110 protein-coding genes, 1 tRNA gene, 4 pseudogenes and 1 other annotated feature (2 of these 116 running past the window's edge) are annotated in these 114529 nt (G+C 58.2%); of the genes and pseudogenes, 60 read left to right on the top strand and 55 right to left on the bottom strand.

Translation table 11 applies throughout. The annotated features are described in order from the left end of the window. The 15 genes from dnaX to G6041_RS10035 form a co-directional block, all read left to right on the top strand. A protein-coding gene (dnaX, locus tag G6041_RS10105; RefSeq protein WP_041460586.1) for a DNA polymerase III subunit gamma/tau crosses the window boundary here: on the top strand, positions 1–1164 show its 3' portion. Its footprint begins 798 nt before the window's first position; the window shows 1164 of its 1962 coding nt (coding positions 799–1962); its start codon lies off the left edge, out of view; it ends in the stop codon at positions 1162–1164. Next, positions 497–561: a sequence feature (DnaX frameshifting element), on the top strand. Its footprint overlaps the gene before it by 65 nt. 82 nt (positions 1165–1246) lie before the next feature. Then, positions 1247–1579 (top strand): YbaB/EbfC family nucleoid-associated protein, encoded by a 333-nt coding sequence (locus tag G6041_RS10100; protein WP_004386900.1) that lies wholly within the window; start codon positions 1247–1249, stop codon positions 1577–1579. A gap of 159 nt (positions 1580–1738) precedes the next feature. Continuing rightward, positions 1739–2479 carry a fimbrial protein SthA gene (locus G6041_RS10095; protein ID WP_227003045.1) on the top strand — a complete coding sequence of 247 codons (741 nt, stop codon included), beginning with the start codon at positions 1739–1741 and terminating at the stop codon, positions 2477–2479. A gap of 39 nt (positions 2480–2518) precedes the next feature. Continuing rightward, the gene (locus G6041_RS10090) at positions 2519–3196 is read left to right on the top strand and encodes a fimbrial assembly chaperone (protein WP_012125446.1); all 678 of its coding nucleotides are present in this window, start codon (positions 2519–2521) and stop codon (positions 3194–3196) included. A gap of 95 nt (positions 3197–3291) precedes the next feature. Then, on the top strand, positions 3292–5781 hold the full coding sequence (locus tag G6041_RS10085; RefSeq protein WP_012125445.1) for a fimbria/pilus outer membrane usher protein: 2490 nt from the start codon (positions 3292–3294) through the stop codon (positions 5779–5781). Positions 5782–5809: 28 nt separating this feature from the next. Beyond that, positions 5810–6385 carry a fimbrial protein SthD gene (locus G6041_RS10080; protein WP_041460585.1) on the top strand — a complete coding sequence of 192 codons (576 nt, stop codon included), beginning with the start codon at positions 5810–5812 and terminating at the stop codon, positions 6383–6385. A 48-nt stretch (positions 6386–6433) separates the two neighbouring features. Further along, positions 6434–7519, top strand: coding sequence for a type 1 fimbrial protein (locus G6041_RS10075; protein ID WP_012125443.1), 1086 nt, complete (start codon positions 6434–6436; stop codon positions 7517–7519). A 74-nt stretch (positions 7520–7593) separates the two neighbouring features. Continuing rightward, a complete protein-coding gene (gene recR, locus G6041_RS10070; RefSeq protein WP_004386895.1) occupies positions 7594–8199 on the top strand; it encodes a recombination mediator RecR in 606 nt (201 codons plus the stop codon). Between the two features lie 157 nt (positions 8200–8356). Then, a complete protein-coding gene (gene htpG / locus G6041_RS10065; protein WP_012125442.1) occupies positions 8357–10231 on the top strand; it encodes a molecular chaperone HtpG in 1875 nt (624 codons plus the stop codon). A 440-nt stretch (positions 10232–10671) separates the two neighbouring features. Then, a complete protein-coding gene (adk, locus tag G6041_RS10060; protein WP_007891936.1) occupies positions 10672–11316 on the top strand; it encodes an adenylate kinase in 645 nt (214 codons plus the stop codon). A 134-nt stretch (positions 11317–11450) separates the two neighbouring features. Beyond that, positions 11451–12584 (top strand): sugar diacid recognition domain-containing protein, encoded by a 1134-nt coding sequence (locus G6041_RS10055; RefSeq protein ID WP_012125440.1) that lies wholly within the window; start codon positions 11451–11453, stop codon positions 12582–12584. A 120-nt stretch (positions 12585–12704) separates the two neighbouring features. Further along, positions 12705–13970, top strand: coding sequence for a GntP family permease (locus tag G6041_RS10050; RefSeq protein WP_004385034.1), 1266 nt, complete (start codon positions 12705–12707; stop codon positions 13968–13970). Positions 13971–13980: 10 nt separating this feature from the next. Further along, the gene (locus G6041_RS10045) at positions 13981–15135 is read left to right on the top strand and encodes a glycerate kinase (RefSeq protein ID WP_012125439.1); all 1155 of its coding nucleotides are present in this window, start codon (positions 13981–13983) and stop codon (positions 15133–15135) included. 120 nt (positions 15136–15255) lie between these two features. Next, on the top strand, positions 15256–16218 hold the full coding sequence (gene hemH, locus G6041_RS10040; RefSeq protein ID WP_004387931.1) for a ferrochelatase: 963 nt from the start codon (positions 15256–15258) through the stop codon (positions 16216–16218). Positions 16219–16281: 63 nt separating this feature from the next. Next, positions 16282–17586, top strand: a complete 1305-nt coding sequence (locus G6041_RS10035; protein WP_004387930.1) for an inosine/guanosine kinase — start codon at positions 16282–16284, stop codon at positions 17584–17586. 253 nt (positions 17587–17839) lie between these two features. On the opposite strand, the gene ybaL is transcribed toward G6041_RS10035, so the two are convergent. Beyond that, positions 17840–19522, bottom strand: a complete 1683-nt coding sequence (gene ybaL, locus G6041_RS10030; protein WP_004387268.1) for a YbaL family putative K(+) efflux transporter — start codon at positions 19520–19522, stop codon at positions 17840–17842. A gap of 520 nt (positions 19523–20042) precedes the next feature. Between ybaL and ushA the strand changes: the two genes are divergently transcribed. Continuing rightward, on the top strand, positions 20043–21695 hold the full coding sequence (ushA, locus tag G6041_RS10025) for a bifunctional UDP-sugar hydrolase/5'-nucleotidase UshA (protein ID WP_012125437.1): 1653 nt from the start codon (positions 20043–20045) through the stop codon (positions 21693–21695). A gap of 1 nt (position 21696) precedes the next feature. On the opposite strand, the gene ybaK is transcribed toward ushA, so the two are convergent. The 3 genes from ybaK to copA all read right to left on the bottom strand — a co-directional run bounded on the left by ybaK (position 21697) and on the right by copA (position 25957). Further along, positions 21697–22176 (bottom strand): Cys-tRNA(Pro)/Cys-tRNA(Cys) deacylase YbaK, encoded by a 480-nt coding sequence (ybaK, locus tag G6041_RS10020; protein ID WP_007891943.1) that lies wholly within the window; start codon positions 22174–22176, stop codon positions 21697–21699. Between the two features lie 201 nt (positions 22177–22377). After that, positions 22378–23178 (bottom strand): TraB/GumN family protein, encoded by an 801-nt coding sequence (locus G6041_RS10015; protein WP_012125436.1) that lies wholly within the window; start codon positions 23176–23178, stop codon positions 22378–22380. Between the two features lie 271 nt (positions 23179–23449). Beyond that, positions 23450–25957 (bottom strand): copper-exporting P-type ATPase CopA, encoded by a 2508-nt coding sequence (gene copA / locus G6041_RS10010; RefSeq protein ID WP_012125435.1) that lies wholly within the window; start codon positions 25955–25957, stop codon positions 23450–23452. 108 nt (positions 25958–26065) lie between these two features. Between copA and cueR the strand changes: the two genes are divergently transcribed. Beyond that, positions 26066–26476: a Cu(I)-responsive transcriptional regulator gene (gene cueR / locus G6041_RS10005; RefSeq protein ID WP_012125434.1), complete on the top strand. Its 411-nt coding sequence runs from the start codon at positions 26066–26068 to the stop codon at positions 26474–26476. A 2-nt stretch (positions 26477–26478) separates the two neighbouring features. Here cueR and G6041_RS10000 read toward each other — a convergent pair whose 3' ends face one another. The 7 genes from G6041_RS10000 to tesA form a co-directional block, all read right to left on the bottom strand. After that, positions 26479–27198 carry a DUF3142 domain-containing protein gene (locus G6041_RS10000; RefSeq protein WP_012125433.1) on the bottom strand — a complete coding sequence of 240 codons (720 nt, stop codon included), beginning with the start codon at positions 27196–27198 and terminating at the stop codon, positions 26479–26481. Then, complete coding sequence (locus tag G6041_RS09995) at positions 27168–29312, bottom strand: hypothetical protein (RefSeq protein WP_041460583.1); 2145 nt, start codon at positions 29310–29312, stop codon at positions 27168–27170. The genes G6041_RS10000 and G6041_RS09995 overlap by 31 nt, the downstream gene beginning before the upstream one ends. Positions 29313–29405: 93 nt before the next feature. After that, on the bottom strand, positions 29406–29861 hold the full coding sequence (locus G6041_RS09990) for an NfeD family protein (RefSeq protein ID WP_012125431.1): 456 nt from the start codon (positions 29859–29861) through the stop codon (positions 29406–29408). After that, entirely contained in the window at positions 29858–30775 is a 918-nt protein-coding gene (locus G6041_RS09985) for an SPFH domain-containing protein (protein WP_012125430.1), read from the bottom strand. Before G6041_RS09985 ends, G6041_RS09990 begins: the two co-directional genes overlap by 4 nt. Positions 30776–30884: 109 nt before the next feature. Then, positions 30885–31739, bottom strand: coding sequence for a co-chaperone YbbN (locus tag G6041_RS09980; protein ID WP_004385478.1), 855 nt, complete (start codon positions 31737–31739; stop codon positions 30885–30887). 58 nt (positions 31740–31797) lie between these two features. Then, positions 31798–32568 (bottom strand): SDR family oxidoreductase, encoded by a 771-nt coding sequence (locus tag G6041_RS09975; protein WP_004385477.1) that lies wholly within the window; start codon positions 32566–32568, stop codon positions 31798–31800. 28 nt (positions 32569–32596) lie between these two features. Then, entirely contained in the window at positions 32597–33226 is a 630-nt protein-coding gene (gene tesA / locus G6041_RS09970; protein WP_004385476.1) for a multifunctional acyl-CoA thioesterase I/protease I/lysophospholipase L1, read from the bottom strand. Between tesA and ybbA the strand changes: the two genes are divergently transcribed. Next, positions 33194–33880 carry a putative ABC transporter ATP-binding protein YbbA gene (gene ybbA, locus G6041_RS09965; protein WP_004385475.1) on the top strand — a complete coding sequence of 229 codons (687 nt, stop codon included), beginning with the start codon at positions 33194–33196 and terminating at the stop codon, positions 33878–33880. The two genes, tesA and ybbA, sit on opposite strands and share 33 nt — an antisense overlap. Further along, entirely contained in the window at positions 33877–36291 is a 2415-nt protein-coding gene (gene ybbP / locus G6041_RS09960) for a putative ABC transporter permease subunit YbbP (protein WP_012125427.1), read from the top strand. The genes ybbA and ybbP overlap by 4 nt, the downstream gene beginning before the upstream one ends. On the opposite strand, the gene mnmH is transcribed toward ybbP, so the two are convergent. After that, the gene (gene mnmH, locus G6041_RS09955) at positions 36281–37414 is read right to left on the bottom strand and encodes a tRNA 2-selenouridine(34) synthase MnmH (protein ID WP_012125426.1); all 1134 of its coding nucleotides are present in this window, start codon (positions 37412–37414) and stop codon (positions 36281–36283) included. The two genes, ybbP and mnmH, sit on opposite strands and share 11 nt — an antisense overlap. A gap of 103 nt (positions 37415–37517) precedes the next feature. Here mnmH and G6041_RS09950 point away from each other — a divergent pair, with 103 nt between their 5' ends. The 3 genes from G6041_RS09950 to G6041_RS09940 are packed head-to-tail and all read left to right on the top strand — an operon-like array spanning position 37518 to position 40277. Beyond that, positions 37518–37691: a hypothetical protein gene (locus G6041_RS09950; RefSeq protein ID WP_012125425.1), complete on the top strand. Its 174-nt coding sequence runs from the start codon at positions 37518–37520 to the stop codon at positions 37689–37691. A gap of 58 nt (positions 37692–37749) precedes the next feature. Then, entirely contained in the window at positions 37750–39120 is a 1371-nt protein-coding gene (locus G6041_RS09945) for a pyridoxal-phosphate dependent enzyme (RefSeq protein WP_012125424.1), read from the top strand. An 11-nt stretch (positions 39121–39131) separates the two neighbouring features. Beyond that, the gene (locus G6041_RS09940; protein WP_007891967.1) at positions 39132–40277 is read left to right on the top strand and encodes a trans-sulfuration enzyme family protein; all 1146 of its coding nucleotides are present in this window, start codon (positions 39132–39134) and stop codon (positions 40275–40277) included. Between the two features lie 249 nt (positions 40278–40526). Here the strand turns inward: G6041_RS09940 and purK are convergent, their stop codons facing one another. The 4 genes from purK to ppiB form a co-directional block, all read right to left on the bottom strand. Then, entirely contained in the window at positions 40527–41594 is a 1068-nt protein-coding gene (purK, locus tag G6041_RS09935; protein ID WP_004387148.1) for a 5-(carboxyamino)imidazole ribonucleotide synthase, read from the bottom strand. Next, positions 41591–42100 (bottom strand): 5-(carboxyamino)imidazole ribonucleotide mutase, encoded by a 510-nt coding sequence (purE, locus tag G6041_RS09930; RefSeq protein ID WP_004387147.1) that lies wholly within the window; start codon positions 42098–42100, stop codon positions 41591–41593. The genes purK and purE overlap by 4 nt, the downstream gene beginning before the upstream one ends. A 132-nt stretch (positions 42101–42232) precedes the next feature. Next, positions 42233–42955, bottom strand: a complete 723-nt coding sequence (lpxH, locus tag G6041_RS09925) for a UDP-2,3-diacylglucosamine diphosphatase (RefSeq protein WP_012125423.1) — start codon at positions 42953–42955, stop codon at positions 42233–42235. Between the two features lie 3 nt (positions 42956–42958). After that, positions 42959–43453, bottom strand: a complete 495-nt coding sequence (ppiB, locus tag G6041_RS09920; protein WP_004387145.1) for a peptidylprolyl isomerase B — start codon at positions 43451–43453, stop codon at positions 42959–42961. 176 nt (positions 43454–43629) lie between these two features. Between ppiB and cysS the strand changes: the two genes are divergently transcribed. Continuing rightward, entirely contained in the window at positions 43630–45015 is a 1386-nt protein-coding gene (cysS, locus tag G6041_RS09915; protein ID WP_041460582.1) for a cysteine--tRNA ligase, read from the top strand. 208 nt (positions 45016–45223) lie between these two features. Here cysS and malI read toward each other — a convergent pair whose 3' ends face one another. The 4 genes from malI to folD all read right to left on the bottom strand — a co-directional run bounded on the left by malI (position 45224) and on the right by folD (position 49161). Then, entirely contained in the window at positions 45224–46240 is a 1017-nt protein-coding gene (gene malI / locus G6041_RS09910) for a Mal regulon transcriptional regulator MalI (RefSeq protein WP_012125420.1), read from the bottom strand. A gap of 64 nt (positions 46241–46304) precedes the next feature. Next, complete coding sequence (locus tag G6041_RS09905) at positions 46305–47804, bottom strand: PTS transporter subunit EIIC (RefSeq protein WP_012125419.1); 1500 nt, start codon at positions 47802–47804, stop codon at positions 46305–46307. Between the two features lie 276 nt (positions 47805–48080). Further along, positions 48081–48293: a ribosome-associated protein YbcJ gene (gene ybcJ / locus G6041_RS09900; RefSeq protein WP_004387141.1), complete on the bottom strand. Its 213-nt coding sequence runs from the start codon at positions 48291–48293 to the stop codon at positions 48081–48083. A 1-nt stretch (position 48294) separates the two neighbouring features. Beyond that, positions 48295–49161, bottom strand: a complete 867-nt coding sequence (folD, locus tag G6041_RS09895; RefSeq protein WP_012125417.1) for a bifunctional methylenetetrahydrofolate dehydrogenase/methenyltetrahydrofolate cyclohydrolase FolD — start codon at positions 49159–49161, stop codon at positions 48295–48297. 208 nt (positions 49162–49369) lie between these two features. Between folD and G6041_RS09890 the strand changes: the two genes are divergently transcribed. Further along, positions 49370–49446 (top strand) — tRNA-Arg (locus tag G6041_RS09890). Positions 49447–49461: 15 nt separating this feature from the next. Here the strand turns inward: G6041_RS09890 and G6041_RS09885 are convergent. From G6041_RS09885 to G6041_RS09860, 6 genes and pseudogenes are all read right to left on the bottom strand, one after another. Next, positions 49462–50625, bottom strand: coding sequence for a tyrosine-type recombinase/integrase (locus G6041_RS09885; RefSeq protein ID WP_054628521.1), 1164 nt, complete (start codon positions 50623–50625; stop codon positions 49462–49464). Between the two features lie 131 nt (positions 50626–50756). Further along, positions 50757–50852, bottom strand: a pseudogene (locus G6041_RS21565) (helix-turn-helix domain-containing protein); the annotation flags it as partial. Continuing rightward, positions 50852–51205: a hypothetical protein gene (locus G6041_RS09875; protein WP_054628522.1), complete on the bottom strand. Its 354-nt coding sequence runs from the start codon at positions 51203–51205 to the stop codon at positions 50852–50854. The pseudogene G6041_RS21565 and the gene G6041_RS09875, both read right to left, overlap by 1 nt. Before the next feature lie 31 nt (positions 51206–51236). Continuing rightward, positions 51237–51584, bottom strand: a complete 348-nt coding sequence (locus G6041_RS09870; RefSeq protein WP_032968335.1) for a hypothetical protein — start codon at positions 51582–51584, stop codon at positions 51237–51239. A gap of 590 nt (positions 51585–52174) precedes the next feature. Beyond that, a complete protein-coding gene (locus G6041_RS21605; protein ID WP_072193688.1) occupies positions 52175–52777 on the bottom strand; it encodes a DUF3850 domain-containing protein in 603 nt (200 codons plus the stop codon). Next, positions 52774–52986: a hypothetical protein gene (locus G6041_RS09860; protein ID WP_084999286.1), complete on the bottom strand. Its 213-nt coding sequence runs from the start codon at positions 52984–52986 to the stop codon at positions 52774–52776. The genes G6041_RS21605 and G6041_RS09860 overlap by 4 nt, the downstream gene beginning before the upstream one ends. A gap of 69 nt (positions 52987–53055) precedes the next feature. Here G6041_RS09860 and G6041_RS09855 point away from each other — a divergent pair, with 69 nt between their 5' ends. Genes G6041_RS09855 through G6041_RS09840 form a run of 4 tightly spaced genes read left to right on the top strand, consistent with a single transcriptional unit; the run spans position 53056 to position 54489 of the window. Beyond that, on the top strand, positions 53056–53298 hold the full coding sequence (locus G6041_RS09855) for a RusA family crossover junction endodeoxyribonuclease (protein ID WP_256743891.1): 243 nt from the start codon (positions 53056–53058) through the stop codon (positions 53296–53298). Continuing rightward, positions 53295–53552 carry a DUF7740 domain-containing protein gene (locus G6041_RS09850; protein ID WP_012125415.1) on the top strand — a complete coding sequence of 86 codons (258 nt, stop codon included), beginning with the start codon at positions 53295–53297 and terminating at the stop codon, positions 53550–53552. Before G6041_RS09855 ends, G6041_RS09850 begins: the two co-directional genes overlap by 4 nt. Next, a complete protein-coding gene (locus G6041_RS09845) occupies positions 53549–53728 on the top strand; it encodes a hypothetical protein (RefSeq protein ID WP_012125414.1) in 180 nt (59 codons plus the stop codon). The genes G6041_RS09850 and G6041_RS09845 overlap by 4 nt, the downstream gene beginning before the upstream one ends. Then, a complete protein-coding gene (locus G6041_RS09840; RefSeq protein ID WP_012125413.1) occupies positions 53725–54489 on the top strand; it encodes an antitermination protein in 765 nt (254 codons plus the stop codon). Before G6041_RS09845 ends, G6041_RS09840 begins: the two co-directional genes overlap by 4 nt. 260 nt (positions 54490–54749) lie before the next feature. Here the strand turns inward: G6041_RS09840 and G6041_RS09835 are convergent, their stop codons facing one another. After that, positions 54750–55031, bottom strand: a complete 282-nt coding sequence (locus tag G6041_RS09835) for a DUF1456 family protein (protein ID WP_012125412.1) — start codon at positions 55029–55031, stop codon at positions 54750–54752. Positions 55032–55258: 227 nt separating this feature from the next. Between G6041_RS09835 and G6041_RS09830 the strand changes: the two genes are divergently transcribed. The 8 genes and pseudogenes from G6041_RS09830 (at position 55259) to G6041_RS09795 (ending at position 59323) form a co-directional block, all read left to right on the top strand. After that, positions 55259–55495, top strand: a complete 237-nt coding sequence (locus G6041_RS09830; protein WP_012125411.1) for a phage holin — start codon at positions 55259–55261, stop codon at positions 55493–55495. 2 nt (positions 55496–55497) lie between these two features. Continuing rightward, positions 55498–56001 (top strand): lysozyme, encoded by a 504-nt coding sequence (locus tag G6041_RS09825; RefSeq protein WP_012125410.1) that lies wholly within the window; start codon positions 55498–55500, stop codon positions 55999–56001. Continuing rightward, positions 55991–56455: a lysis protein gene (locus tag G6041_RS09820; protein ID WP_012125409.1), complete on the top strand. Its 465-nt coding sequence runs from the start codon at positions 55991–55993 to the stop codon at positions 56453–56455. Before G6041_RS09825 ends, G6041_RS09820 begins: the two co-directional genes overlap by 11 nt. Positions 56456–56847: 392 nt before the next feature. Continuing rightward, entirely contained in the window at positions 56848–57048 is a 201-nt protein-coding gene (locus tag G6041_RS09815) for a hypothetical protein (protein ID WP_041460730.1), read from the top strand. 9 nt (positions 57049–57057) lie between these two features. Then, on the top strand, positions 57058–57504 hold the full coding sequence (locus G6041_RS09810; protein ID WP_041460581.1) for a ubiquitin carboxyl-hydrolase: 447 nt from the start codon (positions 57058–57060) through the stop codon (positions 57502–57504). Further along, positions 57488–57898: pseudogene (locus G6041_RS09805) on the top strand (phage terminase large subunit); the annotation flags it as partial. The gene G6041_RS09810 and the pseudogene G6041_RS09805, both read left to right, overlap by 17 nt. Then, a pseudogene (locus G6041_RS09800) lies at positions 57895–58389 on the top strand (DUF1073 domain-containing protein); the annotation flags it as partial. The pseudogenes G6041_RS09805 and G6041_RS09800, both read left to right, overlap by 4 nt. 37 nt (positions 58390–58426) lie before the next feature. Continuing rightward, on the top strand, positions 58427–59323 hold the full coding sequence (locus G6041_RS09795) for a phage minor head protein (protein ID WP_012125404.1): 897 nt from the start codon (positions 58427–58429) through the stop codon (positions 59321–59323). Between the two features lie 3 nt (positions 59324–59326). On the opposite strand, the gene G6041_RS09790 is transcribed toward G6041_RS09795, so the two are convergent. Then, positions 59327–59713: a Rap1a/Tai family immunity protein gene (locus tag G6041_RS09790; RefSeq protein ID WP_124813642.1), complete on the bottom strand. Its 387-nt coding sequence runs from the start codon at positions 59711–59713 to the stop codon at positions 59327–59329. Between G6041_RS09790 and G6041_RS09785 the strand changes: the two are divergent. The 5 genes and pseudogenes from G6041_RS09785 to G6041_RS09765 form a co-directional block, all read left to right on the top strand. Beyond that, positions 59693–60979, top strand: a pseudogene (locus G6041_RS09785) (DUF2213 domain-containing protein); the annotation flags it as partial. The gene G6041_RS09790 and the pseudogene G6041_RS09785 overlap by 21 nt on opposite strands. Before the next feature lie 365 nt (positions 60980–61344). Next, entirely contained in the window at positions 61345–61605 is a 261-nt protein-coding gene (locus G6041_RS09780; RefSeq protein ID WP_012125401.1) for a PAAR domain-containing protein, read from the top strand. 5 nt (positions 61606–61610) lie between these two features. Further along, a complete protein-coding gene (locus G6041_RS09775; RefSeq protein ID WP_012125400.1) occupies positions 61611–62399 on the top strand; it encodes a TagK domain-containing protein in 789 nt (262 codons plus the stop codon). Positions 62400–62416: 17 nt separating this feature from the next. After that, positions 62417–63214, top strand: coding sequence for a type VI secretion system accessory protein TagJ (locus tag G6041_RS09770; protein WP_041460579.1), 798 nt, complete (start codon positions 62417–62419; stop codon positions 63212–63214). Positions 63215–63223: 9 nt separating this feature from the next. After that, the gene (locus G6041_RS09765; protein WP_007848162.1) at positions 63224–63706 is read left to right on the top strand and encodes a type VI secretion system baseplate subunit TssE; all 483 of its coding nucleotides are present in this window, start codon (positions 63224–63226) and stop codon (positions 63704–63706) included. Between the two features lie 477 nt (positions 63707–64183). Here G6041_RS09765 and G6041_RS09760 read toward each other — a convergent pair whose 3' ends face one another. Together G6041_RS09760 and G6041_RS09755 are read right to left on the bottom strand one after the other, a co-directional pair. Continuing rightward, a complete protein-coding gene (locus tag G6041_RS09760) occupies positions 64184–66091 on the bottom strand; it encodes a methyl-accepting chemotaxis protein (RefSeq protein ID WP_041460578.1) in 1908 nt (635 codons plus the stop codon). A 264-nt stretch (positions 66092–66355) separates the two neighbouring features. Then, positions 66356–67471 carry a YbdK family carboxylate-amine ligase gene (locus G6041_RS09755; protein WP_012125397.1) on the bottom strand — a complete coding sequence of 372 codons (1116 nt, stop codon included), beginning with the start codon at positions 67469–67471 and terminating at the stop codon, positions 66356–66358. Positions 67472–67654: 183 nt separating this feature from the next. On the opposite strand from G6041_RS09755, the gene G6041_RS09750 reads away from it, so the two are divergent. Continuing rightward, complete coding sequence (locus tag G6041_RS09750; RefSeq protein ID WP_041460577.1) at positions 67655–68368, top strand: GNAT family N-acetyltransferase; 714 nt, start codon at positions 67655–67657, stop codon at positions 68366–68368. On the opposite strand, the gene entD is transcribed toward G6041_RS09750, so the two are convergent. Both entD and G6041_RS09740 read right to left on the bottom strand, forming a co-directional pair. Next, on the bottom strand, positions 68337–69005 hold the full coding sequence (gene entD, locus G6041_RS09745) for an enterobactin synthase subunit EntD (protein ID WP_165756520.1): 669 nt from the start codon (positions 69003–69005) through the stop codon (positions 68337–68339). The genes G6041_RS09750 and entD overlap by 32 nt on opposite strands. A gap of 38 nt (positions 69006–69043) precedes the next feature. After that, complete coding sequence (locus G6041_RS09740) at positions 69044–71317, bottom strand: TonB-dependent siderophore receptor (protein ID WP_032990172.1); 2274 nt, start codon at positions 71315–71317, stop codon at positions 69044–69046. Positions 71318–71597: 280 nt separating this feature from the next. Here G6041_RS09740 and fes point away from each other — a divergent pair, with 280 nt between their 5' ends. The 3 genes from fes to G6041_RS09725 are packed head-to-tail and all read left to right on the top strand — an operon-like array spanning position 71598 to position 76974. Continuing rightward, on the top strand, positions 71598–72842 hold the full coding sequence (gene fes, locus G6041_RS09735; RefSeq protein WP_012125393.1) for an enterochelin esterase: 1245 nt from the start codon (positions 71598–71600) through the stop codon (positions 72840–72842). A 3-nt stretch (positions 72843–72845) separates the two neighbouring features. Then, entirely contained in the window at positions 72846–73067 is a 222-nt protein-coding gene (locus G6041_RS09730) for an MbtH family protein (RefSeq protein ID WP_004385540.1), read from the top strand. A gap of 25 nt (positions 73068–73092) precedes the next feature. Then, a complete protein-coding gene (locus tag G6041_RS09725; RefSeq protein ID WP_012125392.1) occupies positions 73093–76974 on the top strand; it encodes an enterobactin synthase subunit F in 3882 nt (1293 codons plus the stop codon). Between the two features lie 226 nt (positions 76975–77200). Here G6041_RS09725 and G6041_RS09720 read toward each other — a convergent pair whose 3' ends face one another. From G6041_RS09720 to G6041_RS09710, 3 genes are read right to left on the bottom strand one after another with little or no spacing between them, the layout of a single operon-like run. Next, complete coding sequence (locus G6041_RS09720) at positions 77201–77743, bottom strand: 1,2-dihydroxy-3-keto-5-methylthiopentene dioxygenase (RefSeq protein WP_012125391.1); 543 nt, start codon at positions 77741–77743, stop codon at positions 77201–77203. After that, complete coding sequence (mtnC, locus tag G6041_RS09715; protein WP_004388199.1) at positions 77740–78429, bottom strand: acireductone synthase; 690 nt, start codon at positions 78427–78429, stop codon at positions 77740–77742. The genes G6041_RS09720 and mtnC overlap by 4 nt, the downstream gene beginning before the upstream one ends. Then, a complete protein-coding gene (locus G6041_RS09710) occupies positions 78426–79040 on the bottom strand; it encodes a methylthioribulose 1-phosphate dehydratase (protein WP_012125390.1) in 615 nt (204 codons plus the stop codon). The genes mtnC and G6041_RS09710 overlap by 4 nt, the downstream gene beginning before the upstream one ends. A gap of 136 nt (positions 79041–79176) precedes the next feature. On the opposite strand from G6041_RS09710, the gene G6041_RS09705 reads away from it, so the two are divergent. Further along, positions 79177–80337 carry a pyridoxal phosphate-dependent aminotransferase gene (locus tag G6041_RS09705; protein ID WP_012125389.1) on the top strand — a complete coding sequence of 387 codons (1161 nt, stop codon included), beginning with the start codon at positions 79177–79179 and terminating at the stop codon, positions 80335–80337. On the opposite strand, the gene citR is transcribed toward G6041_RS09705, so the two are convergent. Further along, the gene (gene citR / locus G6041_RS09700) at positions 80332–81294 is read right to left on the bottom strand and encodes a DNA-binding transcriptional repressor CitR (RefSeq protein WP_012125388.1); all 963 of its coding nucleotides are present in this window, start codon (positions 81292–81294) and stop codon (positions 80332–80334) included. The genes G6041_RS09705 and citR overlap by 6 nt on opposite strands. 491 nt (positions 81295–81785) lie before the next feature. Between citR and ahpC the strand changes: the two genes are divergently transcribed. Next, entirely contained in the window at positions 81786–82349 is a 564-nt protein-coding gene (gene ahpC, locus G6041_RS09695; RefSeq protein ID WP_004388195.1) for an alkyl hydroperoxide reductase subunit C, read from the top strand. 256 nt (positions 82350–82605) lie between these two features. Then, positions 82606–84171 carry an alkyl hydroperoxide reductase subunit F gene (gene ahpF / locus G6041_RS09690; RefSeq protein ID WP_012125386.1) on the top strand — a complete coding sequence of 522 codons (1566 nt, stop codon included), beginning with the start codon at positions 82606–82608 and terminating at the stop codon, positions 84169–84171. 225 nt (positions 84172–84396) lie between these two features. Here ahpF and uspG read toward each other — a convergent pair whose 3' ends face one another. Next, positions 84397–84825 carry a universal stress protein UspG gene (gene uspG, locus G6041_RS09685; RefSeq protein ID WP_007781716.1) on the bottom strand — a complete coding sequence of 143 codons (429 nt, stop codon included), beginning with the start codon at positions 84823–84825 and terminating at the stop codon, positions 84397–84399. A gap of 242 nt (positions 84826–85067) precedes the next feature. Between uspG and G6041_RS09680 the strand changes: the two genes are divergently transcribed. Further along, positions 85068–86309: a zinc-dependent alcohol dehydrogenase gene (locus G6041_RS09680; RefSeq protein WP_084999180.1), complete on the top strand. Its 1242-nt coding sequence runs from the start codon at positions 85068–85070 to the stop codon at positions 86307–86309. 67 nt (positions 86310–86376) lie between these two features. On the opposite strand, the gene rnk is transcribed toward G6041_RS09680, so the two are convergent. Further along, a complete protein-coding gene (rnk, locus tag G6041_RS09675; protein ID WP_004387228.1) occupies positions 86377–86787 on the bottom strand; it encodes a nucleoside diphosphate kinase regulator in 411 nt (136 codons plus the stop codon). Positions 86788–86938: 151 nt separating this feature from the next. Then, positions 86939–88315, bottom strand: a complete 1377-nt coding sequence (locus G6041_RS09670) for a GntP family permease (RefSeq protein ID WP_041460576.1) — start codon at positions 88313–88315, stop codon at positions 86939–86941. Positions 88316–88713: 398 nt separating this feature from the next. Between G6041_RS09670 and G6041_RS09665 the strand changes: the two genes are divergently transcribed. From G6041_RS09665 to G6041_RS09635, 7 genes are all read left to right on the top strand, one after another. Continuing rightward, the gene (locus G6041_RS09665) at positions 88714–89979 is read left to right on the top strand and encodes an ABC transporter substrate-binding protein (RefSeq protein WP_012125384.1); all 1266 of its coding nucleotides are present in this window, start codon (positions 88714–88716) and stop codon (positions 89977–89979) included. Positions 89980–90196: 217 nt separating this feature from the next. Then, complete coding sequence (locus G6041_RS09660; protein ID WP_041460575.1) at positions 90197–91147, top strand: carbohydrate ABC transporter permease; 951 nt, start codon at positions 90197–90199, stop codon at positions 91145–91147. Continuing rightward, positions 91147–91992, top strand: coding sequence for a carbohydrate ABC transporter permease (locus G6041_RS09655; protein ID WP_007865552.1), 846 nt, complete (start codon positions 91147–91149; stop codon positions 91990–91992). Before G6041_RS09660 ends, G6041_RS09655 begins: the two co-directional genes overlap by 1 nt. 3 nt (positions 91993–91995) lie before the next feature. Continuing rightward, on the top strand, positions 91996–93111 hold the full coding sequence (locus G6041_RS09650; RefSeq protein ID WP_007865553.1) for an ABC transporter ATP-binding protein: 1116 nt from the start codon (positions 91996–91998) through the stop codon (positions 93109–93111). Positions 93112–93120: 9 nt separating this feature from the next. Continuing rightward, the gene (locus tag G6041_RS09645; protein WP_012125382.1) at positions 93121–94776 is read left to right on the top strand and encodes a glycoside hydrolase family 13 protein; all 1656 of its coding nucleotides are present in this window, start codon (positions 93121–93123) and stop codon (positions 94774–94776) included. Then, positions 94776–96452 (top strand): glycoside hydrolase family 13 protein, encoded by a 1677-nt coding sequence (locus G6041_RS09640; protein WP_012125381.1) that lies wholly within the window; start codon positions 94776–94778, stop codon positions 96450–96452. The genes G6041_RS09645 and G6041_RS09640 overlap by 1 nt, the downstream gene beginning before the upstream one ends. Before the next feature lie 82 nt (positions 96453–96534). Further along, positions 96535–96819 carry a hypothetical protein gene (locus G6041_RS09635; RefSeq protein ID WP_012125380.1) on the top strand — a complete coding sequence of 95 codons (285 nt, stop codon included), beginning with the start codon at positions 96535–96537 and terminating at the stop codon, positions 96817–96819. A gap of 18 nt (positions 96820–96837) precedes the next feature. On the opposite strand, the gene rna is transcribed toward G6041_RS09635, so the two are convergent. Together rna and dcuC are read right to left on the bottom strand one after the other, a co-directional pair. After that, positions 96838–97644: a ribonuclease I gene (gene rna, locus G6041_RS09630; protein ID WP_012125379.1), complete on the bottom strand. Its 807-nt coding sequence runs from the start codon at positions 97642–97644 to the stop codon at positions 96838–96840. Positions 97645–97751: 107 nt separating this feature from the next. After that, positions 97752–99113 (bottom strand): anaerobic C4-dicarboxylate transporter DcuC, encoded by a 1362-nt coding sequence (gene dcuC, locus G6041_RS09625; RefSeq protein WP_012125378.1) that lies wholly within the window; start codon positions 99111–99113, stop codon positions 97752–97754. 460 nt (positions 99114–99573) lie between these two features. Between dcuC and pagP the strand changes: the two genes are divergently transcribed. Both pagP and cspE read left to right on the top strand, forming a co-directional pair. Further along, complete coding sequence (pagP, locus tag G6041_RS09620) at positions 99574–100152, top strand: lipid IV(A) palmitoyltransferase PagP (protein ID WP_007865575.1); 579 nt, start codon at positions 99574–99576, stop codon at positions 100150–100152. Positions 100153–100342: 190 nt separating this feature from the next. Further along, the gene (gene cspE / locus G6041_RS09615; protein WP_002439184.1) at positions 100343–100552 is read left to right on the top strand and encodes a transcription antiterminator/RNA stability regulator CspE; all 210 of its coding nucleotides are present in this window, start codon (positions 100343–100345) and stop codon (positions 100550–100552) included. Positions 100553–100781: 229 nt separating this feature from the next. Here the strand turns inward: cspE and crcB are convergent, their stop codons facing one another. Next, positions 100782–101165: a fluoride efflux transporter CrcB gene (crcB, locus tag G6041_RS09610; protein ID WP_012125377.1), complete on the bottom strand. Its 384-nt coding sequence runs from the start codon at positions 101163–101165 to the stop codon at positions 100782–100784. Positions 101166–101247: 82 nt separating this feature from the next. Between crcB and G6041_RS09605 the strand changes: the two genes are divergently transcribed. Both G6041_RS09605 and tatE read left to right on the top strand, forming a co-directional pair. Beyond that, positions 101248–102036, top strand: coding sequence for a deaminated glutathione amidase (locus tag G6041_RS09605; RefSeq protein WP_012125376.1), 789 nt, complete (start codon positions 101248–101250; stop codon positions 102034–102036). 126 nt (positions 102037–102162) lie between these two features. Then, positions 102163–102366, top strand: coding sequence for a twin-arginine translocase subunit TatE (tatE, locus tag G6041_RS09600; RefSeq protein ID WP_007865585.1), 204 nt, complete (start codon positions 102163–102165; stop codon positions 102364–102366). Between the two features lie 89 nt (positions 102367–102455). Here tatE and lipA read toward each other — a convergent pair whose 3' ends face one another. The 13 genes from lipA to lptE all read right to left on the bottom strand — a co-directional run. Then, positions 102456–103421: a lipoyl synthase gene (lipA, locus tag G6041_RS09595; protein WP_004387213.1), complete on the bottom strand. Its 966-nt coding sequence runs from the start codon at positions 103419–103421 to the stop codon at positions 102456–102458. Positions 103422–103611: 190 nt separating this feature from the next. Further along, positions 103612–104607 carry a YbeF family transcriptional regulator gene (locus tag G6041_RS09590; protein WP_032990161.1) on the bottom strand — a complete coding sequence of 332 codons (996 nt, stop codon included), beginning with the start codon at positions 104605–104607 and terminating at the stop codon, positions 103612–103614. Between the two features lie 320 nt (positions 104608–104927). Further along, entirely contained in the window at positions 104928–105569 is a 642-nt protein-coding gene (lipB, locus tag G6041_RS09585; protein WP_007848221.1) for a lipoyl(octanoyl) transferase LipB, read from the bottom strand. A gap of 78 nt (positions 105570–105647) precedes the next feature. Next, the gene (gene ybeD / locus G6041_RS09580) at positions 105648–105911 is read right to left on the bottom strand and encodes a DUF493 family protein YbeD (protein ID WP_004387210.1); all 264 of its coding nucleotides are present in this window, start codon (positions 105909–105911) and stop codon (positions 105648–105650) included. Positions 105912–106016: 105 nt separating this feature from the next. Then, complete coding sequence (gene dacA, locus G6041_RS09575; RefSeq protein WP_004387209.1) at positions 106017–107231, bottom strand: D-alanyl-D-alanine carboxypeptidase DacA; 1215 nt, start codon at positions 107229–107231, stop codon at positions 106017–106019. 144 nt (positions 107232–107375) lie between these two features. Next, positions 107376–108557 carry an endolytic peptidoglycan transglycosylase RlpA gene (gene rlpA / locus G6041_RS09570; protein WP_007902785.1) on the bottom strand — a complete coding sequence of 394 codons (1182 nt, stop codon included), beginning with the start codon at positions 108555–108557 and terminating at the stop codon, positions 107376–107378. Between the two features lie 10 nt (positions 108558–108567). Next, positions 108568–109680, bottom strand: a complete 1113-nt coding sequence (mrdB, locus tag G6041_RS09565; protein WP_007848231.1) for a peptidoglycan glycosyltransferase MrdB — start codon at positions 109678–109680, stop codon at positions 108568–108570. Position 109681: 1 nt separating this feature from the next. Continuing rightward, positions 109682–111583 carry a peptidoglycan DD-transpeptidase MrdA gene (mrdA, locus tag G6041_RS09560; RefSeq protein WP_004387206.1) on the bottom strand — a complete coding sequence of 634 codons (1902 nt, stop codon included), beginning with the start codon at positions 111581–111583 and terminating at the stop codon, positions 109682–109684. 25 nt (positions 111584–111608) lie between these two features. Next, complete coding sequence (gene rlmH, locus G6041_RS09555; protein ID WP_012125372.1) at positions 111609–112076, bottom strand: 23S rRNA (pseudouridine(1915)-N(3))-methyltransferase RlmH; 468 nt, start codon at positions 112074–112076, stop codon at positions 111609–111611. 3 nt (positions 112077–112079) lie between these two features. Further along, on the bottom strand, positions 112080–112397 hold the full coding sequence (rsfS, locus tag G6041_RS09550) for a ribosome silencing factor (RefSeq protein WP_004387204.1): 318 nt from the start codon (positions 112395–112397) through the stop codon (positions 112080–112082). Positions 112398–112700: 303 nt separating this feature from the next. Next, positions 112701–113360, bottom strand: coding sequence for a nicotinate-nucleotide adenylyltransferase (gene nadD / locus G6041_RS09545; RefSeq protein ID WP_012125370.1), 660 nt, complete (start codon positions 113358–113360; stop codon positions 112701–112703). Further along, on the bottom strand, positions 113353–114384 hold the full coding sequence (gene holA, locus G6041_RS09540; protein ID WP_012125369.1) for a DNA polymerase III subunit delta: 1032 nt from the start codon (positions 114382–114384) through the stop codon (positions 113353–113355). The genes nadD and holA overlap by 8 nt, the downstream gene beginning before the upstream one ends. Beyond that, positions 114384–114529 carry the 3' end of an LPS assembly lipoprotein LptE gene (gene lptE / locus G6041_RS09535; protein ID WP_041460574.1) on the bottom strand. 451 nt of this gene lie beyond the right edge of the window, so the window shows 146 of its 597 coding nt (coding positions 452–597); its start codon lies off the right edge, out of view; it ends in the stop codon at positions 114384–114386. Before lptE ends, holA begins: the two co-directional genes overlap by 1 nt.

The raw sequence follows: 114529 nt of genomic DNA, 5'->3' as shown, positions 1-114529 counted from the left end.
CAGATTAACGACGCTGCCGCGCGCGGCGTCGAATGGGAAGCGCTGCTGGTCGAAATGCTCGGCCTGCTGCACCGCGTCGCGATGGTGCAGTTGTCGCCGTCCGCGCTCGGCGCGGATATGGCACCGCTGGAGCCGCGCCTGCGCGAACTGGCGCGCGTTGTGCCGCCGGGTGATATTCAGCTCTATTACCAGACGCTGCTTATCGGGCGCAAAGAGCTGCCGTGGGCGCCGGAGCGTCGGATGGGCGTGGAAATGACCATGCTGCGCGCGCTGGCGTTCCACCCGCGCGCGCCGCTGCCGGAGCCCGAGCGCGACGTACAACCTGCCCCCGTACTGCCGGTGGTGAACGCGCCTGAAGCGCCGGCAATGCCTGCGTCTCAGCCTGCTTATCAACCCCAGGCGCAGCAGCCCGTTTCGCCAGCCATTTCTCAACCGCAGACGCCGCTGCCCGACACGACCAGCCAGCTTCTACAGGCGCGCAGTCAGTTGCAGCGCGCGCAGGGAGCGGCCAAAACAAAAAAGAATGAACCGGCAGCGCCAGCCACAGCGCGGCCGGTGAATAACAGCGCGCTGGAGCGGCTGGCGTCCGTGACCGAGCGCGTGCAGTCCCGGCCCGCGGCGGTCAAAGAGGACGCCCCGGCCAAAAAAGAGGCGTATCGCTGGAAAGCGAAAAATATTGTGCCCCAGGCGCAGCAGGCCCCCGTCGCCACGCCGCGGGCGCTGAAAAAAGCGCTGGAGCATGAAAAGACGCCGGAGCTTGCCGCCAAACTCGCCGAAGAGGCGATTGCCCGTGACGAATGGGCCGCCGAGGTCAGCCGCCTGCAGGTGCCGAAGCTGGTGGAGCAGGTGGCGCTGAATGCATGGAAAGAGCAGGACGGGCAGACGGTTCGCCTGCATCTGCGCCCGTCGCAGCGTCATCTTAACTCGGCGTCAGCACAGAAAACGCTCGCTGACGCGCTGGGCGTTTTGTACGGCGCGCCGGTTGAACTGACTATCATTGAAGATGATAATCTGGCGCACCGGACGCCGCTGGAGTGGCGGCAGGCGATTTACGAAGAGAAACTCGCCCAGGCGAGAGAAGCGATTATCGCGGATACCAATATTCAGACGCTGCGTCGTTTCTTCGATGCGGATCTGGATGAAGAGAGTATTCGCCCCCTTTGACAGGCAGTGCCGCTGCCTGTTGTAACCCTTGGCCTCGCTGTCGGCACTGCCGTCAGCGACCTGAAGCAAAAGAGAGAAGCTTATGTTTGGTGGTAAAGGCGGTCTGGGCAACCTGATGAAACAGGCCCAGCAGATGCAGGAAAAAATGCAGAAGATGCAGGAAGAAATCGCTCAGCTGGAAGTGACGGGCGAATCTGGCGCTGGCCTCGTTAAAGTGACCATCAACGGCGCGCACAACTGCCGTCGCGTGGAAATCGATCCGAGCCTGCTCGAAGACGATAAAGAAATGCTGGAAGATCTGGTTGCCGCCGCGTTCAACGACGCCGCGCGCCGCATCGAAGAGACGCAGAAAGAGAAAATGGCGTCTGTCTCTTCTGGCATGCAGCTGCCGCCAGGCTTCAAAATGCCGTTCTGATGTCCCCCGGACGGCAGGCTCCGCCTGTCGTCCCGCTTTTCCCCTCTAAATCTCTTCTATATCTTTGATTCTGGCCGGAACGCCGGTTCTGAAGACGCCAGTAAAACTCTCTTTAAGTATTCGTTAATTGTATGAATCCCCCCATGATTATTACTATGCGTGAATATTATTTCCCTCCTGAATTTATATGGATCAGAGTGGTGTAATAATAATGGCCGGTTTTATCACGGCTTTTCAGGTCGGGAAATACCGCCATTCAACAATGAGAGTAAAAAGGAGTTAATTCTCGATTTAGTAATGCGAATGGAATTAATAAAGTCACGGGAATGCTTTGTTAATTTATCTAAAGGAATAAATCAAATCATGATGCAATTAACGAAAGGCGGTTGCGGTGTTATTGCCGTGCTTGCAGCGCTGTGTGCTTCTGAAGCGGCGCTCGCCAATAGCCAAACCATCACATTCAACGGAAAAGTGCTTGATGCCGCCTGTACGGTAACAGTAGGCGACGGCAGTTCCACTGTTGAATTAGGTGAAACCGTTAAATCGGATCTGGTAAATAAAGGCGATACGGGTGCGCCTAAACTTTTTACCATCACCCTTTCTTCCTGCCCGGCAGGCAGTCCTGCGAAAGCCAATATTAAATTTAACGGCGAAACCGATGGCGATGACAGTTATTTCAAAAACATCGCCACGACCGATGCCGCGACAAATGTTGGCGTGCTTTTGAAACAGTATGGCACCGACACGGTATATGTGAACGACGGTAATACGGATATTACGTTACCGGCGGAAGGCGGCGACGTCACTGTGGATTATACCGCGCAACTGGTGGCGACCGGCACCGGCGTCACGAAAGGGAATGTGGTTAGCACATTAACGTACAGCATCAGTTACCAGTAATCAAAGGAGGGGCAACCCTCCTTCTATCCGGAGTTTTCTATGAAACCGTTAGCAATCGCGCTGCTTTGCGCACTTTCTGTCAGCGCCGCACAGGCGAGTGTTGTCGTCGGCGGCACGCGTGTCATCTTCGATGGTCAACAAAAAGCGGCGACATTATCCGTACAGAATAAAGACAAAACCGCCAACCTGGTGCAGTCCTGGATATCGCCTGTCTCGGCAGATTCCGCCGCAAAAGACACGATGATTATTACGCCGCCGCTGTTTCGTCTGAACGCCGGTGAAAAAGCCTCTGTGCGTATTGTTCGCTCCGGAAAAACGTTGCCTGACGATCGCGAGTCTATGTTCTGGCTGAATGTCAAAGGGATTCCGGCAATGGAGGGAACGCCTGCCAAAAATGAAGTGCAAATTGCCATTAACTCGCGCATTAAATTAATTTACCGCCCGGCTAGCCTGCGTGGCAATGTGCCCGAATCCGTCGCCGATAAATTAACGTGGAGCGCTGACGGTAATGCAGTAAAAGTAAATAACCCCACGCCGTATTATATGAATTTCTCTACCGTCACAGTGAATAACACACCGGTGAAGAGTGCCACGTTTGTCGCGCCTTTTTCCAGCGCCGATTTTTCACTGCCCAAAGCGCAAAATCATGGTGACGTGAAATGGCAGATAATTAACGATTTTGGCATGCGTGGAAACGAACACACCGCCAGATATTAATTTTTGCATTTATGACCGGGCATCGCGCAATGACATCATTAACGAAAATACGGCCAGTGATTACCCTCGGGATAATCTGCGCAGCGTTTTCTGCAATGCGCGTAGCCCGGGCAAATGAATATTTTAATCCGCATCTGCTGGAGACCAGCGAAACGTCAGCCTCAGCGCTTGATCTGAATTTGTTCAGCGAGGAGCAAACTCCGGCGGGGGATTACAACGTCGATATTTATATCAACGGTGAATTAGTCGATGCCGGTACTTTTACTTTCCGTTATGTCGACACGGCGGAGAATAAACGCCTGCTGTTGCCGTGCCTGACGCTGGAACAGCTCCGCCAATGGAACATCAAGGTTGAAAATTATCCGGATCTGACAAAACAGGGTGAGACCTGCGCTAACCTGCTGGCTATCCAGGGCGTGTCCGCCCGGTTAATACTCAATCAGCAACGTTTTGAACTCTCCATTGCGCAACTGGCGATGACGCATCGCGCGCGCGGTTATGTGCCCGAAGAAAAATGGGATGACGGCATCACCGCCGGGCTTTTGAATTACAGTTTTTCCGGGCAGACCACCACGTCGCGCGTGAACGATGCCGTGCGTCACAGCCAGTTCGTCAGCCTCCAGCCGGGGTTTAACTTCGGGGCCTGGCGACTGCGTAACTACTCAACGCTTAACATCAACGATGGAAAACATCAGTGGCATTCGGTCTACAGCCACGTCTCCCGTGATATTCGCACGCTGAAAAGCCGGCTGATGATAGGCGAAGGAAATACTGACGCCAAAGTCTTCGACAGTGTCGCGTACACCGGCGTGTCGCTGGCGTCCGATAATGACATGCTGCCGGACAGTCAGCAGGGCTTCGCGCCTGTGGTACGCGGTATTGCCCGCAGCGACGCAGAAGTGACGGTTTATCAGAACGGCAACAGCATTTACAAAACCTCTGTGCCGCCGGGGCCGTTTGAAATCGATGATATCTACCCGACCGGTAGCGCGGGTAACCTGAACGTGACGGTGAAAGAGTCAGACGGCAGCGAGCAGAATTTTGTCGTGCCTTTTGCGTCGCTGGCGGTGTTACAGCGCGAGCATCAGTTAACGTATTCGCTGGTTGCCGGCACGACCCGCAACGATGGCGATGCAAAAAACGCGCTGGATTTTATCCAGTCTGACGCGGCCTGGGGGCTATCCAACGCGCTCACGTTCTACGGGGGTATCACTCAGGCGCAGGATATCTACTCCAGCTATGCGCTGGGGATTGGCGCGAATCTCGGGAATTTCGGCGCGCTGTCGGTAGATGTGACACAGGCCAAAGCGCAACTCGCCGATCGATTAACCCCCGGCAATATGAAAAGCAGTACCGGGCAGGCCTGGCGTATGCGCTATAGCAAAACGTTGCAGGAAACCGGCACGGATATTTCCGTCGCCAGTTATCGCTACGCGACGCGCGGCTTTTACTCTTTTCAGGATCTGATTAACGCCCGCGACACCGCTGAAGAGATCGATAACACCGATCATGCGCAGCACCGCTTTGACGTCACGTTATCGCAAAGTACCAAAGTGGGCTCGCTTTCGTTATCGCTGATGAAAGAGCGCTACTGGAACCAGTCGCAAATGACCTCCATGAACCTGGGATATGGCAATAACTGGGGGCAGATTACTTATTTTATTAGCTATGCCCGGAACATGAACGTTACCGGCAGCGATGACACTAAGCGAACCAACGATAGCCTTATTGCGTTGACTGTCAATGTGCCCTTCAGTGCGTTCGACCATAAGGGAGAACTCGCCTCCGCCTCAATGAACTACGCCATGAACAGCAGCGCGCACGGCGCCACAATGCACAGCCTTGGCATGAGCGGTTCGGCGCTTGCCGGCAATAGCCTCAACTGGCAGGTGCAGGAAGGCTATAACGCCACCAATAAGAAAACGAACGGCAACGTCAGTCTTAACTATCAGAATTCATGGGGCGAAATGTCCGGCGGCTACGGTTATGACAATTTTACCAGCCGCTATAACTATGCGCTGCGGGGCGGAATGGTCGCGCACGCCGATGGCCTGACGTTCTCCCGAACGCTAAATGAGAGTGTCGCGATCGTCACGGCACCTGGCGCGAAGGATATTCCGGTCAATGGGCAGAACAATGTCCACACCGATGCTCACGGCAACGCCGTCGTGCCTTATGTTCGCCCGTATCACGAGAATGCGATTTCGCTCGATGACAGCGGGCTTGCGCAGGAAAGCGATACCGACATTGAAAATATCACTAAAAAAGTGGTGCCGACGCGCGGTGCCGTGGTGAAAGCGCGCTACCAGACCTTTGCCGGGCTGAAAGCGATGCTGACGCTCACCTTTCATGGCAAACCCGTGCCTTTCGGTGCGCTGGTCACAACATCGGATAACCCGGACCCGACAGCGCACAGCGATATCGTCGGCGAGGACGGGCAGGTTTATCTGGCCGGGCTGAGCCCGAAAGGGCAGTTGCAGGTCAGGTGGGGGGCGGAGAGCGCGCAGCAGTGTCGGGTTGACTATACGCTGCAACCGGCTTCAACCGCTGGCGGGATTATTTTTCAGCAGGCGGCGTGTGAGTAAGCACCGCCTCTTTCACGGGAGTGAACAAATGATGAAGTCGTGGTTGCGCGGCGTTTTTTCTGGCCGCTGGCGTCGAATGGCGTTAGCGCTGTTTATCAGCAACGCACTGGTTCCCGTACCGGGGCTGGCGGCAGGCAGTCAGGATACGATTAACTTTTCCGTCACCGGCACGATTATTCGGCCTTCCTGCAACATCGAAGCGCCGAGCGTGGTGAAGCTTGGCACGTTCAACCGACAGGATTTGTCTATCGCCGGTGCCAATAGCGCCAGCATTCCTGTGCTCGTTAAGTTAACCGGCTGTACGGCTGGCCTGAGCGAAGCGACGGCACAGTTCAGCGGTCAGCCTTATGACAATGGTGCGATGGGAACCGCGATTTACGCGAATCAGGCGGAAAATGGCGCGGGCGATCTTGGGCTGCAATTAATTAATTTCGACGGCAAACCGCTGGTGAATCTCGCCAACGGTGTCAGTTACAGCGTGCCCATTAAGGCCGATACCCATAGCGGCATGTTAAGCCTCATTGCCCGCATGTACTCGCCGCTGGGGAAACCCACCGCCGGGGATTTCAGCAGTTCCGTCACGATTAATTTTATTTACCCGTAACCTTCACTGAATAACGCTTAAGAGTTTGATATGCGCTGGCCTGTTTTGATGTTCATGCTTTTTTTCTCGCTTCTTTCTACCACCACCCACGCCGCGTGCCAGCGTGACCGCAGTGACGATATTTCCGTCTCGTCGGTGCATTTGCCGGAGCATATCGTGGTGGAAAGTGGCTCTTATGCGCAAGATACGGTGTTATATGACTCCGGTTATATTGCGGGTAGCGATGATAAAGTGACGATACATAACTGTAACATGGGCTATTTTGTTGGCTTTATCTATCTGAATGCGCCACAAACGGGCGACTCGCTGGGCGGGCATATTTACCCCACGAACCTGGACGGCGTTGGGGTGCGTGTATTTACCCTCAACCAGGCCGGGCCGTATGACGATGAAACCACTATTGATAACGACTGGCGCAATGGCGACGGCAGCCTGTTTGGCAGCAGCCATACGCTAAATGGCTCCGCGTACCGTTTACAGCTGGTGGCAACGGGCGGGAAAATCAGCAGCGGCCGCCTGATTTTGCCATCCCCGCTGGCGCGCGTGGATTTCCGCGAGCGCGAAAATATAAGTTCGAACGGCGATATCGCCTCGCAGCTTGATGTCTCTTCCTCTGCAGTGGATGTAAAGGCGATGGGATGCACCGCAGACACGGCCTCGCTGAATTTTGTGATGGGTGATATCGACGCGGCAGCGTTTGATAACAACTCACAGGTGGGCGAGGCGCAAAAAACGGTCACGCTCTCGTGCGAACCGGGCACCAACGTCACGCTGGAAGTCCAGGCGCCTCAGGCTGGCGGCGACACGGCGAATAATACGGTTATCGCGCTCTCGGATACCGGCGCGTCAGACGTGGCGACCGGCCTCGGCGTTCAGTTGAATCTGAAACTCGCGTCTGGCGGCTACGACAGCGGGAAAGCGGGTCTCCCCATCGGCACGCCGATCCCGCTGCTCACGTCTCAGCGCACCTATGATGCGGAACGGCGCTACAGCTATTTTACCGATCCGGCGAATCCCGGCGGCGCAGGCGCATCGGAAACGCTGCTCTTTACAGCCAACTACTACAAAACCGGCGCTGAGGTCACGCCAGGCAAAGCCAACGCGGCCGGGACGCTTACGCTATCCTATAACTAAGCAGGTTTAGGGTGCGTGCATAAAGGCGCAAGTGGTAATCTACACGCTTTGTTTTTGGTTAAGGAATTTCACTGATGCAGACCAGTCCTCTGCTGACTCAACTGATGGAAGCGTTGCGCTGCCTGCCGGGCGTGGGCCCGAAATCGGCGCAGCGCATGGCGTTTACGCTGCTGCAACGCGATCGCAGCGGCGGGATGCGGCTTGCTCAGGCGCTGACCCGCGCCATGTCGGAGATAGGCCACTGCGCCGACTGCCGCACCTTCACCGAGCAGGAAAAATGTAATATCTGCACCAATCCGCGCCGTCAGGAAAACGGACAGATTTGCGTAGTGGAAAGCCCGGCGGATATCCACGCCATCGAGCAGACCGGCCAGTTCTCGGGCCGCTATTTCGTACTGATGGGCCATCTTTCGCCGCTCGACGGTATCGGTCCGGACGATATCGGGCTTGATCGCCTGGAGCAGCGCCTCGCCGCAGAGCCGTTAAAAGAGATTATTCTCGCCACCAACCCGACGGTGGAAGGCGAGGCGACCGCCAATTACATCGCCGAGCTCTGCGCCCAGTATGGCGTTGACGCAAGCCGTATCGCGCACGGCGTGCCGGTGGGCGGCGAGCTCGAAATGGTCGACGGCACCACGCTTTCGCACTCGCTTGCCGGGCGGCATAAAATGACGTTTTAAGCGTCAAACGATTCTACTTACGAAAGCCGCATTGTGCGGCTTTTAACCAGTCAGCGTTCCCCGCTTTGCCTGCCGCTTGAAAAATTTCTCCGCTATCCCCATCTCTGCCTCAACCGTTTTTGTTCACTGTGGCCTGTTTTGTTGAGGTATCACCATTATGAAAGGACAAGAGACCCGTGGTTTTCAGTCAGAGGTCAAACAGCTTCTGCACCTGATGATCCATTCTCTCTATTCAAATAAAGAGATTTTCCTGCGTGAGCTTATCTCCAACGCCTCGGATGCGGCGGACAAACTGCGCTTCCGTGCGCTTTCCAGCCCCGATCTCTATGAAGGCGACGGCGATCTGCGCGTGCGCGTGTCGTTTGATAAAGACAAACGCACCCTGACCATCGCCGATAACGGCATCGGGATGACCCGCGATGAGGTTATCGACCATCTCGGTACCATCGCGAAATCGGGCACCAAAGCATTTCTTGAATCGATGGGCTCTGACCAGGCGAAAGACAGCCAGCTTATCGGTCAGTTCGGCGTGGGCTTCTACTCGGCGTTTATCGTCGCCGATAAAGTGACTGTGCGCACCCGCGCGGCAGGCGTCAGCGCCGATGAAGCGGTGTTCTGGGAATCGGAAGGCGAAGGCGAATATACCGTTGCGGATATCAGCAAAGCGGATCGCGGCACCGAAATCACGCTGCACCTGCGCGAAGGCGAAGATGAGTTCTTAAACGACTGGCGCGTGCGCTCGATCATCAGCAAATACTCCGACCATATCGCGCTGCCGGTTGAGATTGAAACCCGCGAGGAGAAAGACGGCGAAACCATCGTCTCCTGGGAGAAAATCAACAAGGCACAGGCGCTGTGGACTCGCAGCAAAGGCGAAGTCAGCGACGACGAATATAAAGCGTTCTATAAACACATCGCGCACGACTTCACCGATCCGCTGACCTGGAGCCACAACCGCGTGGAAGGGAAGCAGGAATACACCAGCCTGCTGTACATCCCGTCCCAGGCGCCGTGGGATATGTGGAACCGCGATCATAAACACGGTCTGAAACTCTACGTGCAGCGCGTGTTTATCATGGACGACGCCGAACAGTTCATGCCGAACTACCTGCGCTTTGTGCGCGGCCTGATTGACTCCAACGATCTGCCGCTCAACGTATCGCGCGAAATTCTTCAGGACAGCTCCATTACCCGCAACCTGCGCAGCGCGCTGACCAAACGCGTATTGCAGATGCTGGAGAAACTGGCTAAAGACGACGCCGAAAAATACCAGACCTTCTGGAAACAGTTCGGCCTGGTGCTGAAAGAAGGCCCGGCGGAGGACAGCGCCAACCAGGAAGCGATCGCCAAACTGCTGCGTTTCGCCTCCACGCATACCGATTCCGCCGCGCAGACCGTGTCGCTTGCAGATTATGTCTCCCGCATGAAAGAAGGGCAGGAGAAGATCTACTACATCACCGCCGACAGCTACGCGGCCGCGAAGAGCAGCCCGCATCTGGAGCTGCTGCGTAAGAAAGGCATCGAAGTGCTGCTGCTTTCCGATCGCATCGACGAATGGATGATGAGCTATCTCACCGAGTTCGACGGTAAAGCGTTCCAGTCTGTGGCGAAAGCCGACGAATCGCTGGAGAAACTGGCGGATGAAGTCGACGAAAGCGCCAAAGAAGCGGAAAAAGCACTGGAGCCGTTTGTTGAGCGTGTGAAAACCCTGCTGGGCGATCGCGTGAAAGAGGTGCGTCTGACGCATCGTCTGACCGACACGCCAGCGATTGTCACCACCGACAACGACGAGATGAGCACGCAGATGGCGAAGCTTTTCGCCGCGGCGGGCCAGGCGGTGCCGGAAGTGAAATACATTTTTGAGCTGAACCCGGATCATCAGCTGGTGAAACGCACCGCCGATACTCAGGACGAGGCGCAGTTTAAAGAGTGGGTGGAGCTGCTGCTCGATCAGGCGCTGTTCGCCGAGCGCGGAACGCTGGAAGATCCTAACCAGTTTATCCGTCGTATGAACCAGCTGCTGGTCTCCTGATCGCGCGTCAGGGGCGTTTTGTTAAGGTGGGTGCGCTAACGCTTACCCACCCTACAACGAGGGCGTTGTAATAACGTAGGGCGGGTAAGCGAAGCGCACCCGCCGTCGCAACGCGAAGCAGACAGTTTCGTAGGGCGGGTAAGCAACGTGCACCCTCCACCGTAAAGCGGAGCAGGCAGTCTGTAGGGCGGGTAAGCGAAGCGCACCCGCCAGCGCAACGCTCTTTACCGTCGCAAACGCCCACACCCATTACATCACTGGTAAAAAGGCGGACACCTCGCGTGCCCGCCTTTTTTATACCGCCTGGGCCATTTTCTGCCCGTCACGCCCCGGTGAAACCATTTACCCTCCGCCGCGTTTGTTGTCGGCATAGCGCCTTTAATGGTATGGTTTTCGCTTCAATCACGTAGTGAAAATGCAAACGTATGGAGAATTACGCAATGCGTATTATTCTGCTCGGCGCTCCGGGCGCAGGAAAGGGGACTCAGGCACAATTCATCATGGAGAAATACGGCATTCCGCAAATCTCCACCGGTGACATGCTGCGCGCGGCAGTGAAATCTGGCTCTGAGCTGGGTAAACAGGCGAAAGACATTATGGACGCCGGCAAGCTGGTTACCGACGAGCTGGTGATTGCGCTGGTCAAAGAGCGTATCGCCCAGGAAGATTGCCGCAACGGTTTCCTGCTGGACGGTTTCCCGCGCACCATTCCTCAGGCGGACGCCATGAAGGAAGCGGGCATCAACGTTGACTACGTGCTGGAATTCGACGTGCCGGATGAACTGATTGTTGACCGTATCGTTGGCCGCCGCGTTCACGCGCCGTCTGGTCGCGTTTACCACATCAAATTCAATCCGCCGAAAGTGGAAGGCAAAGACGACGTGACCGGTGAAGCGCTGACCACCCGTAAAGACGATCAGGAAGAAACCGTGCGTAAGCGTCTGGTGGAATACCATGAGATGACCGAGCCGCTGATCGGCTACTACCGCAAAGAAGCGGAAGCGGGCAACACCCGTTACGCCAAAGTCGACGGCACCAAAGCCGTTGGCGACGTGCGCGCCGAACTGGAAAAAATCCTCGGTTAAGCCGAAGAGGTATGACCAACGCCGGGCTCAGCCCGGCGTTTTGCTATCTGCGCCTCACATCCTTGCCGCCTGCGCCTTAAATTTTCCTGCCTGAGGGCGTATAACGTTTGCGGATCAACACACAGGAAACCCGCATGTTCAGACAGACTCCGCTCCTGGATGAGTCCACCGCCCGGCTGATTGTCCGGCGCGCCATGAGCATCATCGACTACCCGGTTAACGTCATGGACAGCCACGGCGTCATCATCGCCTCCGGCGATCCGCAGCGCCTGATGGAGCGTCACGAAGGGGCGCTGCTGGCGCTCGCCGAGAGCCGCGTCGTGGAGATAGACGCCGCCACCGCGCGTCATCTGAAGGGCGTGCGCCCTGGCATCAATCTGCCGTTCTGTTTTCGCCAGCGCCAGATTGGCGTTATCGGTATTTCCGGCGAGCCTTCGCAGGTGCGCGCCTGTGGCGAACTGGTAAAAATGGCGGCCGAGCTGATGGTCGAGCAGGCGGCGTTGCTTGAGCAAAACCAGTGGGAGAAACGCTACCGCGAAGAACTCACGCTACAGCTGCTCGCAGGCGGCGGCGACACAGAGGCGCGTGAATCAATGGCCGCCTGGCTTGGCGTTGCGCTCTCGGTGCCGCGTATCGCGTGGATAATCGAACTGCGCGACGGCAACCCGCAACAGATGCGCGAACTGCTCGCGGAGCTTGAGCGCGAGGCGCGCGATGCGCTGTTCGCCATGACCGGTTTTAGCGAAATGGTCATGCTGCGCCCGGCGAGCATGGAAAACGGCCAGTGGAGCCCGCAGCAGGAACGTCACCAGGCGCAGCATCTGCATGCGCTCTGGCAGGGGCGGTTTAACGTGCGGTTGATCCTGGGCGGCTTTTACCCCGGCGACGCGGGGCCGTCCCGTTCGCTGCGCGCGGCGCGGGCCACGCAGTCGATGGCGCGCCGTCTTAAGCTTCGCCACAAAACGCTGGTTTATGATGAAAATCCGCTGGCGGCGTTGCTTTGCGATCTCGGTGACGACTGGCGCGCCGAAGAGCTTGGCGCGCCCTGGCGCAGGCTGGCGGAACACGATGATAAAGGCGTGCTGCGCCAGACCCTGCGCCACTATTTTTCCCGAAATTGTGAGCAGGCGCAGACGGCCAGCGCGCTGCATATCCACGTCAACACGCTACGCTACCGACTACAGCGTATCGAGGCCATCACCGGCCTTAAAATCAACCAGTTATCTGACTGCCTCCAGCTTTATGTCGGGATGCTGACACAGGCGTGAGTTGTAGAAACCCACAAACGCAGGCGGGCGGCAGCACGCTTTCTTTGTGGGTTTCGCTCAGGCTTTCCCCGCGGCGCGACGCTATGTTGTCCAGACCCTTACCTCAAAGAGAAAACAATAATGACAACGGTATCCACTCTCGGCGCGCTGACGGCGCTGGTCGTCGCGATTGTATTAATTCTGCGTAAAGTGCCACCGGCTTACGGCATGCTGGCGGGCGCGCTGGCAGGCGGCCTGGTCGGCGGTGCGGATCTTGTCCATACGGTCAGCCTGATGATTGAAGGCGCGCAGGGCATCACCAACGCGGTGATGCGCATTCTGGCGGCGGGCGTGCTGGCAGGCGTGCTGATTGAGTCCGGCGCGGCGCACACCATCGCGGAGACCATCGTGCGCAAGGTGGGCGAAAAGCGCAGCCTGCTGGCGCTCGCCATCGCGACGCTTATCCTGACGGCGGTCGGCGTGTTTATCGATGTGGCGGTGATCACCGTCGCGCCCATCGCGCTCTCTATCGCTCAGCGTGCGGGCATCTCGCGTATCGCTATCCTGCTCGCCATGATTGGCGGCGGCAAAGCGGGTAACGTGATGTCGCCAAACCCGAATACCATCGCCGCAGCGGATAACTTCCATGTGCCGCTCACCTCCGTAATGCTCGCGGGCGTCATTCCGGGGCTGTTTGGTCTGGCGATGGCCTGTTTTCTGGCGAACCGCTTAAGCAATAAAGGCAGCCGGGTCACCGAGCAAGAGCTACCGGTACAGGATACCGGCCCGCGTCCGGGTTTCGCCGCGGCCATCAGCGCGCCGCTGGTAGCGATTCTGTTGTTGTCGTTGCGCCCGATTGCTGGCATCGCCGTTGACCCGTTAATCGCGCTTCCGGCGGGCGGGCTTGCGGGCGCGCTGCTGATGGGGCGGCTGCGCCAGTGCAATACGTTTATGGTCTCAGGCTTAAGCCGCATGGCGCCGGTGGCGATTATGCTGCTCGGCACCGGCGCGCTGGCGGGCATTATCGCCAATTCGGGGCTTAAAGATGTGCTGATCGACACGCTGACCCACACCGGGCTGCCCGCGTGGCTGCTGGCGCCGCTCTCCGGCACGCTTATGTCGATGGCGACGGCGTCCACTACCGCTGGCACCGCCGTGGCGTCCGCCGTTTTTAGCCATACGCTGCTGGAGCTTGGCGTCAGCGGCATTGCCGGGGCGGCGATGATCCACGCGGGCGCGACGGTGCTCGATCACCTGCCGCACGGCAGCTTTTTCCACGCGACCGGCGGCAGCGTCGGGATGACCGTGCATGAACGGCTTAAACTTTTACCGTATGAAACGCTGGTGGGCTTCACCATTGCCACCATTTCAGCGCTGATGTTCGGCGTACTGGGTGTTGCTGCTTAAGGAATAAACTATGACAACCCTGAAAAAAATCGTTATCGCACCGGATTCATTTAAGGAGAGCCTGAGCGCAATGGATGTCGCGAAGGCTATCGAAGCGGGCTTTCGTGAAATTTACCCGCAGGCGCACTACGTCTGCGTGCCGATGGCGGACGGCGGCGAAGGCACCGTCGAGGCGATGGTCGCCGCGACCGGCGGGCAGATCATCACCACGCCGGTGACCGCGCCGCTCGGCAACAACGTCGACGGTTTCTTCGGCCTGCTGGGCGACGGTGAAACGGCGGTGGTGGAAATGGCGGCGGCCTCCGGTCTGCATTTGGTGCCAACCGCGCAGCGCGATCCGCGCATCACCACGAGTTACGGCACCGGCGAGCTTATCCTCGCGGCGCTGGAGCGGGGCGTGAAGGCGATTATCATCGGCATCGGCGGCAGCGCCACCAACGATGGCGGCGCGGGCATGATGCAGGCGCTGGGCGCGCGGTTTCTCGACGGCGAAGGGCGTGAGCTGGCACCCGGCGGTGCGGCGCTGACCAGGCTGGAACGGCTTGATCTCTCGGCACTCGACCCGCGCCTCGCGCAGGTCAGCGTGACCGCCGCCTGCGACGTCGATAACCCGCTGTGCGGTGAGAAGGGCGCGTCGGCGGTGTTTGGGCCGCAAAAAGGTGCCACGCCTGCCATGGTGACAGAGCTGGACGCCGCGCTCAGGCGCTTCGGCGAACAGCTCGAAGCCGCGACGGGCAAAGCGATTATCAGCGCGCCGGGGGCGGGGGCAGCGGGCGGCATGGGGGCCGCGCTGCTCGGTATGCTGAACGCAGAGCTGCGCCCTGGCATTGAGATTGTTATTGAATCCCTGGGGCTTGCGCAGGCGGTGCGCGACGCGGATCTGGTGATTACCGGCGAAGGGCGGCTCGACAGCCAGAGCATCCACGGTAAAACGCCTGTTGGCGTGGCGCGCGTGGCGAAACAGTTTCAGCGCCCGGTGGTGGCGATTGCGGGTAGCCTGACGCCCGATTATCAGATAGTGCATGAGCACGGCATCGACGCCGCGTTTTCGGTGATTGACCGCATCGTCACGCTTCAGGAGGCGCTGGATGACGCTGAACGCAATCTGCGCGTCACAGCCCGCAACGTGGCGGCGCTCTGGCATCTGGCCGAAAACCGGCGCTAACGCCTTTTGCTGTTATCGGTTCCGATAAATAACTTTTACGTTACAATGATTTTCATTCGCAGCGGTGCGGCAGGTCTCCTGAAGCGCACCGTTCGCGCCGGACATCAATGAGGAACCGTGATGCAGTCAGTGAAAAGCGGCGTTTTATTAGTCAATCTCGGCACCCCGCAGGCACCCACCCCGGCAGCCGTTAAACGTTATTTAAAGCAGTTTTTGAGCGACCGGCGCGTCGTGGACGTGCCGCGCTTTATCTGGTGGCCGCTGTTGCGCGGCGTTATTCTGCCGCTGCGTTCGCCGCGCGTGGCGAAACTCTATAAGTCCATCTGGATGGAAGAGGGCTCGCCGCTGATGGTTTACAGTCGTCGCCAGGAAAAAGCGCTGAGCGCGGCGCTTGGCGATGTGCCGGTGGCGCTCGGCATGAGCTACGGCCAGCCGTCGCTCGACAGCGCCGTGCAGAAGCTGCTCGACCAGCATGTCGATCACATCATTGTGCTCGCGCTCTATCCGCAATACTCCTGCTCCACCGTGGCGGCGGTATGGGACGAGCTGGCGCGCATTACCGCCCGCTACCGTAAGCTGCCGTCCATGACGCTTATTCGCGATTACGCCTGCGAACCGGCTTACATCAGCGCGCTGGCGCAGTCAGTACAGCGCTCGTTTGAAAAACATGGCGAGCCGGATCTGCTACTGCTCTCTTACCACGGCATTCCGCAGCGTTACGCCGATGAAGGCGACGACTACCCGCAGCGCTGCCGCGACACCACACGCGAGCTGGTCTCGGCGCTTGGCATTGCGCCTGAAAAAGTGATGATGACGTTCCAGTCGCGCTTTGGCCGCGAGCCGTGGCTGACGCCTTATACCGACGAAACCATGAAAATGTTGGGCGAGAAAGGCGTGAAGCATATTCAGGTGATGTGTCCGGGCTTCTCCTCGGATTGCCTGGAGACGCTCGAAGAGATCGCCGAGCAGAACCGCGAGATTTTTATCGAGGCGGGCGGTGAAAAGTACGAATACATTCCGGCACTTAATGATGAGCCTGCGCATATCGCGATGATGAAGGAGCTTGTCGACCGTTACCGTTAATCGCGCGCGGGGCGGGTAGTGTGCTACCATTCCCCGCCTGATTAGCTACCCGCACGCAATACCATGAAATTTCCCGGCAAACGTAAGTCCAAACACTATTTTCCCGTCAGCGACCGCGATCCGCTCCTGCAACAAATTCAACCTGAATCCGATGTCAGCGCCTCCTGGGTGGTGGGTATCGACCAGACGCTGGTGGATATCGAAGCCCGCGTGGATGACGCGTTTATCGAACGCTACGGGCTGAGTCTCGGCCATTCGCTGGTGATTGAAGACGATGTCGCCGAAGCGCTGTACCAGGAGCTGGTGCGTGAAAATCTCATCACCCATCAGTTTGCCGGTGGCACCATTGGTAACACGATGCACAACTACTCCGTACTGGCGGACGACCGCTCGGTGCTGCTGGGCGTCATGTGTAATAACGTACAGATTGGCAGCTACGCCTACCGTTATCTCTGTAACACCTCAAGCCGTACCGATCTGAACTATCTCCAGGGCGTCGACGGCGCGATTGGCCGCTGCTTCACGCTGATAAGCGAGCAGGGCGAGCGCACCTTCGCCATCAGCCCAGGCCAGATGAACCAGCTGCGCCCTGAGAGCATCCCGGAAGAGGTGATTGCCGGCGCGTCGGCGCTGGTGCTGACCTCCTATCTGGTGCGCTGCAAACCCGGCGAGCCGATGCCGGAGGCCACCATGACCGCCATTCGTTACGCCAAAAAGCATAACGTGCCGGTGGTGCTGACGCTCGGTACCAAATATGTGATTGCCGATAACCCGCAGTGGTGGCGCGATTTCCTGAAAGAGCACGTGTCGATTCTCGCGATGAACGAAGAAGAGGGCGAGGCGCTGACGGGCGAAAGCGATCCGTTGCTGGCGTCGGATAAGGCACTCGACTGGGTGGATCTGGTGCTCTGTACCGCCGGGCCGGTCGGGCTCTATATGGCGGGCTTTACCGAAGAGGAAGGCAAGCGCAAAACCCAGCATCCGCTGCTGCCGGGCGCGATCGCCGAGTTCAACCAGTATGAATTCAGCCGCGCGATGCGCTTTAAAGATTGTGAAAAGCCACTGCGTATTTTCTCCCATATCGCGCCGTACATGGGCGGGCCGGAGAAGATAATGAACACCAACGGTGCCGGCGACGGCGCGCTGGCGGCGCTGCTGCATGATATTACCGCCAATAATTATCACCGTACCAACGTGCCGAACTCCAGCAAGCATAAATACGCCTGGCTGACCTATTCGTCGCTGGCGCAGGTGTGTAAATACGCGAACCGCGTGAGTTATCAGGTGCTGAACCAGCATTCGCCGCGTCTGACGCGCGGTCTGCCTGAGCGCGAAGATAGCCTCGAAGAGGCGTACTGGGAGCGTTAACCGTTACGTTATGGCGGGTGCGCTAATGCTTACCCGCCCTACGGTTAACGGTCTGTTTTTTGTAGGGGGGGTAAGGCGCAGCCGCACCCACCTTTACCCGCCCCACGGTTAAACGGCCTGGTTTTTGTAGGGTGGGTAAGGCGCAGCCGCACCCACCTTTACCCGCCCTACGGTTAAACGGCCTGGTTTTTGTAGGGTGGGTAAGGCGCAGCCGCATCCACCTTTTTCACCGTCACGCACGCCTTCCCGCCCATCAACTGTGGCTCAAAATCTCCTGCGCCTGCTCGGGCTTATCGAGCATACGCAGCATCGTGCTCGCGATTTCCCGCTCGCCCATCACCACCTCATTCGCGCCGCGCTCGGTGATGTAATCCACCTCGTCGTCATAATGCGCGCGGGCGATGATTTCGATATCCGGGCGCTTCTCACGCGCGGCAGCGACGATTTCACCGGCTTCATAACCGTTCGGGATGGTCAACAGCAGCCAGCGCGCGCAGTCGAGATGCGCCAGCGTCATCGTCTGCTCGTTAGCGGCATTGCCAAGCACCGCGCGAACGCCGCGCTCGCGCAATGCCTCGACGCGGGTGCGTGAGGTTTCCACCACCACCAGCGGAATGCCCTCGGCGATAAGCTTCTCGCCAAGCAGGCTGCCGACGCGGCCATAACCCACCAGCAGCGCGTGATTGCAGATATCCACCGGGTTCTGCTGTTCCTCTTCCATCGCCTCTTCCAGCGTCTGCTCCTCCAGCTCGTCGTGACGCGACAGGAAACGCTCCAGCAGCACAAACAGCACCGGGTTAAGCATGATGGACAGGATCGCGCCCGCCAGCACCAGGTTCTGCCCGTCCTGCGGCAGCAGATCCAGCGCCATGCCAAGCCCGGCCAGGATAAACGCGAATTCACCAATCTGCGCGAGGCTCACCGCAATCGTCAGCGCGGTGCGGCGCGAGTGGCCGAACAGTTTCACCAGCGCAAACGCGGCGATCGATTTGCCGAACAGGATAATCAGCAGCGTGCCCAGCACCGCCAGCGGTTGCTGAACCAGAATCATCGGGTCGAACAGCATCCCGACCGAGACGAAAAACAGCACCGCGAAGGCATCGCGCAGCGGCAGCGTATCGTGCGCGGCGCGGTGGCTCAGCTCCGATTCGTTCAGTACCATGCCTGCGAAGAACGCGCCCAGCGCGAATGAGACGTCAAACAGCTCGACCGCGCCGAAGGCAATGCCGAGCGCCAGCGCCAGCACCGCGAGCGTAAACAGCTCCCGCGAGCCGGTGGCGGCGCTGCGCGCCAGGATCCACGGCACCAGGCGGCGACCCACCAGCATCATCAGCGCGATAAACGCAATGACTTTGCCAAGCGTAATGCCCATATCGAGGCTCAGCGTCGCAAGACCGAGATCGCCTTTCTCCAGCATCCCGGCGACGGCAGGCAGCAGTACCAGCGTCAGCACCATCACCAGATCTTCAACGATAAGCCAGCCGATGGCTATCTGCCCGCGCTGGCTCTCTATCAACTGCCGCTCTTCAAGCGCGCGCAGCAGCACCACGGTACTGGCGGTAGAAAGACACAGACCGAACACAATGCCGGTCATCAGTGACCAGCCGAGGAAGGTGGAGAGCCCGGCGCCCAGCAGCGTCGCCACGGCTATCTGCAAAATCGCGCCGGGAATGGCGATAGACTTTACCGCCATCAAATCCTTCAGAGAAAAATGCAGACCCACTCCGAACATCAGCAGGATCACGCCAAGCTCCGCCAGCTCCGGCGCAAGCTTTGTATCCGCGACAAAACCGGGCGTAAACGGCCCGGCCACCACGCCTGCGAGCAGGTATCCCACCAGCGGTGAGATACGCAGCCGGTTGGCGAGCATACCGAGAATAAAGGCCAGAACAAGGCCACCGACAAGTGTGGTGATAAGCGGTGTGGCGTGATGCATTCCGTCTCCTTTCGTTGAATGTGATACACCGGATGTTTTGCGTGCAACTCGTAACAGTTTATGACAATTTTCGGCAGCGCGGGGCAGTTTATTAGCGAAAACTTTCTGAAATCGCTCATTAAGAGCAAAAAATGCGAACCGGACGCAGAAATCCATATTATCAGGAACAAACCGAGAAGATATGCGGATAACAGGTCGGGCCATTTTGTGCTTTCACTGACAAAAGTACGTGTTTTAAGAAAGGAAAAAGTAAACGACGCTTTGATAACGCTGCCCAGATGAAAAATGGCGCTTTTTTGACGAGCAGATGAACGTAAGGTGATAGCAATTCAGTGAATTTGCCGTGCAGAGACCTTTTTTTGTTTGTGAGCCATTAAATCGCCGCTTTTGTAACAAGACATAAACCTTGCTTGCCGTTACGCTGTGGTTTTGAGGAAAGTCGCAAATCTGAAAACAAAGTTGAGTATGTTCGGCAGGCGCTGTAATTTCAGCATTCACGTTAAGGATAGGGAGAGTTGTCATGGGGTTAGCCAGAAAAGGGTTGGCTGTCGCGCTGCTGGCGGGGCTTAGCCTGCTGAGCGGCGGGGCATCCGCCTGGGAGCAGGATAAAACGTATAACATCACCATTTTGCACACCAACGATCATCACGGTCATTTCTGGCGCAACGAATATGGCGAATATGGTCTGGCGGCGCAGAAGACGCTGGTGGACAGCGTACGGCGTGATGTCACCGCGCAGGGCGGCAGCGTGCTGTTGCTCTCCGGCGGCGATATCAACACCGGTGTGCCGGAATCTGATTTACAGGACGCCGAGCCCGATTTTCGCGGCATGAATCTGATTGGTTATGACGCGATGGCCGTCGGCAACCATGAGTTCGACAACCCGCTGAGCGTGCTGCGCCAGCAGGAAAAGTGGGCCAAATTCCCGCTGCTCTCCGCCAACATCTATCAGAAAAGCACCAATGAGCGCCTCTTTAAACCCTGGGCGATTTTCAAACCGCAGGGCATTAAAATCGCGGTGATCGGGTTAACGACCGACGACACCGCGAAAATCGGCAATCCGGAATATTTCACCGATATCGAATTCCGCAAGCCTGCCGACGAAGCGAAACTGGTGATTCAGGAGCTGCAGCAGAATGAAAAACCGGACGTCATCATCGCCGCCACCCATATGGGTCATTACGATAACGGCGATCACGGCTCTAACGCGCCCGGGGATGTCGAGCTGGCGCGCGCGCTGCCGGCAGGCGCGCTGACGATGATTGTGGGCGGTCACTCACAAGATCCGGTCTGTATGGCGTCAGAGAATAAAAAACAGGTGGATTACGTGCCGGGCACCCCGTGTGCGCCGGATCGGCAGAACGGCACCTGGATTGTGCAGGCGCATGAGTGGGGCAAATATGTCGGCCGCGCGGATTTCCAGTTCCGCAATGGCGAAATGAAGCTGGTGCGCTATCAGCTCATCCCCATCAACCTGAAGAAAAAAGTGACCTGGGATAACGGCCAGACCGAGCGCGTGCTCTACACGCCGCAGATCCCGGAGAACCCGCAGATGCTCTCGCTGCTGACGCCGTTCCAGAAAAAGGGCCAGGCGCAGCTGATGGTCAAAATCGGCAGCGTCAACGGGCGGCTTGAAGGCGATCGCAGCAAAGTGCGTTTTGTGCAGACCAGCATGGGCCACTTAATTCTTAACGCCCAGATAGCCCGCACCGGCGCGGATTTCGCGGTGATGAGCGGCGGCGGCATTCGTGATTCCATCGAAGGCGGCGACATTACCTATAAAGACGTGCTCAAGGTCCAGCCGTTCGGCAATACGCTGGTGTATGTCGATATGACGGGTAAAGAGGTGCTGGAGTACCTGACCGCTGTCGCGCAGAAAAAACCGGATTCCGGCGCTTATCCGCAGTTCGCCAACGTGAGCTTTACGGCCTCGGGCGGCACGCTGAATGATGTCAAAATCAAAGGCGAACCGGTCGATCCGGCGAAAACTTACCGTATGGCGACGCTCAGCTTTAACGCGACGGGCGGCGACGGTTATCCGCCCATCGATAAAAAGCCGGGTTACGTGAATACCGGTTTTGTGGATGCCGAAGTGCTCAAGCAGTACATCCAGCAGAGCTCGCCGCTGGATGTAAACACTTTTGAGCCGAAAGGCGAAGTGAGCTGGCAGTAACTCAGTCGCGGCGGGCGATATCGGCGAACTGCGCGTTCAGCAGCGTCGCTAAATCCGCCGCCGCCAGTTCGATATCCAGCCCGCGCTTGCCGCCGGAGATATAAATGGTCGGGAAGTCGCGGGCGGGCGCGTCAATCAGCGTCGGCAGGCGCTTTTTCTGCCCGAGCGGGCTGATGCCGCCTACCAGATACCCGGTGGTGCGCTGCGCTATCATCGGGTCCGCCATTTCCACTTTCTTGGCGCCGAGCGCCTTCGCGACCTTTTTCAAATCCAGCTGTGTGGCGACTGGCGTGACGGCGACGGCCAGATGTTTCATATCGCCATTTACCGCCACCAGCAGCGTTTTATAGACCTGCTCTGCATTAAGCCCGAGCTTGCGCACCACTTCATCGCCGAAGTTGGTTTCATTCGGGTCGTGCTCATAGGCGTGCAGCGTAAAAGCTATCTTATTTTTTTCGAGTAGATTAACCGCGGGCGTCATGTTTCCTTTCCCATTTCTGTGACCTGTCGGCACAGCATAGCGCCAGACAGGGGCGAAAAAATTGTATCAGCTTGCGGGATTATATTGGCAGCGTGGATGGTTTGCGCGACAATCGCCGCAACCGTCCGCTAAGGCGCACGGCATAACGACAATAACGAAAAGTTCCTCTTTGACGGGCCAGTAGCGATACTGGCCTTCTTTTTAAGAGGTGCGAAACATCGCCGGTAGATTGTTCTCGCCATAAAGATGCAGCGCGCCGACGGCCACCACGTAACGCCCCGGCGGCAGCGAAAGCAGGTAGTGATGCCACTGCCGGTTACGCTGCTGCATCAGCATATCGCCAAGCTCGGCGCTGAAGGTGTTCGGCAGCGCGACGCTGCCTGCCGCCTCTGGCGGACGCGCCATCCACCAGCCCATCATAATCTGCAACAGCCGCGCGTTGGTGTGCCAGTGGGTCAGTGTATCTTCAAGCAGCGCCAGACCGTCCTGCGGCAGGCGACGCAGCAGCTCCACCTGACTCTGTGCGCCCTCCAGTTCGTTTACTTTCACCTGGTGCGTCTGCGCCGCGTTTAAGAGCTGATAATCGATGCCAAAATCGGGCCGCAGGCCGAGGCGCTGCGCCTGGTGCGCTTGTAAAATCAGCGCCACCTGCCAGAGCGGCAGCGTATCGAGCCGGGAGAGCGGCAGCGCCAGATCGTCGATGAGTTTCTCAAGCTGGAGGAACAGCGCCTCGTCGAGACGCTCGCCGAGCGGCGGGCAGGGCGGCGGATCGCCGAAGGGCGAGTCATTGCCACGGATATCGGCTTCGACAATCAGCGCGTCGGCGCGCCGCAGTTTGTCCACCAGACGCGCGGGGAGCGGCGCCATATCCGCAGTGCCCATATGAATGCTGCCGACCAGGTGCAGATAGCGCCCGCCGGGCAGCGTAATATCCACCGCCGGCCACGGATAACCGGGGCGCAGCGTGTCAAACCAGGTGCGCAGACGACATAACAGGCCCATAACCACTTCCCATGACGTAAAAAGCCATGCTAACGCGCAGGCGGGACGGGTGCAAACAAGAGGCGGGGTGAAGCCGTTCGGACGGAGCGTTCACCGGCAGGCAAGCGGCTGTGGTGCAACACGGCGAGCACGATAATGCCTGAATCAGGCGCGGTGTAATAAATACTATGGCTGGCGCAGGGGAAACGGCGTAGCGGGCAACCTGGCTGGTTTTCCGAATCTGCATCACTGTGTTGCGGCCATAAAAAAGCCCGCCGGAGCGGGCTTGCGCTTATTTTTTCGGGTTAAACCGCAGCAGCCGGTTGGCGTTACTGACGACGGTAATCGATGAGAGCGCCATCGCCGCGCCTGCGACCACCGGGTTCAGCAGGGTGCCGGTCAGCGGCCACAGCACGCCTGCCGCCACGGGAATGCCGAGTGCGTTATAGATAAAGGCACCGAGCAGGTTCTGTTTCATATTGCCAAGCGTCGCTTTGGAAATCGCCATCGCGTCGGCGACTCCCGTCAGGCTGTGGCGCATCAGGGTAATCGCGGCGGTTTCAATAGCCACATCGCTGCCGCCGCCCATCGCGATCCCCACTTCCGCCTGGGCCAGCGCCGGGGCGTCGTTAATGCCATCGCCAATCATCGCCACTTTGCGGCCCGCCTGCTGAAGCTTCTGAATCGCCTGTGCTTTGCCATCCGGCAGGACGCCTGCAATCACTTCATCAATGCCCGCCTCGCGGGCGATGGCGTTCGCGGTGACGGCATTGTCGCCGGTCAGCATCACCAGCCGGTAGCCTTCGCGGTGCAGGCGCGCCAGTGCATCGGCGCTGTCTTCACGCAGCGGGTCGCGAATGGCGAAGAGAGCCGCCAGCGTACCGTCCACCGCCAGCAGCACCGGCGTGGCGCCGAGGCTTGCCTGACGCTGCGCCTCATCGCGCAGCGCGTCGGTCGGAATACCGTTTTCCTCCAGCAACGCCTGATTACCGAGCAGCAGCGTTTTGCCCTGCGCCTCACCGCTAACGCCCAGCCCGCGCAGCGTGCGAAAACCACTGACGGCGGGAAGGTCTGCGCCGCCGGCACGTTCGATAATGGCGCGCGCGAGCGGGTGGCTGGAGCCTTGCTCCAGCGCGGCGGCGAGGCGCAGCGCGTCCGCTTCGGTGATGTCGCCCGTGGTGGCGATGGCCGCCACCTGCGGTTTGCCTTCGGTTAACGTGCCGGTTTTGTCAAACACCAGCGTGTCGACGTCGCTTGCGCGTTGCAGCGCGTCGGCGTCACGCACCAGTACGCCAAACTCCGCCGCGCGCCCGACGCCAGAGATAATCGACATCGGCGTGGCAAGGCCCAGCGCGCAGGGGCAGGCGATAATCAGCACCGTGGTGACAATCACCAGCGTATAGACGATCTGCGGGGCCGGGCCTGCGAAATACCAGACCGCGCCGCTGAACAGCGCAATCAGCACCACGACCGGAACAAAAACCGCGGAGATGCGGTCGGCCAGCTTGCCGATTTCCGGCTTGCTGCTCTGCGCCTGGCGCACCATGCGAATAATGCGCGACAGCGTGGTGTGGTTGCCCACCGCGGCGGCGCGAAACAGCACGCTGCCATCCTGCACAACGGTGCCCGCGTGGATCGCATCACCCGCCGCTTTTTGCTGCGGCACCGGCTCGCCGGTCAGCATCGCTTCGTCAAACCAGCCTTCGCCGTCGGTAATGTCGCCATCCACAGGGACGCGATCGCCGGTGGTGAGGCGCAGCGTCATGCCCGGCGTCACCTCCGCCAGCGGCACGCTTTTCTCACCTTCCGGCGTGACAACGCGCGCAACCGGCGGCGTCAGATCCAGCAGGCGTTCCAGCGCTTTCGATGAACGCTGGCGGGCGCGCGCCTCCAGCATATGACCAAGATTAATCAGACCAATAATCATGGCGCTGGCTTCGTAATAGAGATGACGCGCTTCCATCGGAAAATGCTGCGGCCAGAGGTTGACGCTCATGGAGTAGAGCCAGGCCGCGCCGGTGCCGAGCGCCACCAGCGTATCCATTGTCGCGCTGCGGTTGCGCAGGCTTTTCCAGGCGCTGGTATAAAAATGACCGCCCGCGAAAACCATCACGCCGAGCGTGATAAACCCAATGACCAGCCAGAGCGAACGGTTGGCGTCGGTGACCATCATGTTGTCGCCGAACATGCCCCAGATCATCACCGGAATGCCGACGGCGAGCGCGAGCGCCGCCTGCCAGCGAAAGCGTTTCATGGCCGCCTGCGCGGTCTGCTGCTGGCGCTCGCGGCGTTCGGCGTCGTCATCGATAGCCTCTGCGCCGTAGCCCGCTTTTTCAACCGCCGCGATTAAATCAGCGGCGGAGGCATGGCCCATCACCAGCGCCGTGCGCTCCGCCAGATTCACCCGTGCCTGCGTGACGCCCGCCACCCCTTGCAGGGCGTTCTGAACGCGGCTCACGCAACTGGCGCAGCTCATGCCGTTGATAAGCAGCTGTCGGCTGTCGTCATCGTCGGCGTTATCCGCTGCCGGAAGCTCAGGTTGCGCCGCTGTCAGTGCTTCCGACGGGGTTGATGACTCTGTCAGCGGGTTAGCCTTTGGGTGTGCGAGGGTCGCGTCGTAACCGGCCTGTTTCACCGTCTCAATCAGGGCGTCCGCAGGCGCGGTAGTGGTGACGCTGGCATGTTCAATCGTGACATCCGCGCGTTCAACGTCCGGGCGCTGCTCCAGGCTCTCTTTCACCCGTTTTACGCAGTGTCCGCAGGAAAGCCCGTCCAGGGCCAGTTCTATGGTGTTTGACATACGTTGTCTCCTCAGTAAGCGGTCAGCCTCGGGTTGACCGGAAAACTCAATTCGTTCTACTGTTACTTAGCGTAAACCTTCCATCAAGGGGAAGGTCAAGGGGGAAACGTGAATATCAGCGATGTGGCAAAAAAAACCGGGCTGACCAGCAAAGCGATTCGTTTTTACGAAGAGAAAGGGCTGGTGACGCCGCCGCTGCGCGGCGATAACGGCTACCGCACCTATTCGCAGCGGCATATCGATGAACTGACGCTGCTGCGCCAGGCGCGGCTGGTGGGGTTTAACCTGGAAGAGTGTCGCGAACTGGTGCATCTGTTTAACGATCCGGCGCGCCACAGCGCGGACGTGAAAGCGCGCACGCTGCAAAAGGTGGCGGAAATCGAAAGCCATATCGAAAGCCTGCGGGCGATGCGCCAGCAGTTGCTGGATCTCGCCGCCGCGTGTCCTGGGGATGAGAGCGCTGACTGCCCGATTATCGATAACCTTTCCGGCTGCTGCCACCGGCGAGCTGATGCGTAAAATCAGCGCTCGTCGTTCATCACGAAAATCACCGCGCCGCGATACCAGGGCGATGCCGCAAGGGTTTTCTCCTGCGCCTTATCCCACTCGCCATTCTGCGCGATGCCAATTTTAAACGGTACGCGCAGGCCGAGCAGGGCGGGTAAATACCGCGCGTAGCCCGGCACCGTGTGTCGCCCCTGATAAGTCTGCACCACCAGTTCATCCACCGGCAGGGCGTTAAGTTGCGCGACGCTGCCGGTCTGCGCCCAGTCGAGCAGCCCTGTCACGCCGAGCCCGAAACGGCCATCCAGTCGCGCCCGCAGCCGCGTTAAAAAATGGCCATAATCCCCGATGCGCCGGGTCGCTGCGTCAAAATCAATCTGTAACCCGGTCACCGGATTTCCCGCCTGCGCCCAGCGCACGGGCAGGCGGGCCAGCGTGTCGAGCATCTCATCGCTGAGATCGAGCCGCTCAAGCCGCACGGTAAGCCAGAGGGCAGGCGCGCGCAGGCGGGCGACCGGCTGGCCGAGGCGCACAAACGCGGGCTTGCCCTGGCGCGTGACCACATCGCCCTGATGCAGATAGATAACCTCAGCCTCACGCAGCGCCGCAGACGGCCTGACGCCCGACCAGAGCCAGAAGGCCCGGTAGTCGGTGTCATTCACCCGCGTCGTCTGCGCCCACGCGCTCGTTGTCGCCAGCAGCAGGCTTACCAGTAATATTTGAGCTGCTGCGCCCATGGGCTTCCCGGCCAGTTTTTCTTAAGCTGCCCGAACCAGGCTTTGCGCGTCGCTTTATCGACATCCTCACCGCCGCAGTCGTTATACCCTGACGGCGCATAGCACATCACGGCGCGGTACAGCGCGTAGCTTTTATCTTCCGGCTCGGCTTTCGGGTTGGCGATGACCTGCTGGTAATAGTGCTGACGATTCGGCAGCCCGACCGGGTGTTCGGTGCGGGTCACGGTATCGAGCGTACTGTTGCCGCCGCTATCGCCCCACGGGTTGACCTGCGCGCCCGTCAGGCGGAAAAACTCGCCGAGGCAGTTCAGCGCGTGGCTGTCGTCCGGGTGAGCCGCCAGCGTTTTCGCGGTCTCATCAAGCGGCCTGCAGGCGTAGCCTTTCGCCACATCGTCGCCTTTCCAGTTGAAAATGGTCAGGCTGACGTCACCGTATGCCTTCTCATCCAGCGGTTTGAGATCGCCAGCCAGCGCTTTGTCCTGGAGATAATCCTGATAACGGCCTTCGGTCAGATGGCGTGTAAGCAGCGTGTGCAGCGCAATGGTGCGCTCTTCGTTGTTCATGCCGTGCAGCGCCTGATCTTTAAGAAGATCCAGCGGCGCTCTGGTTTTCAGCACCAGCGAGCGGTAGCGCAGGCCTGTCACCAGACTTTGCGGCGCGAAAATCGCCGCCGTTTCGTTGTTTTCAACCAGCGCGGCCGCCAGTTTCATCTGCAATAGCTGCTGTTCAGCGCCCGGTTTGGCGGATTTCAGCAGGCGCTGCCAGTGGTCGCGCGCGGCGGCCCACTGCTTTTGCGCGCCCAGCGCGTCGCCGTACAGCACCTGCTCGCTGAAGGCGAGAATATCGTTCTGCGGCACGCTGTCGGCAGGCTTAATCGCCGCCACGACGGCCGCGTAATCCTGCTGCTGCCAGAAGAGCCAGGCGTTTTGCAGGTAGTTCCACAGCGGCATCAGCCCCGCTTTTTCATAGATGGGTTTGTAATCGTCGAGCATCTGGCGCGTCACGTGCGGGTTTTTGTCGGCTTTACGTTCATTTTCGCGCAGCCAGCGCAGCGTCTGGGTAAAGGTGAGCAGCGGCGCGTCCGGGCTGCTGACAAAAAAGGTGTCGCCGCTGGCGTCTTTGCTTTGCAGTTTGGTGTCGTTCTCTAAAAGCAGCGCGCGCAGGGCGTCGGCGTCCGGTGCCGCTTTCAGCGCCTGCTCGTAGCGCGGGGCCAGCGCGTCCCAGTCCTGGAGATACCAGTAGATGCGTCGCTGCATGCCGCGTGCGGAGTCAGCGTAGTCGCCCTCCGGCCAGGCTTTCAGGTACGCCTCAGAATAAGCGAGCGCCTGGCGCGCGGCGGTTTTGTCGATTTTAGTGGTATCAAACAGGCCGTAATCATCGTCCACCGCCGCGGCGCTGCTCTGGTTAAGCGCCACGCGCATCAGCATATAGGCGGCGGTCTGCGCCACCCACGGCTGGCTGCTGGCTTTAAGCGCGCTAAAGCGTTCCGTCGCGGCGGGGTAGTCGCCCTGATAAAACGCGCTCGCCGCGCCAAGATATTCATCGAACACAGCGGCGGCCGATCCCTGCGGCGCGTTGAGGCTGTCGGGCGTGCTGTCAGGCGCCTGATAAATACTCAGACGCGCCTGCGCCAGGTGTTGACGCTGCGCGTCGGTCAGCGATTTCTCATTATTCAGCGCAGTCAGAAACGCGATGACGCTCTGCGAATTATTGGAGACAAAACGGTTTTCACGGTCGGCGTCGCTGAGCGTCGCGGCGGCCGGGTCGAGATGCAAGCTGGTCAGCAGCGTCGCCAGCGGGTCCGGCGCATCGCCTGCCGCGGTGCCGGGCGTGGCAGTTTCCGTGACATCTTCTTCGTGATAGCCGAAGTGGTAATCGCGGGTAGTGCGCGTGTCGGCGGGCAGCGGCCAGACCGGCAGCGCGAAATGTTTCTGCTCGCTGATAAGGCGAATCAGGTTGTCGCGGGTATCGTTATTCACATTAAGCCATGGCTCGCCTTGCAGAACGCAGCCCGGCGTGCCCCACGTGCAGTCTTCAATATCAGAAGAGGCCTGCGCGCAGAGCGTGGGCAGCGTCAGCAGCGCGAGGGCGATCCCTGTCAGTCGTAGCGTCATAACGTCGTTTCCTTGTGAATATTTTGTAAAAAAGCCTGTCCGGATCATGCCCGAACAGGCTTTTATTGAACAGTGCTGTCTTGCGAGAATCAGCTATTGCGTCCGGCTCGCCTGCACGCGCAGGCGAATGCCGTCGAGCGCGACCACTTCAACAACTGTACCTGCCGGTAAATCGCTGCTCGCCACGACCGGCCAGACGCTATCACCGACGGTAATTTGCCCGCGGCCATTCTCCAGCGACTGCGTCAGCATAAAGCGCTGGCCAATCAGCTGCTGACCGCGCTGGTTAAGCGCGTTGTCAGGCCGCGGCTGTGCGCGACGCGACAGCCAGCGCCACCAGAGCCAGACGGCGATAAGCATGAACAGCGCGAAACTCACGCCCTGCCACTCCCAGCCCAGCGGCAGAAGCCAGGTCAGCAGCCCGGTCGCTACCGCCGCCACGCCGCTCCAGAGCAGAAAGCCGTTGCCGCCGAGCATTTCCGCCGCCAGCAGCAGTCCGCCCAGGCAGAGCCAGAAGACGTGAGGGTGAGAGAGGATAAGGGTCATCATGGGCGTTTACGCTCGGTGCCGCTCTCTTTCATGAGTTCGGCGATCCCGGCTATCGAACCCATCAGGCTTGAGGCCTCCAGCGGCATCATCACCACTTTGCTGTTGCTGGAAGAGCCAATCTGCTGCAGCGCGTCGGTATATTTCTGCGCCACAAAGTAATTTACCGCCTGAATATCGCCCGCGGCGATCGCTTCGGAAACCATTTTCGTGGCGCGCGCTTCTGCCTCGGCCGAACGCTCACGGGCTTCCGCCTGCAAGAACGCCGACTGGCGATCGCCTTCCGCTTTGAGGATCTGCGACTGTTTTTCGCCTTCGGCTTTGAGGATCTCTGCCTGGCGCACGCCTTCGGCCTCCAGAATATAGGCGCGTTTGGTACGTTCGGCTTTCATCTGGGCGTTCATCGAGGCGATAAGCTCGGCGGGCGGGCGCACGTCGCGGATTTCGATACGTGTGACTTTGATGCCCCACGGGTTGGTGGCTTCATCGACAATGTGCAGCAGGCGGGTGTTGATGCTGTCACGCTGCGACAGCATTTCGTCCAGTTCCATCGAGCCCAGCACGGTACGGATGTTGGTCATCGTCAGGTTGATGATGGCAAGCTCCAGGTTGCTCACCTCATACGCCGCGCGCGGCGCGTCGATCACCTGAATAAAGCAGACGGCGTCGATAGTGACGTTGGCGTTATCTTTAGAGATAACCTCCTGCGACGGGATATCGAGCACCTGCTCCATCATGTTGATTTTGCGGCCCACGCGATCCATAAACGGCACCACGAGATTCAGGCCAGGCTGAAGGGTTTTGGTATAGCGGCCAAAGCGTTCCACCGTCCACTGGAAACCCTGCGGCACGATTTTGACGCCAGCCATAACGATAACCAGCGCGACGAAAATAAGTACGGGGATAATAAACAGCATCGAACCAACCTCCTGTTGTGTGCAATAGCGACTATTCTACCGCCTGCCAGCGCCGGGCGCGGCGCCCGAATCTGGCAGGGGAACGTCACGGCATCCTTGCCGGTGGGAATCAGTAAAGCAGAGAGTAGAGCTGACGGCGATATTTTGACGCCAGCGCGTCACCGGTGCCCAGCGCGGCCAGGATTTCCTGGAGCATTTTACGCGCCTGACCGTCGGCGGCGTTAAGATCTTTCTTCAGGTGGTCGAAAAGTAATTCCAGCGCCTCTTCGTTACGGCCGACCTGATGCAGTTGCAGCGCAAGCTGGCTGGCGAGCTGCGCGTCATCCGGGTGTAGCTCCACCTGCTGTTGCAGTTGCTGGATCTCCGGCGTGTCCGCCGCCTGTTTTAGCAGGTCTATCTGCGCCACCAGGCCCTGATAGCGGGTGTCCTGATCCTGCAACGGAATGGTTTTCAGCACCGCTTCGGCGTCTTCGGAGCGGTTAAGCGCTATTTGTGCCTGCGCCAGCAGCAGGCCGATTTCGCTCGCCTGGTTCGACATCTGCCAGGCCTCTTTCAGCAGCGGCAGCGCTTCAAGATGTTTGCCTTCCTGCATCAGCGCCATCGCTTCCTGCGCTTTCAGCTCTTCTTCACGCGGCAGCACTTTGTCCAGCAGCGCGCGGATCGCTTCTTCCGGCTGCGGGCCCTGGAAGCCGTCCACCGGCTGCCCCTGGCTGAACAGATAGACCGTCGGGATGGCGCGCAGGCCAAACTGCGCGGCGATGGCCTGTTCGTTATCGCAGTCCACTTTCGCGAGAATAAACTGGCCCTGATACTGGTTCGCCAGTTTCTCCAGCACCGGCGTCAGCTGCTGGCAGTGCTGGCTGCGATCGGACCAGAAATAGAAGAGCACCGGCACCGTCATGGATTGCTCCAGGATCTGGTGCAGGTTCGCTTCGCTGAGGTTGATAATATTCTGTTCGGACATGAGTCACTCTCTGTTGTCGATTTCCTTTTTACATGGGGGCAGGGCGCTCGTCTTCAACTTACCCGTGTAAAATTTTGTCCATGATTCGCGTCGGCAGTAGCCGTTTGAGTATGCCTACCGCATGCGTCACCAGCGTGACCGGATAGCGAATACGCGGATTCGGGCTCTCAAAAGCATGGCGCACTTTGGCGACGACCGCCTCCGGGCCGAGTGTAAAACGCGCGGCGATGCCGGGGTTTTCGACCGGTTTATCCGCCTGCGTCTGGTTGACGTTTTCCGTAAAGCGCGTGCGAATAGGGCCGGGCTCAATCAGGCTCACCTTCACGCCGCTGTAGCGCAGCTCCATGCGCAGCGCGTCAGACCACGCCTCCAGCGCATATTTGCTGGCGGCATAGGCGCCGCGTCCGGGGGTTGAAATTAACCCCATGACCGAACTGGTATTGACGATGCGCCCTTCGCCGTGCGGCAGCATCGCGGGCAGCAGCAGCATGGTGAGCTGATGCGCGCCGAAAAAGTTCGTCGAGAACTGCTGTTCCATCTGCGCGCGGCTGATGGTTGAGAGCGGACCGTACACGCCGTAGCCGCCGTTATTGAAAATCCCGTACAGGCGGTTATTCGTCAGGCGAATCACCTCCTGCGCGGCGGCCTCCACGCTCTGCGGGGAGTCGAGATCGAGTTCAATGCCGATGAACCCCAGCGTATTCATCCGCGCCACATCGTCCGGCTTGCGGCAGGCCGCAAGGATTTGAAAGCCCTGACGGCGCAGCTCGTGCGCGCAGGCAAGACCAATACCGCTGGAACATCCTGTAATTAAGAGTGATTTTTGCATAACTTTACCCGCTCAGCGCCCCGCAGGGTTATGAGTCGTGTTTAACTAAAGGGGCCAGTCGCTGCGCCATCCAGTCGGCAATAAACGGCTGGGCGTCGCGATTGGGATGAATGCCATCGTCCTGCATCCACTGCGGTTTGAGGTAAACCTCTTCCATAAAAAAGGGCAGCAGGGGGATGGAAAAAGATTGCGCCAGTTCCGGGTAAATCGCTTCAAACGCCTGATTGTAGCGGCGTCCGTAGTTCGCTGGCAGGCGGATCTGCATCAGCAGCGGCTCCGCGCCCGCGGTTTTAACCTGTTCTATGATTTTCCTGAGCGTGGCGGAAAGCGTATCCGGCGGAAAACCGCGCAGACCGTCGTTGCCGCCAAGCTCAATCAGCACCCAGCGCGGCTGATGCTGTTTAAGCAGCGCAGGCAGGCGCGAAAGCCCCTGCTGAGCGGTGTCGCCGCTGATGCTCGCGTTGACCACGCGCACGTCGCGCTGCTGCCATTTATCGTTCAGCAGCGCAGGCCATGCGGCGTCCGCCGCCATACGATAGCCCGCGCTCAGGCTGTCGCCCAGCACCAGTAACGTGTCCGCCGCGGCGGCGCGAAAGCTTAATAACGCCAGTAACAGGAAAGGGAAATGCCAGCGGAAAACATTCTTGAAGTTCATCATCTTAATAAATCCGTCGGTCAGGGGGAACACGCCCTGTCCATCCTTACCGGAGTTGAACTGGTTGTCAAACCGGGCCAGAGCATCGCGCTGGTGGGCGAGTCCGGCTCCGGCAAGTCAACGCTGCTGGCCATACTCGCGGGGCTGGACGACGGCACCAGCGGCGAAGTGCGCCTTCTTGGCGAGCCGCTGCATCAGATGGACGAAGAGGCGCGGGCTCGGCTGCGCGCGCGGGACGTCGGCTTTGTGTTTCAGTCGTTCATGCTGATCCCCACACTCAACGCGCTGGAGAATGTCGAACTGCCCGCGATGCTGCGCGGCGAAACCAGTAAGGCCAGCCGCCAGCAGGCGCAGGCGCTCCTGGAACAGCTCGGGCTTGGCAAACGCCTCGATCATCTGCCCGCCCAGCTCTCCGGCGGCGAACAACAGCGCGTGGCGCTGGCGCGCGCGTTTAATGGCCGCCCGGCGGTGCTCTTTGCCGATGAGCCCACCGGCAACCTGGATCGCCAGACGGGCGATCGCATCGCCGATCTGCTCTTCTCCTTAAACCGCGACAGCGGCACGACGCTGATTCTCGTGACGCACGATCCTGAACTGGCGGCCCGCTGCGATCGCACGCTGCGGCTGCGTGACGGCAAGCTGTGGGAGGAAGCATGACGGCCCGCTGGTTCTGGCGCGAATGGCGCTCGCCGTCGCTATTAATCGTCTGGCTGGCGCTGAGCCTGGCGGTGGCCTGCGTGCTGGCGCTCGGCAACATCAGCGACCGCATGGAGAAAGGCTTAAGCCAGCAGACCCGGGAATTCATGGCGGGCGACCGGACGCTGCGTAGCTCCCGCGCGGTGCCGCAGGCGTGGCTCGACAAAGCCGGGGAAGAGGGACTGGCCGTCTCCCGGCAGCTCAGTTTTTCCACCATGACGTTTGCCGCCGACCGCCCGCAGCTGGCGAGCGTTAAGGCGGTGGATACGCGCTATCCGCTCTACGGCACACTGCAAACGCGCCCGCAGGGGCTGCTGCCTGCGCCGGGCACGGTGCTGCTGGCGCCGCGCCTGATGGCGCTGCTTGGCGTGAAACCCGGCGATCCGGTGGATGTGGGCGACGCGACGCTGAAGGTGGCGGGCGAGGTGATCCAGGAGCCGGACAGCGGCTTTAACCCGTTCCAGATGGCCCCGCGACTGCTGATGAACCTGGCGGATGTCGAACAGACCGGCGCGGTGCAGCCCGGCAGCCGTCTCACCTGGCGCTATAAATTCGCCGGCGAGCCTGAGGCGCTCGCGCAGTATGAGCGCTGGCTGCTGCCGCAGCTTCAGCCGGAACACCGCTGGACCGGCCTTGAGGAGGATGACAGCGCGCTCGGCAAATCGCTCCAGCGCTCTCAGCAGTTCCTGTTGCTCTCGGCGCTTCTGACCCTGCTGCTGGCGGTGGCCGCGGTGGCGGTGGCGATGAGCCACTACTGCCGCAGCCGTTATGATCTGGTGGCTATTCTGAAAACGCTGGGTGCCGGGCGGGCGGCGCTGCGCAGGCTTATCGTCGGCCAGTGGCTGATGGTGCTGCTGCTGGCGACCCTCACCGGCGGCGCGGCGGGCCTGCTTTTTGAGGCGATCCTGATGCGGTTGCTCGCACCGGTGCTGCCCGCCGCACTGCCGGAAGCGAGTGTCTGGCCGTGGCTGTGGGCCGTGGGCGCGATGGTCGTGATTTCGCTGCTGGTGGGGCTGCGGCCTTACCGGCTGCTGCTTGCGACACAGCCGCTGCGTGTGCTGCGCCGCGACGCGGTGGCGAATCTCTGGCCGCTGAAAATCTATTTGCCGGTGATGGCGCTGATTGTGGTGGCGCTGCTTGCCGGATTAATGGGCGGCCGGATGCTGCTCTGGGCAGTGCTCGCGGGTGCCGTCGTGCTGACGGCGCTGTGCGGGTTCGCGGGCTGGGCGCTGTTGTGGGCGATGCGTCGCCTGCGGCTGCGCTCGCTGGCGCTGCGTCTCGCAGTCAACCGCCTGTTGCGCCAGCCGTGGCAAACCCTGAGCCAGCTCGCGACATTTTCGCTCTCTTTTATGCTGCTGGCGCTGCTGCTGGTGTTAAGAGGCGATCTGCTCGACCGCTGGCAGCAACAGTTGCCACCGGAAAGCCCGAACTATTTTCTGATTAACATCGCACCGGAGCAGCGCGACGCGGTGAAAGCGTTTCTGGCGGAGCATCAGATTATCCCGCAGGCGTTTTACCCCATCGTTCGCGCGCGGCTGACGCAGATTAACGGCAAGGCCACTGTGGGTAATGAGGATGAGGCGCTCAATCGCGAGCTCAATCTCACTTGGCAGGCGGAGCGCCCGGAGCATAACCCGCTCACTGCCGGACGCTGGCCGCCGCGCGCGGGCGAAGTCTCGATGGAAGAGGGGCTGGCGAAACGCCTGAATATCGCGCCTGGCGACAGCGTGACCTTCACTGGCGACACCCAGGCGTTTACCGCGAAAGTGACCAGCCTGCGTAAAGTGGACTGGGAGAGCCTGCGGCCTAACTTTTTCTTTATCTTCCCGCCGGGCGCGCTGGACGGGCAGCCGCAAAGCTACCTGACCAGTTTTCGCGCTGACAAGGCCGACGCCATGCTGACGCAGCTTAACCGGGAGTTTCCGACGGTAAGCGTGCTGGATATCGGGGCGATCCTCAGACAGATAGGCCAGGTGCTGGAGCAGGTGAGCCGCGCGCTGGAGGTGATGGTCGTGCTGGTCACCGCCTGCGGCGTGTTGCTGCTGCTGGCGCAGGTGCAGGTGGGTATGCATCAGCGTCGCCAGGAGCTGGTGGTCTACCGCACGCTGGGCGCGGAGAAAAAACTGCTGCGCGCCACGCTCTGGAGCGAGTTCGCGCTGCTTGGCCTGGTGGCGGGGCTGGTGGCTGCCATCGGGGCGGAAGTGGCGCTCGGCGTGCTGCAAACCCGCGTGTTTGACTTTCCGTGGGAGCCGGACTGGCGGCTGTGGGTGATGCTGCCGCTCTGCGGCGCGCTGTTATTGTCGCTGTGCGGCGGCTGGCTCGGCGTGCGGCTTTTAAAAGGCAAAGCGCTGTTTCGCCAGTTTAACGGCTAGCGCAGTAGCGGTGACGCAGCCAGGCGTCCACCTGGTGATAGTCGCCGCGAAACGCGATCTGCTGCGCTTTTTTCTCTAACTGATAGCGATACATCGGGTCGTAATAGCCCTCCAGCAGCGGCGCAAGCCAGGCGAAATGCGCGTGCGTTTCCCCGGTGCGCTGCTGGCGGGCGAGCGCGGCCTCCTGAAGCGCCGCCAGCTCGGCGTAGCGCGCAAGCCCCAGACGGCGGCGAATGGCGTAAAGCCCGTGGTGCAGGTAGTCGCCATAAGCGCGCCAGCCTGCGGCTTCATCGCCGAGCGCTGCCTGAAACGCGGCCTGCATCTGCACAAAATACTCCTCACGCAGCCGCTCCAGACGGCGTTCCAGCGGCTCTTCGACCACCGCAACAGGCGCCTGTAGCATCTGTTCGCGCAGTACGGCGGGCAGATGGTTGGCGCCTATCATTTTGCCTTCATCTTCCAGCACCCAGAACGGGTTACTGAGCGTCGTCCAGCGGGCGTGATGGTTAAGCATCGCGGCGGCGAGATGGTTTTCAAAACTGGCCTGCGCCCGTTGCGGCGTCAGCGTCCGGCCAAAGGACGAGCCGCGGTGATGCGCCAGCCCTTCCAGGTCAATGCCGGTCGGCAGCGCTTTCACCAGCTGCGTTTTGCCGCTGCCGGTACACCCGCCGATAAGCACCATCGGCAGACGGCTTAAGCGATCCGTGGCGTCCATCGCCTCCTGGCGCAGCCGTTTGTAACCGCCTTCCACCAGCGGATAGTCGATGCCGCGCTCACGCAGCCACTGCTGAACGATATAGCTGCGCATGCCGCCACGTGCGCAGCAGAGAAAGCCCTCGGGATGACGCTCGCAGGCGAGACGCCATGCGTTAAGCCGGGCTTCGCGCACCTCGCCGTACACCAGCCGGTGGCCGAGCGCCAGTGCGGCCTGCTGGCCGTGCTGTTTGTAACAGGTACCGACCGCCGCGCGCTCGTCGTTATTCATCAGCGGCAGATTAATCGCCCCTGGCATCGCGCCCTGCGCAAACTCCACCGGCGCGCGAACGTCAATCAGCGTGACGCCGCGTGTAATAAGCGCCAGCGCATCGTCGCTGTCTGGCCGCCGTTGTGCATCCTTTTGCATGTTGTTCTCATCTTTTTTAAAACGCCGCCATTGTACGCCGCGCCTTCTTGCCGGGGTATACGGAAAACGTGCCGGGCGGCTTCGATAAATTCCGGTAATCCAAATGCGCAAACTGGCAAAAGCGGGCGTCTGTATAAGAAAAAACGGTGAAAATGGCAGCAAAAATGCCTCATTCAGCCATCGATATTTCCGGACGACTTTACCGCTTTCCTTCTTTACTGCCAGAACAGCAGAGAATATTCCATCTAGTTCTAAAGACCCGCGAATGATTCTTTAACCGCCAAAAAACGCAGTCCTATCATTTGGCCATTCTCTGATGACTGGATAAACCGACCATGTCGATAGTCGATTCTGTAACCTCTCTTATCGGGCAGACGCCGCTGCTGCGCCTCGCAAAGCTCGATACCGGCCCGTGTGAACTGCTGCTGAAGCTGGAAAACCAGAACCCCGGCGGTTCGATTAAAGACCGCGTGGCGCTCTCGATGATTAACGAGGCTGAACGCCTGGGGCGGCTTGCGCCCGGCGGCACCATAATTGAAGCCACGGCGGGCAATACCGGCCTTGGCCTTGCGCTTATCGCCGCGCAAAAGGGTTACCGGCTGATTCTGGTGGTGCCGGACAAAATGAGCCGCGAGAAAATTTATCACCTGCGCGCGCTGGGCGTGGACGTGCGGCTCACCCGCTCGGACGTGAACAAAGGCCACCCGGCCTATTACCAGGATTACGCGCAGCGCCTCGCCGATGAAACGCCTGGCGCGTTTTATATCGACCAGTTTAATAACCCCGCCAACCCGCTGGCGCATCAGACCACTACCGCGCCGGAGCTTTTTGCGCAGGCGGAAGGGCGCATTGACGCTATCGTGGTGGGCGTTGGCTCCGGCGGCACGCTCGGCGGGCTTCAGGCCTGGTTTCGCGAGCACTCTCCCCACACTGAATTCGTGCTCGCCGATCCGGCAGGATCGATCCTGGCCGATCAGGTTGAAACAGGGCGCTATCACGAGGCGGGATCGTGGCTGGTGGAGGGCATCGGCGAGGATTTCATTCCGCCGCTCGCGCATCTGGAGGGCGTCCGGCAGGCCTTTCGGGTGACCGATGCCGCCGCGTTCGCTGCCGCGCGCGATCTGCTGAAAATCGAAGGCGTGCTGGCGGGCTCTTCCACCGGCACGCTGCTTGCCGCCGCGCTGCGCTACTGCCGCGCACAGACTACCCCGAAACGCGTGGTGACGTTCGCCTGCGACAGTGGCAATAAATATCTCTCGAAAATGTTTAACGACGACTGGCTGCGCCAGCAGGGGCTACAGACGCGGCCCACCGTGGGCGATCTGCGTGATTACATCGCGTTTCGCCATGATGAAGGCGCAGCCGTGACCGCGGCACCCGATGACTCGCTCGCGACGGTGCTCGCCCGGATGCGGCTTTACGATATCTCTCAGCTTCCGGTGCTGGCGCAGGGGCGCGTGGTGGGCATTGTCGATGAGTGGGATCTGCTGACGTTTATCCGCGGCGACAGCCAGCGTTTTCTCACGCCCGTCTCGGCGGCCATGAACCGCGAAGTGGTGACGCTCGATAAAAGCGCCAGCGAGCGGGAACTGTTTGAGGTTTTCGAACGCGGTCTGGTGGCGGTGATTACCGACGAGATGCGCTTTCTCGGGCTTATCACCCGTACCGATGTGCTGAACCGCTGGCGCAACCAGCTTGAATCTTAAGGAGTTTTATCATGGATAAATTTGCAACGCTCAGCGTGCACAGCGGCACGCATCACGATCAGCATGGCGCGGTGATGCCGCCGATTTACGCCACTTCCACCTACGCGCAGCCCGCGCCCGGCGAGCATACCGGTTATGAATATTCGCGCAGCGGCAACCCGACGCGCCACGCGCTCGAGCGCGCCATCGCGGAGCTTGAAGCGGGCAGTCAGGGATTCGCGTTTGCCTCCGGGCTGGCGGCCATTTCCACGGTGCTGGAGCTGCTCGACAAAGAGAGCCATATCGTGGCGGTGGACGATGTCTATGGCGGCACGTACCGGCTGCTGGAAAATGTGCGTAAGCGCACCGCGGGGCTGACCGTCTCCTGGGTGAAGCCGGACGATCTGGCGGCGCTGGAGGCGGCGATCCGCCCGGAAACCCGGATGATCTGGGTCGAAACGCCGACCAATCCGCTGCTGAAACTGGCGGATCTCGAAGCGATTGCCGGGCTGGCGCGGCGTCGTGGGTTGATAAGCGTGGCGGATAATACGTTCGCCTCGCCCGCCATTCACCGCCCGCTGACGCTCGGGTTTGATATCGTGGTGCATTCAGCCACCAAATACCTGAACGGCCACTCCGACGTGGTGGCCGGGCTGGCGGTGGTCGGCGATAACCCTGCACTGGCGCAGCAGCTGGCCTATCTGCAGAACGCCGTCGGCGGCGTGCTCGACCCGTTCAGCAGCTTTCTGACGCTGCGCGGCATTCGCACACTGGCGCTGCGTATGGAGCGCCACAGCGCCAGCGCGCTGAAGATTGCGCAGCGGCTGGCGCAGCATCCGCAGGTGGAAAAGGTGTTTTTCCCGTGGCTGGAAAGCCACCCGCAATATGCGCTGGCGCGACGTCAGATGGCGCTGGCGGGCGGTATGATTTCCATCGTGGTGCGCGGCGATGACCAGCGTGCGGCACAGGTGATTAAAAAGCTGCGGCTCTTTACGCTTGCCGAGAGTCTCGGCGGCGTAGAGAGCCTGGTGAGCCAGCCGTTCAGTATGACGCACGCCTCGATTCCGCTTGAGCAGCGGCTGGCGAACGGGATTACGCCGCAGTTGATTCGGTTGTCGGTCGGGATTGAAGACGCGGAGGATTTGCTCGCGGATCTCGAGCAGGCGCTGGAGGCGTAATTCTGGACTGGCGGGTGCGCTTCGCTTACCCGCCCTACGGGGATGAGCAATGGTGAATGGTAGGGTGCGTAAGCGCAGCGCACAGGCCGGTATTAAACCGTTTGTAGGGTGGGTAAGCGCAGCGCACCCACCATTCAAACACCCATCACACTCCGTAAAAAGGTGAATGGTAGGGTGGGTAAGCGCAGCGCACCCACCGTTAAACCACCAGCCACACCCAATAAAAAAGCACCCCGCAGGGTGCTTTTCTTACCGCAAATGCGCCTGCGCCCAGGCGATGCCGCTCGCATATTCCGGCGGCAGCAACGGCGAGAGCGCTTCCAGCGTGGCGTCAATCAGTGTCGCCTCGGCATCGCTCAGATTGAGATGCCCGACTTTACGGCCTTCACGCACCTCTTTGTCATACCAGTGCAGATGCACCAGCGGCAGTTTCAGCCAGTCGTAATTCAGATCGGTGCCAATCAGATTCACCATCACCGACGGGCCGCTCACTACCGGTTGCGGCAGCGGCAGATTGGTGACGGCGCGCAGGTGCAGCTCAAACTGGCTGATGGACGCGCCGTTCTGCGTCCAGTGGCCGCTGTTGTGCACGCGCGGCGCAAGCTCGTTAATCAGCAGCCCTTGCGGCGTGACGAAACATTCCATCGCCATCACGCCCACATAGTTAAGCTCGTCCATAATCGCGCGCAGCATCGCTTCGGCCTGCTTCTGCTGGGTAGCGTTCGCCTGCGGGAAGGCCACGCTGGTGCGCAGAATGCCGTCCTGATGCAGGTTGTGGGTCAGCGGATAAAAGACCGCGCTGCCGTCACGCGCCCGCGCGCCCACCAGCGACACCTCGCCGGTAAAGTTAATGCCCCGCTCGACGATGCATTCGCCGTAACATTCAGCGGGCAGCGTCTCAGTCTCGTTTTCGCGAAGCCGCCACTGGCCGCGGCCATCGTAGCCGCCGGTGCGGCGCTTGACGATAGCCAGATCACCGAGGCTCTCAAAAATCTGCGGCCATTCGTCGCTGCTTGCCAGCAACTGCCACGGCGCGGTGGGGAGATTGAGCTTATCGAGCAGCTGTTTCTGGGTGAAACGGTCGGCAATAAGCGGGAAAACATCGCGGTTAACGAACGCGTTGTGGCGCGCCAGCTCGCGGGTCAGGGCGGTTTCCGGCCAGCGTTCAATTTCCGCCGTGATAACGCTCTGCGCGAACGGCACCGCCTGCGGATCGGCGTCCAGCCCTACCGGCCAGACGCGAATGCCAAGCGGTTCGCCCGCCTGGCGCAGCATTCTGCCAAGCTGGCCGTTACCCAGCACGCATACCTGCTTCATGCCTCACCCCGCGGGTCCGGATTCTCCAGCACTTCCTCGGTTTGTTTCTGACGCCAGTGTTCAAGACGCGCCAGCAGCGCGCTGTCGTGCTGCGCCAGGATCTGGGCGGCCAGCAGAGCCGCGTTCGCCGCGCCCGCTTTACCGATAGCCAGCGTGCCGACCGGAATGCCGCGCGGCATCTGGACGATAGAGTAGAGGCTGTCCAGCCCGCTTAACGCCGCGCTCTGTACCGGCACACCCAGCACCGGCACCAGCGTTTTCGCGGCAATCATGCCCGGCAGATGCGCCGCGCCGCCTGCGCCCGCGATGATCACCTGAAACCCGTTCTCCTGCGCGCGCTCGGCGAAGCTGAAGAGTTTATCGGGCGTGCGGTGCGCGGAGACCACTTCAACGTGGTGAGGAACATCCAGAGCATCGAGAATTTCTGCGGCAAACTGCATGGTGGCCCAGTCGCTTCTGGAACCCATGACGATGGCGATACGCGCCGGGGTGTGGCTGGAAGACATACGTCTCAAAACTCCTGTGGTCAGGCGGCAAAATCAACGGGGTCGCCGTTACGAGGGCCTTGAGAATATCACGGAAAACCGGCAAGGAAAACGGTTGCGTAGGCGCGAGCGCGGCAAAAAGTACCGCGCGGATCAGAACGGAAACGCTACCAGTTCCACGTTGTCGGGGGTGACTTTGACCATCGAGCCTTCGCTGTGCCAGGCACCTAACACCACGCGGTGCGCGGGCTTGCCGTTCGCCTCAAGCGTATGGACGGCAGGGCGGTGGGTGTGGCCGTGAATGAGCCACTGCACCTGCTGGCGTTCCATGGTATCGACCACTGCCTGTGGGTTGACATCCATGATGGCAAGATCTTTCTGGCTGTTAGAGGCTTTACTGCCGGCGCGCATGCGGGCGGCGATGCGGCGGCGCAGCCGCAGGGGTAATGCGAGGAAAAGGGTTTGCAGCCACGGCTTATGCACTTTGGCGCGAAACGCCTGATAACCGGCATCGTCGGTGCACAGCGTATCGCCATGCATAATCAGCACGCGTCTGCCGTAGAGATCCAGCACCTGCTCTTCGGGCAACAATTGCATACCGCTTTCGCGGGCGAAGCGACGGCCAAGCAGGAAATCGCGGTTGCCGTGGATGAAATAGCAGGGGACGCCGGATTGCACGAGCGCGCGCAGCGCGGCAGCTATCTCGCGGTGCAGCGGTTCCGGGTCGTCATCGCCAATCCAGGCCTCAAAAAGATCGCCCAGGATGTAAAGGGCGTCCGCTTCACGCGCGGTACCGGCTAAAAAACGCAGAAAACCGGCGGTAATCGCCGGTTCTTCTGAGCACAGATGAAGATCTGCAATAAAGAGCGTCGCCACGAATTACTCGCTGACGGTTACGCGCTCGATAATCACGTCTTCTTTCGGCACATCCTGATGCATGCCGCTGCGGCCGGTGGAAACGCCTTTGATTTTATCAACCACGTCCATACCTTCGACTACTTCTGCGAACACGCAGTAGCCCCAACCCTGCAGGCTTTCGCCGCTGAAGTTCAGGAAGTCGTTATCCACCACGTTGATGAAGAACTGGGCCGTTGCGGAGTGCGGCGCCTGCGTGCGCGCCATGGCCAGCGTACCGCGGGTGTTCTTCAGACCGTTGTTGGCTTCGTTTTTGATAGGATCTTTAGTGCTTTTCTGTTTCATGCCCGGCTCAAAACCGCCGCCCTGAATCATAAAGCCGTTGATTACACGATGGAAAATGGTGTTGTCGTAGAAACCTTCGCGGCAATAGTCCAGAAAGTTTTTTACCGTTTCCGGCGCTTTGTCATCGAACGTCTTGATTACGATGTCGCCGTGATTGGTGTGAAAAGTAACCATGTCTGCATCCTGTTTTGTTTCAGTGGTGCTTCGGCTTCCGAAAGAAGCCACAGTAGGAGGCTGTTATAGCATAACTCACCGCTTGCTTCACCTTGCAAAGTGGGGTGCTTGCGCTTTCAATTATGGGTAATATAGGGGTTTTATCTGCTTACCACACACTGACACGGAAACTTCTGATGTTAAAAATCTTCAATACCATGAGTCGCCAGAAAGAGGAATTTAAGCCTATCCATGCCGGGGAAGTCGGCATGTACGTGTGTGGTATTACCGTTTACGACCTCTGTCACATCGGTCATGGCCGTACGTTCATCGCGTTTGACGTTGTGGCGCGCTACCTGCGTTTCCTCGGCTATAAGCTGAAATATGTGCGCAACATTACCGATATTGACGACAAAATTATTAAACGCGCCAACGAGAACGGCGAAGATTTCGTGGCGCTGGTGGACCGTATGGTCACCGAGATGCACAAAGATTTCGATGCGCTGAATATTCTGCGCCCGGACAGCGAGCCGCGCGCGACGCAGCACATCCCGGAAATTATTGAAATCGTTGAGCAACTTATCGCACGCGGCCATGCGTATGTCGCGGGTAATGGCGATGTCATGTTCGCGGTGGAGAGCGACGCGGATTACGGCAAGCTTTCGCGTCAGGATCTGGAACAGTTGCAGGCGGGCGCGCGCGTGGAAGTGGCCGACAGCAAACGTAACCCGATGGATTTCGTGCTGTGGAAGATGTCCAAGCCGGGCGAGCCGAGCTGGCCGTCACCGTGGGGCGACGGGCGTCCAGGCTGGCATATCGAGTGCTCCGCGATGAACTGCAAGCAGCTCGGCAGCCATTTCGATATTCACGGCGGCGGTTCGGATCTGATGTTCCCGCACCATGAAAACGAAATCGCCCAGTCCACCTGCGCGCACGACGGCGAGTATGTGAATTACTGGATGCACTCCGGCATGGTGATGGTCGATCGCGAGAAGATGTCCAAATCGCTCGGCAATTTCTTTACCGTGCGTGACGTGCTGCAGCACTACGACGCCGAGACTGTGCGCTACTTCCTGATGTCCGGCCATTACCGCAGCCAGCTGAACTACAGCGAAGAGAACTTGAAGCAGGCGCGCGCCTCGCTTGAGCGTCTCTACACCGCGCTGCGCGGCACCGACGCCAGCGCGACCGTCGCAGGCGGCGAGGCGTTCGAAGCGCGTTTTGTCGAGGCGATGAACGACGATTTCAATACGCCGGAAGCGTATTCCGTGCTGTTCGATATGGCGCGCGAAGTGAACCGCCTGAAAGCGGAAGACAGCAGCGCGGCGAACCAGTTAGCCGCGCATCTGCGTAAGCTTGCCGCCGTGCTGGGCCTGCTGGAGCAAGAGCCGGAGCAGTTCCTGCAATCCGGTGCGCAGGCCAACGACGATGAAGTGGCGGAAATCGAAGCGCTGATCGTTAAGCGTCTTGAAGCGCGCAAAGCGAAAGACTGGGCGGCAGCGGACGCCGCGCGCGATCGCTTAAACGAGATGGGCATTATTCTGGAAGATGGGCCACAGGGTACAACCTGGCGACGTAAATAAGAAAAAGCGGCGAAAGCCGCTTTTTTATGGCTGTGATTTAAGTGGTTTCGGCAGGTGCGCTGCGCTTACCTGCCCTACGAAACGATGCGACATCCGTTGTAGGGTGGGTAAGCGAAGCGCACCCACCACGGAAGAAAGCGCAAAACATGTAGGGTGGGTAAGCGAAGCGCACCCACCACAAAAGCAAACGCGCGCCCACCGTCATCCATCACGCCGATCCGCGCGCAATCAACTGGCCCGAGAGCGTAATCCGCTGCGCAGGCAAGTCTGGTTCGCGGATAAGCCGCACGATCAACCCCGCCGCCTGATGCCCGGTCTCTTCACTGGCGGAAGAGACATAGGTAAACGAAGGCGACGTCAGATTCACGTGCATCATGTCCTCAAAGCCAATCAACGACACCTGCTGTGTCAGGAACACATCTTTCCCCACCGTGCGGCCCACCTGATGAATCGCTTCCAGGCAGCCGATAATCGCGTGCGGCGAATGGCACAGCAGGGCGGTGATTTTGTTATTCGCCTCAAGAAGCTGGCGCACCGTCTGGCTCACCGCCAGCGTCTCCTCAGCGCAGGCGGGCGCGAACTCATCACGCCACGGCAAGCCGTATTGCGACAGCGCCGCGCGGTAGCCGTAAAGCCGCTCCTCACGGATAAGACATCCCGCCGTACCGCCGATATAGGCGATATTACGGTGGCCGCGCTCAATCAGATAACGCGTGGCGAGCCCGCCCGCCTGGCGGTTATCGCGTACCACGCTGTTGCGCTTTTCTTCTACTGGCGACTGCGACACCACCACCAGCGGCAGCGTGCTCTGCACGACCGGCGTGGGCAGCGCGCGGTGGCGGGAATCGGCAGTCAGATAAACCACCCCCGCCACGCCCTGGCGGGTAAAGGAGACAAAACAGCTCTCAAGGCGGCTTGTGTCGCGCCCCGGCTGGGTGAGAAAAACCATAAAACCCTGCGCCTCCAGCGCCTGCACCAGGCTTGCCGTCACGCGGGTCGAAAAGGGATCGTTCAGATCCTCAACGACCAGGCCAATCAGGTTCGAGGTTTTACCGCGCAGGTTAGCGGCCGCGACGTTATGCACGTAGCCCAGCGCCTCAATGGCGGCATGCACCTTTTCGATGGTCGCGGCAGAGATTTTCCCCTTCTCGCGCAGCACCAGCGAGACCGTAGAAACCGAAACGCCCGCCTGGCGCGCCACATCGATAATGCTGACCTTTTTCATCTGCCCTGATTTATCCTTTTATCGCTGATGTCGCGGGCCTGACGTGAGGCCCGCGCAGGCACTGCTATTTCCCCGTCATGCCTGACAGGCTCTGCGCGATGAACTGCGCGCGCGCCCCGAAAATCACCTGAATACCGTTATCGCCCACAAACACCACGCCGCGTGCGCCAAGCCCGTTCAGCCCGTCTTTATCGACAAGATCCGGGCGCGCCACTTCCAGACGCAGGCGCGTAATACAGGCACCGACGCTGGTGATGTTCTCTTTACCGCCGAGCAGGCCCACAATATTGCCCGCGAGCTCCGCATCGGTTTTATCATCCGCACTGGCGGTGACATCCACGCGGCCCGGCGTTTTCACATCAAAACGGCGGATAACAAAGCGGAAGGTGAAGTAGTAAATAATCGCCATCGGAATGCCGACGATAACCGCGTTCAGATAGTGCGTCTGATAGCCGTTAAAAGAGGGCAGAATGCCGAACGAAATATAGTCGATAAGCCCGGCGGAGAACGATTTGGCGATATGCGCGTCCAGTAAATACATGGACATATACGCAAGCCCCGCCATGATGGCGTTAAATACATACAACACCGGCGCGACAAAAATAAAGGTAAATTCCACCGGCTCCGTGATCCCCGTCAGAAAACAGGTCAGCGCGGCGGAGAAAAGAATACCGGAGGCGATTTTTTTATTCTTCGTGCTGGCTTCGTGATACATCGCCAGACACGCCGCCGGCAGCGCGAACAGCATCAGCGGGAACTCGCCCTGCATAAACTTACCGGCGTTCTGGTAGGTGTTACTGCTGAAGCTTTTCACGCCTTCTTCCAGCATTTTGAACCAGATGGTCTGATCGCCGTGGATAACCTGGCCGCTCTGGGTGGTGTAATCGCCAAACGAATACCAGAACGACGGATACCAGATATGGTGCAGGCCCAGCGGGATAAGCGCGCGCTCTACCAGCCCGAAGATAAACGTTGAGGCGGCCTGATTATCGCCGTTGACGATAACCGACAGCGCGTCGATGCCCGCCTGAATATGCTGCCAGACATACGGCAGCGCCAGCCCGAGCAGGAAGGAAAGAAACGCTGCGGCAATCGCTACAAACCGTTTGCCGGAGAAGAATCCCAGGAACTCCGGCAGTTGCAGCGTGTGGAAGCGGTTATAACACCACGCGGCAAGAATGCCTGAAATCAGCCCGCCGAACACGCCCATCTGCAGCGTGGGAATGCCGACCACCATCGCATATTTGCCGCCGCTTGCCGCCATTTCCGGCGTGATGCCAAGCTGCGTGCTGATGGTGATGTTAATGATAAAGACCGAGACTGCCGCCGAGAGCGCCGCGATGCCGGATTCCGACGCCAGACCGACGGCGGAGCCGATGGCGAACAGCAGCGGCAGGTTATCGAAAATAACCCCGCCCGCGTTCATCATCAGCGGCAGATGGAATTTATCGCCGAAGGCCAGCAGCAGGCCGGCGGCGGGCAGCAGCGAAATAGGCAGCATCAGCGCGCGGCCTATCATCGACAATTTTGACAGCGATTTAACCAAACCTGTTATCAGACTCATACCGATCCCCCGATTGGAACAGCCGGGCTTTTTGTGCCCTGTTTTATAGTAGGTAGAACGTTCTAGTAGAACGTTCTACCTATGCTGTGGGATCGCAGCCTTTTCGCGCAACATCTATTTAACGTTTCGCCAGAAGATTTGCTGATTCTTTGAAGTCGGTTAGAAAACGGGCCGGGCAGGTGTTAAGCGTAAACTGGATGAGAGGGTGGGGAAGGGCAATAAGAAAAGGTTCTGAAGGGGGAAATTCACGCCCCCTCGTCGAGAGGGCGTGGGGCGTTACGCCGTGACCGTGACGCTCTGACCGTCGAAGCTGACGGTTTGTCCGGCGACGATTTTGCAGCGCTTGCGGGTTTCCACCGCGCCGTCGACGGTCACCAGACCTTCGGAAATCACGATTTTCGCCTGCGCGCCGCTTTCGCTCCAGCCTTCGAGCTTCAGCAGGTCGCACAGTTCGACGTGAGGGTGTTTACCTAAAGAAAATGTTGCCATGTTATGCCTCCTCGCCGTCATGGTATTCAACGCACGCCTGCAGCGTGTTCTGGATAAGCGTGGCGACCGTCATCGGGCCAACGCCGCCCGGCACAGGCGTAATGTAGCTGGCGCGCTTGGCCGCCTCTTCAAACACCACGTCGCCGACCACTTTGCCGTTTTCCAGACGGTTGATGCCGACATCAATCACGATGGCACCTTCTTTGATCCACTCGCCCGGAATAAAGCCCGGCTTGCCGACCGCGACGATCAGCAAATCGGCATTTTCGACATGCTGACGCAGATTTTTGGTGAAGCGGTGGGTCACGGTGGTGGTGCAACCCGCCAGTAACAGCTCCATGCTCATCGGGCGGCCGACGATATTGGACGCGCCGATCACCACGGCATTCAGGCCATAAGTGTCGATGTTGTAACGCTCAAGCAGCGTGACGATACCGCGCGGCGTACACGGGCGCAGACGCGGCGCGCGCTGGCACAGGCGGCCAACGTTATATGGATGGAAGCCGTCCACGTCTTTATCCGGCGCGATGCGCTCCAGCACCTTCACGTTATCGATACCGGCCGGCAGCGGCAGCTGAACCAGAATGCCATCAATCGCGGCGTCGGCGTTCAGCTCGTCAATCAGCGCCAGCAGTTCAGCTTCGCTGGTGGTTTCCGGCAGATCGTAAGAGCGGGACACAAAGCCCACTTCCTCACAAGCCTTACGTTTGCTGCCGACATAAATCTGCGATGCCGGGTTCGCGCCAACGAGCACAACCGCAAGCCCGGGAGCGCGTTTTCCGGCCGCCACGCGCGCTTTCACTTTTTCGGCAACTTCAAGCCGCACCTGCTGCGCAATCGTTTTACCGTCAATAATCTTTGCTGCCATCAGAGAGAAGATTCCGTCTGTAATCAAAAGAAGAGGGGATGAGGATATTCTGTCAGAAGCGCGCCGTGCTGTCAGTTTTCGTTTGTGTCTTTCGCTCAATTGTCCAGCAGGCGGTTCGAAAGCCATTGACTCACCTGGTACTGACCGTATAATTCCACGCGTTTCACACTGCTACCGGCAGAGAAAACGTGAAACGCCTCTTCACGAGGCGCCCTTAGCTCAGCTGGATAGAGCAACGGCCTTCTAAGCCGTGGGTCGCAGGTTCGAGTCCTGCAGGGCGCGCCATTATATTTCAATAGTTTACGCCTCTTTCAAATCCTCCTTATTTCCTGTGTGGGACATATTTGGGACACAAAACCCTAAAATGGAGTCAATTTGGCGCGCATGCTCAGTAAGGTGATTAGGTGCGAGGTGTGCATACCTACGAACCATTTCAATTGACTCCCAGCCTCCCATTTCCTGTAGAACAGACAGTGGCACTCCGGCCTGAATAAGCCAGCTCGCCCATGTATGCCTCAGGTCATGGAACCGGAAATCCTCTATTCCCGCCCTACGGCAAGCAGAGTTCCATGCCCGCTGGTCGTCAACCCTCATCTTCCTGACCTGATCCGTTACTGTACCATCAGGACGGTTTCCCGCTTTGGTGTGAACGAACACCCATTTGTGATGATTGCCGATCTGTTCACGCAATACCCGACAGGCTGTATCATTCAGTGCTACGCCAATAGCCCTGTTTGACTTGCTGTCCTCCGGATTCACCCAGGCAACACGACGCTGCATGTCGATTTGTTGCCACTCCAGATTAATGATGTTCGACCGCCTTAGACCAGTAGCCAGCGCAAACCTGACAACTGATTTAAGCGGCTCCGGACATTCATTAATCAACCTTTCGGCCTCTTCAGGCTCAAGCCAGCGAACGCGCTTGTTCCTCACCTGCGGTATTTTTATTACCGGAGCCTTTTCCAGCCACTTCCAGTCCCTTTCTGCGGCGCGTAGTATTGCCTTCATCAATGCCAGATGCTTGGCCTTGGTTGAAGTCGTTACAGGCCTGCCTTCGAATACCGGAAACTCCTTTCCTTTTCTCTCTGCTGCCGCGCATTTCTGTATCCAGATTTCCTTTGCTTTCCTGTTCTGCATCTTACTGACGGCCGTGTAAATCTTCGCCTCAGTAATATCTTTCAACTTCATCCCTTCAAAATGCTCAAGCCAGAATCCCATCCGGCCTTTATCAGTATCGAGCGATTTCTTATCAGCTTTTTCCTCAAGCCAGCGCAAACAAGCCTCTTCGAACGTTACGTCAGGGAAATCACCAAGCCTGTCTACTCGCCAGAGTTCTGACTTCCTTCGGTCATGCAGCTCTTGCGCTTGCCGCTTGTCCGCTGTGCCAAGAGATTCCTTAATTCGCTTCCCGCCCGGGAGCGAGTACGATGCGTACCAGATTTCACCTCTGCGGAAGAGTGACATATCAATTCCTCTCGTATGCCATCACCCGCGCTCACGGCGACAGTATGCAGCGGAGATTTGAGGGCTGCAATGCAAGCCTGGCGAGTGGTTAGGTAGGGGGATTTGGGTTTTGATGGGTCTTTGCGGGTGGCCTGTAGTCGCCCTGACTTTATCCAGTTTGTGGCCGTGGGTCTGGATATGCCGAGCATGGCGCAGGCCTCATCGAGAGTGAGGCTGTATTGTTCCATCATGCACCTTCCTTTATCTCTTCTGATAGAGATTCAATTGCGCTGACAGGAACGAAGTATCCCTTCCCGGACAAATAGATAAGTCTATCAATCATTTCATCGGGAGTTTTATCAATGAACATATCCCCATCATGATCCAGACCGATAGGCTCGCGCTCTGCTGATTCTATGAACTCGTTTTGCTTACGAACTGCTTCAAAGAAATCAGCAGGAGGCACATCAAAGAAGAATGGAAGTGCTGGAACGTCACCGATAATTCTTGATGAAGCCACATGAGTTATATAACCCTGAGCAGATTCATAACAGTAGACATCGCTGCGCCAGTTGTCTGAACTAAATCGGCAATAGCTCATATCATTATCTCCAGGCGTAAAAAAGCCGCCATCAGGCGGCCTTGAGTAGTTCTTGCATGAGCGCATAAGTTTCTGGCGCGCGTCCGTCTGGTCGCTTTAACTCCTCCTTTAGCAGCCCTGTCAGCCGATCCCATTCGCGCAGAATTGGAGAAAAACTCTTAACCTTCTTCGCTATTGCGGAAAAGCTATCTTTAATCTCAGGGATATCCTCAACCAGAAGCATGCATCTGTGCAGGTCTGCCGGGTCGGATGGAGCATCGAAACGACCATGATAAAAGTTCTTTTCTAGGCCAAGTGCAATTGATGCCATCGTCGCACTGCTTATTCCAACGCGACCCTTTGCCTGCCACTCCAGAACCTTCATTGCCAAATCAGACATAAATTTCTCCAATAAAAAACCCGCGCTCGGCGGGTCACTGTGTTAACTCAAAATTGTCATCCCACGGCGGGAATGTGCTCATCCGCCTGTGCGACATGATGTATTCCGACGCTACGGCCATTGACGTAGGCCTCTCGAACTCCAGCATAAACACATCATCGTACGCTTTCCCTAGCCACCACCCGCCGCCGTACTCCTTTGCGCGTTGAATGAGCACCCACCGACCGGGCGTGATGCGGTGATGTATCTCGCCTCTGTAAATAATCAGATAGTCCGAGTCTTTGCTCATGACTCACCCCAAAATAACTGTATTTATATACAGTAAATTGAGGTGGTCGGGCTGTCAATTCGTGGCGCAACAAGGTGAGAGTTTAGTCGTCAGTCGTCATCAATAGGTCCGCGGTTCCCTCTGAACCATACATCATTAGCTGCACGCGTCTTACGTGCCCATCCGAAGAAGATAATCACAGGGATTGTGAACCACAGGGCATAATCAGGAGCCCTTTGTTCGGCGATTATCCCCAGAATGAATGGAAGTACAGAGGAGGCTGCCTTCCTTCCGTACCATGCATATTTATTTATCCAATCCATCACCCCTCCTTGCCCGGTGCTTCCGGTAGCGGCATCCAGTGTGTAGGCTCATGCCTTAATGAATATCCATCAAAGAAGTAGTGATAATGCCCATCCCCTTCGTCGCCTATACAGCCATCTTCGATATGCCCGCCGTAATCTGGGAAGTATAGAAGTACGCGGGTATCGAGTTCAGGCATCCGCTCGCTGAACGCTATCCAGCCAGCAGCAACCGGCGCGGGCGGTGCGGTGTAGATCACTCGGCATCTGATACCGCGATCTAGCGCTTCATCGTAGAGATATTTTTCAACGTCGTGCCAGTCCATGGCCTGCACCTGATAAACAGGCTCCGCCCGCTCCCGCAGCGCCAGCTCGATGCTCAGCAGCACATACCCCGGCATCCACTCGCTAACGTCAGCTACGTGCGTTACCGTTACGCTGATGTAATTACCTGTAAAAGACTCGTCATCCTTATCCCACTCGCAAAGGTCGAGAGTGTCACCGGCGCGGTAATCGCGGTCATTTTTGCGTAGCTCCGCGCGTTTAACTCCCGCGCAAACGGCTGAATAGTTCTCAGGCAAAATTTTTAAATTGTGCGTAACAGGCTCTCTTATTTCGCTCACGCTTCACCCCCTGTCTCTATTGACTTACGCTCAACTTCACGAACAGCAAACGAGAGGTCGTACAGCAAGATAACGGCGGCCATAATGTTGCTGTGAAGCTGCTCTTCAATGCGATTTAGCAGTACGCGCTGGTCAGGATGCCGTTCTTCAAATCTCGCGCGCTCAATCTGCCAGAGGTTGGACGCCTCTAAGGTTTTGTTTGTCGCCACTACTCACCCCCTGCCAAAATCTTTTCGGCCTGCCGTATATCCGGGTCACCGGTATGCTCATCTGCATCCATCGCCGCCAGAGCTGAAATAAACGGGTTAGCTTTCTTCGCCAACCGCAAACGCGATTTGGACAATCTACCCAAAGCCGTTTTTGACGCACTCACCAGTGCGGGCTTCTGGCTGGATGACGGTCAGGTAGACGATATGCGCATCAAGCGCTGTCAGGCGGTTAAAGGCGGAATGCTCGTTTTGGTAGTGACCGAGCTGGGCGGGAAATTACCCGATATAGCCGAATTGATGGAGGCAGCATGAGCGAAGTAAGCAGAGAGGTCTGCGAGGAATATCTGGATGCCCTGGTGACTGTGGAGTTGGCCGCAAAGCTGGCGCAGAAAGACGGGCGCAAGGTTAACGGTGCTATCCGCGCGACGGTGAACGCCTTACTGCCGCGGCTGAGCGACCGGAAAGTGCACGGCATATTCACCGGACTGGCGCGCCAGCCATTCCCGGACGGTGCACTCAAGATGCTGCGCCGACAACTCGATTCAATGGTGGGAGAGCCAGCATGACGACGGTAACAAACATCGCATTAGCTCAGCAGCGCCAGAAGGATAAGGAGATGCTTGAGGCTATCGAGTGGCAGCTCAACAACGTTCACGAGACGGAGAAGCGTTTGATGGAAATGCGTCGGGAGCTGGTAAACCGGCTTGGCATTAACAAACCAGAGGGAGGTGATGCAGCATGAACCTGGAAAACGCACTGAAGTATCACTTCGCCAAATCAACCATGATAAACGACTCCCCGCGAGCCACAGCATCAGACGCATTGACCGGCACTGATATCATGGCAGCTCAGGGAATGGTGCAGAATCGCGCGCAGATGGGCTTTGCGGCCTTTATGGGGAAAATGGGCGTCAGCAGCAATGACCGTGAGAAAGCTATTGAACTGCTGACCCTGTATGCAATTGAGCGCTGCGATAAGGTTGCCGCCTTGCGTAAGCTCGAAAGTGATATTAAGCCAAAGGTAATGCAAGCGCTCGCAACTTACGCCTTTGAAGATTACTCACGCAACGCCGGGAGTACCCGGCAGTGTGAATGCTGCAATGGCGCTGGCTTCATTCATGCGGAAGTAGTGACCATGAAGCACATTGGCCGGCCTAACCTTGCGGCCAGAAGGGAGCAGGTTAAAGTGCTGTGCCAGAAGTGCAAAGGGAAAGGGGTGGTCTCGACCGCGTGCTCTGACTGCAAAGGTCGTGGCAAGGCGATCAACCAGGAGGAAACAGAAAAGCAGGGCGTTCCTGTGGTTTCTGACTGCAGGCGCTGCGGCGGCGTTGGCTATCCTCGCTTGCCATCTACCGAGGCATTTGCGGCGGTATGCCAGATTACTGACGCCATCTCCCTCGATACGTGGAAGAAGTCAGTTAAGCCATTCTACGACGGCCTTATCATCAAGTTTGAGGTGGAAGAATCGTGGGCTGACGCACAGTTACGAGAAGTCACCAGGTAAAAACCGAAAATAGTGCATTAATTTATCGTGCACTATTTACTTTTCCCGAACCTGCGGATATGATTTCTAACAGTGGAAGTTGCGCACGTTGTTAAGCGCTAAAAACATTAAGCCCTGAGTTAATCGCTCGGGGCTTTTTTTTGCAGAGCTACAAAAGAAAATCCCCGCCGAAGCGGGGAACGTATTTCTACCAGGTGACTGTCCATTTTAACTGTACAGTATTGCCGGTTAATCCCCACCTAAGTGGGGAACATTACACGCTACTTTTCTGCGCTTAACTTATCAAGCCATGGCTTGAGGCCAATGCAGAACGCGCGGAATTCGTCATCTTTTATCGTTTCAGTACGATTAATGTGAGCACCGTAATCCGCTGAATTACCGGTAGCGATTTTAGTCGCTCCTTTGGCTCGCAACCACTTGTCTGCGTGAGTGGATGATATTTCCATCCCGCCTTCGCGCACTATCTCTACCAGGTCATGGCGCGTTAGCTTAAGCGCTGATGCTATCAGTTTCAGGTTAACAGTTAGCTGTCCGTTATCCATAACGCCTCCATTCGATGGATTGGATAATGCCCTGGAAATAGTTCGATTTGTAGTGCGTAGATCAACTTTTCACCTAAATAAATTCCTATTCAATGGCTCGCTTCGGCGGGCCTTTTTCGTATTAGGCCACAGGCAATCAATCACAGATGAACCCTCGCATCCGATGCCTCGCTGGCCTTTCCTAACTACACCACAGCACTTCCTATCGGAGGTGTGAGATGTCACATATGAGCAAATTAGCTTCTGGCGCAGCTTATGGCGCATCTGCCGGGACGGTGGCTAATGGGTTGCTAACCCGGCTAAGTCCTGACGAGTGGAGCGCAGTAGGCGTTATCGCCGGTATTGTCGTGGCGCTACTGACGTTCGGTATCAACTGGTATTACAAACGCAAAACCACGCTGGCGCAGATTCAGGCGTACGAGCGATGGCCTTCCGCAGCCGGGCAGTTATCAAAGGAGGACTAAAGATGGCTATCCCGTCCTCACTGAGAAACAAACTGATTGCCGCAGCGGGTGCAGGCTCGATGGTCATCGCCACGATATTCATCGGTGGCAAGGATGGCGTAGAGGGCCGGAAGTATCAGGCCTACAAAGATGTCGCAGGCGTCTGGACTGTCTGCGACGGTCACACTGGCAACGACATCATTCGCGGGAAGACCTACACAGACAAAGAATGTGACCGTCTTTTGTGGAAAGACCTGCAACCGGCCAAGGCGACCGTAGACAAGCTGGTTAAGGTTCCTCTGAGCGAATACCAGCGCGCCTCGCTCTACAGCTTCGTGTTCAACGTAGGCAGTGATGCCTTCGCTAAGTCGACGCTTCTTCGCAAGCTGAACAAAGGCGACCAGGAAGGGGCGTGTGAAGAAATGCGCCGCTGGGTCTATGCAGGCGGTATGAAGTGGAAGGGATTGCAGAACCGGCGGGAGATGGAGCGCTCTATGTGCCTGGCGGAAAGTGAAAATGACCTTTAAATGGAAGCTCATCCTCTTCGCAGCAATGAGCCTGCTGCTGGCAATCGCTATTGTCATCGCCAGTCATTACCGGTCAGCGCTCAAAGAATCGCAGGCATCTTTAACCAAAGTTAATCGTGAATTAAATCTGGCTAAAGACACCATCAGCGACATGCAGACTCGCCAGCGCGATGTGGCCGCGCTCGACGCAAAATACACACAGGAGCTTGCAGATGCTCAGGCGACTATCGATCAGCTGCATGATGACGTTGCTTCTGGCAAGCGTCGGTTGCAGCTCCACGCGACCTGTACGAAGCAATCCGCCTCCGGCACCGCCAGCCTGGATGATGCAGCCAGCCCCGGACTTACTGACTCCGCTGAACGGGATTATTTCACCCTCAGGGAGCGGATCGAGACCGTGACCAGGCAGTTGAGCGGATTGCAGGCGTATGTTCGGGAGCAGTGTTTGAGATAAAAAAAAGCCCCATGGCTGGGGCGACGACAGGATAGATATTTTCTCTTTTTATAATTATTAACGCAGCGTTGACTTGTTTTCCCTGATGCTTTTTCTCGCAAGACATTCCTGTCTGTATGGTCTTCATCCCTGCGACTCACAGACCTTGTTTGTAGGAGCCACTCCACCAACAAGATGGAAATAATCCTGGCCGATATATTCAGCTTAACAAGCGGCAGGCATCTTTTATAGGAATAGTCCGGGGATAATTGTACGGTGAGCGACCTGATGTACAGATAGGCAAGCCGTTATATAGAAGCGTTCTCAAAACATAGTGAACCACTAAACATCACAAGGCGCATTTGCGAGTGCGCCTGATGATGGCACTCGAAAAATATAACGGGCAGGAAATCATGGCCGACATCTACCGCATCACAGTCAAAACCAAAACAGGCGAGACGCATGAAGGCCTGATGAAGCGATCTCAGCCAGAGATTATTAACGGCTTCATCGGCGTAGCCAGAGAGGACGGATCATGGGTATACCTGGCACCTGATAACGTGCAGGAGATGGAATACGTGCCCGAGCCTGAAGTTGAAGAACAAACATCTTAAGGAATGACTATGGCGACCGAATCAAAAACTGGCCGCCCTTCTGATTATCTACCAGAGGTGGCTGCTGACATCTGCTCACTGCTTGCCGATGGTGAAAGCCTGCGCAAGGTGTGTGAGCGTCCAGGCATGCCGAATAAGTCGACTGTCTTCCGCTGGCTTGCTCAGCATGAAGAGTTTCGCGACCAATACGCGAAAGCCACGGAGACGCGCGCCGACGCTATTTTCGAAGAGATGTTCGATATCGCTGACACAGTAGCTGAAGAGGCTGCCGCAGTAGGTAAGGCACGACTTCGAATTGATACCCGCAAATGGGCGCTGGCCCGAATGAACCCTAAGAAGTATGGCGACAAGGTCAGTCAGGAGATCGACCATAAATCATCTGACGGCACTATGGCTACAAAGCCAACGACGATTCGCTTGGTAGGAGTTGACCCAGACAATGGAAAGCCAAGTTGACCTCCAGATACCAGCAAAGTTAGTCCCGGTATTCGCTACCGAAGGTGTTCGCTATCGTGGTGCTCACGGCGGCCGTGGTTCAGCAAAGACGCGCACCTTCGCATTGATGACTGCTGTCAGGGCCTATCAGGCGGCAGAGGCCAATATCAGTGGCGTAATACTTTGCGCTCGTGAGTATATGAACTCTCTGGAAGAATCCTCCATGGAGGAGGTCAAGCAAGCTATCCGCTCGGTGCCGTGGCTTGATGATTACTTCGACATCGGCGAGAAATACATCCGGACAAAGAACCGCAGAGTAAGCTACGTATTCTGTGGTCTACGCCATAACCTCGACAGCATCAAATCAAAAGCGCGAATTCTTGTAGCTTGGGTTGATGAGGCCGAGTCGGTGACCCGACTCCTACATGGACAGTAGCAGCTAACGAGTTTGCCACGACGATTCAGTGTCCGTTCACCATTCTCTTTGGTCAGCAGACCGGGCGTCTTGCTTCGGATGAGGACAAGACGGACTGGGCCAAGCGCTGCAACGGTCGCCGATGGGGTTTCATGTCCGACTTCATCTCCCGCGTCATTGAGCGTTTCTGGCAGATTGGCGTCATCGACCCGCCGAAGTCTGGCGAGGTAACGCTCGCATGGTCTGACCTACTCGCGCCGAGTGAGAAAGAGAAGATTGCAAATATGCAGGCGATGGCAGCCGTTGCCAAAGACACTCAGGCTGCGTTCGGCACTCCGGCGATAACGGAGAATGAAATCCGTGCTGTCGGTGAGCTTGAGCCAATCAGTGAACCAGAAGAGCCTGCCGGAGCCGCAACGACAGACCCGCTGACAGGTGAACCAATTGAACAACCGACAACGACCGGGCAGCCCGATAATTCCGCGCAATAAAGCCGACCCAACGCAGTCCTACCGAACGGTTAACCGAATGTTCCGGGATATCGAGAATCGCTATTACCAGATAAAGAAGGCACTGAAGCAGTTGCTCGATGGGTATCTGGTCGGCAGGGAGCGGAGTGGCAATTCGCTGTACGGGTACATTCTGGCGAGAGAAGGCAGTAAGCCAGACACACTCTACCAGGTGAATGCGGGCACCTTCATCTATGACATGTCGCCACAGCAACTGTCTGACCTTTTACTGCGCATAGAAACGATTCTGGACGACTATCTCCTGGAGGGTGGGAATAACAACCTTTGGGCGCTTCAGTACGTTTCTGATGAGTATCAGCGCGGCACGTTGCAGGCGTTCACCAATCTGTCAGCACAATCGGCTATCTATGAGCAGTCAACGACGCTTCAGCAGTTGCTAAGCAGCCCGGCGTATCAAAACCAGGTTGCAGCGGCCTATATCTCCACTTACAGCGAATGGCGGGGAATAACTGATGCTGCCCGTGCTGACCTGTCGAACATCGTCGCTGATGCGATAGGCCGTGGCGTTAACCCACGAGAGACGGCAAGCCTGATTAGCAAGCGCCTGGATGTATCTATGAGTCGGGCCAAAACGATAGCTCAGACGGAGCAGGTTGGCGCTTTACGGCAGGCTCAGTGGTCAGAAGCAGAATGGTCGAAAGAAAGGCTGGGGCTTAACGCTGCGCTGCTGTGGATATCAGCCCTGAAGTCGACGACACGCCCTTGGCACGCTGCTCGACACGGGAAGACCTTCACAACGGAAGAAGTGGAGGCTTTCTATGCTCAGAATGGAAACCGGTACAACTGCTATTGCAGCCAGATCCCCGTGTTACTTAATGATGACGGAGCCCTATTTAACGAAGGTCTGGCCGAAAAGTTATCTAAAGAGCGCCAAAAATGGAGTGGGATACCATGAGCCCTATGAACAGGGGAAAGCTTTCATTAAATAACCAAGCACCAATCTAGCTCCAGGGTCTGCCCGATCCTGAGGATTATTCTTCAGCCCCTGACCAACAATATCTGATATTTGACCTCTTGTTACGGTTCCCTTAGGGCATATAGAAGTGTCTCTCATTGTGTCCCATACGCCAGCGACATAACCCAAATATTCATTAGCTAATTCATAATCGGCGCTTGAGGCGGATCCGTTATCGGTACGGGTATACGCCTGATATTTCGTATAGAGATCATTCCCCGTCAAAAAACCGGCATTACATACGCTGCTAACGGAGAGCAGAGCAGCAAATATCACTTTTTTCATTTTTATATCCCAGAAAGGTAAAACATGAGACTCAACAGTATTCATGTAAAAAGCCTCGCCATCAACTCTTCAAACATCTCAACTGAAACCATCGACGGTGACGAGCATATCGTCATTCGTGGCGTCGTGCCTGTCGTGGATGACGTTGTCATGAATGGCGGGTTGTATCCGGCTGAGGAGATTAACAAGAGCTTTAAAACGCTCGAAGGCAACCCGATGCCTTTCGGGCATCCGAAGATTGGCAACGAGCACGTCAGCGCCACTAACCCGCGAGCGGTTAATCAGTTCCACGTCGGCGCATGGGCTGAAAACGTCCGCAAAGACGGCGACCGTGTCGTCATGGACATGAAGGTCAACAAGCGTATCGCTCAGTCCAGCGAGAAGGGTAAGCGCCTCATCGAGCGTCTTGATGAGCTTCAGGCCAACTCAAACGCTGAGCCGATTCACGTATCTACCGGGCTCCTGCTGCGCCGCGAGCAGAACAGCGGCAAATCGAAGGGTAAGAGCTACTCATGGGTCGCTCGCAATATGCAGTTCGACCACGTAGCCATTCTTCTCGATGAGCCTGGAGCCGCAACCCCTGAAGAAGGTGTCGGCATCTTCGTTAACGCAGACAACTCCCAACAGGAAGTAAGCGTAGAAAACGCAGACCTCGCGCAGGCATCGAACTGCACCAGGGAAGGACTGCTTAACAAGACCAAATTCTTCTTTACCAACGCATCAAATTTCTCATTCGACGATATCCAGCGGGCTATTAGCGACAAGCTCCGTGAGGGTCGTGACAACGATGATTGGGTATGGCCGGAAAGCGTATGGCCGGACTCCTTCGTTTATCGGGATGCAGATAAATATTTCAAACAGAAGTACCTCATCGACGATGACGGCAAGGCTCAATTCGTCGGCGAACCTGTAGAAGTCGTGCGCAAACCACCTGAGTACGAAATTAAAACCAACGGAGAAAGAGATCCGATGAAAGACATGATTATCAATGCGCTGAAAGCCGCTGGTAAGCCGACAGAAGGCAAATCAGAAGCTGAGCTGCTGGATGCGTTCAACCAGATGGCTGTTGAGAAAGCAGCTTCTAAAGGTGAGACGCCGGAAGAAAAGGCTGCTCGCGAGAAGAAAGAGGCCGAAGAAAAGGCCGCCAAAGACAAAGCCACCAATAGCGAAGAAGCACCGGCATGGTTTAAGCCCTTTGCCGACAAGCTGAGCTCTATCGAATCCGGCCTGACCGCTAACGCCGACCAGGAAAAAGCGACCAAGCGCGAAGCGGTTAAAGCCAAGTTCAAGCTCGACGACATGGCAGTCAACCGATACGCCAACGGATACACCAACCGATACGCCAACGGATACGCCGACGGATACGCCAACGGATACGCCGACCGATACGCCAACGGATACGCCGACCGATACGCCGACGGATACGCCAACCGATACGCCGACGGATACGCCAACGGATACGCCAACGGATACGCCAACGGATACGCCAACGGATACGCCGACCGATACGCCGACCGATACGCCGACGGATACGCCGACCGATACGCCAACCGATACACCGACGGAAACGCCGACCGAAACGCCAACGGAGACGCAGACGGCGCCGCCCAAATTCTGGTAAGCGCTATCCACGCTGGCGGAGCGACCGCCAGCGTTAATTCCATAAAGGAGGAAATATGCAAAATGCAGCACGGGCAGGCGATGCCATCAGCCACGGCGGTGCCATTTCCAACGGTTCCGGGAATGTGTCCATCAATGGCGCGCCAGCGGCCATGCAGGGAGCCAGCAGCGCGAGCTGTTCCATTCACGGCGCGTCAGCCGTTTCATCAGGCTCAGGATCGGTCTTTATCAACAATAATCCCGCCGCCAGGACAGGCGACGCCACGGGCTGTGGCGCGGCTATCGCCAGCGGCTCCGGCGATGTCTTCATCGGCTAACCATTATGCAGATACGTTTCATCTGGCCCGCCAATGGCGGGGCAATCACCCTGAATGAGCAGCATGACGCGGCCTGGCTTGATATCGACAGCGGCGAGTTTATCCCTGCCGGGGCCAGAGAGAGAACTAACGTGCTGTGCTTTTCACTGCGCGGAACGCAGCCTTACATGACGCTCGCGGCAACGGATTATGTCTGTTTCGCCGGTCATGAACGCCTTGCGCCCGGGCAGCCTTACCCTCTGCGCTACGGCCTGACGGTGCAGGCCGGGCGATATGCGCTGCAGGTGGCGATGGCGCAGGAAACGGATGCCGCAGGATTGCCGGAAAACGCCGATGAATGGGCGGTGCGCGAGGTCGACGCGCTTCTCTCCCGCAGCGTGCGCTATGTCGACTGGCAAGGCCCGCAGGAGACACGCGCTGACGACGACATCCTGAAAAGACTGGAAAACGAATATAAACGCTTTCTGGCCTGGGGCGCGCAGCGGCGTGATGCCACGTCTTCGCCTGCCCCTTCGCGACTGCGACTGAAAGAGGCCGCGTCAGACATTGCGCAGCTTCGCGAACAGATGAAAGAGAAAACGCTCACCGAATGCATTCTGGGATCGTCGGCGCTGATAGCACAGGCGCTGGAGACGTTATCGGGCCTTGAGGCGGACCCCGAACTGTTTAGCGCGCCGCGGTATGACATCCTGAAAATGCTATCGCCGGATGCGCAGCACATAAAAGCGCCCACACGGCTTCCCGCTCTGACGGTGCGGGAATTCCATCAACCCGATCTGGATAGTTTGCTCTGAGACTCACAGGGATGACCATGACGACAGAAATCACGTTTAAGGACTTACTTAATCGCGCGGCGTTTGACGCCCATTTCAACGCAACGACGAGCCGCTTAAAAGCGCAGCCTGATAACAGCGCGGCGCGCGAATTGCTGTTTAAATTTTATTGTCTCGAAGGCGACTGGCATAACGCTCTGACGCACCTGGAGATACTGAAAGCGCTCGATGCGGAATATACAAAGCGGGTGGAGCTTTATAAAAATCTCGTTATGAGCGAAATATTACGCGCCCGCGTGCTGGCCGGTGACATTACGCCGGCGGGGCTTACGGAGCCGCTGCCGGAATGGGTCGCGCTGCTTCATGAGGCGAACCGGCAGTTCGCTGCTGGTGAAGACGAGGATGCCGAACGCCTTCGTCAGCAGGCATTCGACCTGGCACCGCTTACGGCGGGCGAAGGCGAGGAGATAGCCCCGTTTAGCTGGATAGCCGACAGCGACGGGCGGCTCGGGCCCGTGTGCGAATTTATCTGTGCGGGAGGGTACCGCTGGGTGCCGTTTTCCGCGCTGCGTGCGCTGAAGATCCACCGTCCCGTTGACCTGCTGGATCTGCTCTGGCTGCCTGCGCAAGTGACCCTCGCTGACGGGCAGTTTCAGGGCTATATCCCGGCTCGCTACCCGCTGACGCCGCAAGCGACGCAGGAAACCCTTCTCGGCAGCCTGACCGACTGGCAGCCGGTCAGCGAGTCGCTCTGTATCGGGCTTGGCAGAAAGATGCTGATTACCGATAACGCGGACTATGCGCTGCCGGATCTGCGTGAGCTTCGGTTTTATTAAGGCTGGGCGATGGAGAGAAAAAAACAGTTCGCGCCGACGCTACTTGACCGGCTGCTGGATGAGGAGCCAAAAGCCCGCCACGAGGCGCATGACGCGAGTTTTATTAATGCGCGTCGCTACCGGCAGTTAGTGCTGCGCGATATTGATGTGTTGCTCAACAACACCAATATTGAAGCGCTCATCGACCCGGTGCGACACCCGGCGGTGGTTAATTCGGTGATTAATCACGGCCTCGCGCCGCTCTCCGGGAAATATGCGACGCCGCAAAGCTGGACGATGGTGGAGCAGGCTATCCGCAACGCATTATTGCGCTTTGAGCCGCGTATTATCCCGTCGTCGCTGGTGGTAAGTCCGAAGCGGCAGTCCGCGCCGGGTACAACGCTGTGGTTTGAAATAGCGGCGTTGCTTTACTGGCAACCAGAACCCGTCGGGTTTGCGGTCAGCGGCAGTTATGATACCGAAACGGAAAAAACGACGCTGACGGCGTTATAGAAAAAAGAGGCGTCGCGCCTCTTTTTCATTACCGTATAACAACGGTGGAGAATAAAGGTGCCAAATCCATCTGGCGAGGGTAATAATCCGTTACGGTCAATGCTGTTATTTACAGCGCGCCATTAATTAATGCGCAAACGGAAATAACAAACACGCTGATTTGCGAAAGGATAAAAAATTTCGCACCGAAACTATATTCCATGTTTTGCTCTCCCGGAGCAGGTCAGAGGCTGTATTTCGTCAGAATGTCATTAGTTGCGGGACGTTATAATTACAGTGCCTTAATGGCGCGATATCCCGTCAACGATGACTGCAATGCAAATAATAAAAAAGCCGCGGAGTGAGTGCGGCTTAAAACCTGTATTCAGGTGGCTGGGGATAGTAGGAAATAACCCAACCTTAATCAAGCGATGGGTCAATATTCCCTGAAAAACCACTATATTTTGTAGCCGTACTCCTGCGGCGACGTTATGGTTTTTACGCCACCACGAACCGGTTAACCAGCTGCGACATGGTTTCAGACTGATTATCCAGCGTCTGGCTGGCCGTCGCGGCCTCGGAAACCAGCGCGGCGTTCTGCTGCGTCACCTGTTCCAGCTGGTTTAGCGCCTCGTGCACCTGAGATACGCCAAGCGACTGTTCCGCCGCCGCGCGGGCGATATCGCTGATAAACGTCCGCATCCGGGCGGTATTGGCGACTGCGCCATCCAGCGCCTTGCCGGAAGCATCGACATGTTCCACGCCTTCGCCGATTTTCGCCATGTTGTTCGCCACCAGCTCGCGGATAAGCCCAGCCTCGCGGGCGCAGCGCTGCGACAGCGTGCGCACTTCGGAAGCCACTACCGCAAAGCCGCGCCCCAGTTCTCCGGCACGCGCCGCCTCCACCGCGGCATTGAGCGCGAGCAGGTTAGTCTGGAAGGAAATGTCGTCAATCGAGCCGACAATCCGCGAGATCTGCTCGCTGGAGGCCTGAATATCCGCCATGCTCTGGCGGGCAGCGTGCGCCACCGCGCTCGCGCTCTGCATCTCTTCTTCCATCAGTCGCGTCAGGCGCTCCGCCTCATGGGCGTTATCGGCCGTCTGGGTAATAACCGTCGTTATCTGCTCCATGCTGGCGGCGGTTTCCACCAGCGATGCCGCCTGTTCATCCGTGCGCTGCGCCAGATCCTGATTGCCCGCGGCGATACCGGCGCTGGCGTGACGCAACACGACCGCACCGGTTTTTATTTCAGCGACGATCCGCTGAATATCTTCAATGGCGCGGTTGTAGGCGCGGTTCAGGGCGGAGAGTTCATCGCTGCCCGGCACGTCCAGACGGCGCGTGAGATCGCCCTCCATGCCGTCAATGGCGGTGAGCGTCGCATGCAGCTGACGATGGATGCTGCGCGCCACCACGACGGCGAAACTCACCGCCACGATAAGCGCCAGCAGAGTGATGGCGAGAAAGCGCTGCCAGCCTGCGCGGGCGTCGCTTGCAAGCTGGCCTGCTGTGGCGAGAAGCTGCGCGGAAGCGGCGTTCTCCAGTGTGCGCAGGGTATCGATACGCTGCGTCTGTGCGGTAAACCAGCTCGCCGGTGACACGCCAAACCCGCCGCTCGCGGCTTTCCCGAACGCTATCTGACGCAGCGCCAGCGCGCGGGTCGTTGACGGCAGCGCGAGTGCGGCGTCAATCCGCTTCACGCCCTCAGCGTCGGAAAGCTGGCGCGAGGCGGCGAGCCACGCCTGCTGTTTGCCCACCACTTCGCTCAGGCGCGCCAGCTGGTCATCTGCAAAACGATCGGCGAAGAAAATGCCGGAAAGGAGCGCGCGCTCAACGCCCGCCTGTTCTTTCATACTGAGCAGGCTGTAGTAAACCACCATCTGATTCACAATCACTCCGGCGTGGCTTAAGCGCGTACTGCGGCCCACCAGCTCCAGCACGGTGCTGATGGTGTCGGTATAAAACGCAACACCCTGCGGCGCGGGAACGGAAAGGGCGGTTATCTGCTGGCGCGTGTCATCGAGCATCGACACCCGCTGGCGGAAGGCGCGGATGGCTTCGCCCACGCTGCCTTTCAGGCTCTCTTCATCGGTGTTTTTCATGGCGGCGTTAAAGGCCGCCAGCGCGCTGTCCGTCCGGGCGCGCTGTGCGGTGAGCTCACGGCTGAACTGCGCGCCGCGGCTGCCCAGATAACCGGCGCTCAGGCCGCGTTCTTTTTGCAGCTCATGCACCACATCACCGGCGCTTTTCGCAAGGCGCGTCACTTCTTCGACGTTGCGCATCTGCCGTTCGGTATCGATGCGCGACAGCATCCCGGCACCCGCCAGCCAGAGCAGCGCAATTAATAACGGTAAAAGCGCGATGGCTAATTTGGTTTTCATAGAGAGGCGATATATCCATGACATTAGCGTCATTCCTGTGTTGCGATAGAAATCGTTATATTTCCTATCGGTAAGACAAATTAGATGCTTTAATCGCTGCCGCTGCGTTTGAGGCCAAAAAATAACTCAAAAGAGTTATTCTGATGATCCAGAATAAAAAAAGGCGAGTTATTGTTTTCAGAAAAGATAAAAGCCAGCGATAAATGGCTGGCTTTTACAGGCAGGGGGTTCCTTGTTTAAGGTAAATTCCCTTAATCAGTCAGGAGCCGGTCAGGCGTAACGCGGTTTTCAGGCGGCCCAGATTTCTCCATTCAGGCGCACCAGTTCAGAGAGCGAGCCGCCATCGGCGGTAAATTCACGAATGCGGTGTACGTCGCTGTCGTTATTCTTAACATAGCGGTGGATCGCCTCCAGCGCGCTGCTGGCGTTCAGCGGGCGGGCATAGCGCTCAAGCTTGTCGAGCAGGCGCAAAATATCCTCCCCGATGGTGCGTTGCTCGCCAGTGCTAACATCCGTCAGCGTACCTTCCAGCCCATAGCGGCAGGCCTGGAAACGGTTAAACCGGTAAATCAGGTAATCCTCAGCCTTATGTTTATAAGGGCGCTCATCCAGCAGCCAGTGGGAAATCGCCTGAATAAATCCGGCGATATTAATGGCGCGTTCCAGCGTTAATGGCGTATCCATTACGCGCACTTCCACGGTGCCAAAGCCGGGGCTTGGGCGAATATCCCAGTGCAAATCTTTAATCGACTCCACCACTTTCGTGCCTTCGAGACGCGCGTACATCTTCTCGAACTGCGTCCAGTCGGCGGCAAACGGGGCCGGGCCGTTATCCGGGAAGGCCGAGAAAATATTGAGTCTTGAGGAGGCAAAGCCGGTATCTGCGCCCTGCATATACGGCGAAGACGCCGACAGCGCGACAAAATGCGGCACGAAACGCGACAGCCCGTGCAGCAGATACATCGCCTCTTCCCCGTTGCGACAGCCCACATGCACATGCTGGCCAAAGACGGTGGCCTGCTTGATGAGATAGCCGAACAGCTCCAGCGTGCGGGCGTAACGCTCGCTGGAACATACTTCCTGGCGCTGCCATTTCTGAAACGGATGCGTACCGCCGCCGCTTATCATCAGGTGATATTGCTGGGCGCAGGCGAGAATTTCACGCTGCATGGCAGCGAATTCCGCGGCTACCTGGTTGATATCGCGACAGACGCCGGTCGCGATTTCCAGCATGCTTTCGGTGATATCGTGCTTCACTTCACCCGCCGTGACGCGGCTCTCCAGCGCGCTAATCAGCGTTGAGGAATCCTGGCTTAAGTTAAAACCGGGCGGGCTGACCACCTGGAGCTCCAGTTCAACGCCCAGAGTGTAGGGTTCGGAAGGGGCAAACGGTTTAAGGGGCATGGGCAGCTCGCTTATCAGTAAAGGGTTCTGCTCCAAGTATAGTCATGCAAAATCATCCAGTTGCGGTGAAAACGCTCAGATAAAACCGAGTTCCTGTGCGCGGTTTTCCCGCTGCGTTATCGCTATCTTCCTGGTTTCACTCCTGATATAACTTTTTATTAACAACCATCAGGAGGAGTGCTTGTGGCTTATTTCAACCATTACGATCAGCAGGTCGGCGCGCCAGTGCCGGGCTGGAAAGGCGCACGGATGCCTGAGCGCACAACGCTTGCAGGGCGCTACTGCACGCTGGAACCGCTGAATGCCGACGCGCACGCCGCCGCGCTGCTGGCGGCCTATCAGGACGCGCCGGACGATCGCGACTGGACATGGCTTGCAAGCGATCGCCCCGATACGCTCGCGCAGTGCCATGAATGGGTGGCGCAAAAAGTGATGGATCCGTCGCTGGTGCCTTTCGCGGTGATGGATAACGCGCGCGGCGAGGCGGTCGGGCTGGTCTGTTTTATGCGCATTGATAAGGCTAACGGCGTGCTGGAAATAGGCCACGTAACCTGGTCGCCGCGCATGAAAAACCGCGTCACCGGCACCGAGGCGCTGTGGCTGTTGATGCGCGACGCCTTTGAGCACGGTTTCCGCCGCGTGGAGTGGAAATGCGATTCGATGAACACCGCTTCGCGCCGCGCCGCTGAACGGCTTGGCTTCACGTATGAAGGGCGACTGCGTCAGATGATGGTGCGTAAAGGGCGCAACCGCGATTCCGAATGGTTTTCACTGCTTGATAGCGAATGGCCACAGGCCGATGCCGCGCTGCGCGCCTGGCTGTCGCCGGAGAATTTCACCGCCGACGGTATACAGAAACAGCCGCTCAGCCACTTCCGGGCGCGTTCACCAGCGTGAGGATCTGCTGCGCCTCCTGACGCCAGTGCAGTGTAAAGCACTGCGTTTGTGCGAACGGCCCGAGCGGGCAGGCGAGGCGCAGCGTTAAGTATTGATCGCCCAGCGCGACGACTTTCGCGCATTCGAAACCGAACCAGTCGCCCACCTGCGGAAACAGCGCTTTAAAGAGGCTCTCTTTGGCGGAAAACGCGAGCGTCAGGGCGCTGGCGAAGGGCAGCGGCGTGCGGGTCAGCAGCGCGCGCTCTTGTGTGTCGATAATACCGGGCGCCAGCTCGCGCGCCGTCTGCGCGTCCATAAGGTTTTCAACGTCGATCCCGATGCCGCCCGGCGTGGCGATAACCGCCGCCCAGGCGCGGTGGCCGGTGTGCGTAATGCTGCCGGTGAAACCCGCAGGCCAGCGCGGCTCGCGGTGCGCGCCGATGCCGGGCGGGGAGAATGGCGCGCCCGCCGCCTTCAGTGCGGCGACGGCGGCGATACGGCCCGCCAGATGCTCGGCCTGACGCCGCGCAACGGCATTCGCCAGCATGGCGTGGTGCGGCAGCCACAGCAGATCGGCAGGTGTGAAAGTGTCGGGTGAGAAATCAACGCGCCAGAGCAGTTGCCCGGCAAAGGTCAGTGAAGTGAGAGTGGTTTGCATCGGAAAAAGGCGGGCATCGCTGCCCGCCGTTGTCATTATCAGAAATGAGTGTTGATGCCCATGAACCAGGTCCGGCCCGATTCGTTATAGGTTTCCGCCCCCGCGCCATACATCCAGGCGTTGGTTTTGGCGTTACCGGTGGTCTGGGCGTTGCCCGCGCGCCAGTGACGCTTGTCGAAGACATTATCAACGCCCGCCGTCAGGCTGACGTTTTTGGTCACATCCCAGGTGCCGCTGAGGCCGACGATGCTGTAAGGGCTGACTTCATTGGTGCCGCTGTCGGTCACGCGCTCGCCCTTATAGTTGTACATCTTCGGCTTCTGACGGCCATACCAGGTGAGCGTGCTTTGCAGCGACAGATCGTCTCGCACCTGCCAGCTCAGCGTTGAGTTCAGCGTAAATTCCGGGATGATCGACAACCGATCGCCGGTGGTTTTGTTCTTACTCTGCAACATCCAGGTCAGGTTATTGCTCCACTGAACGGTATCGGTCACCGGCAGGTTTAGCGTGCCCTCAAGCCCTTCCACCACAGCTTTCGGCACGTTCTCCCACTGGTAGAGATCCGTTTTATTGCTGATGGCAGTGACGCGGGTATAACCGGCTTCGATCTTGTCGTGGTAATCGTTACGGAACCAGGTCAGGCCCGCCTGATAGCCATCCTGCTTATACTCAAGGCCAATCTCTTTGTTGACGCTGGTCTCCGCCTTCAGGTCTTCATTACCCATCAGGTAGCAGCCGGTATTAGTGGCGCTGGCGTAGCAGCCCTGGCCACGGCTGTAGAGAATATAATTTTCGTTGGTCTGATAGAGGCTCGGCGCTTTGTAGGCGCGCGCGATGCCCATTTTCAGCGTGACCGCGTCGGTCAGCGCCTGCGTCAGGTTCAGCGCCGGGCTCCAGTTGTTGCCAACGATGGTATGGTGATCGAAGCGCAGCGACGGGGTCAGCGTGGTGCTGTCGGTGAGCTGCATGTTGTCTTCCGCGAACAGCGAGAAGATCTCCGCTTTGGCATACGGGCTACGGTTAGTGGAATCGACGCCAGGGATAGCGCCGCCGCTGGTGGAGCCGGTCAGCGCCTGCGCGGTGGAGGTGCCATCCTTCATACGTTGCTGATTCCATTCGGTGCCGAGCGTCAGGTTCTGGTTCACCAGCCAGTCGAAGGGAATGCTCACTTCGCTGTGCAGAAGCACGTCGCTCAGGTTGATATCGGAGAATTTCTCGCTGTTGAACAGCCCCTCCAGGCCGCCCGTCAGCCCTTCGCCAAGACGCGAGTTGCGCGTGTGTTCATACTGGGCGTAAGTGTTGGTGGTTACGCCGTTATCCCACCCGCCGGTCCAGGTGACCGCGTAGTTCTGGCGATAGAGACGGTTGGTCTCCTTGCCATAGTATTTTTTCACCAGTCCGTTGGTGCTGTTGTCGTTGTTGGTGTTCTGGGTGTCGCCCGCGTAGAGGTTGCCCTGGCGGCTGTAGCCCGCTTCAAACTCCAGCGCCTGCATCGGCGCGAATTCCCAGCGTACCTGGCCGTTAATATCTTTATTCACCACCCCTTCGCGCCCGGCGGGCAGGGTATCGGCGTAGCTGCCGGTGCGCAGTGATTCATGCCCGGCGTTGATGTCCTGCGCGTCGGCCTGGGTTTTCGCCAGGTTCCCGTACAGGCGGAAACTGACGCTGTCGCCAAGCGGCCCGGTGAGGCTGAAGTTGGTGCGTTTGGTGGCGCCTTCGGCTTTGTGTTCCGGCACGTCGAAGTAGCTGTTCCAGCTGCCGTGCCAGTCGTTGCTGCTGCGTTTGGTGATGATATTCACCACGCCGCCCGCCGCGCCGTTGCCGTAGCGTGCGGCGGCAGGGCCGCGCAGCACCTCGATACGCTCGATCATCTCCGGCGGCACCCAGGCGGTATCGCCGCGGCTGTCGCGCTCGCCGCGCCAGCCCTGACGCACTGAATTACGGCTGCTGACCGGTTTGCCATCAATCAGGATCAGCGTGTTTTCCGGGCCCATCCCGCGGATATCGATCTGGCGGTTGTTGCCGCGCTGGCCGCTGGTGGAGTTGCCGGTCAGGTTGACGCCAGGCATGGTGCGGATGATTTCCGACACATCGCGCGCCGGCGGGTTTTTGCGGATTTCATCGGCGGTAATGGTCGAGACGCCCGGTGCCTGAAGATTTTGCTGTGCGGCGGTGACGACTATCGTGTCATCGCCATCCGTTGCGTTGCCATCCACGGGAGCGGTGCTCTCCTGCGCCCAGGCGGGCAGCGCAGCGCCATACATCCCAAGATTAATCAGCATCGCCAGAGAGAGAGGGAGCTTTTTATTCATTTTGTATCCTGCTGTCTGTGCTGCGGCCCGGAAGTCCTTCCCCAGTGGGGCAGGGCGCAGCAGGGAATAGGCCAGAGCCGCTATACGCAAACCCCGCTCGTCCCGGAGCGGCAGCGCGCAAACGTCTGGCTGGGTTAATGTTTTTTGAGTGAAAGACGCGCTTCCCACAGCGCGCCAATACGCTATTGCAAATGCAAATAATTATCAATAATATTATCATCAAATTATCAGGATTGACGTCATTCCATGATATTTATCAACACTAACAAGGAGTTGGGCAGTGGCGGAGCACGCGGCGGGAAGTGATGCCTGGTGGCAGGCGAAGCAGGCGCAGGGCATTCCGGAGATTTCCGGCACGGCGTCGGGCACCTGCTGCGTGACGTTCTGGTGGCGCGATCCGGCAGGGGATGAAAGCACGTCCGATACAAAGCGCGTGTGGATTTACCTCACCGGTATCACCGATCACCACAAGCCCTCCGCGCCGCAGTCGCTTACGCGTCTGCCGGGCACCGACGCCTGGTACTGGCGCACCGAATTAGACGCCGCCTGGCGCGGCAGTTACTGTTTTATCCCTTCCACAAACACCGATGATTTCGCCCCCGACGCCTTTGCTGACGTTCCGGCGCGCCACGCGCTGCGCGAAGGCTGGCGCGCACTGCTGCCGCAGGCCATTCCCGACCCATTCAACCCGCACCACTGGCGCGGTGGCCGCGGCCATCCGATGAGCGCGCTGCATCTGCCAGACGCGCCCGCGCAGCCAGGCTGGGAAGAAAAAGTCGTGCCGTACACGCCCGCGCAGGAATTTCTCTGGCACAGCGAGCGGCTCGGCAACGCGCGTCGCGTGTGGCTGTTTACTACCGGCGGTGATGACGCGCCCCTGACGCGCCCGCTCGCTATTTTGCTGGATGGCCAGTTCTGGGCGAACAGCCAGCCGGTGTGGCCCGCGCTCCAGGCGCTCACCGATCGCGGCGTTCTGCCGCCTGCTGTTTATCTGCTGGTGGATGTGATTGACACCGCGCACCGCAGCCGGGAACTCCCCTGCAACGCCGTGTTCTGGGAGGCGCTGTGGGAGGAATTACTGCCGCAGGCGCGTCATTACACGAGATGGCGTGACGCGCCGGACACCACCGTAATTGCCGGGCAGAGCTTCGGCGGGCTCGCCGCGCTCTATGCGGCGCTACGCTGGCCGCAGCGCTTCGGTTGCGTACTGAGCCAGTCCGGTTCTTTCTGGTGGCCAACGCGCGAGGCGAGCGGTGAGGGCGGCTGGCTGGTTGAAGAGCTGGCCGCAGGCCGCTTCGATCCGCGCGGGTTGCGCATTTATCTTGAAGCGGGCCTTCATGAGCCGCTCATTTTGCAGGCGAATCAGCGCCTGGTCTCTTTACTGCAACGCACACAGCCGCCGCTTTTCTGGCGTCAGGTGGAGGGCGGCCACGACGCGCTTTGCTGGCGCGGCGGCCTGACCGACGGTCTCGCCGCGCTCTGGGCCGCTACACCCGCCCCGACGCCTTTTTCAGGACAGGAGTGACGTATGGAATTCAGCAATCCCTTCGATAATCCGCAGGGCCGTTTCTGGCTGCTCGAAAATCACGAAAAACAGATAAGCCTCTGGCCGGAGCCGTGCGCGCTGCCGCCGGGCTGGCGTGTGGTGGCCGCGCCACAGCCTCCGGAGAGGTGTGAGGCGTGGCTTAATGAGCACGGTCAGGCGCTGCAGCCTGCCGATTTCGCCCACCGCAACGAGACCCGAGGTTAACGTGACGGATATAACTCTTTCCCCTGTGGAGCAGGCCACGGCCGCGCTGCCGCTGGTGGCGGCGCAGCCGGGTATCTGGATGGCTGAAAAACTCTCCAGCCAGGCCAACGCCTGGAGCGTGGCGCATTACGTCGAGCTGAACGGCACGGTTGACGCGCCGCTGCTGGCGCGCGCCATCGTGGCGGGCATGATGGAAGCCGACACGCTGCGAATGCGTTTTGAGGAGCGCGACGGTATCGTCACGCAGCGGTTTGACGCATCGCTCACCTTTGCCATGCCTGAAATCATCGATCTGCGCCACGAAGCCTGCCCGCAGGCCGCCGCTCAGCGCCTGATGCATGCCGATCTGGAGCAGGATCTGCGCGTCACTCGTGGCAAACCGCCGGTGCATCATGCGCTGCTGCGTGTCGGCGAGACGCGCTGGTTCTGGTATCAGCGTTATCATCATCTGGTGGTGGATGGTTTTAGTTTTACGGCCATTACCCGCCGTATCGCCGATATTTACGGCAGCCTGCGCCGGGGTGAACAGCCTGACGCCTCGCCGTTTGTCCCGTTTAACGAGGTGGTTAATGAATACGCGCGCTATCAGGCATCAGACGCCTGCGCACGCGACGCCGCCTTCTGGGCGCAGCAGGTGCGCGACCTGCCGCCGCCGGCGACGCTCTCTGACCAGCCGCTTACCGGGCAATCTTCCACCACCTCGCTGATTCGCCGCTCGCTGCGCTTTGATGATGCGCATTTCGCTGCGCTTATGGCAAACAGCGGCGGGCTGACCGCGCCGGATATGGCGCTGGCGCTGGTGGCGCTCTGGCTTGGCCGCCTGAGCGGGCGTGACGCCTACAGCGCCGGTTTCATCTTTATGCGCCGCATCGGCTCGGCCGCGCTGTGCGCCACCGGCCCGGTGCTGAACGTGCTGCCTTGCCCGGTGCGCATTGCGCCTGAGCAGACGCTGGCGCAGTTCGCCGCCGCCTTTGCGAAGACGCTCAAAACGCTGCGCCGTCATCAGCGCTATGACGCCGAGCAGGTGCTGCGCGACGCGGGCAGAGTGGCGCAGCAGACGCCGCTCTATGGCCCGGTGCTGAACCTGAAAATGTTTGATTACCGGCTCGATTTCGATGGCGTGGAGGGGATAACCCACCAGCTCGCCTCGGGGCCGGTGAAAGATCTCGAAATCGCGCTCTATATTGACGAGCAGGGCGGCGTGACGCTGGAACTGCTGGCCAATCAGCAGCGCTATGATGCCGCGCAGATTGAGCGCCATCTTGCCCGTCTGCCGCATCTGCTCACACAGTTTGCCGCTGAACCTGAGCTTGCGTGCGCGCAGGCGGATCTGCTGGATGATAACGACTACGCACTGATTGCGCGTGTGAACCAGACCGCCGTGCCACTGCCGCAGGAGACGCTCAGCAGCCTGCTGGCGAAACAGGCGCAGGCGACGCCGCAGGCCCCGGCGCTTGCGGATGCGCGCTATGCCTTTACCTATCGTGAAATGCGTGAGCAAGTGCTTACGCTTGCGTCAGAGCTGGTGCGTCGCGGTGTTAAGCCAGGTGATATCGTGGCCGTCGCGCTGCCGCGCTCGGTGTTTCTCTCGCTGGCGCTGCAGGCCATTGTGGAAACGGGCGCGGCCTGGCTGCCGCTCGATACGGGCTACCCGGACGATCGCCTGCAAATGATGCTGGAGGACGCTCGCCCGGCGCTGCTGATTACCGCTGCCTCAGAGCAGGGGCGTTTCGCGCATCTCCCGAGCCTGCCTGTGTTCTGCTACGACGCGCCGCTGCCGGCAAGCGATCCGCAGCCGCTTTTGCGCTCGCGCCCGTCGCACACCGCCTATGTGATTTTCACCTCCGGCTCCACCGGGCGGCCGAAGGGCGTCATGGTCGGCCAGACCGCCATCGTCAACCGGCTGCTGTGGATGCAAAGCCAGTATCCGCTCGGCGCGGATGACGTGGTGCTGCAAAAAACGCCGTGCAGTTTTGATGTGTCGGTGTGGGAGTTTTTCTGGCCGCTTATCGTCGGCGCGCGGCTGGTGATGGCACCGCCGCAGGCGCACCGCGATCCGCAGGCGCTTCAGGCGCTGTTTGCGCGCTGGCGGGTGACGACGACGCATTTTGTGCCGTCGATGCTGGCGGCGTTTGTCGGCGCGCTCACTTCTGAAGCGGCGATCGACGCCTGCGCGTCGCTGCGCCAGGTGTTCTGTAGCGGCGAGGCGCTGCCGACGGCACTGTGTCGCGACTGGGAGCGGCTCACCGCCGTGCCGCTGCATAATCTCTACGGCCCGACGGAGGCGGCAGTGGACGTGAGCGGGTATCCGGCTTTCGGTGCGGCGCTTTCGCAGGTGACGGGGGCCAGCGTGCCGATTGGCTTCCCGGTCTGGAATACCGGCCTGCGCATTCTCGATGGCCGGATGCGCCCGGTGCCGCCGGGCATGGCGGGCGATCTCTATCTCACGGGCGTTCAGCTGGCCCAGGGCTATCTTGGCCGCCCGGATCTGACCGCCAGCCGCTTTATCGCCGATCCGTTTGTACCCGGCGAGCGGATGTACCGCACCGGCGACGTGGCGCGCTGGCTGCCGGACGGCGCGGTGGAATATCTCGGGCGCAGTGACGATCAGCTGAAAATCCGCGGCCAGCGCATTGAGCCTGGCGAGATTGACCGCGTGATGCTGAGCCTGCCGGATGTGGCGCAGGCGGTGACGCACGCCTGCGTGCTGAATAGCCATGCCGAAACGGGCGGCGATGCGCGCCAGCTGGTGGGTTATCTGGTTTCCGCCTCCGGCGCTACGCTGGATGTGGCCGCACTGCGCGCGCGCTTAAGCGAACTGTTGCCCGCGCATATGGTGCCGGTGACGCTGCTCCAGTTGCCTGCGCTGCCGCTCAGCGCCAACGGCAAGCTGGATCGCAAAGCGCTGCCGTTGCCGCAGCTTGCGGTGCGTGAGCCGGGCAGAGCCGTAGCGCCGGGCAGCGAGACGGCAATCGCCCGCGCTTTTTCGGAACTTTTAGGTGTGGAAGTGACCGACGCGCAGGCGGATTTCTTTGCGCTCGGCGGCCACTCGCTGCTGGCGATGCGCCTGGCGGCAAGGCTCACGCGTGAGCTGGAGCGGACTGTTACGGTCGGGCAGGTGATGGTGGCCTCGACGGTGGAAAAACTCGCGGCGGCCGTGGCGGAACAACGCGACGCGCAGGCGGGATTTGGCGCTATTTTGCCGCTGCGTGAAGGCAACGGGCCGACGCTGTTCTGCTTCCATCCGGCGTCGGGCTTCGCCTGGCAGTTCAGCGTTCTGCAACGCTGGTTGTCACCGCGCTGGGCGATAACGGGCATTCAGTCGCCGCGCCCGGACGGGCCGATGCAGCAGTGCGCGTCGGTGGATGAACTGTGCGACCGCCATTATGCGACGCTTCGCGAGCAGCAGCCGCACGGGCCGTACTGGCTGTTTGGCTATTCGCTCGGCGGAACGATTGCACACGGCGTCGCCGCACGGTTACAGGCGGCGGGCGAGGAGGTGGCGTTCCTCGGATTGCTCGACACCTGGCCGCCGGAAACGCAAAACTGGCAGGAGAAGGGCGGACGCGAGCTCGACCCGGAAGTGCTGGCGGAGATCGAGCGCGAGCGGGCGGCGTTTGTGAGCGCGCAGCAGGGGCAGGGGTCGACGAGGCTTTTTGAAACCATCGAAGGCAATTACGCCGACGCGGTGCGGCTGCTTTCTACCGCGCGCAGTACGCGCTTTGAAGGTGACGCGACGCTGTTTGTCGCCGAACGCACCGTAACGCCGGGCCTTAACCCTTACGAGGCGTGGGCACCGTGGACGCGGGCGCTTGATGTGTACAGTGTCGATTGCGCGCATGTGGAGATTATCGCCCCGCAGGCATTCGAGGTGATTGGCCCGGTGTTGCGGGAGATTCTCGGGTAGGTTTTGTGTAATTGGGTGGGTACATCGGTGGGTGCGCTTCGCTTACCCACCCTACGCACATGTTGTGAGTGTTGTAAAAAGGTGGGTGCGCTTCGCTTACCCACCCTACAAACGGCCAAGACGGGTGCCTGAAGGGATGTAGGGCGGGTAAGCGCAGCGCACCCGCCACGTTACTTCACACGTGCACCCGCCACGTTACCTCACACGCGCACCCGCCATATATGCGCTACGCCAGACGCGGGTACGCTTCGGCTATCGGGCTGCCAGTGAAATTCGCAATCCAGCCTTCCGGGTTATCGAAAATGCGGATCGCCGTGAAATGCGGCTCAGAGCCCATATCAAACCAGTGCGGTGTGCCGGCGGGCACCGAGATCAGATCGTTCTTCTCGCACAACACCTGATACACCTTGTCGCCGATGTGCAGACAGAACAGCCCGGCGCCTTCCACGAAAAACCGCACTTCATCTTCGCCGTGGGTATGCTCATTGAGAAATTTGTCGCGTAGCGCCTCTTTCTGCGGGTTATCGGCGCGCATGCTGATGACATCCCAGCTCTGGTAGCCTTTTTCCGCCACCAGCAGGTCAATCGCGTGCTGATAGGCGGTCAGCACCGTCTCCGGCGTTGGGTTATCACCGAGCTCGCGGTCGGCCTGCCAGCGTTCGAAACGCACGCCCTGCGCGTTAAGCTGTTCGCGGATAGCGTCGGCATCGGTGCTCTGCCACAGCGGTTCGCTGGCACCGTTATCGGCAAAAATCGTCAATGCGCTCATGTGGGGATCTGCTCCGGGTGAATGTCATCAAAACTGGACACCTGGCGGTGGGTGCTTTGCGTATCGGGCTCGCCGCGGATGAGCTGGACAGTTTTCCAGCCCGCTTCGCGCGCGGCGTCCAGCTCCTCGCGGATATCCGAGAGAAACAGCATCTGATGCACCGGCACGCCGGTTTTCATGGAGATATTGCGGTACGACGATACCTGACGTTTGGCACCGACGTGCGTATCGAAAAAGCCGCTCAGAAGCTCCGTGACGTCGCCCTCATCGCTGTGGCTAAAGAGCAGCTTCTGCGCCGGTACGGAGCCTGAGGAGTAGATGTAAATATCGATATCCTGAGCGCTCCAGCGGCGCAGGGCGGGCACGACATCGGGGTAGAGATGGCCGGTGAAATCGCCGTTCACGTAGCCTTCGCGCCAGATATAGCCCTGAATCGATTTCAGCGCGGGGGATTTGCGGTCTTCATCCATAAATTTGAAGAGCGTTTCAATCAGCTGATCCACCGACGCGGCGGGCGCGTGGATCTCACCGCGCAGCTCGTTAAGCAGCAGATTTACTGGCTCGCGCTGTTCGCCCGAGCGGATAAAGCGCTCCAGACGCTCGCGCGCATAGGGGAAAAGGACGTTATGAACGAAGCGGATATCGGTCGTGGTGCCTTCAATATCGGTAACTATGGCGCGGATCATGCTCTCTCCAGCAGGCGTCGCTGCATTTCACATTCAAACAGAAATTCGAGCCCCTCCAGATGGCGACGCGCGACGGCGACATCGCTCCCCCAGCAGGTCAGCCCGTGGCCGCGCAGCAGAAATCCGTAGCGCAGCGGGAACTGGCGGTGGTGACGCGCAATGCGCTCCGCCAGAGCATCAATATCCTGATCGTTATCGAAAATGGCAACAGGCACATCATCAAGATGCGTTATTTGTCCTGCCAGCGATTTCTGCATCTCGTAGCCGGACAAATGCAGCGCGTCGCTTTTCTCCACGCGTGACAGCACCGTCGCGTTAACGGTATGCACGTGCAACACGCAGTTCGCCTCCGGGAACAGGCGATAAATCAGAGTATGCAGGCCGGTTTCGGCGGAGGGCTTACGGCCGGACGGCGCGAGGTTAGTGGCAATGTCTACCTGCAGAAAATCGTCTGTCGTCAGGCTGCCTTTATCTTTGCCGGATTCGCTCAGCCAGCACCAGCGCGCGTCTTCGCGCAGCGACATATTGCCGCCGGTGGCAGGTGCCCAGCCCTTCGCGCCAATCCAGTGACAGGCGGCCACCAGCGCTTCCAGTTGGCTCTCTTTACTCATCGCATCCCCGCAGGCATATCGTTAGCGTTTAGACGTCTAAGCGTCTTGATTGCCAGAGAGTAGCATCGTGTTATAGTGTCGGCAACAGACAGATAACATCAAAACAACACGACACCGCGCGAAAGGATCAGCCGTTATGAGCCAAACCCCGTTGACGCCAGAAAGCAAATTGCCCGCGCTGGGCACGACCATTTTTACCCGCATGAGCGCGCTGGCGCAGCAGCATCAGGCGATTAACCTGTCGCAAGGGTTTCCGGATTTCGACGGCCCGCGCTATTTACAGGAGCGACTGGCGCACCACGTGGCGGCGGGCGCGAACCAGTATGCGCCCATGACCGGTGTGCAGGCGCTGCGTGAGGCGATCGCCGATAAAACCGAGGCGCTCTACGGCCACCGTCCGGATGCCAACAGCGATATTACCGTCACGGCGGGGGCCACCGAGGCGCTCTACGCGGCGATTACCGCGCTGGTGCGCCCCGGCGATGAAGTGATCTGCTTCGACCCGAGCTACGACAGTTACGCGCCCGCGGTGGCGCTTTCGGGTGGTGTGCTCAAGCGCATCGCGCTGACGCCGCCGCATTTTCGCGTGGACTGGGCGCAATTCGCCGCGCTGCTCTCTGAGCGCACCCGGCTGGTTATCCTCAACACGCCGCATAACCCGTCCGCCACCGTCTGGCGCAACGCGGATTTCGCCGCGCTGTGGGCGGCTATCGCAGAGCGTGAAATCTATGTGCTGAGTGATGAAGTTTATGAGCACATCTGCTTTGCCAAAGAAGGCCACGCCAGTGTGCTGGCGCATCCGCAGCTGCGCGAGCGGGCGATTGCGGTGTCGTCATTCGGCAAGACCTATCACATGACCGGCTGGAAAGTGGGCTACTGCGTGGCGCCCGCCGCGCTCAGCGCCGAGCTTCGCAAAGTGCATCAGTATCTGACATTCTCCGTCAACACGCCTGCACAGCTGGCGCTGGCGGATATGCTGCGCGCCGAGCCTGCGCACTATCTCGATTTGCCGGATTTTTACCGCGCGCGCCGCGATCGCTTTATCCAGGCGCTCGGTGACAGCCGCTTTAAAATCCTGCCTTGCGAAGGCACCTATTTTTTGCTGGCGGATTACAGCGCTATCTCAACGCTTGATGACGTGAGTTTCTGCGAATGGCTGACCACGGAAGCGGGCGTCGCGGCTATTCCGTTGTCGGTATTTTGCGACGCGCCGTTTCCGCACAAGCTGATTCGCTTATGCTTCGCCAAACAGGAGGCGACGCTGCTCGCCGCCGCGGAGCGTCTGGCGCGGTTATAAGGTGGGCTGATCGGGTGAAGCCGTGCTGCGGCTCTGCGCCTGTGGCACATCGCGCAGGAAGTGCTGTTCGATGAGCGACACAAAGCTTACGAACGACGCATTCGTTAACGATGAGCGGTTATAAATAAGGTAGTAATCATACTGCGGCAGGCTGAAGTTCAGCTTGACGGGGCGTAGTCCAAAGAGCTGACGATAACGGCGCAGCACGGGGGCAGGCAGAATGCCAACAAAATCGGTGCTGCCAATCACCGCCATGATCGAGGAGATCGAGTTACTGGTAAAGGCTATCTGCCGCTCGCCGAAAAGCTCCGCCGACTTCACGTGAAACTGTTTCTGGCCTTCCGCAGTGCCGTTAAACAGCGTGAATTTCTCCTGGGCGAGCGCGGCGTCATCGGCGTGCTCGCCAAGCCGCGGATGGTTTTCACTGCATACCAACACGGTCTCTTCGCTAAAGCAGTGTTTGCAAATCAGCGAGTGGCTGGCAACCGGTGCCATACCGATAATCAGATCCGCCTTGCGATAGGCCAGCAGATCTTCCACGGTTTCGCTGGCAAGCGTGGTGTCGTAATGCTCCAGTTCAAAATCGTAATGCTCGCGAAACGCGCTGACTAACGCCGGCAGATGATCGGCGGCGAGAGCGGGCGGGCAGTAGAGCACGAAGTTTTTGCGCAGCGGCGCGCCCTGCATGATGTTAATGGTCTGCTCAAGCTGGTTCAGGTTGTCTTCCAGATAGTGATGCAGATTAGTGCCCACGGTCGTCGGTGTAATGCCTTTGCCGGAGCGCACGAAGAGTGGGTCATTGAGCTGGTTGCGCAGCCGCTGTAACGACTGGCTTATCGCTGACGGCGTCAGGAACAGGGCTTCCGCCGCCTTGCTGACGCTGCGATACAAATAAATGCACTCGAAAATCACCAGAAGATTGAGGTCAAACTTTTTCAAATCCTGCAAATTTGCCATGACAGCCTCGCAACGAGACGAAAAGGGGATTTTTATGGTTTATCTGTTCTCAGTAAATGATAGATAAGGAATATGTTTTTGCGCAGGCGAGACGGGGCATAATCCGAAAAAATGGCGCAGCCTCACACATCAGAGAGGCGATGAATTTTGCAAAGCGCTCCCTATCACAGCCATAGGTACGAATAATCTTCACGTGCGTTGCCCTTTAGGCAGGGGAGTGTTCTAATCGAAGGTACGTCTGCGTCGCAAAACACCGCGCGCAACGCTTTCGCCAGCACGCTGGCTCTGCTGTGGCCTGCGGGTATCTCAGCGCTCAGGCCGCCCGTTGAGGTGGCTTTTTTATTTTTTCGCGAGACGGCGAGAAACGTTCACTAAGGTTGGCCCGGATCGGTTGTTAGCTATTGCTTATTGATTTGATAACGCAAACGCATTGGCCTGGGTTACGAAAATTCGATACCTTACATCCCATCGAAAACACGGAGGAAGTATAGATGTCCTTGATTAATACCAAAATCAAACCTTTCAAAAACATGGCGTTCAAAAACGGTGAGTTCATCGAAGTTACCGAGAAAAACACGGAAGGCCGCTGGAGCGTATTCTTCTTCTATCCTGCTGACTTTACCTTCGTATGCCCGACCGAACTGGGCGACGTGGCTGACCACTACGAAGAACTGCAGAAACTGGGCGTAGACGTTTACTCCGTTTCTACCGATACCCACTTCACCCACAAAGCGTGGCACAGCAGCTCCGACACCATCGCGAAAATCAAATACGCGATGATCGGCGACCCGACTGGCGCCCTGACCCGTAACTTCGAAATCATGCGTGAAGACGAAGGTCTGGCTGACCGCGGTACGTTCATCGTTGACCCGCAGGGTGTTATCCAGGCTATCGAAATCACTGCTGAAGGCATCGGCCGTGACGCATCTGACCTGCTGCGTAAAATCAAAGCGGCTCAGTATGTAGCCTCTCACCCAGGCGAAGTGTGCCCGGCTAAATGGAAAGAAGGCGAAGCGACTCTGGCTCCGTCTCTGGACCTGGTTGGCAAAATCTAATTTTTCTGTCGTCTTTCACGCCACAGGTGCGTTGGCTGCGCTTACTCACCCCGGTCACTTACTGATGTAAGCTCCCGGGGATGCCTAAGCTTGCCGCCTTCCTGTAACGCGAAATACTCGGAAAAAGGCATTATCACGGGTGCAGTCTTGCACCCGTTTTTTTGAAAACGCTTTTACGCGCTCTCATTTAAGTTGCATCGCGGCGGCGCTGCACTGAGGCGGCTTAAATGAGGAAGCGTAAGCTCAGGAGAAAATTATGCTCGACACAAACATGAAAACCCAGCTCAAGGCGTATCTTGAGCGTCTGACAAAGCCTGTTGAGTTAGTGGCCACACTGGATGACAGCGCGAAATCGGCAGAGATCAAAGAACTGCTGCTGGAAATCGCCGAGCTGTCTGACAAAGTCTCCTTCAGGGAAGACAACACGCTCGCAGCGCGCAAACCTTCATTTTTGATTACGAACCCCGGCTCTGACCAGGGGCCGCGCTTTGCGGGCTCGCCGCTGGGCCACGAATTTACCTCGCTGGTGCTGGCGCTGCTGTGGACCGGCGGTCATCCGTCAAAAGAAGCGCAGGCGCTGCTTGAGCAGATCCGTGACCTGGACGGCGATTTCGAGTTTGAAACCTACTATTCGCTCTCCTGCCACAACTGCCCGGACGTGGTGCAGGCGCTGAACCTGATGTCCGTGCTGAACCCGCGCATTAAACACACGGCGATTGATGGCGCGGTGTTCCAGAATGAAATCACCGAGCGCAACGTGATGGGCGTTCCGGCGGTCTTCATGAACGGCGTGGAATTCGGTTCTGGCCGTATGACGCTTGCCGAAATCGTGGCGAAAGTGGATACCGGCGCGGAAAAACGCGCGGCGGAAGAGCTGAACCAGCGCGACGCTTACGACGTGCTGATTGTCGGCTCCGGCCCGGCGGGCGCGGCGGCGGCGATTTACTCCGCACGTAAAGGCATCCGTACCGGCCTGATGGGCGAGCGTTTCGGTGGTCAGGTGCTGGATACCGTAGACATCGAAAACTACATCTCTGTGCCGAAAACCGAAGGCCAGAAACTGGCGGGCGCGCTGAAAGCGCACGTGGATGATTACGACGTTGACGTTATCGACACCCAGAGCGCGACGAAGCTGATTCCGGCGGCGAGCGAAGGCGGCCTGCACCAGATTGAAACCGCTTCCGGCGCGGTGCTGAAAGCACGCAGCGTGATCGTGGCGACCGGCGCGAAATGGCGCAACATGGGCGTACCGGGTGAAGATCAGTATCGCACCAAAGGCGTGACCTACTGCCCGCACTGTGACGGCCCGCTGTTTAAAGGCAAACGCGTCGCGGTCATCGGCGGCGGTAACTCCGGCGTGGAAGCGGCTATCGACCTCGCGGGGATCGTTGAGCACGTAACGCTGCTGGAATTTGCGCCGGAGATGAAAGCCGACCAGGTGTTGCAGGATAAACTGCGCAGCCTGAAAAACGTCGACATCATCCTGAACGCCATGACCACCGAAGTGAAAGGTGACGGCACGAAGCTGACCGGTCTTGATTATCAGGATCGCGTAACGGGTTCTGTGAAGCATCTGGAAGTGGCGGGGATTTTCGTTCAGATCGGTCTGCTGCCGAACACGACCTGGCTTGAAGGCGCTGTCGAGCGTAACCGCATGGGCGAGATTATCATCGACGCCAAATGCGAGACCAGCGTGAAGGGCGTATTCGCCGCGGGCGACTGCACCACCGTGCCATACAAACAGATTATCATCGCCACCGGCGAAGGCGCGAAAGCCTCCCTGAGCGCGTTTGATTATCTGATTCGTACCAAAACTGCATAAAAAGAAAGTAAGACGCCTGCGTAAAAGCCGCCCTCAGGGGGGGCTTTTTTATTGGCGGTTTGGGTGGATGATCTGTTGTAACTGGCGGGTGCGCTGGCGCTTACCCGCCCTACGCTTAACGTCACAGATAGGTAGGGCGGGTAAGCGCAGCGCACCCGCCACCCCGGCATTCAGTAGTTGTAGGGCGGGTAAGCAACGCGCACCCGCCAATACTCCTCCCAAAATTTAACGCACCACAAACACCGGCACGTGCGCGTGGCGTACCACGCTTGACGCGTTCGAGCCTAACAGGTGGGTGCTGATAGACGGATCGCGCGAACCAATCACCACCACGTCGGCGTGTAACTCTTTAGCCATCGCGTTAACTTCATCACGCACGCTGCCAAAACGCACATGGCTGCGCAGGCGCGATTCCGGCAGGGTGAAATGCTGCTTCAGGGTTTGCAGGCGCTGGTTCGCCTCGGCCTCTAAATGTTCTTCAAAACGGCGGATATCGGCAGCGAAGCGGTGCAGGCTCAGGTTGGCAGAGCCTGGCAGCACATGCAGCAGATGAATAATTCCCTCCTCCTGCGCCAGAAACTCCGCGTGGCGAATTGCTTTGTCGCTCAGCTCCATTTCAAACACATCTACAGGCATCAGAATGGTGTTGTACATCGTCACTCCTCCTTTAGCGGTTATCAACGTGCTTATTAAACCCTGTTTTTGTCAGGGATACTTTTATTGACCCGACAAATTTGTGTTTTTTTACGCAGCCGCTTTCGCCAGGAAAACTCTCAAAGCCGCGGCACTGGCGGCGGATCCCGCGGCTCGCGGCCCATCCCGACTACCCTTGGTGTAGACCAGATGAACTTTCGCACTGGAACCTGTCTCTTTTTACCGTCTGCCAGGAGGTCGTAATGAAGGCGTTAACCTACCACGGGCCGCATAACGTTAAGGTCGAAAATGTCCCGGACCCGATTATCGAGGCGCAGGAGGATATTATTCTGCGCGTCACGGCGACCGCGATTTGCGGCTCCGATTTGCACCTCTATCGCGGCAAAATTCCGCAGGTTCATCACGGCGACATTTTTGGCCATGAATTTATGGGCGAAGTGGTGGAAACCGGCAGCGCGGTGAAGGACATCCGTAAAGGCGACCGCGTGGTGATCCCGTTCGTTATCGCCTGCGGCGACTGCTTTTTCTGCAAACTTCAGCAATATTCCGCCTGCGAAAACACCAATAAAGGCACCGGTGCGGCGCTGAATAAAAAGCAGATCCCGGCCCCCGCGGCGCTGTTTGGCTACAGCCATCTCTATGGCGGCATTCCTGGCGGCCAGGCGGAGTATGTGCGCGTGCCAAAGGGCAATGTCGGGCCGTTTAAAGTGCCGCCGGTGCTTTCTGATGATAAAGCGCTGTTCCTCTCGGATATCCTGCCGACGGCGTGGCAGGCGGTGAAAAACGGCCAGGTACAGAAAGGCTCTCAGGTAGCGATTTACGGCGCAGGCCCGGTGGGGCTGCTCAGCGCCGCCTGCGCGCGACTGCTCGGCGCAGAACAGATCTTTATGGTCGACCACAACGATTATCGTCTCGCCTTTGCAAAAGAGCGTTATGGGGTTATCCCGATCAACTTTGATGAAAACGACGATCCGGCGGCGTTTATTATCGAAAATACGCCGGGCAACCGCGGCGTGGATGCTGTTATCGACGCGGTCGGTTTTGAGGCCAAAGGCAGCCTGACGGAAACCGTGCTGTCAAATCTCAAAATCGAAGGCAGCAGCGGCAAAGCGCTGCGCCAGTGCATCGCGGCGGTGCGTCGCGGTGGCGTGGTGAGCGTGCCGGGCGTCTATGCGGGCTTTATCCACGGCTTTCTCTTTGGCGATGCGTTCGATAAAGGCATCAGCTTTAAGATGGGCCAGACGCACGTGCATGCGTTCCTGCCGGAGCTGCTGCCGCTTATCGAGCAGGGGTTGCTGACGCCGGAAGAGATAGTCACGCACTATCTTCCGCTGGAAGATGCCGCGCGCGGCTATAAGATTTTCGAGAAGCGCGAAGAGGAGTGCCGCAAGGTGATTCTGGTGCCGGGTGCCGCGACGCCTGAAGCCGCGCGGGAGAAAGTCACCGCGCTGATGAACGCGCCGTTACAGCCGTTACAGCCGTAATTTTCAGCAACTAAAAACAGAAAGAGGATGCCCTGGCATCCTCTTATTTTTTGCCGCAGACGGGCGGTTAAAGGCGGTATTCGCCCGCCGCTTCCGGCTGGTAGAGCAACTCAAGCACTTCGATATGCGTTTCGCTACCGTCCGGCAGCGGCCAGCGAATGGCATCGCCCACGCGCAGGCCAAGCAGCGCCGCGCCCACCGGTGCCATGACTGACAGCGCTTCCGGGCTGCTGCCCGCATTTTGCGGATAGACCAGCAGGCGCTCGTAAGTTTCGCCGCTCGCCAGATCGCGGAATTTCACCCGGCTGTTCATTGTCACCACATCTTCCGGCATCGCCTGCGGGCTAACCATCCGGGCGCGATCCAGCTCATCGTTCAGCGCGTCAGCCACCGGCAGACGCGCGAACGCCGGCTGCTCAAGCAGGCTGTCGAGACGTTCAGCATCGAGTTCGTTGATGATAAGGGCAGGTCGGGACATTTCTTACTCCATGTCATTGAATCAGGCGGCGTTTCGCCGCTAACAAGCGTCCAAAGAAAAACCCTCACCGTCAAAACGATGAGGGTCCGCGTCAGGGGATGATACTCAGCCTTGCGCGCCGTTTGAAGTGAGCCAGCTCACGAAACGGGGCTTAAAGCAGAATGCTCCCCACGGCTGCCAGCAGGAAGGCGATGGTACCCAGCAGGGTTTCCATCACGGTCCAAGTTTTCAGCGTGGTTTTCTCGTCCATTTCAAGGAAACGGCCCACCAGCCAGAAACCGGAGTCGTTGACGTGTGAGAGCACCGTCGCGCCGCCCGCGATGGCGATAACAATAAAGCAAAGGTCAAACTGGCTTAAGCCCGGCGTCGCCTGCACCATCGGCGCGACCAGCGCGGCGGTGGTCGTCAGCGCGACCGTCGCCGAGCCCTGCGCTACGCGCAGCGCGGTGGAGATAACAAACGCCGCGAGAATCACCGGCATGCCGGTGTCTGAGAGCACGCCCGCCAGCGCGTCGCCGATGCCGCTGGCGCGCAGCACGCCGCCGAACATGCCGCCTGCGCCGGTCACCAGAATGATGCCGCAGATAGGGCCAAGCGCGCCGTCGCAGATTTTTTCCAGATGCTGGCGGCTGTGGTTGCGGCTGAACACCATCAGTGCGAAAAAGACGGTGATCAGCAGCGCGACCGGGGTTTTACCGAGCATACGCAGGAAGTTCGCCACGCTGTTATCGGCGCTGACCCAGCCCAGCACTTTGGCGGTATTGAGGCCGGTATCGAGGAAAATCAGCAGCAGCGGCAGCAGCAGGATAGTGATCACCATGCCGAATGACGGCGGGCGGTGCGTCGGATCGGCCTCCACTTCGCCAAGGAAAGAAGAGGGCAGCTTAATATCGAATTTTTTACCGGCGTACTGACCATACAGATAGCCGCCAAAATACCAGGTCGGGATCGCGATGATCAGCCCGACAATCACCAGCAGACCAATATTCGCCCCCAGCAGTTCGCTCGCGGCAACCGGGCCCGGATGCGGCGGCACCAGCGCATGCATGGCCGCAAACGCGCCCGCCGCCGGGAAGGCGTATTTCAGCGTCGAGCCGCCAAAGCGTTTCGCCACGCTGAAGATAATCGGCAGCATGACGACAAGACCCGCGTCAAAGAAGATAGGGAAGCCAAACAGCAGCGAGGCGACGCCGAGCGCGAAGGGCGCGCGGTGTTCACCGAATTTGTTAATCAGCGTATCGGCCAGCACTTTCGCGCCGCCGGACACTTCCAGCAGACGACCAATCATCGCGCCGATACCCACCAGCAGCGCAACGCCCGCAAGCGTACTGCCAAAACCGGTCAGTAGCGTAGGCACGACTTTATCAAACGGCACTTTGGTCAACAGCGCCACCACGATACTGACCAGGGTAAGCGCAAGAAAAGCATGCACTTTAAAGCGCATGATAAGTACCAGCAGCAGTACGACGGCACCGGCAGCAATGCCAAGCAGCGTACCGGCGCTATAAGCGAAAGTGGTTTCTGTCATCGTTATTATCCTCAACATGGGTACAGTGAAACCGTAGCCTGGTCGGCGGTTTTCTCACTGATACCGGTAACATGATACCGATAACATGTGGCGGCTTGTAAACAGGGTCTGTCATATTTATTAACATTTTGAGATCACCGTCAAACTCCCGCGCGACGCGGGCTTCTCGCTTGCGGTTGCATATATCGCCTCGCGGATCTGTCAAATTTTCCGATGCGTTTTTTTCACAAAATCACCAGATTTGTTGGCGATATCCAGCTTTTTTGTTGTGAAGTCGCCGCAAAGTTGCCGCTATTCCATAACGTTAACTAGCTTAGGATCGTGATGATTTGCCGTACATCGCGCTGTGGGCGGCGGCGCAACGCCTCCGCACCCTGTTCAGTGCATAAGAGGACATCATGAAAAAGCTCACCTTCACTTTTCTGACCGTCGCGCTGGCGGGCGCAAGCTCACTGGCGTTTGCCGATACCCTGCGCATGGAGTGCCCCGTGTCGCCCGGTGGCAAACAGTATTGCCAGTACATCAAAGAACGCTTCGAGAAGCAGACCGGCAATCAGCTGGAGTTTATCGAGTTCCCGGCGGCCTCTGATGAAAAGCTGGCGCTGCTGCAACAACTCTTCGCCGCTAAAGATGAAAAAGCGGTGGATGTGTTTCAGTCCGACACCATCTGGATAGGCCTGCTGGATAAGCAGACGCTCGATCTCACCGACGCGATGGGCGGCATGGAAAAAGACTTTTTCCCCGGCCCATGGAAAAACAACACCGTCAACGGACGCCTGAAAGCGGTGCCGTCGTATATCGACACCGGCGTGCTGTTCTATCGCAAAGATTTATTGGAGAAATATAAAGAGCAGCCGCCAAAAACGTGGGACGAGATGACGCGCATCGCCACGAAAATTCAGGCCGAAGAGCGCAAGGCGGGGCATAAGAATTTCTGGGGGTACATCTTCCAGGGCAAATCTTATGAAGGGCTGACCTGTAACGCGCTGGAGTGGATCGATGCTTACGGCGGCGGCACGTTTGTCGATGAAAAAGGGAACGTGACCATTAATAACCCGAAAGCGGCGCAGGCGCTGGATATGGCGCGCGGCTGGATGGGCAAGATTACGCCGAAGGGCGTGCTGGGCTACAAAGAGGAAGAGTCGCGCACCGTGTTCCAGAACGGCGACGCGCTGTTTATGCGCAACTGGCCCTATGTCTGGCAGCTGTCACAGGCCGATGACAGCCCGCTCAAAGGCAAAGTGGGCGTGATGCAGCTTCCCGCCGGGCCGGAAGGGCGTCAGGCGACGACGCTCGGCGGCTGGCAGTGGTCGATAAACGCTAACACCAAAAACCCGGAGGCCGCCATCGCGCTGCTGAAAATCTTAAGCGATGACGATTCGCAAATCACACGCCTGAAAATGCTCGGCCATGCGCCGACCCGCGTTGCGCTCTATGAGAACAAAGATGTGCTGGCCGTTGCGCCGGAGCTGACGCAGTTCCGCGATATTTTCGCCCAGGCGGTGCCGCGCCCGGCGACGGTGACCAAAGCGCAGTATCCGCGCGTGTCGAATGCCATTTTCAACGTGACGTTTAGCGTGCTGAACGGCAAACAGGATGGCAAGAAAGCGACGGAAGATTTGCAAAAGCGTCTGACCCGCGCGAAGGGGGCTGGCTGGCGGTAAGCGCTGGATGACATTGTGGCTGGCGGGTGCCTCCTGGCAATAACAAACCTGGCCCCTATGGCGGGTGCGCTTTGCTTACCCGCCCTACGAACTCGAAACAGGTTTTTGTAGGGCGGGTAAGCGGAGCGCACCCGCCGTGCGGCGTTAACCCCGAGACTCGCTCGTCGGGATGAGGGGCAACCCCATCGTGTCCGTCAACATACTCAACGGAGCGCCTATGAAATCCGATAGCCTTACGCCGCCGTCTCCCCGGCGGCACAACGCCTCCTGGCATCAGCGCCGTCGGCGCGTGGCGTGGGGTCTGGTATTACCCTCGCTGCTCCTGCTGGCGCTGGCAGCGGGCTGGCCGCTGGTTCGCACCATCTGGTTTAGCTTCACCAACGCCATGCTCGACGCGCCCCAGGATTACCAGATGGTGGGTATCGCGAACTACTTTGCGCGCAAGGATGGTGTGAGCATCGGCGTGCTGAGCGACCCGCTCTGGTGGCAGGCGGTCGGCAACACACTCTGGTTCACGTTCACCTCGGTGGCGCTGGAGCTGCTGCTCGGTATGCTGCTGGCGCTGCTGATGAACGAGAAATTCCGCGGGCAGGGGCTGGTGCGCACCGCCATTCTCATCCCGTGGGCGATCCCGACGATTGTCAGCGCCAAAATGTGGGGCTGGATGTTCCATGACCAATACGGCGTGGTGAACGATCTGCTCGGCAAAATCGGGCTGCCGTCGCATCTCGCGTGGATTGCCGAGCCGTCGCTCTCCATGTGGGCGGTGGTGATCGCCGACGTCTGGAAAACCACGCCGTTTATGGCGCTGATGCTGCTGGCGGCGCTACAGCTGATTCCGGCGGATCTTTACGAGGCCGCGAAAGTGGACGGTGCCAGCCCCTGGCAGCGCTTTAGGCGCATCACGCTGCCGCTGATTATGCCCGCGCTGGTGGTGGCGCTGATTTTCCGTGTGATGGATTCGATGCGTATCTTCGATCTCATCTACGTGCTGACCTCCAACAGCGAAGCGACGATGTCGATTTCCGGCTACGCCCGCGAACAGATCGTCTCTTATCAGGACATGGGCATGGGCTCCGCGGCCTCGGTGCTGGTCTTTATGATGGTGGCGGGCATCGCGGCCTGCTTTATCCGCGTCGCGCGCTTAAACGACAAGGAGAAAAGCTGATGAAAACCACGCGCTGGCAACGCAGGATGGGGCATAAAGCGGTGATTTATATCGGCGCGCTGATGGCCTGTCTGTTCTGCGTTTTTCCTTTCTATTACGCCATTATCAGCTCGCTGCGCGCGGGCCAGGAGCTGTTTACGCCCGCCTATTTCCCGGACAGCTGGCACTGGGATAACTATGTGGTGGCGCTGGTGGATAACGGCATCGCCCGCAGTTTGCTGAACTCCGTGCTGGTGGCGGTGGTAACGGTGGGGTTGTGTCTGCTGGTGTCGGTGACGGCCGCCTTTGCGCTGGCGCGCGTGCCGTTTCGCGGGCGTCGCGTTCTGCTCTTTACCATTCTCTGCGTCTCGATGTTTCCGCAGGTGGCGGTGCTGACGGGCATGTTTGAACTGGTGCGCTTTCTCGGGCTTTACGATTCGCTCGGTGCGCTGGTTATCTCCTACACCACGTTTTCGCTGCCGTTCACCGTCTGGGTGCTGACGACGTTTATGAAGTCGATCCCGGTGGAGCTGGAAGAGGCGGCGATCGTTGATGGCGCGAAAACGGGCACCATTATTCGCCGCGTCTTTGCGCCGGTGCTGGCACCTGCGCTGGTGACCACCGGGCTGCTGGCGTTTATCGGGGCCTGGAATGAATTCATGTTCGCGCTGACGTTTATTATTTCCGGCGACAAACGCACCGTGCCGGTCGCCATTAGCATGTTCAGCGGCGCGTCGAGCTACGAGCTGCCCTGGGGCAGCATTATGGCCGCGTCGGTGGTGGTGACGCTGCCCATTATTGTTCTGGTGCTTATCTTCCAGAAACGCATCGTCAGCGGGCTGACCAGCGGGGCGATTAAGGGGTAAATCATGGCGCAACTTCGTTTAGAGAAAGTCCAGAAACGCTACGGCACCCATGCCGAAGTGATTAAGCCGCTCGATTTACAGATCAACAGCGGCGAATTTGTGGTGGTGGTTGGCCCGTCCGGCTGCGGCAAATCGACGCTGCTGCGCCTGGTCGCCGGGCTTGAGGAGATAACCGACGGCGATATGTATATCGATGACCTGCGGGTTAACGACGATTCGCCATCCGAGCGCGGCATCGGCATGGTGTTTCAGTCCTATGCGCTCTATCCGCATATGACGGTCTACCAGAATATGGCGTTCGCGCTTGAAATGGCGAAGGTGCCCGAGAAGGAGATTGACGAGCGGGTGCGCGAAAGCGCGCGGATTTTACAGCTGGAGCATCTGCTGGATCGCCGCCCGAAAGATCTCTCCGGCGGCCAGCGCCAGCGCGTGGCCATAGGCCGCGCGATTGTGCGCGAGCCGAGCCTGTTTCTCTTCGACGAACCGCTCTCTAACCTCGACGCCTCGCTGCGCGTGCAGATGCGCATGGAGATAGCGGCGCTGCACAGGCGTATTCACGCCACCATTCTGTATGTGACCCACGATCAGGTGGAGGCGATGACGCTCGCCGACCGCATCGTTGTGTTAAACCAGGGCCAGATTGAACAGGTCGGTACACCGCTTGAGCTTTACGACACCCCGGCCAACGTGTTTGTCGCGCAGTTTATCGGCTCGCCGAAAATGAACCTCATTCCCGGCAAAATGCTCCGCGTGATGGAGCACGCCTGCGAGGTGGAGCTGGAAAACGGCCTGCGCCTGACGCTGCCAGTGCAGGCCGCCGCCGGGCAGGAGGGCGACACGGTGCAGCTTGGCATTCGCCCGGAGCATGTGGAGGTCATGGCGCTTGCGAAAGCAGACGTGGAGGGCGAAGTGTTATTCGTTGAGCATATGGGCAATGAAACCCTGGTTTATGTGAACGGCGGTTATGGCGCAGAACCGCTGGTCATGCGCCATACTGAGAGGCTGGAAGTCCGGCCGGAGCATCATCTGGGGCTGAAACTGCCAGTGGAACACTGTTACCTTTTTGACAGCGCGGGCAACGCGTTTGCGCGCTTAAGCGGCCCGAAAACCCAGCATTAAGGGAGCGTGATGAAAGCAATCGACAAGAAGTGGTGGCACAACGCGGTGGTCTATCAGATCTACCCGCGCAGCTTTATGGACGCCAACGGCGACGGCGTGGGCGATCTGGCAGGCATTATCAGCAAGCTCGACTATCTGCAACAGCTTGGCATCAACCTTATCTGGCTCTCGCCGGTCTACAAATCGCCAATGGACGACAATGGCTACGATATCTCCGACTACGACGATATCGCCGCGGAGTTCGGCACGATGGCGGAAATGGAACAGCTGATCCAGGAAGCGAAGGCGCGCGATATCTATATCCTGATGGATCTGGTGGTGAACCATACCTCTGACGAGCATCCGTGGTTTATCGAGGCGAAAAAGGGCAAAGATAACCCATACCGCGATTTCTATATCTGGCGCAAACCGGCGCCGGACGGCGGCCCGCCGAATGATTACCGCTCGCATTTTGGCGGCAGCGGCTGGGCGTATGACGCGGCGAGCGGTGAATATTATCTGCACCAGTTTTCGGTGCGCCAGCCGGATCTCAACTGGGAAAACCCGCGCGTGCAGGAGGAGATCCACGCGATGATGAACCGCTGGCTGGACAAAGGCATCGGCGGTTTCCGCATGGACGTTATCGATTTAATCGGCAAAGAGGTCGACCGGCAGATTATGGCGAATGGCAAGCATCTGCATGTGCTGCTGCGTCAGATGAACGAGGCGACGTTCGGCCCGCGCGATTCGCTGACCGTGGGCGAAGCCTGGAGCGCCACGCCGGAAGACGCGCTGCTCTACAGCGACCCGGAACGCCGGGAACTCTCGATGGTGTTTCAGTTTGAACATATTAAACAGACCTGGGATGAAAAAGCGGGCAAGTGGCGCAGCAGACCGTTCGAACTGCCGCGCTTTAAGGCGGTGATTGATAAGTGGCAGACGGCGCTGGCCGACCGCGGCTGGAACTCGCTGTTCTGGAGTAATCATGACCTGCCGCGCGCGGTGTCGAAATTTGGTAATGACGGCGAGTTTCGTGAGGTCTCGGCGAAAATGCTCGCCACCGCGCTCCACTGCCTGCGCGGCACGCCCTATATCTATCAGGGCGAGGAGATCGGTATGACCAACGTGCGTTACTCCACGATTGAAGAGTATCGCGACATTGAGAGCCTCAATTTTTACCGGGAACTGATTGCAGGCGGCCTGACCCATGACGAGATGATGACCGGTATCTACGCCAACGGCCGCGACAACGCCCGCACGCCGATGCAGTGGGATGACAGCCCGAATGGCGGATTTACCACCGGCATGCCGTGGCTCGGCGTTAACCCCAATTACCGCGAGATTAACGTGGCGCAGGCGCTGGCCGAGCCTGATTCCATTCTCTGGCACTATCAAAAGCTGGTGGCGCTGCGTAAACAGTATCCGATTCTGGTGTATGGCGATTATCAGATGCTGTTTGCCGAGCACCCGGAAGTGTTCGCCTGGGTGCGCCGCTACGAGGGCGACACGCTGCTGGTGATAAATAACTTTTTTGGCAACGCCATTACGTTGCCCATTCCGGAAGCGATGCAGGCGTGGCACGGCGAATGCCTTATCAGTAACTATGCGCCGCGTGACCAGCTGGCGGTGAGCCTGGAGCTGCAACCTTATGAATCTTTTGCGCTGTTAATTCATCAGGAGGGGTAATGAGTGAAGCACCGACGCAGGTAAAAGGCCGCTGGTGGAAAGAGGCAACGGCCTACCAGATTTATCCGCGCAGCTTTAAAGACAGCAACGGCGACGGCATTGGCGATCTCAACGGGATTATCGAAAAGCTCGATTACCTGAAAGATTTAGGTATCGATCTTATCTGGATCTGCCCGATGTACCCGTCGCCCAACGACGATAACGGTTATGACATCAGCGACTATCAGGGGATCATGGCGGAATTTGGCACGATGGCCGATTTCGACCGGCTGCTGGAGGGCGTGCATCAGCGCGGCATGCGGCTGATCCTCGACCTGGTGGTGAACCACACGTCCGACGAACATCCGTGGTTTCTTGAATCGCGCTCCTCGAAAGAGAACCCCAAACGCGACTGGTATATCTGGCGCGACGGCAAAAACGGGGCGGAGCCGAATAACTGGGAATCGATTTTCAGCGGCTCGGCCTGGAAGCGGGATGACGTGACCGGTCAGTATTTCATGCATCTGTTCAGCAGCCGCCAGCCCGATCTCAACTGGGAAAACCACGAGATGCGCGCCGCCGTCTACGACATGATGCGCTGGTGGCTGGATAAAGGCATCGACGGCTTTCGCATCGACGCCATCGCGCACATGAAAAAGGAGTCGACGTTAAGCGACGTGCCGAACCCCGAAAAACTGCCCTATGCGCCGTCGATGGTGTCGCACCTTAATTACGACGGCCTGCTCGACTATGTGGACGACATCTGCCGCAACGTCTTTAACCATTACGACATCGTCACGGTGGGCGAGATGAACGGGCTGGACGCCGCCCACGCGGAAGAGTGGGTGGGCGAAAACCGCGGGCGGCTGAATATGGTGTTTCAGTTTGAGCATGTCCGGCTCTGGGAGCCGCAGGCGGGCCTGCGCCCGACGCCCGCCGTGCTGCGCAACATTTTCACCGCCTGGCAGCAGGCGCTGGAAGGCAAAGGCTGGAATGCGCTCTATGTGGAAAACCATGACGTGACGCGCGTGGTCTCGCGCTGGGGCGATACCGAGCATCACTGGCGCGAAAGCGCGACCTGCATCGCGGCAATGTATTTTCTCATGCAGGGCACGCCGTTTATCTATCAGGGCCAGGAGATCGGCATGACCAATACGCGCTTTGCGAGCCTGGACGATTTTGACGACGTCTCGGCCCATAACAAAGCGCGCGATTTGCGGGATCAGGGAATGCGCGAGGAGGAGATTGTCGAATTCCTGACGCGCACCGGGCGCGATAACTCCCGCACGCCGATGCAGTGGGACGCGTCGCCGTATGCGGGCTTCAGCACCCATGAACCCTGGCTGAAGGTGAACCCGAATTACGAGATGATCAACGTCGAAAGCCAGCAGCACGATCCGCATTCGGTGCTCAATTTTTACCGGCGGATGATCCACCTGCGAAAACGCGAGCCGGCGCTGATTTACGGGCGCTACGAGACGGTGCTTAACGATCACGAGCAGATCTATGCCTACCGCCGCGTGCTGGGCGATGAACAACTGGTGGTGTTGTGTAATTTTTCCGGCAAAGCGGCGGAGTGGGACGCCGCAGCGCTGTCGCTCAACGGCGCGTTCTGCGTGCTGGCGAACCTTGACGAGACGCAGGAGCCGCACCGGTTACGCGCCTGGGAGACACGGGTTTATAAACTGACGTCGTGAGGCGTCAAAACCTGTGACGTAACAGTCTTTTTTGCGAGACAGATCGCGCCACAATGGCGTGATTTTTTTTACATGGACGCAAATGATGATTCGTAAAACAGGTATAGCAGCGCTGGCGCTGCTCGCCGTGTGGTATGCGGCACCCGCCATGGCGGCGCTCAGCGACGATCAAGTCAAAGAACAAATTATCCAGGAATCGATAGACAATTATTCCGGCAACTGTCCGTGTCCCTATAACGCGATGCGTAATGGCCGTGCCTGCGGCGGGCGCAGCGCCTGGAGCCGGGCCGGAGGGTATTCACCCATCTGCTATAAACGTGAGGTGACGGCGGAGATGATCCGCGAATGGCGCGAGCGCAACGAGTGATTGCGCCCGCGTAGTTGATCAGTATCCAACGTTATCGAGAATAAAGTTTTTACCGCAGTTACCCGGATGCGGCTGCGGCGCAAAAGAATCGGCGGTAAGCGGCTCGTTGATCTTCGCGGCATTCAGTGAAATCTGCATCTCGGTGAGATAAGCCGGATTGCCGTTACAGGTGAGTTTTACCGCCCGCACGTTCTGGCGGCCAAACGCTTTAGCGACGGCGGTATCGAACGCCTGGCGGCTGACCGCTTTACCGTAGTTAGCGGCAAGAAACGCGCCGATTGGGCTCTGCTTCACTTCATTGTTCATACGCACCATCGTGCCGAAATAGGCGTCCGGGTCGAATCCGAAGCAGACGCCATGCTTGGCGTATTCATAACGCTCAAGGCAGGAGTCACCGCCAGCGCCCGGCATGGTCTCGCTGAGCTTCTCGGCAGTCTCCAGCGACAGGCCGGTTTCCGCCGCCTGGCATTTTTTATCGGCGCGGGCGAGCGGCATATTCGGGATGGGGCGGGTGGCGCAGCCAAAACGCATCCAGCGTTTTTCATCGACGCCGCGTAAAGCGATGGATTTCGGCAGCCCCGGCCACAGACCATGCACCGTCAGGTAATTGCGTTTATCGTCTTCTTCTTTTTGCAGCGCGCACTCGGCAGGCTCATCGCGCTGCCGCTCATGCATGCTCTGGCAAAAGCCGGTTTGCCATGAGAGCGCCAGCACGTAGCGATCGAAATCGCCATACTGCTTCGCTTCCAGCGGCTGCGCGCTCGCCGTTGTCGCCGCCATCGCCAGCAGCGCGCCTGCGGCGAGTAAAACTTTCCTGTTAACCATAGTATGGGTCCGAAATCGACGGGATAAATCACAAGGGTGTGTCATTTAACCATAAAAAAAGCGCCACGAGGGCGCTTTTCGGACAGATTCCGCTTAAGGACAGCAGATTATGCCGCAACCAGCAGTTGCGTCGCCAGGATCACGACGATTAATCCAACCAGCACCGGCACCGAGGTGCGTTTAACGACTTCAAACGGTGAGATTTTCGCCATCCCGGCGACCGCCACCACCACGCCGGAAACCGGTGAAATGGTGCGTCCCAGGTTGGACGCCTGCAGCATCGGGATCGTCAGATAAGCCGGATTCACCCCGGCGCTGTGCGCGAGTTTTGGGATCATCTCAACGAAGGCGTAAAACGGCGCGTTGCCGGAGCCGGTCGTCATCGCTGCAAGCATAGTGAGCGTGACCAGCACCAGCATCAGGATAATGCTGGCCGAGCCAAACGAGGTGGCGATAGAGATAAGGCTCTGGATAAAGCCTATCGCGCTGAGCCCTTGAGCGAAAACGCCGGCGGCCACCAGCAGGATCACCACGCCTGCAAACGCGTCCGCCATGCCGCGGTACGCCACTTCCAGCCCGGCAAACACCATTTTACTGTTAAAGCTGCGGATAAATTCAATCACGGCGGTCAGCACCATGCAGATCACCAGAATGGTGATGATATGCAGCTGCGGCCCCCATTTGCCGTCGAAAATCAGCACGCCAATGATCGGGCTGAACGGCAGAATCGCGTAAAAAGCGGGCGCGCTGGTGGTGATTTCTTTTACCTCCAGCGTTTCGTGATAGATGTGCTCTTTTTTATCCAGAAAGCGCTGCCAGAAGAAGTGGGCGACAGCCATGCAGATAATGGCCGCGATGGAAATCGGCAGTGTGGTTTTAAACGCAAAATTGATGAGCGGCATTTCAGAGGCCTGCGCGGCCAGCACCACATCTCCGGATGTCGGGGAGAGAATAATCGCCGCCGGAGAGGCGCATATGGCCGCCGCCGCGCCGCGGCTGATACCGACATTGACCATGACCGGGAACAGCGTCGCCATCAGCAACACGCCAAGGCCGGTCGCGGACGAGACGGCAAGCGACATCAGGCAGGCGACGAAATAGGCGGCAATCATCAGTAAATAAGGTGAATTGATATAACGCAGCGGGCGGGAGGCGAGCTTGACCACCATATCGTTGGCACCGGTATGCGTCATATACGCCGCGAAACCACACAGCATCATAATCATCATGCCGAGATCGCCGCCGCGGCTCATCAGCAGAATTTTAATATATTCAAAAATATCGCTGATAGCGTAACCGGTACTCGTTTCTTTGGCGGGCAATATGGCGTGACCCATTAGCGCGCTAATTATTAACAGGGTAATACCGCCAACAAAGAGTACGCCCGTGGCGGAATAACCTTTAATGATATAACGCGCGACCCCCACAATAACCACCGCTCCCGTGAGGAGTTCCAGAATTGTTCCCATAATTGCCTCTGTTAAGCGACTGCAAAAATAACCCGGCGACGTCAGGCGCGTGGCGCAGGCAAGCTGTGGGGGAATGTGCCTGAATTACTCTGAGCGTTATCTGATACACATCAATAAACCTTCTGCTTACCAGAAAGATGAAATTCAGATAAATAAATGTATTTTAAATTAATGGCTTGCATGGAAGCGCGATGCTGTTAGTGCAAAGAGAATGGCGTGAAAGCGCAGGATGGACGGAATTTACGTTAGGGGGCGGCACAGGGCGTGGTTATTGACGCGCATTATTTCGCAATAGGGGTTAATACGTTTTCAGCGCGGTGGGGCAGGGGAGAAGGGTCTGAAAAAAACGCCTGACAGAGGCGTGTGGGCTCGCTTTAGGAATTAACTGGCAGTCGGTTAAGTCTTCATTGAGGCAGGATCGCCCAGAATATGACTTCATACTAACAGTGGTAATTAAGACGTGACCGTAGTTAACAAATCCTTTCTGACAATCCTTATCTTTTTCTGCCAGATATTATTTCCCCTGAATGCCTCGGCGCTGGAAGCGCCACGCACCGTAAAAGCCTGGGCTTCTGTGCTTGGCGATAATATCGCCGAAACCTGGAACGAGCCGCAGCATGTCGATCTCTATGTGCCGGCCATCACCTGGCATGCGCGGTTCGCGTATGACAAAGAGAAAACCGATCGCTATAACGAACGTCCTTGGGGCGCGGGTATGGGTAAATCGCGCTGGGATGAAAAAGGCAACTGGCATGGCCTGTATGTGATGGCCTTTAAAGACTCCTACAACAAATGGGAGCCTATCGCCGGTTACGGCTGGGAAGCGACGTGGCGCCCGCTGACTGACGACGCGTTCCATGTGGGGCTGGGTTACACCGTGGGCGTAACGGCGCGTGATAACTGGGACTATATCCCGATTCCGCTGGTGCTGCCGCTGGCGTCGGTGGGTTACGGACCGGCGACATTCCAGATGACGTACATCCCCGGCACCTACAACAACGGAAACGTTTACTTCGCCTGGCTGCGCTTGCAGTTTTAAGCGCAAAATATTTTCAGTCATAAGAAAATGCGCTAAGCCAGAGAAAACAAGGCTCGCAAGCCCAACGGCAAAAAAAGTTCGCGACTTTTATCACTTTTTCTAAAAGTTCGACTGGACAAAAGCCACCACAATTGATGTACTGATATCCGACACAGCATTTGTGTCGATTTTTCATGTAAAGGTAATTTTGATGTCTAAGATTAAAGGTAACGTTAAGTGGTTTAATGAATCCAAAGGATTCGGTTTCATTACTCCGGAAGATGGCAGCAAAGACGTGTTCGTACACTTCTCTGCGATCCAGAGCAATGGTTTCAAAACTCTGGCTGAAGGTCAGCGTGTAGAGTTCGAAATCACTAACGGTGCCAAAGGCCCTTCTGCTGCTAACGTAATCGCTCTGTAATTACATACAGCAAGAATTTCAAAACCCGCTGATTCAGCGGGTTTTTTTATGCCTGTCGTTTTACTTTTTCTCAGTAAAACAGAAAGCTTTTCAGAAAAAAGGCGACGACCAGAATACTGAACAACACGGCCAGACCGCTCATCATTTGCGCTTTCATAAGCCCCTCCCGACACAGACGACAGGCCGATAGTGGCAGAGAAAAATTAAGCTAACATTAACGAGGCGTCGCTTAGCGCACGCTGAGGGAAGAAAAAAGCCAGAATGCGAGCGCCGTCATCATAAACGAGCCAAACAGATTTAGCGCCACGTTCAGCCCCGCCCAGCCGATGCGCCCTTCCTGCAGTAAAAACACCACTTCTGCGGAGAAGGTCGAGAAGGTCGTCAGGCCGCCGCACAGGCCGGTGGTGACAAGCAGCTTCCACATCGGGTCCAGATGTGTCATACGGTTAAACCACGCCAGCCCCGCGCCGATGATAAACGCTCCGGCAAGGTTGGCAGTCAGCGTACCAACGGGAATCGCGTGATGCACAGGGTTCAGACGCAGACCAAGCCACCAGCGCAATACGCTGCCGGTGCCGCCGCCGAGAAATACTGCGAGCATGATTTTCAACATGGGCGTTTGTCATAATGTTATTTGCAAGGCGAATAGTTTACCGTCAGCACAGGCACGCTGGCTACCGTAAGGGGGATGTGACATGAAAGTAGCGGTTGGACAGTTTGCAGTGACGCCTGACGCGCAACAGAACGCGCGAACCTGCGTGGAGCTGATGGCGAATGCCGCCAGCCAGAATGCCGCATTGCTGGTGCTCCCAGAGGCGCTGCTGGCGCGTAGCGACAGCGACCCGGATATGTCGGTAAAATCGGCCCAGCCGCTCAATGGCGATTACGTGCAGCGGTTGCGCGAGGAGAGCGCTAGAAACCGTCTGACAACGCTTCTGACGATTCATACTCCCACCCGTGAGGGCCGGGCGGCGAATACGCTCATCGCGCTGCGCGGCGGCGAGATTATCGCGCAGTATCAGAAGATACATCTGTATGACGCCTTCGCGATGCAGGAGTCGCGGCTGGTGGACACGGGCAGCGCGCTGCCGCCGTTGATTGAGGTGGAAGGCATGAAGGTCGGGCTGATGACGTGCTATGACTTACGCTTCCCGGAGATGGCGCTGAGCCTGGCGCTCGCGGGCGCGGACGTTCTGGCGCTCCCGGCCGCGTGGGTGCGCGGGCCGCTCAAAGAGCATCACTGGGCCACGCTGCTCGCAGCTCGCGCGCTGGACACCACCTGCTATATGGTGGCGAGCGGCGAGTGCGGCAACCGTAATATTGGTCAGAGCCGCGTCGTGGATCCGCTTGGCGTGACGATTGCGGCGGCGGGTGAATGCCCGGATCTCATTTTTGCGGAGATTTCAGCGCATCGCGTAGAGCAGGTTCGCGAACAGCTGCCGGTGCTCAAAAATCGCCGTTTCGCTGCCCCGCAATTATTTTGATGTTTTTTTATCCAGCGCTTGATTCATCTCGTTACAGATTGCTATTGTGTGTCGGGCTTAAATGACCGTTAATAAGTGCGGTCTTTGACATCGCCGTCTGGCGCCAGATTTTCTAAGAAGGTAAGTATGGGTGAAATTAGTATTACCAAACTGCTCGTGATCGCCGCACTGGTTGTTCTGCTGTTTGGTACCAAAAAACTGCGTACGCTTGGGGGAGACCTGGGTGCTGCGATTAAAGGCTTCAAGAAAGCGATGAACGACGACGACACTGGCGCGAAAACGCCTGCGGCGTCCGAAGCGCCGGCAGAACGCCTTTCTCATAAAGAATAATTTCCGGCCCTTGCGGCATAAAAAAACCGGCTCATCAGAGGCCGGTTTTTTTGTGGGCGATGCTGCGATCGTAACAAGCTGTTACGTGTTTATTTGACTTCTTCGCCTTTTGCCTGGAGATCGGCATGATAAGAAGAGCGAACGAACGGGCCGCAGGCGGCGTGGGTAAAGCCCATCGCCATCGCTTCCGCTTTCATCTCTTCAAACTCGTCCGGGCTTACGTAGCGCTGCACCGGCAGGTGGTGGCGGCTCGGTTGCAGGTACTGGCCGAGCGTCAGCATGGTCACGCCGTGCGCACGCAGATCGCGCATTACCTCGATGATTTCCGCGTTGGTCTCGCCCAGGCCAACCATCAGACCGGATTTAGTCGGGATCTCCGGGTGCGCTTCTTTAAAGCGCTCCAGCAGCTTCAGCGACCAGTTATAATCCGCGCCCGGACGCACCTGACGATAAAGACGCGGCACGTTTTCCAGGTTGTGGTTGAACACATCCGGCGGCGTCGCGGTCAGGATCTCCAGCGCTCTGTCCATACGACCACGGAAATCAGGTACCAGCGTCTCGATTTTAATAGACGGGCTCTTTTCGCGAATAGCCGTAATGCAGTCAGCAAAATGCTGAGCACCGCCATCACGCAGGTCGTCGCGATCCACCGAGGTGATAACCACGTAGCGCAGCGCCATATCGGCGATGGTTTGCGCCAGCTTCTGCGGCTCGTTGGCGTCCGGGGCAACCGGGCGACCATGGGCCACGTCGCAGAACGGGCAGCGACGGGTACAGATAGCGCCGAGGATCATAAAGGTCGCGGTGCCGTGGTTGAAACACTCCGCAAGGTTCGGGCAGGAGGCCTCTTCACAGACAGAGTGGAGGCCATTTTTGCGCATCGCCGCTTTGATACCCTGGATGCGGGTAGAGTCGGCAGGGAGTTTGATTTTCATCCACTCCGGCTTTCTTAACAAAGCCTCCCGCTCTGTCGCCACATTCTTAACCGGGATAAGGGCCATTTTATCGGCATCGCGGTATTTCACACCGCGTTCCATCACAATGGGTTTACTCATAGCGTGCGTGTTCCAGTTGCGGATAACGAAGGAAAGCGTTTAAATTCAAGCTTGTGTTGTATTTATCAACTATTTTTGAATTAACGGCACGCAGTATAACATTACTGACACACAGAATCAGCCTGAGGGCACCCGAAACGACAAAGAATTTGTAAAATAGTTGTTATTTGGTGCCCTTAAGCCGCTGCTGTTATGAGAGCGATGTGCCAGCCGACACGGCGTGGTGATTAAATCCCTCCACTATCGCTTCAATCACATTTTGCACGACAGGATCACGCAGGCTGAATTTATTGTAATGTAATGAAATATCGATGGTTTCTTTTATAACGACATCGCTTTCCACTTCAATAAGTCCAAAGCTGTCTTTAAATAACGTGAATATTCGTGCGGGCATAAAGCCGATTAAATCGCTGCTGCCGATGATAGACGCAATCGTCACCATATTGTAACTACTAAACGAAACGTTTCGATCTGGCAGTAGCGTATTAATTTGCTTGCGTACGCCGTTCACCATTCCGCCCGGTAGCATAATGAAAGTGTGCTCCCATTGTTGTAAGTCGTCAGACGTGACCGGCTTGCCGGTACGAGAGCACGGATGTCCGCGACGACACACGACCGCGACGCGATCTTTAAAGAGCAGGTGAGTGCTAAGGGTTCGTGAGGACCACGAGCCACTGTCGACCACCAGATCGGTCTGGAACTGGCTCAACTGGGTTTCGGTGTCCTGCAGGGGGACATTGCGAATTTGCAGGTGCGGGTTTACTGCGCGAATCTGCTGATAAATCTGCGGGATCACCAGGGCGCCCAGCGAGGCGGACGTAGCGATGGTAATCGTGCGCTGCTTTTCGTGCTCGCCCTGTAAATCCAGCGCGCCGAGAATAGATTCCAGTCCCTGACTGATATATTCATGCATATGAGTCGCATAAGCAGTCGGCGTTACTCCTTGTCCTTTGCGAATAAACAACGGATCGGGAAATATCAGGCGCAGTTTCTGAATAGACTGGCTGATAGCCGATGGCGTCAGGTTCAGTACTCTTGCCGCGTTTACAATGCCTTTATGCACGTATACGGCTTCGAAAATCGTCAGTAGATTTAGATCGATATTTCGCAGAGTCTGGAATATTTGCGGTCTACTGTCATCTTCCTGTTTGGCTGAAGGTTTTTCAGGGGGATGGTTCAATTCCACGCTACGCTCCAACTGTATAGATAAATCAAATAATAGAGAGGTTCTATTTATAATAACTGTGAACAGGTCCCTTAGCCGACAATAAAACGCTCCGGGGATCTTACCCGCATAAAGTGAACAGGACTTTACATGGACGGCATAGGGGCGGGTGGCGTTTTCAGATAAATCCCGCTTATCTTCTCGTGCCGTTAATCCATTGATGAGATTAAGGAAAATCTATTCAGGCGCAGAGAAAATAAATAATCCGTTATGGAATGTAAAGCGGCAAATTGCATAACGATTAAAGGCCGCCACAAGAAGGGCGGCGAACAAGGAAAGTCTTAAGCGCTGATATATTCCGCCGGGGGATTATTAAGTAGCGCTAAAAAGTGATGCACCAGTCGGGGTTGTACCGCTTCGAGGTTTGCGCCAGCAGAAAGGGCGCTAACCTGCGTCATTTCCATTCCGGCGTACCCGCAAGGATTAATTCGTAAAAACGGGCGTAAATCCATATTAATATTAAGTGCAAGCCCGTGAAACGAGCAGCCTTTACGAATACGCAGCCCCAGCGAACAGATTTTTTTACCGTCGACATAAACGCCAGGCGCGTCTGGCCGAGGGTAGGCGTTAATATCCCACTCTGCAAGCGTATTAACCACGGTCTGTTCCAGCAGCGTGACCAGTTCACGCACGCCGAGCTTACGGCGTCTGAGATCTAACATCACATACATCACCTGCTGTCCGGGCCCGTGATACGTCACCTGACCACCGCGATCGCTCTGGATGACGGGAATGTCGCCCGGCATCAGCACATGCTCTGCCTTGCCGGCCTGCCCCTGTGTAAAAACCGGGGTATGCTCGACCAGCCAGATCTCATCCGGGGTGGTTTCAACGCGTTCGTCGGTAAACTGATGCATTGCCTGCGAAACGGGTTCATAAGGTTGAAGCCCGAGCTGGCGAACGATGATTTTTTCCTGAAGCAAAACGGCGTCTCCGAAGAGAGAAGGTGCGGGGAGTATATCACGAAGAGACGTTACCCGGACGCGGCCGGGTAACGGGGATCACAGTACCATACGCACGATGTCGATATCACCGAGTTCTTCATAGAGCGTTTCCACCTGCTCGATATGCGTCGCGTTGATAGTGATAGAAACGGAGTGGTAATTACCTTTGCTGCTCGGTTTGACCTGCGGCGTGTAGTCGCCAGGAGCGTGGCGCTGCACTACCTCGACGACCAGATCGACCAACTCAGGCTTCGCCAGGCCCATCACTTTGTAAGTAAAGGGGGTCGGGAACTCAAGCAGTTCGTTAAGTTTGGTTTTCATGTCAGCTCCAGCGTTACGTCAAAAAATAATAACTCCCGCCGAAGCGGGAGTTGCATTGATGCTTAGTATATGGGGATGAAAGTCAGGCTTTCAAGTGGTCAGTAATTAACCAAACCAGTGGTGGAACATCAGCTTGATGTAATCGATGATGCGACCAAAGAAATTGCCTTCCTGAATCTCTTCCAGCACGACCAGCGGGCGCTGCTCAATGGTTTTCCCGTCCAGCTGGAAGTTAATGGTGCCGACCACCTGGTTTTTCGCGAGCGGCGCGTGCAGCTCGGAAGTATTCAGCACGTAGCTCGCTTTCAGATCTTTCATGCGACCGCGCGGGATGGTCAGATAGATATCTTTATCCACACCCAACGAGGCGCGGTCGTTATCGCCAAACCACGCCGGCTCAGACGCAAACTCTTTCCCGGCTTTCAGCGGGTTCACGGTTTCGAAGAAGCGGAAGCCCCAGGTGAGCAGTTTTTTACTTTCGGCTTCGCGGCCTTTGAACGTGCGACCGCCCATCACGGCGGAGATAAGGCGCATCTGGCCTTCGGTAGCGGACGCGACCAGGTTATAGCCCGCTTTATCGGTGTGGCCGGTTTTAATGCCGTCCACGTTCAGGCTGTTATCCCACAGCAGGCCGTTACGGTTGGTCTGGCGGATGCCGTTAAAAGTGAACTCTTTCTCTTTATAAATAGAGTATTCGTTCGGCACGTCGCGGATCAGCGCCTGACCAATCAGCGCCATGTCGCGCGCCGAGCTGTACTGGCCATCCGCATCAAGACCATGTACGGTCTGGAAATGGGTGTTTTTCAGACCAAGCGCGGTGACGTAGCTGTTCATCAGGCCCACAAACGCGTCCTGGCTGCCCGCCACGTAATCGGCCATCGCCACGCAGGCGTCGTTGCCGGACTGCAGGTTAATGCCGCGGATCAGCTGCGAGACCGGCACCTGCATGCCTGGCTTCAGGAACATCAGGGATGAGCCTTTAAAGACCGGGTTGCCGGTGGCCCAGGCGTCATTGCCGATAGTCACCAGATCGGACTCTTTAAATTTACCTGCTTTCATCGCCTGACCGATGACGTAGCTGGTCATCATTTTGGTCAGGCTCGCCGGATCGCGGCGCGCGTCAGCGTTCTGCTCCGCCAGCACTTTCCCTGAGTTGTAATCGATGAGGATGTAAGCTTCCGCGTCGATCTGCGGCACGCCTGGGATCATCGTTTTGATATTGAGGTCGTCGGCATGGGCGGCGGTGGAAAGGGCTGCGACAGAAAGCGCCGTGGTAACGGCGAGACGCTGCATAAAACGAACGGAGAAAGTGGTCTTCATGGTCTGAACAACGACATCCGTGATGAGTGAAAAAAAGTGCCTTACTATAGCAAATGCCTTATGGGCTGGCATCCGACTTTGCGCATGACTTTGTTAACGGTCTTTACCGTAACTGACAAAGCGGCAGGCCAGCCCGGCCTGCAATTATTGGGCGACAGTAATGAACGATTGTACCTGGGCTTCGCTCTGCAAACGCTGCTGGAGCGAGGCTGCCTGCGTTTTGCTGGCGAACGGCCCTAACTGAACGCGATAGACCGCGCCGTTCTGGCTGACGCGTCCTGGCACGGAAAACTGCTGGCTCAGCTTTTGCTGCCACTGCGCGGCGCGCGCGCTGTCGCTGACGGCTCCAACCTGGACGACGTAATTACCAGCCGCACTCGCAGGAGCGCTGGCGGCAGGTGCAACGCTACCCTGCACGGAGCCTGGCGCGGTTACCGGCGCGTTACGGGTAGCTGGCGCGGCAAGCTGTGCGGGTTCAGATGCGGGTTGCGCGGCGGTACTGTCAGTGGTCGGCTGTGCCGTGGCGGCAGGCGGTGTAGCTTCCGGCGTTGCGCTTTCCAGCACGCCCGAGGCCAGCGTCGTCGGCGCGCCTAAAAAGCCGCCGCTTTTCACCGGCGCGCCGGTGGCGTCATCGCTTTGCAGCGTATCGTTGCTCACCGGGCGAATATCGCCCTGCGGCGCGGCAGGCTGAGGGGCAGAAGAGACGCTGCCGAGGCCGCCGCTTAAATCCGGACGCGCCGGCAGCGCGTACGTTTGTTTCGCGACCGTCGTACAGGCCATACCTGGCCCCGAGAGCGACCCGTCCGGCGCGACAATAATCGGGTCGATACGTACTTTGGTGTTGTTTGAGGTATTCAGACGATCCGCCGCCGCGCGGGAGAGCGAAATCACGCGGTCGTTGCCGTAAGGGCCGCGGTCGTTAATGCGCACGACAATCATGCGACCGTTGGCGAGGTTAGTAATGCGCGCGTAGCTCGGCACCGGCAGGGTAGGGTGCGCGGCGGTGAGTTGCATCGGGTCGAACGGCTCGCCCGAGGCGGTCAGATTGCTGTCTGGCTCCGCGTCATAGATAGCGGCAAGGCCCGCCTGGCTGAAGCGCGAGAGATCCTGAACGATGGTGTAGCGCTTACCGTCACGCTCATAATCGCTGTTTACGGAAGGATTCAGCTGTTCGTAGCGAGGCTCCGCGCCGCTTATCTCAACGACGGGGCCGTTGCAGACCGGCTGCTGTGGCGCTACGCTCGCCTGTTGTTGCCCTTCGTTATTGACGCCGCAGGCGGTTAATAACCCTGCGGCGATGCAGACGCCAATCCACTGCTTACGCATTGCGAACCTCTTATACGCTCTTCGACAACATTTTCCTGTGGGTATGGATCGACATGACGATGCCAAACCCTGCCATGAGTACAATGAGGGCCGAGCCCCCGTAGCTGACCAGCGGCAGCGGAACGCCCACCACCGGTAAGATACCACTCACCATACCAATATTCACAAACACATAAACGAACAGAATCAGCATCAGGCCGCCAGCCATGACGCGCCCGAAGGTCGTCTGGGCCCGCGCGGCAATCCACAGCCCGCGCATAATCAGCAGGACATAGAGCGCCAGCAGCACCAGTACGCCAACAAGCCCCAGTTCTTCAGCAAGAACCGCGAAGATAAAGTCGGTATGGCGTTCCGGCAGGAATTCCAGCTGCGACTGGGTGCCGTGCAGCCAGCCCTTGCCACGCAGGCCGCCTGAGCCGATAGCTATTTTCGACTGAATAATATGATAGCCCGCGCCCAGCGGATCGCTCTCCGGATCCAGCAGCATCATGACGCGCTGGCGCTGATAGTCATGCATCAGGAAGAACCAGAGAATGGGGATAAACGCCGCGATAAGCACCACCGCGATGCCGATCACACGCCAGCTTAAGCCGGAGAGGAACAGCACAAACAGGCCGGAGGCGGCGATAAGAATCGAGGTGCCGAGGTCAGGCTGCGCGGCCACCAGCAGCGTCGGCATGAAAATCAGCACCAGCGCGATGCCGGTATTTTTAAGCGTTGGCGGGCAGACGTCGCGGTTAATAAAGCGCGCCACCATCAGCGGCACGGCGATTTTAGCGATTTCTGAGGGCTGGAAACGCACCACGCCAAGATCGAGCCAGCGCTGCGCCCCTTTGGATATCGCCCCGAAGGCGTCCACCGCGACCAGCAAAATAATACAGACGATGTACAGATAGGGCGCCCAGCCTTCATAGACGCGCGGCGGGATCTGCGCCAGCACGATCATAATCACCAGGCCCATCATAATCTGGCCGATTTTGCGCTCCATCATGCCGATATCCTGGCCGCTGGCGCTCCAGATTACCATCGCGCTGTAGAAGCAGAGCGCCAGGATTATCAGCATCAAGGTTGGGTCGAGGTGGATTTTATCCCACAGCGACTTTTTATTCGGATTGTCGGTCATCTTATCGATCCTCCGCCGCCGCCGTGGCGGGGTTTTCCGTCGGCAGTTCGGTGTTATTGTCCCCGAGCATAATGTGGTCGAGGATTTGACGCATGATGGTCCCCACCGCCGGGCCCGCGCCGCCGTTTTCCAGGATCATCGCCACCGCCACCTGCGGGTTATCGTAAGGCGCGAAGGCGGTCATCAGCTTGTGGTCGCGCAGACGTTCAGCAATGCGGTGCGCATTATAGGTTTCGTTGGCTTTCAGTCCGAAGACCTGCGCAGTACCGGATTTCGCGGCGATTTTATACGGCGCGCCAGCGAAATATTTGTGGCCGGTGCCGTTGGCGCGGTTGGCGACACCATACATGCCGTCTTTGGCGATTTCCCAGTAGCCTGAATGAATATCGCCGACCGGCGGCTGTTCCGGCTGTTTCCACGGCACTTTCTGGCCGTTAACCACCGTCGTCATCAGCAGGTGCGGTACTTTGACCACGCCGTCGTTAATCAGGATCATCATGGCTTTGTTCATCTGTACCGGCGTGGCGGTCCAGTAGCCCTGGCCGATCCCGACCGGAATGGTATCGCCCTGATACCACGGTTTTTTAAAGCGTTTCATCTTCCATTCGCGCGTCGGCATGTTGCCGGAGCGCTCTTCGGAGAGATCGATACCCGTCAGGCTGCCGTAGCCGAACTTGCGCATCCACTCAGAAAGCCGGTCGATGCCCATGTCGTAAGCGACCTGATAGAAGAAGGTATCTGCAGATTCTTCCAGTGATTTCGTGACGTTAAGGCGTCCGTGGCCCCATTTTTTCCAGTCGCGGTAGCGCTTCTCGGAGCCAGGCAGTTGCCACCAGCCGGGGTCGAACAGCGACGTGTTGCGGTTAATAACGCCCGCGCTTAACGCGGAAACCGCCACATACGGCTTCACGGTAGATGCCGGCGGGTAGACGCCCTGGGTGGCGCGGTTAATCAGCGGCGTGTTCGGGTCGTTCAGCAGGCCGGAGTAATCTTTGCTGGAGATACCATCCACGAACAGGTTCGGGTTGTAGCTTGGCATCGACACCATCGCCAGAATACCGCCGGTACGCGGATCGGTGACAACCACCGCGGCGCGGCTGCCCTGAAGCAGCGTTTCGATATAGGTTTGAAGCTTGAGATCGAGCGTCAGGTAGATGTCGTGGCCCGCCTGCGGCGGCACTTCTTTCAGCTGGCGAATGACGCGCCCGCGGTTGTTAACTTCAACCTCTTCATAACCGGTCTGGCCATGCAGGACATCTTCGTAGTAGCGCTCAATGCCGAGCTTGCCGATATCGTGCGTGGCGGCGTAGTTGGCGAGCTTGCCGTCTTTATCAAGGCGTTCGACATCTTTATCGTTAATCTTCGAGACATAGCCGATAACGTGCGTCAGCGCCGCGCCGTAAGGGTAATAGCGACGCTTATAGCCTTTGACTTCCACGCCCGGGAAGCGGTACTGATTCACGGCGAAACGCGCCACCTGCACTTCCGTCAGGTTGGTTTTCACGGGAATCGACGTAAAGCGGTGCGAGCGCGCGCGCTCTTTTTTGAAGTTCGCGATGTCGTCATCGTTGAGATCGACCACCGAGCGCAGCGCCTCCAGTGTATCCTGCACGCTGTCTACCTTTTCAGGCATCATTTCTATCTGGTAGATAGTGCGGTTCAGAGCGAGCGGCGTACCGTTACGATCGTAGATAATCCCGCGGCTTGGCGGGATCGGCACCAGTTTGATGCGGTTTTCGTTGGAGCGGGTCTGATAGTCGTTAAAACGCAGGATCTGTAAGTGATAGAGGTTGACGATCAGAATCCCGGTCAGCACCAGGATGCCGGCAAAAGCGACCAGCGCCCGACGCACAAAGAGCGCGGACTCAGCCGTATAATCGCGAAAGGAATCCTTGAGTTTCATCCGCTGCTTAACTTACCTGTGGTGGTTATTCACGATGATACGGGTGATTAGTGGTAATACTCCAGGCGCGGTAGAGACTCTCCGCGACAATCACACGTACCAGCGGATGGGGCAGGGTGAGCGCGGAAAGCGACCAGCTCTGTTCCGCCGCCGCTTTGCAGGCATCGGAAAGCCCTTCCGGCCCGCCGATAAGCAGGCTCACATCGCGGCCGTCTTGCTTCCAGCGCTCAAGCTCGCGGGCCAGCTGCGGCGTATCCCACGGGCGCCCCGGAATATCGAGCGTTACGATGCGGTTTTTCCCCGCCGCCGCCAGCATCATTTCGCCTTCTTTATCCAGAATGCGTTTGATGTCAGCGTTTTTGCCACGCTTCCCCGCCGGGATCTCAATGAGCTCGAACGGCATATCTTTGGGGAAGCGGCGCAGATATTCGCTGAAACCTGTCTGCACCCAGTCGGGCATTTTTGTGCCAACGGCGACCAGCTGAAGCTTCACGCCTTAACCCCAGAGCTTTTCCAGCTCATACAGGTGACGGCTCTCTTCCTGCATGACGTGCACAATCACATCGCCGAGATCGACGACGATCCAGTCGGCGGCGTTTTCGCCTTCAACGCCGAGCGGCATCATGCCCGCCTTGCGGGACTCCTGAACAACATGATCGGCGATAGACATCACGTGACGGCTGGAGGTGCCGGTGCAGATAATCATACAATCTGTAATGCTGGATTTGCCTTTAACATCAATGGCGATGATATCCTGGCCTTTAAGATCGTCGATTTTATCAATGACAAAATCCTGGAGTGCTTTACCCTGCAAGTTTTCCCCCTGGGAATGTGAACCACAGATGACGCCGTATGCGCCATCGGATAATCGATACGAGTACAGCGCCGCGTAATGCGGGCGGGCTGCGCTCAGAAGTGGGCTATCATCCCACCACAGGCAAGAGTTTGCATCGCCATTTTTGTAAAACAATTTCAGAAAGGCGGCTTGCGGCGGGAAATATCTGGCAGCGGAGGATAACAGTATCGCCCGTTGTGTCAATGCCTGTGCCACAATCGGTTCAGCATGCGTCAGCAGAAGCGCGCCACGGGACGTATGAGTTCATTATCTTTCTTTATATTACGCCGGACGATAAAGCGCGTGCCGCTGGATGTACGCCAGTACCGCAGGCGGCAGCAGGTCGTCGCACGATTGATGGCTGGCAAGACGCGCGCGGATGTCCGTCGCGGAAATCGGGTAGAGCGGGGTGTCCGCAAGATAGATTTTCCCGGCGGGCTCGCGGTGAAGCTCATCGACATGGCGGGCGAGGCGAGGCGCTAACCAGCGCTGATCTTCGTCGGTTTTCATCTCAACCGGATAACCAGGACGACGACAGACCAGCAGGTGGCAGCACGCCAGCAGCGCCTCGTAGTTATGCCATGTGCGCAGCGTCAGCAGAGAATCCTGGCCGATGATAAACGCCAGCGGCGCGTCCGGGCCTGCCTCAAGGCGCAACTGCACCATCGTTTCGCTGGTCCAGGAGGGCGTGGCGCGCTGCAGCTCACGGGTATCCAGGCGAAACAGCGGATGACCGGCAATCGCCAGCTCCACCATCGCTTTACGCTGAAGGCTGCTGGCGCCAGGCTGCGGGCGATGCGGCGGCACATTGTTTGGCAGTATCGTCACCTGCGTCAGTTTCACTTCTCTGGCGAGCGCTTCTACGGCGCGCAGATGGCCGTAATGAATGGGGTCGAACGTACCGCCATACCAGGCCTGAAGTGCAGGGATGCGGTCAGTCATCAATAAACACTCCGGCCAGCGCTTTGTGGCACAGCACCAGCGAGAGGCTTTCCAGCTCCGGCCAGACATTCTGGCCGTAATCCTGTTTGAGCGTGATCTCGCACTGTGTCAGCAGGCGCACCGCCTGCCAGAGCCTGTCGTCGCTCAGGCGCGAGAGCGCCTCGCTGATAAGCACGCGACGGTTCTGCCAGACGCGATGTTGATCGAAGAGCGCGCGCAGCGGTGTGTTTGCCGACTGGCGTTTGAGCGTGACCAGCGTCAACAGCTCGCGCTGTAAGGTGCGCAGCAGAATCACCGGCTCGGCACCTTCCTGCCGTAACTGCTGAAGAATATGCAGCGCGCGTTTGCTTTTCCCCGCCAGCAGGGCATCAACCCAGTGGAACGGCGTAAAATGCGCGGCGTCGTTAACCGCCTGTTCAACGCGCGGCAGCGTCAGTTTGCCATCCGGCCAGATAAGCGACAGTCGCTCCAGCGCCTGGGCAAGCGCCAGCAGGTTGCCTTCGTAGCAGTAGCAGAGCAACTGACAGGCGGCGTCATCGAGTTGCAGATTCATCTGCTTCGCCCGGTTTGCCACCCAGCGCGGCAGTTGCGCCTGCTCCGGCGTCTGGCAGGTTATCTGCACGGCGCGGTCGGAGAGGGCTGTTATCCAGGCAGCGTTTTCCTGGGCTTTCGTGAGTTTGTTGCCGCGTACAATCAGCAGCAGATCGTCATGCAGCAGGCTGACCAGCGTGGCGAGCTGTTCGTTAATGGCCGCGTTAGGGCCGTTCTCCGGCAGCGCCAGTAAAAGCGTCTGGCGACTTGCGAACAGACTCATCGCCTGACAGAGCGAGAAAATCGCCTGCCAGTCGGTGCTGACATCAATAATAAAGCGGTGATGCTCTTCAAATCCGTGGGCCTGCGCCTGCTGATGAATGGCGTCCTGGCTTTCCTGGAGCAGCAACGGGTCGTTGCCGAGCACTAAATAGGCCGCGCGCAGCCCTTCGTTGAGCTGCGCGCGGAGTTGTTCAGGGTAAAGCCGTAGCATTACTGAACGGGGAGCGTGGTGGAAACGCGACCGCTGTCTGGCGTCGCTGCACTGGAGGGCGCGCTGGTCACCTGCGACGCATCGCGGGTTTGCGACTCATCGCGTGCGTGAACCGCCACCAGTTTGCGGATCAACTGTTCAGCGG

Origin of the sequence: Cronobacter sp. HA18003 (assembly GCF_011605905.1) — a bacterium.
GTDB lineage: Bacteria > Pseudomonadota > Gammaproteobacteria > Enterobacterales > Enterobacteriaceae > Cronobacter > Cronobacter sakazakii.
The sequence above is the reverse complement of the archived record's forward strand: the minus strand, read 5'-3'. Positions and strand labels throughout refer to the sequence as shown.

Excerpts from the sequence above, each read along its gene's own strand:
- G6041_RS10100 (WP_004386900.1), top strand. The coding sequence starts at position 1,247 with ATGTTTGGTGGTAAAGGCGGTCTGGGCAACCTGATGAAACAGGCCCAG.
- G6041_RS10090 (WP_012125446.1), top strand. The coding sequence starts at position 2,519 with ATGAAACCGTTAGCAATCGCGCTGCTTTGCGCACTTTCTGTCAGCGCC.
- G6041_RS10085 (WP_012125445.1), top strand. The coding sequence starts at position 3,292 with ATGCGCGTAGCCCGGGCAAATGAATATTTTAATCCGCATCTGCTGGAG.
- G6041_RS10080 (WP_041460585.1), top strand. The coding sequence starts at position 5,810 with ATGATGAAGTCGTGGTTGCGCGGCGTTTTTTCTGGCCGCTGGCGTCGA.
- G6041_RS10075 (WP_012125443.1), top strand. The coding sequence starts at position 6,434 with ATGTTCATGCTTTTTTTCTCGCTTCTTTCTACCACCACCCACGCCGCG.
- recR (WP_004386895.1), top strand. The coding sequence starts at position 7,594 with ATGCAGACCAGTCCTCTGCTGACTCAACTGATGGAAGCGTTGCGCTGC.
- htpG (WP_012125442.1), top strand. The coding sequence starts at position 8,357 with ATGAAAGGACAAGAGACCCGTGGTTTTCAGTCAGAGGTCAAACAGCTT.
- adk (WP_007891936.1), top strand. The coding sequence starts at position 10,672 with ATGCGTATTATTCTGCTCGGCGCTCCGGGCGCAGGAAAGGGGACTCAG.
- G6041_RS10055 (WP_012125440.1), top strand. The coding sequence starts at position 11,451 with ATGTTCAGACAGACTCCGCTCCTGGATGAGTCCACCGCCCGGCTGATT.
- G6041_RS10050 (WP_004385034.1), top strand. The coding sequence starts at position 12,705 with ATGACAACGGTATCCACTCTCGGCGCGCTGACGGCGCTGGTCGTCGCG.
- G6041_RS10045 (WP_012125439.1), top strand. The coding sequence starts at position 13,981 with ATGACAACCCTGAAAAAAATCGTTATCGCACCGGATTCATTTAAGGAG.
- hemH (WP_004387931.1), top strand. The coding sequence starts at position 15,256 with ATGCAGTCAGTGAAAAGCGGCGTTTTATTAGTCAATCTCGGCACCCCG.
- G6041_RS10035 (WP_004387930.1), top strand. The coding sequence starts at position 16,282 with ATGAAATTTCCCGGCAAACGTAAGTCCAAACACTATTTTCCCGTCAGC.
- ybaL (WP_004387268.1), bottom strand. The coding sequence starts at position 19,522 with ATGCATCACGCCACACCGCTTATCACCACACTTGTCGGTGGCCTTGTT.
- ushA (WP_012125437.1), top strand. The coding sequence starts at position 20,043 with ATGGGGTTAGCCAGAAAAGGGTTGGCTGTCGCGCTGCTGGCGGGGCTT.
- ybaK (WP_007891943.1), bottom strand. The coding sequence starts at position 22,176 with ATGACGCCCGCGGTTAATCTACTCGAAAAAAATAAGATAGCTTTTACG.
- G6041_RS10015 (WP_012125436.1), bottom strand. The coding sequence starts at position 23,178 with ATGGGCCTGTTATGTCGTCTGCGCACCTGGTTTGACACGCTGCGCCCC.
- copA (WP_012125435.1), bottom strand. The coding sequence starts at position 25,957 with ATGTCAAACACCATAGAACTGGCCCTGGACGGGCTTTCCTGCGGACAC.
- G6041_RS10000 (WP_012125433.1), bottom strand. The coding sequence starts at position 27,198 with ATGGGCGCAGCAGCTCAAATATTACTGGTAAGCCTGCTGCTGGCGACA.
- G6041_RS09995 (WP_041460583.1), bottom strand. The coding sequence starts at position 29,312 with ATGACGCTACGACTGACAGGGATCGCCCTCGCGCTGCTGACGCTGCCC.
- G6041_RS09990 (WP_012125431.1), bottom strand. The coding sequence starts at position 29,861 with ATGATGACCCTTATCCTCTCTCACCCTCACGTCTTCTGGCTCTGCCTG.
- G6041_RS09985 (WP_012125430.1), bottom strand. The coding sequence starts at position 30,775 with ATGCTGTTTATTATCCCCGTACTTATTTTCGTCGCGCTGGTTATCGTT.
- G6041_RS09980 (WP_004385478.1), bottom strand. The coding sequence starts at position 31,739 with ATGTCCGAACAGAATATTATCAACCTCAGCGAAGCGAACCTGCACCAG.
- G6041_RS09975 (WP_004385477.1), bottom strand. The coding sequence starts at position 32,568 with ATGCAAAAATCACTCTTAATTACAGGATGTTCCAGCGGTATTGGTCTT.
- ybbA (WP_004385475.1), top strand. The coding sequence starts at position 33,194 with ATGCCAGCGGAAAACATTCTTGAAGTTCATCATCTTAATAAATCCGTC.
- tesA (WP_004385476.1), bottom strand. The coding sequence starts at position 33,226 with ATGATGAACTTCAAGAATGTTTTCCGCTGGCATTTCCCTTTCCTGTTA.
- ybbP (WP_012125427.1), top strand. The coding sequence starts at position 33,877 with ATGACGGCCCGCTGGTTCTGGCGCGAATGGCGCTCGCCGTCGCTATTA.
- mnmH (WP_012125426.1), bottom strand. The coding sequence starts at position 37,414 with ATGCAAAAGGATGCACAACGGCGGCCAGACAGCGACGATGCGCTGGCG.
- G6041_RS09950 (WP_012125425.1), top strand. The coding sequence starts at position 37,518 with ATGCGCAAACTGGCAAAAGCGGGCGTCTGTATAAGAAAAAACGGTGAA.
- G6041_RS09945 (WP_012125424.1), top strand. The coding sequence starts at position 37,750 with ATGTCGATAGTCGATTCTGTAACCTCTCTTATCGGGCAGACGCCGCTG.
- G6041_RS09940 (WP_007891967.1), top strand. The coding sequence starts at position 39,132 with ATGGATAAATTTGCAACGCTCAGCGTGCACAGCGGCACGCATCACGAT.
- purK (WP_004387148.1), bottom strand. The coding sequence starts at position 41,594 with ATGAAGCAGGTATGCGTGCTGGGTAACGGCCAGCTTGGCAGAATGCTG.
- purE (WP_004387147.1), bottom strand. The coding sequence starts at position 42,100 with ATGTCTTCCAGCCACACCCCGGCGCGTATCGCCATCGTCATGGGTTCC.
- ppiB (WP_004387145.1), bottom strand. The coding sequence starts at position 43,453 with ATGGTTACTTTTCACACCAATCACGGCGACATCGTAATCAAGACGTTC.
- cysS (WP_041460582.1), top strand. The coding sequence starts at position 43,630 with ATGTTAAAAATCTTCAATACCATGAGTCGCCAGAAAGAGGAATTTAAG.
- malI (WP_012125420.1), bottom strand. The coding sequence starts at position 46,240 with ATGAAAAAGGTCAGCATTATCGATGTGGCGCGCCAGGCGGGCGTTTCG.
- G6041_RS09905 (WP_012125419.1), bottom strand. The coding sequence starts at position 47,804 with ATGAGTCTGATAACAGGTTTGGTTAAATCGCTGTCAAAATTGTCGATG.
- ybcJ (WP_004387141.1), bottom strand. The coding sequence starts at position 48,293 with ATGGCAACATTTTCTTTAGGTAAACACCCTCACGTCGAACTGTGCGAC.
- folD (WP_012125417.1), bottom strand. The coding sequence starts at position 49,161 with ATGGCAGCAAAGATTATTGACGGTAAAACGATTGCGCAGCAGGTGCGG.
- G6041_RS09885 (WP_054628521.1), bottom strand. The coding sequence starts at position 50,625 with ATGTCACTCTTCCGCAGAGGTGAAATCTGGTACGCATCGTACTCGCTC.
- G6041_RS09875 (WP_054628522.1), bottom strand. The coding sequence starts at position 51,205 with ATGAGCTATTGCCGATTTAGTTCAGACAACTGGCGCAGCGATGTCTAC.
- G6041_RS09870 (WP_032968335.1), bottom strand. The coding sequence starts at position 51,584 with ATGTCTGATTTGGCAATGAAGGTTCTGGAGTGGCAGGCAAAGGGTCGC.
- G6041_RS09850 (WP_012125415.1), top strand. The coding sequence starts at position 53,295 with ATGAGCGAAGTAAGCAGAGAGGTCTGCGAGGAATATCTGGATGCCCTG.
- G6041_RS09845 (WP_012125414.1), top strand. The coding sequence starts at position 53,549 with ATGACGACGGTAACAAACATCGCATTAGCTCAGCAGCGCCAGAAGGAT.
- G6041_RS09840 (WP_012125413.1), top strand. The coding sequence starts at position 53,725 with ATGAACCTGGAAAACGCACTGAAGTATCACTTCGCCAAATCAACCATG.
- G6041_RS09835 (WP_012125412.1), bottom strand. The coding sequence starts at position 55,031 with ATGGATAACGGACAGCTAACTGTTAACCTGAAACTGATAGCATCAGCG.
- G6041_RS09830 (WP_012125411.1), top strand. The coding sequence starts at position 55,259 with ATGAGCAAATTAGCTTCTGGCGCAGCTTATGGCGCATCTGCCGGGACG.
- G6041_RS09825 (WP_012125410.1), top strand. The coding sequence starts at position 55,498 with ATGGCTATCCCGTCCTCACTGAGAAACAAACTGATTGCCGCAGCGGGT.
- G6041_RS09820 (WP_012125409.1), top strand. The coding sequence starts at position 55,991 with ATGACCTTTAAATGGAAGCTCATCCTCTTCGCAGCAATGAGCCTGCTG.
- G6041_RS09815 (WP_041460730.1), top strand. The coding sequence starts at position 56,848 with ATGGCCGACATCTACCGCATCACAGTCAAAACCAAAACAGGCGAGACG.
- G6041_RS09810 (WP_041460581.1), top strand. The coding sequence starts at position 57,058 with ATGGCGACCGAATCAAAAACTGGCCGCCCTTCTGATTATCTACCAGAG.
- G6041_RS09795 (WP_012125404.1), top strand. The coding sequence starts at position 58,427 with ATGTTCCGGGATATCGAGAATCGCTATTACCAGATAAAGAAGGCACTG.
- G6041_RS09790 (WP_124813642.1), bottom strand. The coding sequence starts at position 59,713 with ATGAATACTGTTGAGTCTCATGTTTTACCTTTCTGGGATATAAAAATG.
- G6041_RS09780 (WP_012125401.1), top strand. The coding sequence starts at position 61,345 with ATGCAAAATGCAGCACGGGCAGGCGATGCCATCAGCCACGGCGGTGCC.
- G6041_RS09775 (WP_012125400.1), top strand. The coding sequence starts at position 61,611 with ATGCAGATACGTTTCATCTGGCCCGCCAATGGCGGGGCAATCACCCTG.
- G6041_RS09770 (WP_041460579.1), top strand. The coding sequence starts at position 62,417 with ATGACGACAGAAATCACGTTTAAGGACTTACTTAATCGCGCGGCGTTT.
- G6041_RS09765 (WP_007848162.1), top strand. The coding sequence starts at position 63,224 with ATGGAGAGAAAAAAACAGTTCGCGCCGACGCTACTTGACCGGCTGCTG.
- G6041_RS09760 (WP_041460578.1), bottom strand. The coding sequence starts at position 66,091 with ATGTCATGGATATATCGCCTCTCTATGAAAACCAAATTAGCCATCGCG.
- G6041_RS09755 (WP_012125397.1), bottom strand. The coding sequence starts at position 67,471 with ATGCCCCTTAAACCGTTTGCCCCTTCCGAACCCTACACTCTGGGCGTT.
- entD (WP_165756520.1), bottom strand. The coding sequence starts at position 69,005 with ATGCAAACCACTCTCACTTCACTGACCTTTGCCGGGCAACTGCTCTGG.
- G6041_RS09740 (WP_032990172.1), bottom strand. The coding sequence starts at position 71,317 with ATGAATAAAAAGCTCCCTCTCTCTCTGGCGATGCTGATTAATCTTGGG.
- G6041_RS09730 (WP_004385540.1), top strand. The coding sequence starts at position 72,846 with ATGGAATTCAGCAATCCCTTCGATAATCCGCAGGGCCGTTTCTGGCTG.
- G6041_RS09720 (WP_012125391.1), bottom strand. The coding sequence starts at position 77,743 with ATGAGCGCATTGACGATTTTTGCCGATAACGGTGCCAGCGAACCGCTG.
- mtnC (WP_004388199.1), bottom strand. The coding sequence starts at position 78,429 with ATGATCCGCGCCATAGTTACCGATATTGAAGGCACCACGACCGATATC.
- G6041_RS09710 (WP_012125390.1), bottom strand. The coding sequence starts at position 79,040 with ATGAGTAAAGAGAGCCAACTGGAAGCGCTGGTGGCCGCCTGTCACTGG.
- G6041_RS09705 (WP_012125389.1), top strand. The coding sequence starts at position 79,177 with ATGAGCCAAACCCCGTTGACGCCAGAAAGCAAATTGCCCGCGCTGGGC.
- citR (WP_012125388.1), bottom strand. The coding sequence starts at position 81,294 with ATGGCAAATTTGCAGGATTTGAAAAAGTTTGACCTCAATCTTCTGGTG.
- ahpC (WP_004388195.1), top strand. The coding sequence starts at position 81,786 with ATGTCCTTGATTAATACCAAAATCAAACCTTTCAAAAACATGGCGTTC.
- ahpF (WP_012125386.1), top strand. The coding sequence starts at position 82,606 with ATGCTCGACACAAACATGAAAACCCAGCTCAAGGCGTATCTTGAGCGT.
- uspG (WP_007781716.1), bottom strand. The coding sequence starts at position 84,825 with ATGTACAACACCATTCTGATGCCTGTAGATGTGTTTGAAATGGAGCTG.
- G6041_RS09680 (WP_084999180.1), top strand. The coding sequence starts at position 85,068 with ATGAAGGCGTTAACCTACCACGGGCCGCATAACGTTAAGGTCGAAAAT.
- rnk (WP_004387228.1), bottom strand. The coding sequence starts at position 86,787 with ATGTCCCGACCTGCCCTTATCATCAACGAACTCGATGCTGAACGTCTC.
- G6041_RS09670 (WP_041460576.1), bottom strand. The coding sequence starts at position 88,315 with ATGACAGAAACCACTTTCGCTTATAGCGCCGGTACGCTGCTTGGCATT.
- G6041_RS09665 (WP_012125384.1), top strand. The coding sequence starts at position 88,714 with ATGAAAAAGCTCACCTTCACTTTTCTGACCGTCGCGCTGGCGGGCGCA.
- G6041_RS09660 (WP_041460575.1), top strand. The coding sequence starts at position 90,197 with ATGAAATCCGATAGCCTTACGCCGCCGTCTCCCCGGCGGCACAACGCC.
- G6041_RS09655 (WP_007865552.1), top strand. The coding sequence starts at position 91,147 with ATGAAAACCACGCGCTGGCAACGCAGGATGGGGCATAAAGCGGTGATT.
- G6041_RS09650 (WP_007865553.1), top strand. The coding sequence starts at position 91,996 with ATGGCGCAACTTCGTTTAGAGAAAGTCCAGAAACGCTACGGCACCCAT.
- G6041_RS09645 (WP_012125382.1), top strand. The coding sequence starts at position 93,121 with ATGAAAGCAATCGACAAGAAGTGGTGGCACAACGCGGTGGTCTATCAG.
- G6041_RS09640 (WP_012125381.1), top strand. The coding sequence starts at position 94,776 with ATGAGTGAAGCACCGACGCAGGTAAAAGGCCGCTGGTGGAAAGAGGCA.
- G6041_RS09635 (WP_012125380.1), top strand. The coding sequence starts at position 96,535 with ATGATGATTCGTAAAACAGGTATAGCAGCGCTGGCGCTGCTCGCCGTG.
- rna (WP_012125379.1), bottom strand. The coding sequence starts at position 97,644 with ATGGTTAACAGGAAAGTTTTACTCGCCGCAGGCGCGCTGCTGGCGATG.
- dcuC (WP_012125378.1), bottom strand. The coding sequence starts at position 99,113 with ATGGGAACAATTCTGGAACTCCTCACGGGAGCGGTGGTTATTGTGGGG.
- cspE (WP_002439184.1), top strand. The coding sequence starts at position 100,343 with ATGTCTAAGATTAAAGGTAACGTTAAGTGGTTTAATGAATCCAAAGGA.
- crcB (WP_012125377.1), bottom strand. The coding sequence starts at position 101,165 with ATGTTGAAAATCATGCTCGCAGTATTTCTCGGCGGCGGCACCGGCAGC.
- G6041_RS09605 (WP_012125376.1), top strand. The coding sequence starts at position 101,248 with ATGAAAGTAGCGGTTGGACAGTTTGCAGTGACGCCTGACGCGCAACAG.
- tatE (WP_007865585.1), top strand. The coding sequence starts at position 102,163 with ATGGGTGAAATTAGTATTACCAAACTGCTCGTGATCGCCGCACTGGTT.
- lipA (WP_004387213.1), bottom strand. The coding sequence starts at position 103,421 with ATGAGTAAACCCATTGTGATGGAACGCGGTGTGAAATACCGCGATGCC.
- ybeD (WP_004387210.1), bottom strand. The coding sequence starts at position 105,911 with ATGAAAACCAAACTTAACGAACTGCTTGAGTTCCCGACCCCCTTTACT.
- dacA (WP_004387209.1), bottom strand. The coding sequence starts at position 107,231 with ATGAAGACCACTTTCTCCGTTCGTTTTATGCAGCGTCTCGCCGTTACC.
- rlpA (WP_007902785.1), bottom strand. The coding sequence starts at position 108,557 with ATGCGTAAGCAGTGGATTGGCGTCTGCATCGCCGCAGGGTTATTAACC.
- mrdB (WP_007848231.1), bottom strand. The coding sequence starts at position 109,680 with ATGACCGACAATCCGAATAAAAAGTCGCTGTGGGATAAAATCCACCTC.
- mrdA (WP_004387206.1), bottom strand. The coding sequence starts at position 111,583 with ATGAAACTCAAGGATTCCTTTCGCGATTATACGGCTGAGTCCGCGCTC.
- nadD (WP_012125370.1), bottom strand. The coding sequence starts at position 113,360 with ATGACTGACCGCATCCCTGCACTTCAGGCCTGGTATGGCGGTACGTTC.
- holA (WP_012125369.1), bottom strand. The coding sequence starts at position 114,384 with ATGCTACGGCTTTACCCTGAACAACTCCGCGCGCAGCTCAACGAAGGG.